At 64.1% G+C, this 109,330-nt stretch carries 116 protein-coding genes, 1 tRNA gene and 1 pseudogene (1 of these 118 only partly in view); 89 read left to right on the forward strand and 29 right to left on the reverse strand.

What is annotated here, in order from left to right; all coding sequences use genetic code 11:
* A protein-coding gene (locus A3M7_RS0141440; protein WP_245284450.1) for a PfkB family carbohydrate kinase crosses the window boundary here: on the reverse strand, positions 1-1,236 show its 5' portion. 468 nt of this gene lie to the left of the window's left edge; 1,236 of the gene's 1,704 nt are visible here — the first part of the coding sequence; its start codon is at positions 1,234-1,236; the stop codon falls past the left edge of the window.
* Positions 1,184-2,212, reverse strand: a complete 1,029-nt coding sequence (locus A3M7_RS0141445) for an SDR family oxidoreductase (RefSeq protein WP_027549183.1) — start codon at positions 2,210-2,212, stop codon at positions 1,184-1,186. The genes A3M7_RS0141440 and A3M7_RS0141445 overlap by 53 nt, the downstream gene beginning before the upstream one ends.
* A gap of 165 nt (positions 2,213-2,377) precedes the next feature.
* Between A3M7_RS0141445 and A3M7_RS0141450 the strand changes: the two genes are divergently transcribed.
* From A3M7_RS0141450 to A3M7_RS0141515, 14 genes are all read left to right on the forward strand, one after another.
* The gene (locus A3M7_RS0141450) at positions 2,378-2,965 is read left to right on the forward strand and encodes an SIS domain-containing protein (RefSeq protein WP_245284451.1); all 588 of its coding nucleotides are present in this window, start codon (positions 2,378-2,380) and stop codon (positions 2,963-2,965) included.
* A 12-nt stretch (positions 2,966-2,977) separates the two neighbouring features.
* Positions 2,978-4,000: a lysylphosphatidylglycerol synthase transmembrane domain-containing protein gene (locus tag A3M7_RS0141455; RefSeq protein ID WP_027549185.1), complete on the forward strand. Its 1,023-nt coding sequence runs from the start codon at positions 2,978-2,980 to the stop codon at positions 3,998-4,000.
* An 85-nt stretch (positions 4,001-4,085) separates the two neighbouring features.
* Positions 4,086-5,354 carry a class I SAM-dependent methyltransferase gene (locus A3M7_RS0141460; protein ID WP_027549186.1) on the forward strand — a complete coding sequence of 423 codons (1,269 nt, stop codon included), beginning with the start codon at positions 4,086-4,088 and terminating at the stop codon, positions 5,352-5,354.
* 356 nt (positions 5,355-5,710) lie between these two features.
* Positions 5,711-5,902: a preprotein translocase subunit SecE gene (gene secE / locus A3M7_RS0141465; RefSeq protein WP_007611620.1), complete on the forward strand. Its 192-nt coding sequence runs from the start codon at positions 5,711-5,713 to the stop codon at positions 5,900-5,902.
* Entirely contained in the window at positions 5,902-6,456 is a 555-nt protein-coding gene (gene nusG, locus A3M7_RS0141470; protein WP_007602985.1) for a transcription termination/antitermination protein NusG, read from the forward strand. The genes secE and nusG overlap by 1 nt, the downstream gene beginning before the upstream one ends.
* 132 nt (positions 6,457-6,588) lie before the next feature.
* Positions 6,589-7,017 carry a 50S ribosomal protein L11 gene (rplK, locus tag A3M7_RS0141475; RefSeq protein ID WP_011088164.1) on the forward strand — a complete coding sequence of 143 codons (429 nt, stop codon included), beginning with the start codon at positions 6,589-6,591 and terminating at the stop codon, positions 7,015-7,017.
* 6 nt (positions 7,018-7,023) lie between these two features.
* A complete protein-coding gene (gene rplA / locus A3M7_RS0141480) occupies positions 7,024-7,716 on the forward strand; it encodes a 50S ribosomal protein L1 (RefSeq protein WP_011088163.1) in 693 nt (230 codons plus the stop codon).
* A gap of 107 nt (positions 7,717-7,823) precedes the next feature.
* On the forward strand, positions 7,824-8,777 hold the full coding sequence (locus tag A3M7_RS0141485) for a 2-hydroxyacid dehydrogenase (RefSeq protein ID WP_027549188.1): 954 nt from the start codon (positions 7,824-7,826) through the stop codon (positions 8,775-8,777).
* Between the two features lie 580 nt (positions 8,778-9,357).
* Positions 9,358-9,876 (forward strand): 50S ribosomal protein L10, encoded by a 519-nt coding sequence (gene rplJ / locus A3M7_RS0141490; protein WP_027549189.1) that lies wholly within the window; start codon positions 9,358-9,360, stop codon positions 9,874-9,876.
* A 54-nt stretch (positions 9,877-9,930) separates the two neighbouring features.
* Complete coding sequence (gene rplL / locus A3M7_RS0141495; RefSeq protein ID WP_027549190.1) at positions 9,931-10,308, forward strand: 50S ribosomal protein L7/L12; 378 nt, start codon at positions 9,931-9,933, stop codon at positions 10,306-10,308.
* Positions 10,309-10,793: 485 nt separating this feature from the next.
* On the forward strand, positions 10,794-14,912 hold the full coding sequence (rpoB, locus tag A3M7_RS0141500) for a DNA-directed RNA polymerase subunit beta (protein ID WP_011088159.1): 4,119 nt from the start codon (positions 10,794-10,796) through the stop codon (positions 14,910-14,912).
* 129 nt (positions 14,913-15,041) lie between these two features.
* Entirely contained in the window at positions 15,042-19,238 is a 4,197-nt protein-coding gene (gene rpoC / locus A3M7_RS0141505) for a DNA-directed RNA polymerase subunit beta' (protein WP_027549191.1), read from the forward strand.
* 192 nt (positions 19,239-19,430) lie between these two features.
* Complete coding sequence (locus tag A3M7_RS0141510; protein ID WP_027549192.1) at positions 19,431-21,491, forward strand: FAD-dependent oxidoreductase; 2,061 nt, start codon at positions 19,431-19,433, stop codon at positions 21,489-21,491.
* 128 nt (positions 21,492-21,619) lie between these two features.
* Positions 21,620-23,644, forward strand: a complete 2,025-nt coding sequence (locus A3M7_RS0141515) for an ABC transporter ATP-binding protein (protein ID WP_027549193.1) — start codon at positions 21,620-21,622, stop codon at positions 23,642-23,644.
* Here A3M7_RS0141515 and A3M7_RS0141520 read toward each other — a convergent pair.
* A complete protein-coding gene (locus A3M7_RS0141520) occupies positions 23,566-24,810 on the reverse strand; it encodes an NAD(P)/FAD-dependent oxidoreductase (RefSeq protein ID WP_027549194.1) in 1,245 nt (414 codons plus the stop codon). The genes A3M7_RS0141515 and A3M7_RS0141520 overlap by 79 nt on opposite strands.
* Before the next feature lie 670 nt (positions 24,811-25,480).
* Here A3M7_RS0141520 and rpsL point away from each other — a divergent pair.
* From rpsL to rplQ, 32 genes are all read left to right on the forward strand, one after another.
* Positions 25,481-25,852 carry a 30S ribosomal protein S12 gene (gene rpsL, locus A3M7_RS0141525; RefSeq protein WP_007603006.1) on the forward strand — a complete coding sequence of 124 codons (372 nt, stop codon included), beginning with the start codon at positions 25,481-25,483 and terminating at the stop codon, positions 25,850-25,852.
* A gap of 15 nt (positions 25,853-25,867) precedes the next feature.
* Entirely contained in the window at positions 25,868-26,338 is a 471-nt protein-coding gene (gene rpsG / locus A3M7_RS0141530) for a 30S ribosomal protein S7 (protein WP_027520967.1), read from the forward strand.
* Positions 26,339-26,368: 30 nt separating this feature from the next.
* Positions 26,369-28,441, forward strand: coding sequence for an elongation factor G (fusA, locus tag A3M7_RS0141535; protein WP_027549195.1), 2,073 nt, complete (start codon positions 26,369-26,371; stop codon positions 28,439-28,441).
* A gap of 40 nt (positions 28,442-28,481) precedes the next feature.
* The gene (gene tuf / locus A3M7_RS0141540) at positions 28,482-29,672 is read left to right on the forward strand and encodes an elongation factor Tu (RefSeq protein WP_011088152.1); all 1,191 of its coding nucleotides are present in this window, start codon (positions 28,482-28,484) and stop codon (positions 29,670-29,672) included.
* Between the two features lie 82 nt (positions 29,673-29,754).
* A complete protein-coding gene (gene rpsJ, locus A3M7_RS0141545; protein WP_002712302.1) occupies positions 29,755-30,063 on the forward strand; it encodes a 30S ribosomal protein S10 in 309 nt (102 codons plus the stop codon).
* A 52-nt stretch (positions 30,064-30,115) separates the two neighbouring features.
* Positions 30,116-30,832, forward strand: coding sequence for a 50S ribosomal protein L3 (gene rplC, locus A3M7_RS0141550; protein WP_027549196.1), 717 nt, complete (start codon positions 30,116-30,118; stop codon positions 30,830-30,832).
* Between the two features lies 1 nt (position 30,833).
* On the forward strand, positions 30,834-31,454 hold the full coding sequence (gene rplD, locus A3M7_RS0141555) for a 50S ribosomal protein L4 (protein WP_011088150.1): 621 nt from the start codon (positions 30,834-30,836) through the stop codon (positions 31,452-31,454).
* A complete protein-coding gene (locus A3M7_RS0141560; RefSeq protein ID WP_011088149.1) occupies positions 31,451-31,753 on the forward strand; it encodes a 50S ribosomal protein L23 in 303 nt (100 codons plus the stop codon). Before rplD ends, A3M7_RS0141560 begins: the two co-directional genes overlap by 4 nt.
* A gap of 12 nt (positions 31,754-31,765) precedes the next feature.
* Complete coding sequence (gene rplB / locus A3M7_RS0141565; protein ID WP_011088148.1) at positions 31,766-32,599, forward strand: 50S ribosomal protein L2; 834 nt, start codon at positions 31,766-31,768, stop codon at positions 32,597-32,599.
* A 12-nt stretch (positions 32,600-32,611) separates the two neighbouring features.
* Positions 32,612-32,890 (forward strand): 30S ribosomal protein S19, encoded by a 279-nt coding sequence (gene rpsS, locus A3M7_RS0141570; RefSeq protein ID WP_008136357.1) that lies wholly within the window; start codon positions 32,612-32,614, stop codon positions 32,888-32,890.
* 10 nt (positions 32,891-32,900) lie between these two features.
* On the forward strand, positions 32,901-33,290 hold the full coding sequence (gene rplV / locus A3M7_RS0141575) for a 50S ribosomal protein L22 (protein WP_049824020.1): 390 nt from the start codon (positions 32,901-32,903) through the stop codon (positions 33,288-33,290).
* 18 nt (positions 33,291-33,308) lie between these two features.
* The gene (gene rpsC / locus A3M7_RS0141580) at positions 33,309-34,034 is read left to right on the forward strand and encodes a 30S ribosomal protein S3 (protein WP_011088146.1); all 726 of its coding nucleotides are present in this window, start codon (positions 33,309-33,311) and stop codon (positions 34,032-34,034) included.
* 30 nt (positions 34,035-34,064) lie between these two features.
* Positions 34,065-34,478 carry a 50S ribosomal protein L16 gene (rplP, locus tag A3M7_RS0141585; protein ID WP_008549252.1) on the forward strand — a complete coding sequence of 138 codons (414 nt, stop codon included), beginning with the start codon at positions 34,065-34,067 and terminating at the stop codon, positions 34,476-34,478.
* A 5-nt stretch (positions 34,479-34,483) separates the two neighbouring features.
* On the forward strand, positions 34,484-34,690 hold the full coding sequence (rpmC, locus tag A3M7_RS0141590; RefSeq protein WP_011088144.1) for a 50S ribosomal protein L29: 207 nt from the start codon (positions 34,484-34,486) through the stop codon (positions 34,688-34,690).
* 13 nt (positions 34,691-34,703) lie between these two features.
* Positions 34,704-34,952: a 30S ribosomal protein S17 gene (gene rpsQ, locus A3M7_RS0141595; RefSeq protein WP_027549198.1), complete on the forward strand. Its 249-nt coding sequence runs from the start codon at positions 34,704-34,706 to the stop codon at positions 34,950-34,952.
* Between the two features lie 84 nt (positions 34,953-35,036).
* Positions 35,037-35,405 carry a 50S ribosomal protein L14 gene (gene rplN / locus A3M7_RS0141600; protein ID WP_007603030.1) on the forward strand — a complete coding sequence of 123 codons (369 nt, stop codon included), beginning with the start codon at positions 35,037-35,039 and terminating at the stop codon, positions 35,403-35,405.
* The gene (rplX, locus tag A3M7_RS0141605) at positions 35,405-35,719 is read left to right on the forward strand and encodes a 50S ribosomal protein L24 (protein ID WP_018647249.1); all 315 of its coding nucleotides are present in this window, start codon (positions 35,405-35,407) and stop codon (positions 35,717-35,719) included. Before rplN ends, rplX begins: the two co-directional genes overlap by 1 nt.
* A complete protein-coding gene (gene rplE / locus A3M7_RS0141610) occupies positions 35,712-36,269 on the forward strand; it encodes a 50S ribosomal protein L5 (protein WP_018647250.1) in 558 nt (185 codons plus the stop codon). The genes rplX and rplE overlap by 8 nt, the downstream gene beginning before the upstream one ends.
* Positions 36,270-36,315: 46 nt before the next feature.
* Entirely contained in the window at positions 36,316-36,621 is a 306-nt protein-coding gene (rpsN, locus tag A3M7_RS0141615; RefSeq protein WP_011088140.1) for a 30S ribosomal protein S14, read from the forward strand.
* A gap of 14 nt (positions 36,622-36,635) precedes the next feature.
* Positions 36,636-37,034, forward strand: a complete 399-nt coding sequence (gene rpsH, locus A3M7_RS0141620; protein ID WP_027549200.1) for a 30S ribosomal protein S8 — start codon at positions 36,636-36,638, stop codon at positions 37,032-37,034.
* 16 nt (positions 37,035-37,050) lie between these two features.
* Positions 37,051-37,584 carry a 50S ribosomal protein L6 gene (rplF, locus tag A3M7_RS0141625; protein ID WP_027549201.1) on the forward strand — a complete coding sequence of 178 codons (534 nt, stop codon included), beginning with the start codon at positions 37,051-37,053 and terminating at the stop codon, positions 37,582-37,584.
* Between the two features lie 11 nt (positions 37,585-37,595).
* On the forward strand, positions 37,596-37,958 hold the full coding sequence (gene rplR / locus A3M7_RS0141630; RefSeq protein ID WP_007603036.1) for a 50S ribosomal protein L18: 363 nt from the start codon (positions 37,596-37,598) through the stop codon (positions 37,956-37,958).
* A 44-nt stretch (positions 37,959-38,002) separates the two neighbouring features.
* Entirely contained in the window at positions 38,003-38,596 is a 594-nt protein-coding gene (rpsE, locus tag A3M7_RS0141635; RefSeq protein WP_027549202.1) for a 30S ribosomal protein S5, read from the forward strand.
* Between the two features lie 25 nt (positions 38,597-38,621).
* Entirely contained in the window at positions 38,622-38,816 is a 195-nt protein-coding gene (gene rpmD / locus A3M7_RS0141640) for a 50S ribosomal protein L30 (protein WP_011088137.1), read from the forward strand.
* 73 nt (positions 38,817-38,889) lie between these two features.
* Entirely contained in the window at positions 38,890-39,375 is a 486-nt protein-coding gene (gene rplO / locus A3M7_RS0141645) for a 50S ribosomal protein L15 (protein WP_011088136.1), read from the forward strand.
* A gap of 148 nt (positions 39,376-39,523) precedes the next feature.
* Positions 39,524-40,855 carry a preprotein translocase subunit SecY gene (gene secY / locus A3M7_RS0141650; RefSeq protein WP_027549203.1) on the forward strand — a complete coding sequence of 444 codons (1,332 nt, stop codon included), beginning with the start codon at positions 39,524-39,526 and terminating at the stop codon, positions 40,853-40,855.
* A gap of 100 nt (positions 40,856-40,955) precedes the next feature.
* Positions 40,956-42,080: a preprotein translocase subunit SecY gene (locus A3M7_RS0141655; RefSeq protein ID WP_245284453.1), complete on the forward strand. Its 1,125-nt coding sequence runs from the start codon at positions 40,956-40,958 to the stop codon at positions 42,078-42,080.
* Positions 42,077-42,982, forward strand: coding sequence for an adenylate kinase (locus A3M7_RS0141660; RefSeq protein WP_027549205.1), 906 nt, complete (start codon positions 42,077-42,079; stop codon positions 42,980-42,982). Before A3M7_RS0141655 ends, A3M7_RS0141660 begins: the two co-directional genes overlap by 4 nt.
* 185 nt (positions 42,983-43,167) lie before the next feature.
* Complete coding sequence (gene rpsM, locus A3M7_RS0141665) at positions 43,168-43,536, forward strand: 30S ribosomal protein S13 (protein ID WP_008549231.1); 369 nt, start codon at positions 43,168-43,170, stop codon at positions 43,534-43,536.
* 123 nt (positions 43,537-43,659) lie between these two features.
* Positions 43,660-44,049 (forward strand): 30S ribosomal protein S11, encoded by a 390-nt coding sequence (rpsK, locus tag A3M7_RS0141670; protein WP_007603045.1) that lies wholly within the window; start codon positions 43,660-43,662, stop codon positions 44,047-44,049.
* Positions 44,050-44,161: 112 nt separating this feature from the next.
* Positions 44,162-45,193, forward strand: a complete 1,032-nt coding sequence (locus tag A3M7_RS0141675) for a DNA-directed RNA polymerase subunit alpha (protein WP_011088132.1) — start codon at positions 44,162-44,164, stop codon at positions 45,191-45,193.
* Between the two features lie 166 nt (positions 45,194-45,359).
* Positions 45,360-45,776 carry a 50S ribosomal protein L17 gene (gene rplQ / locus A3M7_RS0141680; protein ID WP_027549207.1) on the forward strand — a complete coding sequence of 139 codons (417 nt, stop codon included), beginning with the start codon at positions 45,360-45,362 and terminating at the stop codon, positions 45,774-45,776.
* Positions 45,777-45,855: 79 nt separating this feature from the next.
* On the opposite strand, the gene A3M7_RS0141685 is transcribed toward rplQ, so the two are convergent.
* Positions 45,856-46,833 carry a tripartite tricarboxylate transporter substrate binding protein gene (locus A3M7_RS0141685; protein WP_027549208.1) on the reverse strand — a complete coding sequence of 326 codons (978 nt, stop codon included), beginning with the start codon at positions 46,831-46,833 and terminating at the stop codon, positions 45,856-45,858.
* Between the two features lie 186 nt (positions 46,834-47,019).
* Here A3M7_RS0141685 and A3M7_RS0141690 point away from each other — a divergent pair, with 186 nt between their 5' ends.
* Both A3M7_RS0141690 and A3M7_RS0141695 read left to right on the forward strand, forming a co-directional pair.
* Positions 47,020-47,808, forward strand: coding sequence for an SDR family NAD(P)-dependent oxidoreductase (locus tag A3M7_RS0141690; RefSeq protein WP_027549209.1), 789 nt, complete (start codon positions 47,020-47,022; stop codon positions 47,806-47,808).
* A gap of 10 nt (positions 47,809-47,818) precedes the next feature.
* Positions 47,819-48,112: a DUF1330 domain-containing protein gene (locus tag A3M7_RS0141695; RefSeq protein WP_027549210.1), complete on the forward strand. Its 294-nt coding sequence runs from the start codon at positions 47,819-47,821 to the stop codon at positions 48,110-48,112.
* A gap of 106 nt (positions 48,113-48,218) precedes the next feature.
* Here the strand turns inward: A3M7_RS0141695 and A3M7_RS0141700 are convergent, their stop codons facing one another.
* On the reverse strand, positions 48,219-49,232 hold the full coding sequence (locus A3M7_RS0141700) for a zinc-binding alcohol dehydrogenase family protein (RefSeq protein ID WP_027549211.1): 1,014 nt from the start codon (positions 49,230-49,232) through the stop codon (positions 48,219-48,221).
* Between the two features lie 133 nt (positions 49,233-49,365).
* Between A3M7_RS0141700 and A3M7_RS0141705 the strand changes: the two genes are divergently transcribed.
* Complete coding sequence (locus A3M7_RS0141705) at positions 49,366-49,749, forward strand: helix-turn-helix domain-containing protein (protein ID WP_027549212.1); 384 nt, start codon at positions 49,366-49,368, stop codon at positions 49,747-49,749.
* Between the two features lie 165 nt (positions 49,750-49,914).
* On the opposite strand, the gene A3M7_RS0141710 is transcribed toward A3M7_RS0141705, so the two are convergent.
* Positions 49,915-51,546, reverse strand: a complete 1,632-nt coding sequence (locus A3M7_RS0141710; RefSeq protein ID WP_027549213.1) for an OprO/OprP family phosphate-selective porin — start codon at positions 51,544-51,546, stop codon at positions 49,915-49,917.
* A 313-nt stretch (positions 51,547-51,859) separates the two neighbouring features.
* Here A3M7_RS0141710 and A3M7_RS0141715 point away from each other — a divergent pair, with 313 nt between their 5' ends.
* From A3M7_RS0141715 to A3M7_RS0141725, 3 genes are read left to right on the forward strand one after another with little or no spacing between them, the layout of a single operon-like run.
* Positions 51,860-53,266 (forward strand): DegQ family serine endoprotease, encoded by a 1,407-nt coding sequence (locus A3M7_RS0141715; protein WP_027549214.1) that lies wholly within the window; start codon positions 51,860-51,862, stop codon positions 53,264-53,266.
* The gene (locus tag A3M7_RS0141720) at positions 53,263-54,600 is read left to right on the forward strand and encodes a replication-associated recombination protein A (RefSeq protein ID WP_027549215.1); all 1,338 of its coding nucleotides are present in this window, start codon (positions 53,263-53,265) and stop codon (positions 54,598-54,600) included. The genes A3M7_RS0141715 and A3M7_RS0141720 overlap by 4 nt, the downstream gene beginning before the upstream one ends.
* Before the next feature lie 52 nt (positions 54,601-54,652).
* Positions 54,653-55,870, forward strand: a complete 1,218-nt coding sequence (locus tag A3M7_RS0141725) for an RluA family pseudouridine synthase (RefSeq protein WP_027549216.1) — start codon at positions 54,653-54,655, stop codon at positions 55,868-55,870.
* Between the two features lie 188 nt (positions 55,871-56,058).
* Here A3M7_RS0141725 and A3M7_RS0141730 read toward each other — a convergent pair whose 3' ends face one another.
* Positions 56,059-56,505, reverse strand: coding sequence for a hypothetical protein (locus tag A3M7_RS0141730; protein ID WP_027549217.1), 447 nt, complete (start codon positions 56,503-56,505; stop codon positions 56,059-56,061).
* A gap of 75 nt (positions 56,506-56,580) precedes the next feature.
* On the opposite strand from A3M7_RS0141730, the gene A3M7_RS0141735 reads away from it, so the two are divergent.
* The 4 genes from A3M7_RS0141735 (at position 56,581) to blaOXA (ending at position 60,213) form a co-directional block, all read left to right on the forward strand.
* Positions 56,581-57,375 (forward strand): ATP12 family chaperone protein, encoded by a 795-nt coding sequence (locus A3M7_RS0141735; protein ID WP_027549218.1) that lies wholly within the window; start codon positions 56,581-56,583, stop codon positions 57,373-57,375.
* Between the two features lie 53 nt (positions 57,376-57,428).
* On the forward strand, positions 57,429-59,066 hold the full coding sequence (locus A3M7_RS0141740; RefSeq protein WP_027549219.1) for a flagellar hook-length control protein FliK: 1,638 nt from the start codon (positions 57,429-57,431) through the stop codon (positions 59,064-59,066).
* The gene (locus A3M7_RS0141745) at positions 59,063-59,326 is read left to right on the forward strand and encodes an EscU/YscU/HrcU family type III secretion system export apparatus switch protein (protein ID WP_027549220.1); all 264 of its coding nucleotides are present in this window, start codon (positions 59,063-59,065) and stop codon (positions 59,324-59,326) included. Before A3M7_RS0141740 ends, A3M7_RS0141745 begins: the two co-directional genes overlap by 4 nt.
* A 68-nt stretch (positions 59,327-59,394) precedes the next feature.
* Positions 59,395-60,213, forward strand: coding sequence for a class D beta-lactamase (gene blaOXA, locus A3M7_RS0141750; RefSeq protein ID WP_027549221.1), 819 nt, complete (start codon positions 59,395-59,397; stop codon positions 60,211-60,213).
* 441 nt (positions 60,214-60,654) lie between these two features.
* Here blaOXA and A3M7_RS0141755 read toward each other — a convergent pair whose 3' ends face one another.
* From A3M7_RS0141755 to A3M7_RS0141765, 3 genes are all read right to left on the reverse strand, one after another.
* Positions 60,655-61,647, reverse strand: coding sequence for a dienelactone hydrolase family protein (locus tag A3M7_RS0141755; RefSeq protein ID WP_027549222.1), 993 nt, complete (start codon positions 61,645-61,647; stop codon positions 60,655-60,657).
* Between the two features lie 71 nt (positions 61,648-61,718).
* Positions 61,719-62,315 (reverse strand): hypothetical protein, encoded by a 597-nt coding sequence (locus A3M7_RS0141760; protein WP_027549223.1) that lies wholly within the window; start codon positions 62,313-62,315, stop codon positions 61,719-61,721.
* A 164-nt stretch (positions 62,316-62,479) separates the two neighbouring features.
* Positions 62,480-62,884 (reverse strand): DUF4260 domain-containing protein, encoded by a 405-nt coding sequence (locus A3M7_RS0141765; RefSeq protein WP_027549224.1) that lies wholly within the window; start codon positions 62,882-62,884, stop codon positions 62,480-62,482.
* 149 nt (positions 62,885-63,033) lie between these two features.
* Here A3M7_RS0141765 and A3M7_RS0141770 point away from each other — a divergent pair, with 149 nt between their 5' ends.
* Entirely contained in the window at positions 63,034-64,566 is a 1,533-nt protein-coding gene (locus A3M7_RS0141770; RefSeq protein ID WP_027549225.1) for an acyl-CoA carboxylase subunit beta, read from the forward strand.
* A gap of 121 nt (positions 64,567-64,687) precedes the next feature.
* Entirely contained in the window at positions 64,688-65,035 is a 348-nt protein-coding gene (locus tag A3M7_RS0141775) for a hypothetical protein (protein WP_027549226.1), read from the forward strand.
* A 28-nt stretch (positions 65,036-65,063) separates the two neighbouring features.
* Here A3M7_RS0141775 and A3M7_RS50180 read toward each other — a convergent pair whose 3' ends face one another.
* Both A3M7_RS50180 and A3M7_RS48115 read right to left on the reverse strand, forming a co-directional pair.
* Positions 65,064-65,216 carry a hypothetical protein gene (locus tag A3M7_RS50180; protein WP_198033913.1) on the reverse strand — a complete coding sequence of 51 codons (153 nt, stop codon included), beginning with the start codon at positions 65,214-65,216 and terminating at the stop codon, positions 65,064-65,066.
* Positions 65,217-65,309: 93 nt separating this feature from the next.
* A pseudogene (locus A3M7_RS48115) lies at positions 65,310-65,474 on the reverse strand (glutathione S-transferase family protein); the annotation flags it as partial.
* Positions 65,475-65,612: 138 nt separating this feature from the next.
* Between A3M7_RS48115 and A3M7_RS0141790 the strand changes: the two are divergent.
* The 5 genes from A3M7_RS0141790 (at position 65,613) to A3M7_RS0141805 (ending at position 68,004) form a co-directional block, all read left to right on the forward strand.
* On the forward strand, positions 65,613-66,098 hold the full coding sequence (locus A3M7_RS0141790; protein WP_027549227.1) for an adenosine-specific kinase: 486 nt from the start codon (positions 65,613-65,615) through the stop codon (positions 66,096-66,098).
* Positions 66,099-66,217: 119 nt separating this feature from the next.
* The gene (locus A3M7_RS0141795; RefSeq protein WP_027549228.1) at positions 66,218-66,400 is read left to right on the forward strand and encodes a hypothetical protein; all 183 of its coding nucleotides are present in this window, start codon (positions 66,218-66,220) and stop codon (positions 66,398-66,400) included.
* Positions 66,401-66,434: 34 nt separating this feature from the next.
* A complete protein-coding gene (locus A3M7_RS45740) occupies positions 66,435-66,761 on the forward strand; it encodes a GcrA family cell cycle regulator (protein WP_049824021.1) in 327 nt (108 codons plus the stop codon).
* 188 nt (positions 66,762-66,949) lie between these two features.
* Positions 66,950-67,165 carry a dodecin family protein gene (locus A3M7_RS0141800; RefSeq protein WP_027549229.1) on the forward strand — a complete coding sequence of 72 codons (216 nt, stop codon included), beginning with the start codon at positions 66,950-66,952 and terminating at the stop codon, positions 67,163-67,165.
* A 107-nt stretch (positions 67,166-67,272) separates the two neighbouring features.
* Positions 67,273-68,004 (forward strand): protein-L-isoaspartate(D-aspartate) O-methyltransferase, encoded by a 732-nt coding sequence (locus A3M7_RS0141805; protein ID WP_049824022.1) that lies wholly within the window; start codon positions 67,273-67,275, stop codon positions 68,002-68,004.
* A gap of 133 nt (positions 68,005-68,137) precedes the next feature.
* Here the strand turns inward: A3M7_RS0141805 and A3M7_RS0141810 are convergent, their stop codons facing one another.
* Positions 68,138-68,785 (reverse strand): glutathione S-transferase family protein, encoded by a 648-nt coding sequence (locus A3M7_RS0141810; RefSeq protein WP_027549231.1) that lies wholly within the window; start codon positions 68,783-68,785, stop codon positions 68,138-68,140.
* 129 nt (positions 68,786-68,914) lie between these two features.
* Between A3M7_RS0141810 and A3M7_RS0141815 the strand changes: the two genes are divergently transcribed.
* Both A3M7_RS0141815 and A3M7_RS0141820 read left to right on the forward strand, forming a co-directional pair.
* Positions 68,915-69,229 carry a hypothetical protein gene (locus tag A3M7_RS0141815; RefSeq protein WP_027549232.1) on the forward strand — a complete coding sequence of 105 codons (315 nt, stop codon included), beginning with the start codon at positions 68,915-68,917 and terminating at the stop codon, positions 69,227-69,229.
* A gap of 124 nt (positions 69,230-69,353) precedes the next feature.
* Complete coding sequence (locus A3M7_RS0141820) at positions 69,354-69,647, forward strand: twin-arginine translocation signal domain-containing protein (RefSeq protein WP_027549233.1); 294 nt, start codon at positions 69,354-69,356, stop codon at positions 69,645-69,647.
* A gap of 152 nt (positions 69,648-69,799) precedes the next feature.
* Here A3M7_RS0141820 and A3M7_RS0141825 read toward each other — a convergent pair whose 3' ends face one another.
* From A3M7_RS0141825 to A3M7_RS0141835, 3 genes are all read right to left on the reverse strand, one after another.
* On the reverse strand, positions 69,800-70,042 hold the full coding sequence (locus tag A3M7_RS0141825; protein WP_027549234.1) for a GCG_CRPN prefix-to-repeats domain-containing protein: 243 nt from the start codon (positions 70,040-70,042) through the stop codon (positions 69,800-69,802).
* A 211-nt stretch (positions 70,043-70,253) separates the two neighbouring features.
* A complete protein-coding gene (locus tag A3M7_RS0141830; RefSeq protein ID WP_027549235.1) occupies positions 70,254-71,261 on the reverse strand; it encodes an alpha/beta fold hydrolase in 1,008 nt (335 codons plus the stop codon).
* Between the two features lie 197 nt (positions 71,262-71,458).
* Positions 71,459-72,157 (reverse strand): ArsR family transcriptional regulator, encoded by a 699-nt coding sequence (locus A3M7_RS0141835; protein WP_027549236.1) that lies wholly within the window; start codon positions 72,155-72,157, stop codon positions 71,459-71,461.
* 265 nt (positions 72,158-72,422) lie between these two features.
* Here A3M7_RS0141835 and A3M7_RS0141840 point away from each other — a divergent pair, with 265 nt between their 5' ends.
* From A3M7_RS0141840 to A3M7_RS0141850, 3 genes are read left to right on the forward strand one after another with little or no spacing between them, the layout of a single operon-like run.
* Complete coding sequence (locus A3M7_RS0141840) at positions 72,423-72,731, forward strand: NIPSNAP family protein (RefSeq protein ID WP_018647290.1); 309 nt, start codon at positions 72,423-72,425, stop codon at positions 72,729-72,731.
* Between the two features lie 28 nt (positions 72,732-72,759).
* Positions 72,760-73,110 carry an antibiotic biosynthesis monooxygenase gene (locus A3M7_RS0141845; RefSeq protein ID WP_027549237.1) on the forward strand — a complete coding sequence of 117 codons (351 nt, stop codon included), beginning with the start codon at positions 72,760-72,762 and terminating at the stop codon, positions 73,108-73,110.
* A 51-nt stretch (positions 73,111-73,161) separates the two neighbouring features.
* On the forward strand, positions 73,162-73,971 hold the full coding sequence (locus tag A3M7_RS0141850; RefSeq protein ID WP_027549238.1) for an oxaloacetate decarboxylase: 810 nt from the start codon (positions 73,162-73,164) through the stop codon (positions 73,969-73,971).
* 174 nt (positions 73,972-74,145) lie between these two features.
* Here the strand turns inward: A3M7_RS0141850 and A3M7_RS0141855 are convergent, their stop codons facing one another.
* Positions 74,146-74,562, reverse strand: coding sequence for a hypothetical protein (locus tag A3M7_RS0141855; protein WP_027549239.1), 417 nt, complete (start codon positions 74,560-74,562; stop codon positions 74,146-74,148).
* Between the two features lie 186 nt (positions 74,563-74,748).
* Between A3M7_RS0141855 and A3M7_RS0141860 the strand changes: the two genes are divergently transcribed.
* A complete protein-coding gene (locus A3M7_RS0141860; RefSeq protein WP_027549240.1) occupies positions 74,749-75,390 on the forward strand; it encodes a trimeric intracellular cation channel family protein in 642 nt (213 codons plus the stop codon).
* Between the two features lie 142 nt (positions 75,391-75,532).
* On the opposite strand, the gene A3M7_RS0141865 is transcribed toward A3M7_RS0141860, so the two are convergent.
* Positions 75,533-76,756, reverse strand: a complete 1,224-nt coding sequence (locus A3M7_RS0141865) for a cytochrome c (RefSeq protein ID WP_027549241.1) — start codon at positions 76,754-76,756, stop codon at positions 75,533-75,535.
* A gap of 293 nt (positions 76,757-77,049) precedes the next feature.
* On the opposite strand from A3M7_RS0141865, the gene A3M7_RS0141870 reads away from it, so the two are divergent.
* The 11 genes from A3M7_RS0141870 to A3M7_RS0141915 all read left to right on the forward strand — a co-directional run bounded on the left by A3M7_RS0141870 (position 77,050) and on the right by A3M7_RS0141915 (position 91,858).
* Complete coding sequence (locus A3M7_RS0141870) at positions 77,050-80,541, forward strand: indolepyruvate ferredoxin oxidoreductase family protein (protein ID WP_027549242.1); 3,492 nt, start codon at positions 77,050-77,052, stop codon at positions 80,539-80,541.
* A 136-nt stretch (positions 80,542-80,677) separates the two neighbouring features.
* On the forward strand, positions 80,678-81,184 hold the full coding sequence (locus tag A3M7_RS0141875) for a DUF4262 domain-containing protein (RefSeq protein ID WP_027549243.1): 507 nt from the start codon (positions 80,678-80,680) through the stop codon (positions 81,182-81,184).
* Positions 81,185-81,219: 35 nt separating this feature from the next.
* The gene (locus tag A3M7_RS48120; RefSeq protein WP_084303016.1) at positions 81,220-81,690 is read left to right on the forward strand and encodes an immunity 26/phosphotriesterase HocA family protein; all 471 of its coding nucleotides are present in this window, start codon (positions 81,220-81,222) and stop codon (positions 81,688-81,690) included.
* An 838-nt stretch (positions 81,691-82,528) separates the two neighbouring features.
* Positions 82,529-83,686, forward strand: a complete 1,158-nt coding sequence (locus A3M7_RS0141880; RefSeq protein ID WP_027549244.1) for a thiolase domain-containing protein — start codon at positions 82,529-82,531, stop codon at positions 83,684-83,686.
* Entirely contained in the window at positions 83,686-84,075 is a 390-nt protein-coding gene (locus A3M7_RS0141885; RefSeq protein ID WP_027549245.1) for a Zn-ribbon domain-containing OB-fold protein, read from the forward strand. The genes A3M7_RS0141880 and A3M7_RS0141885 overlap by 1 nt, the downstream gene beginning before the upstream one ends.
* 256 nt (positions 84,076-84,331) lie before the next feature.
* Positions 84,332-85,192, forward strand: a complete 861-nt coding sequence (locus A3M7_RS0141890) for a MaoC family dehydratase (RefSeq protein ID WP_027549246.1) — start codon at positions 84,332-84,334, stop codon at positions 85,190-85,192.
* A gap of 124 nt (positions 85,193-85,316) precedes the next feature.
* Positions 85,317-86,195 (forward strand): SDR family oxidoreductase, encoded by an 879-nt coding sequence (locus tag A3M7_RS0141895; RefSeq protein WP_027549247.1) that lies wholly within the window; start codon positions 85,317-85,319, stop codon positions 86,193-86,195.
* Positions 86,196-86,297: 102 nt separating this feature from the next.
* A complete protein-coding gene (locus A3M7_RS0141900; protein WP_027549248.1) occupies positions 86,298-87,251 on the forward strand; it encodes a dihydrodipicolinate synthase family protein in 954 nt (317 codons plus the stop codon).
* Between the two features lie 4 nt (positions 87,252-87,255).
* Positions 87,256-88,050, forward strand: coding sequence for an NUDIX domain-containing protein (locus A3M7_RS0141905; protein ID WP_027549249.1), 795 nt, complete (start codon positions 87,256-87,258; stop codon positions 88,048-88,050).
* A 78-nt stretch (positions 88,051-88,128) separates the two neighbouring features.
* Positions 88,129-89,043 carry a DMT family transporter gene (locus tag A3M7_RS0141910; protein ID WP_027549250.1) on the forward strand — a complete coding sequence of 305 codons (915 nt, stop codon included), beginning with the start codon at positions 88,129-88,131 and terminating at the stop codon, positions 89,041-89,043.
* A 127-nt stretch (positions 89,044-89,170) separates the two neighbouring features.
* Complete coding sequence (locus A3M7_RS0141915) at positions 89,171-91,858, forward strand: PAS domain S-box protein (RefSeq protein WP_027549251.1); 2,688 nt, start codon at positions 89,171-89,173, stop codon at positions 91,856-91,858.
* On the opposite strand, the gene A3M7_RS0141920 is transcribed toward A3M7_RS0141915, so the two are convergent.
* The gene (locus tag A3M7_RS0141920; RefSeq protein ID WP_027549252.1) at positions 91,859-92,212 is read right to left on the reverse strand and encodes a GrlR family regulatory protein; all 354 of its coding nucleotides are present in this window, start codon (positions 92,210-92,212) and stop codon (positions 91,859-91,861) included.
* 258 nt (positions 92,213-92,470) lie between these two features.
* Between A3M7_RS0141920 and A3M7_RS0141925 the strand changes: the two genes are divergently transcribed.
* Positions 92,471-92,968, forward strand: a complete 498-nt coding sequence (locus A3M7_RS0141925; protein ID WP_027549253.1) for a hypothetical protein — start codon at positions 92,471-92,473, stop codon at positions 92,966-92,968.
* A 57-nt stretch (positions 92,969-93,025) separates the two neighbouring features.
* Here the strand turns inward: A3M7_RS0141925 and A3M7_RS0141930 are convergent, their stop codons facing one another.
* The gene (locus A3M7_RS0141930; protein ID WP_027549254.1) at positions 93,026-93,412 is read right to left on the reverse strand and encodes a VOC family protein; all 387 of its coding nucleotides are present in this window, start codon (positions 93,410-93,412) and stop codon (positions 93,026-93,028) included.
* Between the two features lie 181 nt (positions 93,413-93,593).
* Here A3M7_RS0141930 and A3M7_RS0141935 point away from each other — a divergent pair, with 181 nt between their 5' ends.
* From A3M7_RS0141935 to A3M7_RS0141945, 3 genes are all read left to right on the forward strand, one after another.
* Positions 93,594-94,151, forward strand: a complete 558-nt coding sequence (locus tag A3M7_RS0141935; RefSeq protein WP_027549255.1) for a hypothetical protein — start codon at positions 93,594-93,596, stop codon at positions 94,149-94,151.
* A 160-nt stretch (positions 94,152-94,311) separates the two neighbouring features.
* On the forward strand, positions 94,312-94,833 hold the full coding sequence (locus A3M7_RS0141940; RefSeq protein ID WP_027549256.1) for a hypothetical protein: 522 nt from the start codon (positions 94,312-94,314) through the stop codon (positions 94,831-94,833).
* A 149-nt stretch (positions 94,834-94,982) separates the two neighbouring features.
* A tRNA-Arg gene (locus A3M7_RS0141945) sits at positions 94,983-95,059 on the forward strand.
* Positions 95,060-95,415: 356 nt separating this feature from the next.
* On the opposite strand, the gene A3M7_RS45745 is transcribed toward A3M7_RS0141945, so the two are convergent.
* From A3M7_RS45745 to A3M7_RS0141970, 5 genes are all read right to left on the reverse strand, one after another.
* Complete coding sequence (locus tag A3M7_RS45745; protein WP_245284454.1) at positions 95,416-96,234, reverse strand: class I SAM-dependent methyltransferase; 819 nt, start codon at positions 96,232-96,234, stop codon at positions 95,416-95,418.
* 467 nt (positions 96,235-96,701) lie between these two features.
* Positions 96,702-98,798 carry a hypothetical protein gene (locus A3M7_RS0141955; RefSeq protein WP_156937129.1) on the reverse strand — a complete coding sequence of 699 codons (2,097 nt, stop codon included), beginning with the start codon at positions 98,796-98,798 and terminating at the stop codon, positions 96,702-96,704.
* A 374-nt stretch (positions 98,799-99,172) separates the two neighbouring features.
* Positions 99,173-100,135 carry an AraC family transcriptional regulator gene (locus A3M7_RS0141960; protein WP_027549258.1) on the reverse strand — a complete coding sequence of 321 codons (963 nt, stop codon included), beginning with the start codon at positions 100,133-100,135 and terminating at the stop codon, positions 99,173-99,175.
* Positions 100,136-100,281: 146 nt separating this feature from the next.
* A complete protein-coding gene (locus A3M7_RS51155) occupies positions 100,282-100,416 on the reverse strand; it encodes a hypothetical protein (protein WP_256374929.1) in 135 nt (44 codons plus the stop codon).
* A 175-nt stretch (positions 100,417-100,591) separates the two neighbouring features.
* Entirely contained in the window at positions 100,592-100,876 is a 285-nt protein-coding gene (locus A3M7_RS0141970; protein WP_027549259.1) for a hypothetical protein, read from the reverse strand.
* Between the two features lie 321 nt (positions 100,877-101,197).
* Between A3M7_RS0141970 and A3M7_RS0141975 the strand changes: the two genes are divergently transcribed.
* Entirely contained in the window at positions 101,198-101,659 is a 462-nt protein-coding gene (locus A3M7_RS0141975) for a host attachment protein (protein WP_027549260.1), read from the forward strand.
* 30 nt (positions 101,660-101,689) lie between these two features.
* On the opposite strand, the gene A3M7_RS0141980 is transcribed toward A3M7_RS0141975, so the two are convergent.
* Positions 101,690-101,953, reverse strand: coding sequence for a hypothetical protein (locus A3M7_RS0141980; RefSeq protein WP_027549261.1), 264 nt, complete (start codon positions 101,951-101,953; stop codon positions 101,690-101,692).
* Positions 101,954-102,244: 291 nt separating this feature from the next.
* Between A3M7_RS0141980 and A3M7_RS0141985 the strand changes: the two genes are divergently transcribed.
* The 3 genes from A3M7_RS0141985 (at position 102,245) to A3M7_RS0141995 (ending at position 104,501) form a co-directional block, all read left to right on the forward strand.
* Positions 102,245-102,691 carry a hypothetical protein gene (locus A3M7_RS0141985; RefSeq protein ID WP_027549262.1) on the forward strand — a complete coding sequence of 149 codons (447 nt, stop codon included), beginning with the start codon at positions 102,245-102,247 and terminating at the stop codon, positions 102,689-102,691.
* 98 nt (positions 102,692-102,789) lie between these two features.
* Positions 102,790-103,662 carry a DMT family transporter gene (locus A3M7_RS0141990; protein ID WP_027549263.1) on the forward strand — a complete coding sequence of 291 codons (873 nt, stop codon included), beginning with the start codon at positions 102,790-102,792 and terminating at the stop codon, positions 103,660-103,662.
* A 95-nt stretch (positions 103,663-103,757) separates the two neighbouring features.
* On the forward strand, positions 103,758-104,501 hold the full coding sequence (locus A3M7_RS0141995) for a hypothetical protein (RefSeq protein WP_027549264.1): 744 nt from the start codon (positions 103,758-103,760) through the stop codon (positions 104,499-104,501).
* 72 nt (positions 104,502-104,573) lie between these two features.
* On the opposite strand, the gene A3M7_RS0142000 is transcribed toward A3M7_RS0141995, so the two are convergent.
* Positions 104,574-104,873, reverse strand: coding sequence for a hypothetical protein (locus A3M7_RS0142000; RefSeq protein ID WP_027549265.1), 300 nt, complete (start codon positions 104,871-104,873; stop codon positions 104,574-104,576).
* 66 nt (positions 104,874-104,939) lie between these two features.
* Entirely contained in the window at positions 104,940-106,331 is a 1,392-nt protein-coding gene (locus A3M7_RS0142005; RefSeq protein ID WP_245284461.1) for a deoxyribodipyrimidine photo-lyase, read from the reverse strand.
* Between the two features lie 170 nt (positions 106,332-106,501).
* On the opposite strand from A3M7_RS0142005, the gene A3M7_RS0142010 reads away from it, so the two are divergent.
* Positions 106,502-108,232, forward strand: a complete 1,731-nt coding sequence (locus A3M7_RS0142010; RefSeq protein WP_027549267.1) for a methyl-accepting chemotaxis protein — start codon at positions 106,502-106,504, stop codon at positions 108,230-108,232.
* 116 nt (positions 108,233-108,348) lie between these two features.
* Here the strand turns inward: A3M7_RS0142010 and A3M7_RS0142015 are convergent, their stop codons facing one another.
* The gene (locus A3M7_RS0142015; RefSeq protein ID WP_018647322.1) at positions 108,349-109,008 is read right to left on the reverse strand and encodes a peroxiredoxin; all 660 of its coding nucleotides are present in this window, start codon (positions 109,006-109,008) and stop codon (positions 108,349-108,351) included.
* Between the last annotated feature and the right edge of the window lie 322 nt (positions 109,009-109,330).

Raw genomic sequence — 109,330 nt, forward strand, 5'->3', positions numbered from 1 at the left:
GGCGATCAGGGCATCGATCGTGCTTGGAGCGATCATCCCGTGACCGAAATCGGTGACGATCACCACATCCCCGCCGCGAACGCGCTCGGCGGTGATGCGGTCGATCTCCTTGCGCTCGGCCTCGTCGAGCGGGGTGTCGTCCATGGTGTAGACTTCGAAGAGCTTGTGCAGATACCCCAGCTCGACGTACCGCAATTTGCGGGTCGTCGGGCGGCCCTGAATGCGGATCGGCGTGAGCGTGACATTCGGGCGGACATGCGCGCGGATGAACTCTTCCGGGTAGTCCTTGCCACCCAGCGTCGTGACGATCTCCACCGATTTGCAGAAGCTCGCCACGTGATTGGCCGCGGCAATGACGCCGCCGGCAAATTGCTCGCCATTCTTGAACAGGGTGGCGACGATGTTTTCCTTCGAAGCCTTTCCGAGCGCCGTGACGTACTGGTATTCGTCGATGATGGTGTCGCCGACCAGCACCACGTGCATGTCCTGGATCTTGTCGATCAGCTTCAGCAGGCGCTCGGCGCCACCGCTTTCGCGCACCTTCTGGAGGTAGTCGCGCAGAGGGGGATCGTAGATGTCGAAGTAGCGGTTCATCAGCGACGACGAGCTGAAGGTCACGTCGCGCGTGAAGACGATGCGGCCGCCATGGCGTTCGACGGCATCTCGCTCGGTGGCGATCTTGCCGGTGACGTCATCCTCGGGATTTTCGTAGTCCGAGCCCTTCACGTAGATGTCGGGGCGCACGGTATCGAGGATCGGCTCGGCGCTCGAGGTCTGGTTGATGCCGACCCAGTCGACCGTGCCGAGCGCGGCCAGCATCTCGGCGCGCATGCTCTCCGGGAAGATCGGCCGCCCCGGGCCCTTGTTGACGAAACGGTCGGCCGTGACGGTCACGATGACCACGTCGGCCTCGTTGCGCGCCGCCAGGATGTGCCGGACGTGGCCGAGATGCACCAGATCGAACACGCCGTGGCACAGCGCAACGGTGCGGCCCTCGGCCTGCGCGGCCCGCGCGATCGCGCCGAGTTCCTCGATCGTCTTGATCTTCTCGTGCGGTGCCGGATGGACGATCGGCTTGTCTGTCGAAGCATTACCCATGTGTATTATACCCAAAGCGCCGGCCGACCTCAGCCGGCCGTCCCGGAATTGATCGACTCGCGGCAACGATATCCGGCGAACCTGTTCAGTGGCTTGCCTTTTGCGGCGTGCCGGACGCCGCGCCGTCCTCGTCGCCAAGATATTTGAACCAGTCCTTGGTGGCATCGGCGATCTTGTCCACCGTCCACAAAGGCGCGTCCTTGTACTGATCCATCGACTTCAGCATCGTCGCGACGCCGTCCTCGAACTTCACCTTCGGCGTCCATTTCAGGACCCGCTTGATCTTGGTGATGTCGGCGTAGGTGCAGTCGGGCTCGCCGGGACGCTTGGGGATGTGGACCTTGTCGCCGCCGAGAAGCTCGACCAGCCGGTTGACGCTGTAGGTGTTGTCCGAGCCGACGTTGAATATCTCGTGCGAGACCTCGGAGCGCGCGGCAGTCACGAAGGCATCGGCGACATCGCTGACGAAGGTGAAATCGCGGGTCTGCTCTCCGTCGCCGACCACCGTGAAGGGCTTGCCGGCGAGCTTCTGCGCCATGAAGACGCCGAACACGGCGCCGTAGGTGCCTGTGGTGCGATGGCGCGGCCCGAACACGTTGAACAGGCGGAGCGCCACGGCCGGAAGCTTGTAGACCTGGCACCAGTGCATGACGCACTGCTCGCCGAGATTCTTGGTGAGTGCGTAGGGATACATCGGCCGAATCTCGGCACTCTCCGGTGTCGGATAGACGTCGGGAATGCCGTAGCAGGACGATGACGCCGCGTAGACGAAGCGGCTGACGCCCGCCTGCCGCGCAGCCTCGAGAACGTTGACCGTGCCGTCGACATTGGTGCGATGATACGGGATCGGAGACTCGATCGAGGGAACGATGTCGGCCAGCGCCGCGAGATGGAAAACCCAGTCGATGCCGTCGAAATGCGGCCTGATCGATTCGAGCTCGGTGACGTCGGCCCGCACGACCTTCAGCCGGCTCGAACCGGCGCGCGACGACAGATTCTCTGGACGTCCGATGACGAAATTGTCGAGCGCGATGACCTCGTGGCCGTCATCGAGGAGTCGATCGACGAGGTGACTTCCAATGAAACCGGCGCCGCCAGTAACGATACATTTCATGGGGAACATCCGTGACGCGAATGCCCAGCGAAACAGGCTCGCCAATGTTGAGTGAAACCCGAAAGCCGACTACCAGCCGCCCGCAAACTTTGCAAGTATTATACCTTTGCAATCCCTAGTAATAGTCGGTATCAGGGCGACATGTTGCAATCGAGCCGCCAGCCCATGCCTTCCGAGTCCGTCGATCCCGATCACAAGGCCTTCCTCGACGACTACGTCGGTCGCCTCCATCGCGCGACCGCGATAGACGACGGTATTTTTGCGGGGATCTCCGCCACCCGTGCGACCTGGTTGCGCACGCGCGAGCAGGGCGGTCGCGTCATCTTCATCGGCAATGGCGGCTCGGCCGGCATCGCCTCGCATCTGGCGATCGATCTGGCGAAGAACGCATCAGTGCCTGCGCTGTGCTTCAGCGATGCAAGCATGATGTCGTGCCTCGCCAACGACTACGGTTTCGAGGACTGGATCGCGCACGCCGTGCGGCTGAACGCCCGCGCCGGCGACTGCCTCGTTGCGATCAGTTCGTCGGGGCGCTCGAAGAACATTCTCAATGCGGTCGCGCAGGCGAGGACGATGAAGCTCGATGTGATTACGCTGTCGGGCATGAATGCGGAGAATCCCCTGCGTAATCTCGGCGACGTCAATTTCTGGGTGGACAGCCGCAGCTACAACATTGTCGAGACCACGCACCAGTTCTGGATGATGGCCGCGATCGACCTCGTCATCGGTCGCGCGGAATACCCGGCGTCCTGAGGCGGGTATCGGATGCAGTCGCGCTTCAAACAGACGGCTCTGTTTTCGGTGAAGCTGCTGCTGTCGATCGCCGTGCTTGCCTACATCGCACGCGGTCTCGATCTGGGCCGGTTGCGCGCTCATCTCGTCTCCGTCGATCCGTTCCTGTTCGCTCTCGCGCTGGCGCTGATCTTCTTTCAGACCTTCGTGCTCAACGGCCGGTGGGAGCTGATCATGCGCGCGCTCGGCGTGTCGCTGGACTGGTTCGCCGGCTGGCGGATCCTCATGATCAGCCTCTGGTTCAACCAGGTGCTGCCGTCGTCGGTCGGCGGCGACGCGGTGCGGATGTGGCTGCTGCGGCAGCGCGGCGTGCAGTGGCCGGAGGCGGTCAAGGGGGTAGCGGCGGACCGTTTCACGGCGTTGATCGGGCTGGTCGTGCTAATGGTGGCCGGATTGCCGTTCCTGATGTCACGCGTGTCCGATCAGGCCGCGATCCTGGCCATCGGCGGGCTGACGCTGGCGGGCGTCGCCGGCACCGTGGTCCTGTTGACACTCGATCGTCTGCCGAAGCGCCTCATCGCGCCTCCCGCGATCGCAAGCTTCGTTCGGTTCGGGACGCTCGTCAGATTTCTTCTCTTGCAGTCCGCGTGCCGCGGCTTGCTCCTCGGATCGGCGCTCCTCATCCATCTCGTGACGGCGGCGGCCTGCTATGCCCTGGCGCGCGGCGTCGGAGCGCAGCTCTCGGTGCTGGATGCCGGCATCCTGATTCCGCCGGTGGTGCTGCTGACGGCCGTTCCGATCTCGATCAGCGGCTGGGGCGTTCGCGAGGGAGCCATGGTCGCCTGCCTTGGCCTTGCCGGCGTTCCGTCCGAGGAGGCGCTGTCGGTTTCGCTCCTGCTGGGTGCCGTCAGCGTGATCATCGGTCTTGCAGGCGGCGTGATCTGGCTGGCAAGCCCGGAGCGCGGCTCGTATTCCGCGGACAAGGCGGCGAAGGCTGCGGAACAATCGCCGAATTACGCAATGGCGAAGGTCGAGGAGGTATCGAGCCACCCTTGACCCGCTTGAACCATTGCCGTCGACCTAATCTTCACAGGGTGGGATTGCCCCATCCGCGCGCATCTCTCCGTTTTCTGGTTCCACGATGAAAAACCTGTTCTACGTCCGTCATACCTGCCGCCTCTGTCATTCGGACAAGCAAGAGCTTGTCGTCCCGATGGCCGGCATGCCCATTGGCACACCGAACTTCCAGGTGCCCGACGCGAGCGTCGACGATCCGGTCTTCAGGGCCGCGGTGCCGATGGCGCTGCATCTGTGCAGGGACTGCGGCCACCTCCAGATTCTCCATGTCGGCAATCCGGAGATCCAGTACCGCAACTACGTCTACACCACCTCGCTCTCGCTCGGCCTGCGGCAGCATTTCGAAGGCTATGCCAGCGACGTCGTCAGCCGCTTCGGAATCGCGCCGGGATCGCTGGTGGTCGAGCTCGGCAGCAACGACGGATCGCTGCTCGGCTTCTTCAAGGAGCGTGGCATGCGGGTGCTAGGCGTTGATCCCGCCGTCGACATCGCGCGGCGCGCGACCGAGGCGGGCATCGAAACCATCGGCGATTTCTTCACTGACGCCGTCGGGCACCGCATCCTGAAAAGCCACGGTGCGGCGAGCGTCGTGATCGCCAACAACATGATTGCCAATGTCGACAATCTCGATCCGCTGGTGATCGGGGTTCGCGACGTGCTTGCGCCGGACGGGTTGTTCGTCTTCGAAACGCAATACGGCGTCGACGTCACCGAGAAGAACCTGCTCGACACCGTCTATCACGAGCATCTGTCGTATTTTAACATCAAGCCGCTGACGCGCTTCTTCGCGCGGCTCGGGATGGAAGTGATCGACGTCCAGCACATCTGGACCAAGGGCGGATCGATCCGCGTGACGGTGCAGCGCGCCGGCGGCGCGAAGAAACCGTCGGCGGAGGTCGCGCGGTTCATCGCCGAGGAAGACCGGCTCGGCGTCGATCAGCCGGCCTATTATGCGCCCTACGTGAAGCGGATCGCTGCCATTCGCGACGAGTTGGTCGCGATGGCCGATGCCGCCCACGCACGCGGTCAACTCGTCGCCGGCTATGGCGTCTCCGTCGGCACCACGACCCTGCTGCCGCAGTTCGGCCTGGAGGGCAAGATCGACTTCCTGGTGGACGACGACCCCAAGAAGGGGAACGTGATGGCCGGCCCCGGCTACGACATCCCGATCCTGCCGCCCGCCGCCCTTTACGACCGCAAGCCGGCGTTCGTCGTCGTGTTCGCCTGGCGCTACGTCGACCCGATCCGGGCCAAGCATGCCGGTTATTTCGCGGACGGCGGAAAGTTCGTGGTGCCGTTGCCGGGCATTTCCATGGTCGAGCGGGCCGATTGACGCTGGTCTGGGGCCGCCGTCAGCGCGAGGCGGGCGGTCAGGCCGGTTCGAGCGTCGGAAGGCTGCTCGGCCCGGCCCGGTAAACCGTTGATTCGCATGGGCTCTGCCGTAGGCCTGCGGGGGCGAGGGGACGCCGGGCGGATGAGCCGCTACCTTGACGTTTGGCCCCGTTCGCAGTAGATACCCGCCACCTGCAGCCGGCCCGTTAGACGCGGATCTCCGGCGCGGCTTTGAAATCCCCGAACAATCGAGCCCGGTTTCCGGCTCATCCTTCGAGACAGAGGGCTGGGCCAACGGCGGCTGTTCGGATCCCTGAAATTCATTCGCGTCTGTCGACGGACGTTGGACATCAAACGATGGCAGTCAGCCCGTTCAAGTTCTTGCAGGAAGTGCGCTCGGAGACCGCCAAGGTCACGTGGCCGACCCGTCGCGAGACAACGATCACCACCATCATGGTGTTCGTCATGGTCGCCGTGGCCTCGATCTTCTTCTTCGCCGCCGACCAGATCATCCGTTACCTCATCACCTTCCTCTTGGGCATTCACTGATGGCTACAGCAACCGCTCAATTGTCCGACAAGCGCTGGTACATCGTCCACGCCTATTCGAACTTCGAGAAGAAGGTCGCCGAATCGATCCGCGAGCAGGCCAAGCAGCGCGGGCTCGAGGAACTGTTCGAGCTGGTGCTGGTTCCGACCGAGAAGGTCACGGAAGTGCGCCGCGGCCGCAAGATCGACGCCGAGCGCAAGTTCTTCCCCGGCTACGTGCTGGTGAAGATGAAGCTGACCGACGAGGCGTTCCATCTGATCAAGAACACGCCGAAGGTGACCGGCTTCCTCGGCGCGGAAAACAAGCCGATGCCGATCTCGGAAGCCGAGGCCATGCGCATCCTGCACCAGGTGCAGGAGGGCGTGGAACGGCCGAAGGCGTCGGTGTCGTTCGAGATCGGCGAGAACGTGCGCGTGGCCGATGGCCCGTTCGCCTCGTTCTCCGGTGTGGTCGAGGAAATCGACGAGGCGCGCTCGCGCGTGAAGGTCGCGGTGTCGATCTTCGGCCGCGCCACGCCGGTCGAGCTGGAATTCGGTCAGGTCGAGAAGGTCTGACCGGGTCGCGCGTGAAGCCGAAAAGCTTCGCGCAAAGAGAGGCCGTGGGAGGGAGAGGGCGGTTGCCAGCCGCATCCGACCCAGACCACGAACCTGAAACCGCCGGCCTGTCCGGCACAACAGGAGTGATACATGGCAAAGAAAGTGACCGGATACCTGAAGCTTCAGGTCCCGGCCGGTGCGGCGAATCCTTCGCCCCCGATCGGTCCCGCGCTTGGTCAGCGCGGTCTCAACATCATGGAGTTCTGCAAGGCGTTCAACGCCCAGACCCAGAAGGAAGAGAAGAACACCCCGATCCCGGTGATCATCACCATCTATGCGGACCGTTCCTTCACCTTCGAGATGAAGACGCCGCCGATGTCCTACTTCCTCAAGCAGGCCGCCAAGATCCAGTCCGGCTCGAAGGCGCCGGGCCGCGACAAGGCCGGCAAGGTGACCAAGGCGCAGGTGCGCGAGATCGCCGAGAAGAAGATGAAGGACCTGAATTGCGACACCATCGAATCGGCCATGAAGATGGTCGAGGGCTCTGCCCGTTCGATGGGTCTGGAAGTGGCGGGGTAAGCGGTCATGGCAATCGGAAAGCGTTTGAACAAAGCCCGCGAAGGTGTTGACCGCGAAAAGCTTTACCCGCTCGCGGAAGCCATCAAGATGGTCAAGGAACGCGCGAAAGCGAAGTTCGACGAGACCATCGAGGTCGCGATCAATCTCGGCGTCGATCCCCGTCACGCCGACCAGATGGTCCGTGGCGTCGTGACCCTGCCGAACGGCACCGGCCGTACGCTCCGCGTCGGCGTGTTCGCCCGTGGCGCCAAGGCCGACGAGGCCAAGGCTGCGGGCGCCGACGTTGTCGGCGCCGAAGACCTGGTCGAGAAGGTGCAGAACGGCTCGATCGATTTCGACCGCTGCATCGCCACCCCCGACATGATGCCGCTGGTCGGCCGTCTCGGTAAGGTGCTGGGCCCGCGCGGCCTGATGCCGAACCCGAAGATCGGTACCGTGACCATGGACGTCACCGGTGCCGTGAAGGGTGCCAAGGGCGGCTCGGTCGAGTTCCGCGTCGAGAAGGCCGGCATCCTGCAGGCCGGCGTCGGCAAGGCCTCGTTCTCCGAGGAGAAGCTGGTCGAGAACATCAAGGCCCTGGCCGACGCTGTCTCGAAGGCGAAGCCGGCCGGTTCCAAGGGTACCTACATCCAGCGCGTTGCGGTGTCCTCGACGATGGGCCCCGGCGTGAAGGTCGAGCCGGGCACCATTCTCGGCTAAGGTTTGCCTCGGCCAGAGGTTTGGAAATTGCATGAGGCGAGGGGCGGAATTGGGCAACCGATTCCGCCCCTCTTCGTTTGTGGCGGCGTTCACCGGAAACAAGAACAATGGCTGACAAGGTCCTGATCTACTCGCGCTTCCCCAAGACGATGATGGCGCGCTTCGCCGAGCGGTTCGAGCTGCTCGACACCGGTGGCAAGCCCGCGCGGGAGGTGTTTTCGGCGGACGAGCTCGGCGGCATTCGCGCGATGCTCACTGCGGGCGGCACCCCGCTCGGGGCCGAAGCGATGGACCTGTTTCCGAAACTCGGCGCCATCGTCTGCTACGGCACCGGCTATGACGGCATAGACCTGAAGGCGGCCGCCGCGCGCAACATCGCGGTCGGCCACAGCCCCGGCGCCAATGCGGCCTCGGTTGCCGACATCGCGATGACCCTGATGCTGGCGACGACGCGGCGGATCGTGGTCGCCGACCAGTATGTCCGCAGTGGCGATTGGGCCGCGTCAAAGCCCTCGCCGATGATGCGCCCGCAGGCCGGCATGCCCGGCCGCCGGATCGGCGTCTACGGCATGGGCGAGATCGGCCGCAAGATCGCCGCGCGCTGCGCCGCCTTCGAGAGCGAAATCGGCTATTTCAGCCGCACCAAGTACGATCTTCCCTATCAATATTTCCCGACGCTGGAGGCGCTCGCCGACTGGTGCAGCGTGCTGATGATCGCGGTCCGGGCAGGGGACGAGACCCAGCACGTCGTCAATGCCGATATCCTGGGGCGCCTCGGCGCGGACGGCTATGTCGTCAACATCTCCCGCGGGTCGGTCGTCGACGAGAAGGCCCTGGTAGCCGCCCTGACCGACAAGACCATCGCCGGCGCCGGCCTCGACGTCTTCGAGAAGGAACCGCACGCCCCCGACGCCCTGACCGCGCTCCCCAACGTGGTGTTCGCCCCGCATCTCGGCGGCCACACCCTGGAATCGCACGTCGCCATGCAGAATTGCGTGCTGGCGAACCTCGGCGCGTTTTTCGAGGGCAAGCGGCTGCCTTATGGGGTCAAATCGGCCTGAATCGGTCCTTGTCAGCCCGGGTCAAGCGCCTGCGGCAACGGATTGGAACTGGTGTGAATTTTGCTCTTGGCAAGCCGGCCCGGAGCGGTTAAAGAACCGCCTCCGGACGTGCCGGCCTAGGCTGGCGCGTTCGTGCACGCATTCCGAAAACCCGACACGACAGGAGATCATTCCTTTTCAGGACGTCCGCGAGGATTTGCCGGAAAAGGAAGGAAAACCGTCGGTTGGTGGAATGCGGGCAGAGGTCAGGCGGTTCGCCGGCTGACCTTGTCCTGTCCAAGACTGCAGGCGCCCGCGGGAAATTTCGATTTCTCAACGGCTTAATCGCATGGCCTGCATAGACGGGTGAAGACCGGATTTCACTTCGCACCCAGCTTTAAGGGCTGGCTTGCGGAACGGGTCTGGTTCGGACCTCGACACGCCGTGGGCTCTAACGGGCTCCCGGAGGGCAGGCTTTGAATTGTCGTCTTGCCCGGCGTGTCCGAAGGGTTTGCCCCCTGAGGTTCAGGTTTGGGCGGGACGATGGGTGCAACCCGGCGGTCCCGCTTTCGCGATGACCGCCAACCGGAAAGAGCTTGCTGTGGAACGAGCGGCAAAAAAAGAAGCGGTCGAACAGCTCAATGGGGTCTTCAAGACCACGAGCGTCGCGGTCGTTGCTCAATATTCCGGCCTCACCGTCGCCCAGATGCAGAAGCTGCGCCAGCAGATGAAGCAGGCGGGTGCCTCGGTGAAGGTCTCGAAGAACCGTCTCGCCAAAATTGCTCTTGAAGGCACTGACGTCGTTGCCATCGGCCCCATGCTGAGGGGACCGACCGTGATCGCCACTTCGAACGATCCGGTAGCGGCGCCAAAGGTCGCCATCGAATTCGCCAAGGCGAACGAAAAGTTCGTCATCGTCGGCGGCTCGATGGGGAAGACCGTCCTGAATGTCGACGGCGTGAAGGCGCTTGCCTCGCTGCCGTCGCTTGATGAACTGCGCGGCAAGATCGTCGGCCTGCTTGTGGCCCCGGCGACCAAGCTCGCTCAGCTCGCCAACGCGCCCGCGGGCAAGCTCGCGCGTGTCATCCAGGCTCATGCCTCAAAGGGCGAAGCGGCCTGACGCCCTTCGCAAAACTCAAACCCGAACCAGACTTACACGTAAGGAAACTGAACAATGGCTGACTTGCAGAAGATCGTTGACGACCTCTCGAGCCTCACCGTGCTCGAAGCTGCCGAACTCGCGAAGCTCCTCGAAGAGAAGTGGGGCGTTTCGGCTGCCGCGGCTGTCGCCGTGGCCGGCCCGGCTGGTGGTGGCGCTGCCGCCGCTCCGGCGGAAGAGAAGACCGAGTTCACGGTCGTTCTCGCCAGCGCCGGCGACAAGAAGATCGAGGTCATCAAGGAAGTCCGCGCCATCACCGGTCTCGGCCTGAAGGAAGCAAAGGACCTCGTCGAGGGTGCTCCGAAGCCGGTCAAGGAAGGCGTGAACAAGGAAGAAGCCGACAAGATCAAGGCCCAGCTCGAGAAGGCTGGCGCGAAGGTCGAGCTCAAGTAAGCGCAAGCTTGCTGGCACGAGATCCCGGGCGAGCGTCAAGCGAGGCCCGGGGTCTTGGTCCACCCTTGCGAGGGCGGGCCGGATGCAAAAGGCGTGCGACGGAACGTCCCGACGCAGGCCGAACACGAAAAAGTGTGGGGATTGGAGGGTTTACCCCTCGAATCTGCACTATTGTCGCCCCATATCGGGTCGACAGCACGAAAGCGCGGTGGGCAGGGATTCCGGATTTCCCTGTAAGCCGTTGGGAGAGCAGGCTATTTCGGGCTTTTGCAGTCCGTGAAGACAATCGTTGAGACGGGCGGGCGTGCCTATGCGCCCCGCGCGTCGTTTTGCGTTTTGAAGGTCTGAAGAACAGATTCAGGACATGACGGCCTGAAACTGGATTTTCGGTCCCCGAAACGGGTTCGAAAAATTCAACCCGGGGAGCGGCGGCAGCTGCGTCCTGGACGGCGCGCCCAGAGCGGGCGACGAAATGAGAGGCCACGATGGCGCAGCAGACATTCACCGGTCGCAAACGCGTTCGCAAGTTCTTCGGACACATCAAGGAAGTCGCCGAGATGCCGAACCTCATCGAGGTTCAGAAGGCGTCCTATGATCAGTTCCTGATGGTCGACGAACCCCAGGGCGGCCGTCTCGACGAGGGTCTGCAGGCGGTGTTCCGCTCGGTGTTCCCGATCTCCGACTTCTCGGGCACCTCGATGCTGGAATTCGTCCGCTACGAGTTCGAGCAGCCGAAATATGACGTCGACGAGTGCCGCCAGCGCGGCATGACCTTCGCGGCCCCCCTCAAGGTGACGCTGCGCCTCATCGTGTTCGATATCGACGAGGAAACCGGCGCCAAGTCGGTGAAGGACATCAAGGAGCAGGACGTCTACATGGGCGACATCCCGCTCATGACGATGAACGGCACCTTCATCGTCAACGGCACCGAACGCGTCATCGTCTCGCAGATGCATCGTTCGCCCGGCGTGTTCTTCGACCACGACAAGGGCAAGACCCATTCCTCGGGCAAGCTGCTGTTCGCCGCCCGCGTGATCCCGTATCGCGGCTCCTGGCTCGACATCGAGTTCGACGCCAAGGACATCGTCTATGCGCGTATCGACCGTCGCCGCAAGATTCCGGTGACGTCGCTGATGTTCGCGCTCGGCCTTGATGGCGAGGCGATCCTGTCCACGTTCTACAAGAAGATCCTCTACAAGCGGACCAAGGAAGGCTGGCGCGTTCCGTTCGACGCCAACCGTTTCCGCGGCTACTCGACCATTAACGACCTGATCGACGCCGATACCGGCAAGGTCGTGCTCGAGGCCGGCAAGAAGCTCACCGTCCGTGCCGCCCGCCAGCTCCAGGAGAAGGGGCTGAAGGCGCTGCGTCTGTCGGATGAGGAACTCGTCGGCAACTACCTCGCCGAGGATCTCGTCAATCCCAAGACCGGCGAGATCCACGCCGAGGCCGGCGAGGAGATCACCGACAAGAACATGAAGGCCCTCAACGAGCAGGGCTACAAGGAACTGCCGCTGCTCGACATCGACCACGTCAATGTCGGCGCCTACATCCGCAACACGCTCTCGGCCGACAAGAACATGACGCGCGAGGACGCGCTGTTCGACATCTACCGCGTGATGCGCCCGGGCGAGCCGCCGACGCTGGATTCGGCGCAGGCCATGTTCCAGTCGCTGTTCTTCGACGCCGAGCGCTACGACCTCTCCGCGGTCGGTCGCGTCAAGATGAACATGCGCCTCGACCTCGATGCGCCCGACACCCAGCGCACGCTGCGCAAGGAAGACATCCTCTCCGTCATCAAGACACTGGTGGATCTTCGCGACGGCAAGGGCGAGATCGACGACATCGACCATCTCGGCAACCGCCGCGTGCGTTCGGTCGGCGAGCTCATGGAGAACCAGTACCGCATCGGCCTGCTGCGCATGGAGCGCGCGATCAAGGAGCGCATGTCCTCGGTCGACATCGACACGGTCATGCCGCAGGACCTGATCAACGCGAAGCCCGCGGCTGCCGCGGTGCGCGAGTTCTTCGGCTCCTCGCAGCTCTCGCAGTTCATGGACCAGACCAACCCGCTGTCGGAGATCACCCACAAGCGCCGCCTGTCGGCGCTTGGACCGGGCGGTCTGACCCGCGAGCGCGCCGGCTTCGAGGTGCGCGACGTGCATCCGACGCATTACGGCCGCATCTGCCCGATCGAGACGCCGGAAGGTCCGAACATCGGCCTGATCAACTCGCTCGCGACCTTCGCGCGCGTGAACAAATACGGCTTCGTCGAGACGCCGTACCGCAAGGTCAAGGACGGCCGCGTCACCGACGAGGTCGTGTACCTCTCGGCGATGGAGGAGGGCCGTTACACGGTCGCGCAGGCCAACGTGCCGCTCGACCCGAAGGGCCGCTTCACCGAAGACCTCGTGGTGTGCCGTCACGCCGGCGAAGTCTTGCCGGTGACGCCGGACAAGGTCGACTACATGGACGTGTCGCCGAAGCAGCTCGTTTCGGTCGCCGCGGCGTTGATCCCGTTCCTCGAGAACGACGACGCCAACCGCGCGCTGATGGGCTCGAACATGCAGCGCCAGGCGGTGCCGCTGGTTCGCGCCGAGGCGCCGTTCGTCGGCACCGGCATGGAAGGCGTCGTTGCCCGTGACTCGGGCGCCGCAATCGCGGCGCGCCGCTCGGGCGTGATCGACCAGATCGACGCCACCCGCGTCGTGATCCGCGCCACCGAAGATCTCGATCCGACCAAGTCGGGCGTCGATATCTACCGGCTGATGAAGTACCAGCGCTCCAACCAGTCGACCTGCATCAACCAGCGTCCGCTGGTGAAGGTCGGCGACATCGTCAAGAAGGGCGACATCATCGCCGACGGTCCGTCGACCGATCTCGGCGAGCTCGCGCTCGGCCGCAACGTGCTGGTCGCGTTCATGCCGTGGAACGGCTACAACTTCGAAGACTCGATCCTGCTCTCCGAGCGGATCGTGAAGGAAGACGTCTTCACCTCGATCCACATCGAGGAATTCGAGGTGATGGCCCGCGACACCAAGCTCGGGCCTGAGGAAATCACCCGCGACATTCCGAACGTCTCGGAAGAAGCGCTCAAGAACCTCGACGAAGCCGGTATCGTCTACATCGGCGCGGAAGTGCGTGCCGGCGACATCCTGGTCGGCAAGATCACGCCGAAGGGCGAAAGCCCGATGACGCCGGAAGAAAAGCTCCTGCGCGCCATCTTCGGCGAGAAGGCCTCCGACGTTCGCGACACCTCGCTGCGCGTTCCTCCGGGCGTGCAGGGCACGATCGTGGAAGTGCGCGTGTTCAACCGCCACGGCGTTGACAAGGACGAGCGTGCGCTGGCGATCGAGCGGGAAGAGATCGAGCGTCTGGCCAAGGACCGCGACGACGAGCAGGCGATCCTGGACCGCAACGTCTACAACCGTCTTGCCGAGCTCCTCGAGGGGCGGCAGGGCATTGCGGGTCCGAAGGGCTTCAAGAAGGACACCAAGATCACCCGTGCGGTGCTCGAGGAGTACCCGAAGTCGCAGTGGTGGCTGTTCGCCTCGCCCAACGACAAGCTGATGGCCGAGATCGAGGCCATGCGGAAGCAGTATGACGAGTCGAAGAAGGGGCTCGAGCAGCGCTTCCTCGACAAGGTCGAGAAGCTTCAGCGCGGTGATGAATTGCCGCCCGGCGTGATGAAGATGGTCAAGGTCTTCGTCGCGGTGAAGCGCAAGATCCAGCCCGGCGACAAGATGGCCGGCCGCCACGGCAACAAGGGCGTGGTGTCGAAGATCGTGCCGATCGAGGACATGCCGTTCCTCGAAGACGGCACGCATGCCGACATCGTGCTCAATCCGCTCGGCGTGCCCTCGCGCATGAACGTCGGACAGATCCTCGAGACCCATCTCGGCTGGGCTTGCGCCGGCCTCGGCAAGCGTATCGGCCAGACCGTCGATGCCTATCTGTCGAAGCAGGACATCAAGCCGCTGAAGGAAACCTTGAAGAAGGTCTACGGCGAGGACGAGACGATCAAGTCGCTCAACGACAACGAACTGATCGAGCTCGGCCACAATCTGAGCCGCGGCGTGCCGATCGCGACGCCGGTGTTCGACGGCGCCAAGGAAGCCGACATCGAGGAGATGCTGAAGCTTGCCGGTCTCGACGCTTCGGGTCAGTCGACCGTCTATGACGGCCGCACCGGCGATCCGTTCGATCGCAAGGTGACGGTGGGCTACATCTACATGCTCAAGCTGCACCATCTCGTCGACGACAAGATCCATGCGCGTTCGATCGGTCCGTACTCGCTCGTCACCCAGCAGCCGCTGGGCGGCAAGGCGCAGTTCGGCGGCCAGCGCTTCGGCGAAATGGAGGTGTGGGCGCTCGAGGCTTACGGCGCGGCGTACACGCTCCAGGAGATGCTGACGGTGAAGTCGGACGACGTCGCCGGCCGCACCAAGGTGTACGAGGCGATCGTGCGCGGCGACGACACGTTCGAGGCCGGTATTCCGGAATCGTTCAACGTGCTGGTCAAGGAAATGCGCTCGCTCGGCCTCAACGTCGACCTGCACAACTCCAAGATGGGACCGGCGCCGACGTCGGAAGCGGCCGAGTAATTCGACCATTCATGCCCGGCCGTCTCGGCCGGGCATTGGCGCCCCTCCTGAGGCCTTGAGGGCAGGGCGCCCCGCTCGAGTGATTTTCGAATTTGCCGCCGGAGGCGACCGGCGCGCGAGGAGAAGACGATGAACCAAGAAATTATGAATCTCTTCAATCCGACGACTCCGGCTCAGGTCTTCGACCAGATCCGGATCTCGATCGCGTCTCCAGAGAAGATTCTGTCCTGGTCCTACGGCGAGATCAAGAAGCCGGAGACCATCAACTACCGTACCTTCAAGCCCGAGCGCGACGGCCTGTTCTGCGCCCGCATCTTCGGGCCGATCAAGGACTACGAGTGCTTGTGCGGCAAGTACAAGCGCATGAAGTACAAGGGCATCATCTGCGAGAAGTGCTCGGTCGAGGTCACGCTGTCGCGCGTCCGGCGCGAGCGCATGGGCCATATCGAGCTCGCAGCCCCGGTCGCCCACATCTGGTTCCTGAAGTCGCTGCCCTCGCGCATCGGCCTCCTGCTCGACATGACGCTGAAGGATCTCGAGCGGATCCTCTATTTCGAATACTACGTCGTGCTGGAGCCGGGCCTCACCGCGCTGAAGGACCGTCAGCTGCTGTCGGAAGACGAGTATCTGAAGGCGCAGGACGAGTACGGCCAGGATTCCTTCACCGCCATGATCGGCGCGGAAGCGATCCGCGAGCTGCTCAAGGGCATGGACCTCGAGAAGCTCGAGGCCACCTTGCGCGTCGAGATGCAGGAGACCGACTCCGACATCAAGCACAAGAAGCTCGCCAAGCGCCTGAAGATCGTCGAAGCGTTCCGCCACTCCGGCAACAAGCCGGAATGGATGATCATGACCGTGGTCCCGGTGATCCCGCCGGACCTGCGTCCGCTGGTGCCGCTGGACGGCGGCCGCTTCGCGACCTCGGACCTCAACGACCTCTACCGCCGCGTCATCAACCGCAACAACCGCTTGAAGCGGCTGATGGAGCTGCGCGCGCCCGACATCATCATCCGCAACGAGAAGCGCATGCTTCAGGAAGCGGTCGATGCCCTGTTCGACAACGGTCGCCGCGGCCGCGTCATCACGGGTGCCAACAAGCGCCCGCTGAAGTCGCTCGCCGACATGCTCAAGGGCAAGCAGGGCCGCTTCCGCCAGAACCTGCTCGGCAAGCGCGTCGACTATTCGGGCCGTTCGGTGATCGTGGTCGGTCCCGAGCTGCGCCTGCATCAGTGCGGCCTGCCGAAGAAGATGGCGCTCGAGCTGTTCAAGCCGTTCATCTATTCGCGGCTTGACGCCAAGGGCCTGTCCACCACCGTGAAGCAGGCCAAGAAGCTGGTCGAGAAGGAGCGGCCCGAGGTCTGGGACATCCTGGACGAGGTGATCCGCGAGCATCCGGTGCTGCTCAACCGCGCGCCGACGCTGCATCGTCTCGGCATCCAGGCGTTCGAGCCCGTGCTGATCGAGGGCAAGGCGATCCAGCTGCATCCGCTGGTCTGCGCCGCGTTCAACGCCGACTTCGACGGCGACCAGATGGCCGTGCACGTTCCGCTGTCGCTCGAAGCGCAGCTGGAAGCGCGCGTCCTGATGATGTCGACCAACAACATCCTGCATCCGGCGAACGGCCAGCCGATCATCGTGCCGTCGCAGGACATCGTGCTCGGTCTCTACTACGTCTCGATCATGCGCGAAGGCCTGCCCGGCGAGGGCAAGATCTTCGGCGACATGGCCGAGCTCGAGCACGCGCTGCACGCGAAGGTCATCCACCTCCACACCAAGATCAAGTATCGGTGGCAGGGCATGGACGAGACCGGCAAGGTCTCGACGCGCTGGATCGAGACCACTGCGGGCCGCGTCATGCTCGGCAACCTGCTGCCGAAGAACCCGCGGATTTCGTACGAGATCATCAACAAGCTGATGACCAAGCGCGAGATCTCGGGCGTCATCGACCAGGTCTACCGTCACTGCGGCCAGAAGGAGACCGTGATCTTCTGCGACCGCATCATGGCGCTCGGCTTCTACAACGCGTTCAAGGCCGGCATCTCGTTCGGCAAGGACGACATGGTCGTGCCGCACGGCAAGTGGAAGATCGTCGACACCACCCGTACGCTGGCGAAGGACTTCGAGCAGCAGTACAACGACGGCCTGATCACCCATGGCGAGAAGTACAACAAGGTCGTCGACGCCTGGTCGAAGGCCACGGAAGAAATCGCCAAGGCGATGATGAAGGAGATCTCCGCCACCAAGAAGACGGCGAGCGGAGCCGATGCCGACATCAACTCGATCTACATGATGGCTCACTCCGGCGCCCGCGGTTCGCCGGCCCAGATGCGCCAGCTCGCCGGCATGCGCGGCCTGATGGCCAAGCCGTCGGGTGAGATCATCGAGACGCCGATCATCTCGAACTTCAAGGAAGGCCTCTCGGTGCTCGAGTACTTCAACTCGACCCACGGCGCCCGCAAGGGCCTCGCGGACACCGCGTTGAAGACCGCGAACTCGGGCTACCTGACCCGTCGTCTCGTCGACGTCGCGCAGGACTGCATCATCACGCAGGACGACTGCGGCACCAAGCTCGGCATCAAGATGCGCGCCATCGTCGATGCCGGCACCGTGGTCGCTTCGCTCGGCTCGCGCATCCTCGGACGCACGGCCTGCGAAGACGTGCGTGACAGCTCGGGCAAGGTGATCATCAAGCGCGGTACGCTGATGGAAGAGAGCCATCTGGACGCCATCCACCAGGGTGGTGTGCAGGAGGTGAAGATCCGCTCGGCGCTGACCTGCGAGCTCGTCAACGGCATCTGCGGCAAGTGCTACGGCCGCGACCTCGCCCGCGGCACGCCGGTCAACCACGGCGAAGCGGTCGGTGTCATCGCGGCGCAGTCGATCGGCGAGCCCGGCACCCAGCTGACCATGCGCACCTTCCACATCGGTGGTGCGGCGCAGCTCAACGAGCAGTCGTTCGTCGAATCCAACTTCGACGGCAAGATCGTGATCCGGAACAAGGCCATCGCCCGCAACAGCGAAGGTCACCTGGTCGCGATGGTCCGCAACATGGTGGTGGCGATCGTCGATGCCGACGGCACCGAGCGTGCGACGCACCGTATCCAGTACGGCTCGCGCCTGCACGTCGACGAGGGCGACACCGTCAAGCGCGGCCAGCGCATCGTCGAGTGGGATCCCTACACCCGTCCGCTGCTCACCGAAGTCGAAGGTACCATCGGCTTCGAGGATCTGGTCGAGGGGCAGTCGATCTCGGAAACGCTCGACGAAGCCACCGGTATCGCCAAGCGCGTGGTCATCGACTGGCGCTCGACCCGCGGCGGCTCGGACCTGCGTCCGGCCATCGTGGTCAAGGGCAAGGACGGCAAGGTGCTCAAGCTCGCCCGTGGCGGCGATGCCCGCTACATGCTGTCGGTCGACGCCATTCTCTCGGTCGACGTCGGAGCCAAGGTCAATCCGGGCGACATCCTCGCCCGTGTCTCGACCGAAAGCGCCAAGACGCGTGACATCACCGGCGGTCTGCCGCGGGTGGCGGAACTGTTCGAGGCACGGCGTCCGAAGGATGCGGCGATCATCGCCGAAATCGCGGGCACCATCCGGTTCGGGCGCGACTACAAGAACAAGCGTCGCATCTCGATCGAGCCGATGGACAAGACCGACGAGCCGCGCGAGTACCTGATCCCGAAGGGCAAGCACATCCACCTTCAGGACGGCGACGTCGTCGAAAAGGGCGACTTCATCGTGGAAGGCAACCCGGCGCCGCACGACATCCTGGCGGTCAAGGGCATCGAGGAACTCGCGGCCTATCTGGTCAACGAGATCCAGGAGGTCTACCGGCTCCAGGGCGTGCTCATCAACGACAAGCACATCGAGGTGATTGTCCGTCAGATGCTCCAGAAGGTGGAAGTCACCGACCAGGGCGACACGGACATGATCTCCGGCGAGCAGGTCGACAAGATCGAGTTCGACGCGCTCAACGAGAAGGCCAAGGAAGAGGGCAAGAAGATCGCCACGGGTACGCCGGTTCTGCTCGGCATCACCAAGGCGAGCCTCCAGACCCGCTCCTTCTTCTCGGCGGCCTCGTTCCAGGAGACCACCCGCGTCCTCACGGAAGCGGCGGTCAACGGCAAGGTCGATCCGCTCGAAGGCCTCAAGGAGAACGTCATCGTCGGCCGGCTGATCCCGGCGGGCACCGGCGCCTCCATGGCCAAGATCCGCGAAGTCGCGATGAAGCGCGACAAGCTGATCCTGGACGAGCGCGAGAAGCAGGCGGCCGTCGTGTCGCCCGCACCGGAAGCGGAGCTTCCTGCGCTGCCGCCCGCGGAATGATGGTTCATCCGTAGGAATACCGAGGACAATGAAAAGGCCGGCGCAAGCCGGCCTTTTTGCTGCTTTCTTTGCTTGCTGCGATGCAGGATCAACCTTTGTTCATCTTTCCTTCAGGCGTAAAAGCGCTTCTGCTAGGGGAGTTTAGACCGGTGGTCCCGTGACGGGGGCAGGGCCGGAGACCACGGAACTCATATGCTTGATCTCGCAATCGTAGGCGGCGGCCCCGGCGGGCTGATGAGCGCCTGGTATCTGAAGCGTAAGCTCGGCGACCTCTGCCGCGTCACCATCTACGAGGCATCCGACCGGCTCGGCGGCAAGATCGTCACCCGCAAATTCGATTCCGCGCCGGCGATGTACGAGGCCGGCGTTGCCGAGATCTACGACTACTCGATGACGGGGCCGGATCCGCTGCGCGAGCTGATCCAGCATTTCGGGCTTCAGACCATTCCGATGGATGCCGAGCAAGTGCAGTTCGGCGGCGAGCTGCTGAACGACGTGCCGGGCATGCGCCGCAAATATGGCGCCAAGACCGCGGCCGCGATCGAGGCGTTCCGCCAGCGCTGCGCCGAGGCGATGTCGCCGATCGAATATTACGAGGGCGTCGGCGCGCACGATAACGAGAATCCCTGGGCCTACAAGACCGCCGAGCAGGTGCTCGACGAGGAGGTCGAGGACGAGACCGCAAAGCGCTTCTTCAAGGTGATGGCGCGCTCCGACATCGCGACCGAGAGCCACAACACCAACGGCCTCAACGCGCTCAAGAACTACCTGATGGACGTCGACGGCTATATCGGCCTCTATTCGATCCAGAACGGCAACGAGCAGCTGATCGAGTGCCTCCAGTCGGAGGTCAATGCCGACATCCAGCTCAATCACCGCGTGCTCGCCGTCGGCAAGGCGCCGACCGGCCGCTACCAGCTCAAGATGATGAACGGCAAGGGGCCGGAGACGCGCGACTTCGATCTCGTGCTGGTCTGCCTGCCGCATTCCTGGCTCGGCACCGTCGGCTGGGAAGGCGAGCAGCTCCGCAAGTCGATGGTCAAGCACGTCTCGTATTTCGACCGCCCCGCGCATTACCTGCGCGTCTCGATCCTGTTCGACTCTCCGTTCTGGGGCGACAAGATTGCCGGCGCCTGGTTCATGTCGGAAGCCTTCGGCGGCTGCTGCGTCTACAACGAGGGCGCGCGCCACGACGTCGGCAAGCACGGCGTGTTGAACTGGCTCATTCCCGGCTCCGACGCGCTGGCCTTCGCCAATCTCTCGGACCAGGAGCTGATCGACGCCGCGCTGAAATCGCTGCCGGCTTCCCTCGGCGATGCGCGTGCGCATTTCATGGAAGGCAAGATTCACCGCTGGCTGTCGTCGGTGAACGCGATTCCCGGCGGTCTGCCCGTGCGCGACGTCATGACCAATCACCGGCCCGAGCCGAAGGAGCATCCCGGCATCGTCGTGGTCGGCGACTATCTGTTCGACTCGACGCTGAACGGCTTGCTGGACTCCTCGGATGCGGCGACCGACATCATCCTGACCGAGATGATGCGCCTGCGCCGCGAGCGCGCCCAGGACGACAAGCCGCTCTCCGACAAGATCGATCGCGACTATTTCGAGAATTATCGCGGCCTCGGCCCCTATAGCGAGGCGTGGCGCCACTTCACCGACCCCGATTACCTCACCAGGCTGATCAGCATCGTCTGGGGCAAGGCCAAGGGCGCCAAGCTGTTGGTCGCGGGCTCGGCTAGCGGCGAATTGGTCGGCGCGCTGCGCGAGCGCGGCATCGATGCCTACGGCATCGAGAACAACCGCGCCATCCACGCCAAAACGCCGAAGGCGTTGAAGAAGTACAACAAGCTCGGCTCGATCACCGACATGCCGTTCAAGGACGGCGCCTTCGACTTCGTGTTCGAGACCAGCCTCTGCCACATTTCCCCGAAGCAGGTGGTCCGCGCGATTCGCGAGCTCAACCGCGTGGTCAAGACCGGCGTCGTGTTCGGCTCGATCACCTCGGACATGGCCTCGGCCGTGATCGACCGCTACGACCTCCTGCGTGGGGTCAAGAAGCTCGGCACCTGGTGGGAATGGTCCGAACTGTTCTTTGGCAACGGGTTCGACCTGTCGATGCACCGCAAGGACTGTACCGATGCGCTCTGGGAGGCGACGCTCGCCGCCAACAAGGGGCCGGGCCAGTGGTACGCCGACGCCGACAGCCTGCGCTATTCCTTCTTCGACAAGGTCGAAGACGAGGACGACGACTAGCCGCAAGGATCGGATTCGCCAATTGCTTTGCCGAATTCATTCTGATCGCATAGAATCAGTGCAGTAGCGGTTTCCGCTATTTCCTGCTTTCTCTGCGGTCATGCCGGCCGTCAGCATTCGTTGGTTTCATGGCGTCCAAGCCTCCTTCTCCAGACAAACAGAAGCTCGCCGTGGAAGAGGCGGCCGAGCTCGACAAGCTTGCCCCCACCGCCAAGCCGGATCTCGAAGACGACGAGGACGACGAAGGCGAGGAGGACGACGAGCTGGAGCTCGATGACGACGATGAGGACGAGGACCTCGTCGTCTTTACCGCGCGCGAGGCCGCCGGCGCGCTCGCGACCATCGTGGGTTTCGTCAAGCCCTATCTGACCAACTACAAGCGGATGCTGTCGTTCGTGGCGTTCGGCGTCGTCGTCGAGACGCTGTTCAACGTCATCATGCCGCTCAGCCTGAAGTTCCTGATCGACGACGCGCTCGGCGAGGAGGATTTCCAGGCGCTGTACAAGATCCTCGGCGTGCTCGCGGCCGCCGGCATCTTCACCTCGATCGTCGCGGTCTGGTACGAGCGCTGGGACGCGCGGCTCGCGGCCTGCATCATCTCCGACGTCCGCAAGCACCTGTTCGAGCACGTCCAGGACCTGCCGGCCGCCTATTTCGGCCGCACCAAGCGCGGCGAGATCCTGTCGCGTTTTTCCGTCGACCTCGCCGCCTTCGAAGGCTCGGTCAAGACCTTCGCCAACAGCGCGGCGCTGCCGTTCCTCGAGTTGATCGCCGGCATCATCCTGATGGTGTTCCTGAACTGGCAGCTCGCGGTGGTTGCGCTGCTGGTGTTTCCGATCACGCTGATCGGTCCGCGCATGCTCACCCCGAAGGCGGTGCAGGCCAATTACGAGCAGAAGCTCAATGAATCCGCGCTGCTCGGCATGGTGCAGGAGAATGTGGCGGCACAGGCCGTCATCAAGGCGTTCAGCCTGCAACGCCGGATGTTCGGCTTCTTCAGCTTCCGCAACGACGAGACCCGCAACAGGATCGCCTCAGCCGCGTTCCTGTCGACCATGGTGGAGCGGACGGTCACCATCTCGGTGCTGCTCCTGCATCTCGTGGTGCTCGCGATCGGTGCGTACCTGGCGACCAAGGGCCAGATCACCATCGGCACCTTCGTCACCTTCGAGAGCGCGTTCTGGGAGGTCTCCTACAACATCGCCCATGTGATGCATTTCATCCCGGTGTCGATCTCCTCGGCCGCCGCGATCCGGCACATCCAGGAGCTGCTCGACGAGCCCACGCGCGGGGCCGATCGTGCCGGCGCGCCCGATCTGCCGCGCATTACACACGACATCACCTTCGACCGCGTGACCTTCCAGTACGAAGGCAGCCAGACGCCGGTGCTGGACAATCTCAGCCTCAAGCTCAATGTCGGCAAGAGCATCGCCATTGTCGGCCCCTCAGGCTCCGGCAAGAGCACGCTGCTCAACCTGATCCTGCGGCTCTACGTGCCCGACGAGGGCCGCGTCACCATCGACGGTGTCGATGTGCGCAAGGTGACGCTGGATTCGCTGCGCCGGAGCATGGCGGTGGTGTTCCAGGAGAACATGCTGTTCAACATGTCGATCCGCGAGAACATCCGGCTCGGCAAGGAGGGCGCGACCGACGCGGAGGTGGAGGAGGCGGCCAAGAAGGCCGAGATCCATCGCTACATCATGAGCCTGCCGCAGCGCTACGACACGCCGGTGGGCGAGCGCGGCGATACACTGTCGGGCGGCCAGCGCCAGCGCATCGCGATCGCGCGCGCGATCATCCGCAACCCGTCCGTGCTGCTGCTGGACGAAGCCACCTCGGCGCTGGACCAGACCACGGAGGCTGCGATCAACCGCACGCTGCTCAAGGTCGCCAAGGGCCGCACCATGATCTGGTCGACCCACCGCCTGACCTCGGTGGTCGAGATGGACGAGATCATCGTGATTTCAGGGGGCAGGGCGATCGAGCGCGGGTCGCATGCCGAGCTGCTCGCCAGGAACGGCACCTATCGCAAGCTCTGGAACGACCAGATCCACCAGCCGCATGGCGCTGTGGCTCAGGCCGATGACGACAGCGACGGTGACGACGAGGATGAAGACGACCTCGAGGATGATGAGGACGACGAGGAGGAGTGACCGAGGACGTTCGGCTCCAGATCGAAGGCGCCTCCGAGCGGCCGCAGCAGGCCCTGAGCCCACCAGGCGATGAAGCGCGCCCAGCGCTGCGCGGTCCAGTAAGGGCTCGTCGCGGTCGAGACTGAGCGGAAGTCGAACGCCTTCGCTGCGGCCCACGCATCGCAGGCTTGCTTGACCGGATCGGCGTAGAAACCGGCGATCTTGGCCGCATTCATCCCGTCGGAGGAAAGCCACTGCGGGATGTAGACGTTGCAGAGCCGTTCAACGTCGGTGAAGACCTTGTCGCAGCCGGTGCCGGCGACGGGACAGGAGGTCGAGAAGGCATCTCCGACCAGCACGATTCCAGGCTGGCCGCGAGGGTCGTTCACGTAGAGATCGACCGGGCGGACCTTCAGCTCACCGGGGATGTCGAAGGCGCCGGTGATGCGCTTGAGCCGGGGCAGGGCGGCGTCCAGCGTCTCAGCGGGTGCACGGCGCAGCTCGCGCAGCCAGGGATCGTCGAAGCCGCGGTAGACGAACAGATTGGCGCGCATCCGCGTGCCGATCGGAAACAGCGTGATGTAGGGGATGCAATCGCTCGGCCGCTCCGAGAAATAGGTCAGCGCCGGGAAGTCGAACGAATTCCGTCCCGCCGGCACCACGTCGAACCCGATCGAGATCGAATGGCAGGCGCTGACGACCTTGCGGGCGATGCCGAGCTGGTGGCGCAGGCCAACGTTCAGGCCGTTGGCCAGCACGACCAGGCGGGCCGATATCGTCTCGTCGTTGGAGAGCGTGATCTTCTGCCGCTCCGGACTGGTCTCGACCGCCAAGGCCTTGGCGCAGATTCGCTCGACGCTGACAGGGATTTCGTCGCGGACGGCGTTGACCAGCGAATCGTAGAGGATGTTGAACTGCCGGCTCGGCGCCTTGTCGAGCAGGCGACCGAAGCGGGCGATCCAGTTCTCGCCGGCAAAGGTCGCGCGGCGCAGCACTGATTCTGCGATTCCGGTCTTCAGGAATCGCTCGACCTGGACGTGGCCGCTGAGTTTTTCGACTCGAAAGTCCGGCGGATAGCTCTCATGCGGATCGATCAGCACCGTCGAAATGCCGGCGCGGCCGAGCATTGCGGCGGCGATCGAGCCGGACAATCCCCCGCCGATAATGGCAATGTCGGTGTACCGCATGGGGCCAATCTCCGCCGAAGGCGGCAGTTTGACGCATCAACAGGAAAAAAAGCCTTAGCCGGGGTTATAAAAGTATATATCGCCCGGGTATAAATAGATCTAGGGCTAGCGGAATGGGCACGTCGTTCCCACATCGTGGAAGTGCGGCGAGGGCGGTCAACAAGCGAATTCCATAGGCGCGAGAAGCGCTTTCTGACTGTCGTTTCGCCTTGACTTGATCGATTCCCACTTATAGAAAGCGCCTCACTTAACGACAGGCGGTGAGCATCGCCAACGTCGGAACGGGCCACCCGTTGATCCCTCAGGGGTCGTTGAAGACGGGCACCAACCTCGACGAATGCCGCTCAAACGCTGTCGATCATAGCTAGGCAATGCCAGTGCGATTTTAGGTCTCTAGAGCTCGTTCTCTTGAGGTCGAATTCGGATGCATGACCTCGGTGCGCGGGCCGCAGCTTTATGCTGATTGGCCTGAAACTGCGGTCCTCTGTGGCGTCGTAACGCTTTCCGCTCGGTGATGGAGCGGTTGGCGCAATTTCGCTTTGTGCGGATTGTTCCGTGCAGGGCGACCTCGTCGGGCGGGTGGCCCGAACAGAATTGCGGTTCCGGCAACGGGCCGCGCCAAGACAGCGGACCCGGAAGGGACCGCGGCAGAACAAAGGGTAAGGCCAGGATGCCGACGATCAACCAGCTGATCGCTCAACCGCGTGAAGTGCAGAAGTCGCGCAAGAAGGTGCCGGCGCTGCAGCAGTCGCCGCAGAAGCGTGGTGTTTGCACCCGCGTCTACACCACGACCCCGAAGAAGCCGAACTCGGCGCTTCGTAAGGTCGCCAAGGTGCGCCTGACCAACGGCTTCGAGGTGATCGGCTACATCCCGGGTGAGGGCCATAACCTCCAGGAGCACTCGGTGGTCATGATCCGCGGCGGCCGCGTCAAGGACTTGCCCGGCGTGCGCTATCACATCCTCCGCGGCGTTCTGGATACCCAGGGCGTCAAGAACCGTAAGCAGCGTCGTTCGAAGTACGGCGCCAAGCGTCCGAAGTAAGCGGGAACCAGCTCAATGTCTCGTCGCCACTCAGCGGAAAAGCGCGAAGTTCTCCCGGATCCGAAGTTCGGGAACATCATCGTCACGAAGTTCATGAACTCGGTGATGTACGCCGGCAAGAAGTCGGTCGCCGAAGGCATCGTCTACGGTGCGTTTGGCATCATCGAAACCAAGACCAAGCAGAACCCGCTCGGCGTGTTCGAGCAGGCGCTTGAGAACGTCATGCCGACGATCGAGGTTCGTTCCCGCCGCGTCGGCGGCGCGACCTACCAGGTTCCGGTCGAAGTTCGCTCCACCCGCCGGCAGGCGCTGGGCATCCGCTGGCTGATCTCGGCCGCGCGCGAGCGCAACGAGAAGACGATGACCGAGCGGCTTTCGGCTGAGCTGCTGGACGCCTCGAACAACCGCGGCAACGCCGTCAAGAAGCGTGAAGACGTGCACCGGATGGCGGAAGCCAACCGTGCCTTCTCGCACTATCGCTGGTAACGGCGACACACGGAATCTAAGGAACAGCCCATGCCTCGCGTTCATGCCATAGAGAACTACCGCAATTTCGGTATCATGGCGCATATCGATGCCGGCAAGACCACGACCACCGAGCGCATCCTCTATTACACCGGCAAGAGCCACAAGATCGGCGAAGTGCACGAAGGTGCCGCGACGATGGACTGGATGGAGCAGGAGCAGGAGCGTGGCATCACGATCACCTCGGCTGCGACCACCGCGTTCTGGGCCGGCAAGCGCCTGAACATCATCGACACACCCGGCCACGTCGACTTCACCATCGAAGTCGAGCGTTCGCTGCGCGTGCTCGACGGCGCCGTCTGCGTGCTCGACTCGAACCAGGGCGTTGAGCCCCAGACCGAGACCGTCTGGCGCCAGGGCGACAAGTACAAGGTTCCGCGCATCGTCTTCGCCAATAAGATGGACAAGACCGGCGCCGACTTCTTCAAGTGTCTGGCCGACATCGTCGACCGTCTCGGCGCCAAGCCGATTGCGATCCAGCTTCCGATCGGTGCCGAGAACAACTTCAAGGGTCTCGTCGACCTCGTGAAGATGCAGGGCATCATCTGGAACGATGAATCGCTCGGCGCGAAGTTCGACTATGTCGACATTCCGGAAGATATGGTCGAGCAGGCCAAGGAATACCGCGAGAAGATGGTGGAAGCCGCCGTCGAGCTCGACGACGACGCATTGGCCGCCTTCCTCGACGGCAACGAGCCGGACGAAGCGACGCTGAAGCGGCTGATCCGCAAGGCGGTGCTGACCGGCGCGTTCTATCCCGTGCTGTGCGGCTCGGCCTTCAAGAACAAGGGCGTGCAGCCGCTGCTCGACGCCGTCGTCGACTACCTGCCGTCGCCGATCGACGTGCCCGCGATCAAGGGCACCGACGACCGCGGCAACGAGGTCGTGCGCAAGGCCGACGACAAGGAGCCGCTCGCGCTGCTCGCGTTCAAGATCATGGACGACCCGTTCGTCGGCACCATCACCTTCTGCCGCATCTACTCCGGCGTTCTCCAGAGCGGCACCGGCGTCGTGAACTCGACCCGCGAGAAGAAGGAGCGCATCGGGCGCATGCTGCTGATGCATGCGAACAACCGCGAAGACATCAAGGAAGCCTATGCCGGCGACATCGTCGCGCTGGCCGGCCTGAAGGAAGCGCGCACCGGTGACACGCTGTGCGATCCCGACAAGCAGGTGATCCTGGAGAAGATGGAATTCCCCGAGCCGGTCATCGAGATCGCGATCGAGCCGAAGTCCAAGGCCGACCAGGAAAAGCTGGGCGTGGCGCTGGCCAAGCTCGCCGCGGAGGATCCGTCCTTCCGCGTGTCGACCGACCAGGAGTCCGGCCAGACCATCCTCAAGGGCATGGGCGAGCTCCATCTCGACATCAAGGTCGACATCCTCAAGCGCACCTACAAGGTCGACGCCAACATCGGCGCGCCGCAGGTTGCGTTCCGTGAGCGCGTCACCAAGAAGGCCGAGGTCAAGTACACCCACAAGAAGCAGACCGGCGGTACCGGTCAGTTCGCGGAAGTGTCGATCGTGGTCGAGCCGAACGAGCCCGGCAAGGGCTACGAGTTCGAGTCCAAGATCGTCGGCGGTGCGGTTCCGAAGGAATACATCCCCGGTGTCGAAAAGGGCCTCAACAGCGTGATGAGCTCTGGTGTCGTCGCGGGCTTCCCCGTGGTCGACGTCAAGGTTCAGCTCGTCGACGGCAAGTACCACGACGTCGACTCGTCGGCGCTGGCCTTCGAAATCGCATCGCGCGCGGCATTCCGCGAAGCGCTGCAGAAGGGCAAGTCCGTCCTGCTCGAGCCGATCATGAAGGTCGAAGTGGTGACCCCGGAAGACTACACCGGCTCGGTCATCGGCGACCTGAATTCCCGGCGCGGTCAGATCCAGGGTCAAGACATGCGCGGCAACGCCAACGTCATCAACGCGATGGTGCCGCTCATGAACATGTTCGGTTACGTGAATAACCTGCGCTCGATGAGCCAGGGTCGCGCAACCTTCACCATGCAGTTCGATCACTACGCAGAAGCGCCGGCCAACGTGTCGGCAGAAGTCCAAAAGAAGTTTGCCTGATTGTCGTCGGTCTCAAGCTGACGATTGAACGGAGAGTCAAATGGCCAAAGCAAAGTTTGAACGTAACAAGCCGCACTGCAACATCGGCACCATCGGTCACGTCGACCATGGCAAGACGTCGCTGACCGCGGCGATCACCAAGATCCTCGCCGAGACCGGCGGTGCGACGTTCACCGCGTACGACCAGATCGACAAGGCGCCGGAAGAGAAGGCGCGCGGCATCACGATCTCGACCGCGCACGTCGAGTACGAGACCAAGAACCGCCACTACGCCCACGTCGACTGCCCCGGCCACGCCGACTACGTGAAGAACATGATCACCGGCGCCGCCCAGATGGACGGTGCGATCCTGGTCGTGTCGGCCGCTGACGGCCCGATGCCGCAGACCCGCGAGCACATCCTGCTCGCCCGCCAGGTCGGCGTGCCCGCGCTCGTCGTGTTCCTCAACAAGTGCGACATGGTCGACGATCCGGAGCTGCTCGAGCTCGTCGAGCTCGAAGTCCGCGAGCTGCTCTCGAAGTACGAATTCCCGGGCGACAAGATCCCGATCATCAAGGGCTCGGCGCTCGCCGCTCTCGAAGATTCGGACAAGAAGCTCGGCCACGACGCCATCCTCGAGCTGATGCGCAACGTCGACGAGTACATCCCGCAGCCGGAGCGTCCGATCGACCAGCCGTTCCTGATGCCGGTTGAAGACGTGTTCTCGATCTCGGGCCGCGGCACCGTCGTGACCGGCCGTGTCGAGCGCGGCATCGTCAAGGTCGGCGAGGAAATCGAGATCGTCGGTCTGCGTGCGACCCAGAAGACCACCGTCACCGGCGTCGAAATGTTCCGCAAGCTGCTCGATCAGGGCCAGGCCGGCGACAACATCGGTGCGCTGCTCCGCGGCACCAAGCGCGAGGACGTCGAGCGCGGTCAGGTGCTGGCGAAGCCGGGTTCGGTCAAGCCGCACACCAAGTTCAAGGCTGAGGCCTACATCCTCACCAAGGAAGAGGGCGGTCGTCACACCCCGTTCTTCACCAACTACCGTCCGCAGTTCTACTTCCGCACCACTGACGTGACCGGTGTCGTGCATCTGCCGGAAGGCACCGAGATGGTGATGCCGGGCGACAACATCGCGATGGAAGTGCACCTGATCGTGCCGATCGCGATGGAAGAGAAGCTCCGCTTCGCGATCCGCGAAGGCGGCCGTACCGTCGGCGCCGGCGTCGTCGCCTCGATCATCGAGTAATTACGAGAATAGGGACCGGCGAGTAGCGAATGGTGACATTCGCTATTCGCTATTCGCCACCCACTGAAGAGAGACCACGGCAATGAACGGCCAAAACATTCGTATCCGTCTCAAGGCGTTCGACCATCGTATCCTCGATACGTCGACCCGCGAGATCGTGAACACGGCGAAGCGCACCGGCGCGCAGGTCCGCGGACCCATTCCGCTGCCCACCCGCATCGAGAAGTTCACCGTCAACCGTTCGCCCCACGTCGACAAGAAGAGCCGCGAACAGTTCGAGATGCGCACTCACAAGCGCCTGCTCGACATCGTCGATCCGACCCCGCAGACCGTCGATGCTTTGATGAAGCTCGATCTGGCCGCCGGTGTCGACGTCGAGATCAAGCTCTAAGATTTTTGGATCCCGTTCGCGTAAGCGGACAGAAAGAACAGGAAGCAAGCCGATGCGCTCCGGAGTGATCGCACAAAAGGTCGGGATGACGCGGGTCTTCACGGAGGCCGGCGAACATATCCCCGTGACCGTGCTGAAGCTCGGCAATTGCCAGGTCGTAGGCCACCGCACCGAAGAGAAGAACGGTTACGTCGCGCTCCAGCTCGGTTCTGGCAGCCGCAAGACCGTTTACATGCCCAAGGCGGAGCGCGGCCAGTTCGCGGTCGCCAAGGTCGAGCCGAAGCGCCGGGTCGAGGAGTTCCGCGTCACCGCGGACGCCATGATCCCGGTCGGCGCCGAGATCCAGGCCGATCATTTCGTCGTCGGCCAGTTCGTCGACGTCACCGGCACCTCGGTCGGTAAGGGCTTCGCCGGCGGCATGAAGCGCTGGAACTTCGGCGGTCTGCGCGCCACGCACGGTGTGTCGGTCTCGCACCGCTCGATCGGTTCGACCGGTGGTCGTCAGGATCCCGGCAAGACCTGGAAGAACAAGAAGATGCCCGGCCACATGGGTGTCGACCGCATCACCACGCTCAACCTTCGAGTCGTTCAGCTCGATGTCGAGCGCGGCCTGATCCTCGTCGAAGGCGCCGTTCCCGGCTCCAAGGGCGGCTGGATCCGCGTGCGCGACGCCGTCAAGAAGCCGCTGCCGAAGGAAGCTCCGAAGCCCGGCAAGTTCAAGGTTGCGGGTGGCGAAGCCGAGGCTGCGGCCCAGCAGGAGGGTGCGTGAGATGGAATTGAAGGTCACCACCCTCGAAGGTAAGGAAGCCGGCTCGGTCCAGCTTTCTGACGCCATTTTCGGCCTCGAGCCGCGCCAGGACATCATTGCGCGTTGCGTGCAGTGGCAGCTCAACAAGCGCCAGGCCGGCACCCACAAGGCCAAGGGCCGCGCCGAGATCTGGCGCACCGGCAAGAAGATGTACAAGCAGAAGGGCACCGGCGGTGCTCGTCACGGCTCGGCCCGCGTGCCGCAGTTCCGTGGCGGTGGCCGCGCCTTCGGTCCGGTGGTGCGTTCGCACGCCACCGACCTGCCGAAGAAGGTCCGCGCGCTGGCTCTCAAGCATGCGCTGTCGGCCAAGGCCAAGGACGGTGATCTGCTGGTGATCGACAAGGCCGCGCTGGAAGCCGCGAAGACCAAGGCGCTGCTCGGTCACTTCTCGGGCCTGGGGCTCACCAACGCGCTGATCATCGACGGCGCCGAGCTCAACAACGGCTTTGCCGCCGCGGCCCGCAACATCCCGAACATGGACGTGCTGCCGATCCAGGGCATCAACGTCTATGACATCCTGCGCCGTCAGAAGCTCGTTCTGACCAAGGCCGCCATCGATGCGCTGGAGGCGCGCTTCAAATGACGAAGAACATCGAGCCTCGCCACTACGACGTGATCGTCGCTCCGGTCGTCACCGAAAAGGCGACGCTGGCGTCCGAGCACAACAAGGTCCTGTTCAAGGTGGCCGCGAAGGCGACCAAGCCGCAGATCAAGGAAGCGATCGAGAAGCTGTTCGACGTCAAGGTCAAGAGCGTCAACACGCTGGTCCGCAAGGGCAAGACCAAGGTCTTCCGCGGCAACCTCGGTTCGCAGTCGAACACCAAGCGCGCGATCGTGACCCTCGAAGAGGGTCACCGGATCGACGTCACCACCGGTCTGTAAGGTCGTACGACGATGGCACTGAAGACATTCAATCCCACGACGCCGGGCCAGCGCCAGCTGGTCATGGTCGATCGTTCGGCCCTGTACAAGGGCAAGCCGGTCAAGGCGCTTACCGAAGGCAAGCATTCCTCCGGCGGTCGCAACAACACCGGTCGCATCACCGTGCGCTTCCGCGGCGGCGGTCACAAGCAGACCCTGCGCATCGTCGACTTCAAGCGCGACAAGGTCGATGCGCCCGCGACCGTCGAGCGGCTGGAATACGATCCGAACCGCACTGCGTTCATCGCACTGGTCAAGTACGAAGACGGCACCCAGGCCTATATCCTGGCGCCGCAGCGCCTGGCGGTCGGTGATTCCGTGGTGGCCGGCAACTATGTCGACGTGAAGCCGGGCAACGTCATGCCGCTCGGCAACATGCCGGTCGGCACGATCATCCACAACATCGAGGTCAAGATCGGGAAGGGCGGCCAGCTCGCCCGTTCCGCGGGCACCTACGCCCAGCTCGTCGGTCGCGACCAGGACTACGTCATCATCCGCCTGAACTCGGGTGAGCAGCGCCTGGTGCACGGCCGTTGCCGCGGCACGATCGGCGCGGTGTCGAACCCGGATCACATGAACACCTCGATCGGCAAGGCCGGCCGCAACCGTTGGCTGGGTCGCAAGCCGCACAACCGCGGCGTTTCGATGAACCCGATCGACCATCCGCACGGCGGTGGTGAAGGTCGTACCTCGGGCGGTCGCCACCCGGTCACTCCGTGGGGCAAGCCGACCAAGGGCAAGAAGACCCGCTCCAACAAGTCGACCAACAAATTCATTCTCCTAAGCCGCCACAAGCGGAAGAAGTAAGGAACGCCGGACATGGTTCGTTCAGTCTGGAAAGGCCCGTTCGTCGAGGGTTCTCTGCTCAAGAAGGCAGATGCCGCGCGCGCGTCCGGCCGTCACGACGTCATCAAGATCTGGAGCCGTCGTTCGACGATCCTGCCGCAGTTCGTCGGTCTGACCTTCGGCGTCTACAACGGTCAGAAGCACGTGCCGGTGGCCGTCAACGAGGAAATGGTCGGTCACAAGTTCGGCGAGTTTTCGCCGACCCGGACCTTCCATGGCCACTCCGGTGACAAGAAAGCCAAGAAGGCTTGAGGATTAAACGATGAGCAAACCTAAGCGCGAACGGAGCCTCGCCGACAACGAGGCCAAGGCGGTCGCCCGGATGCTGCGGGTGAGCCCGCAGAAGCTCAACCTGGTCGCCCAGCTCATTCGCGGCCGGAAGGCGGCCGCTGCGCTCGCCGACCTGCAGTTTTCGCGCAAGCGGATCGCGGTTGACGTGAGGAAGTGCCTGGAATCGGCTATCGCCAATGCCGAGAACAACCACGACCTCGACGTCGATGATCTCGTCGTGGCGCAGGCTTTCGTCGGCAACGGCCTCGTGATGAAGCGCTTTGCCGCCCGCGGCCGTGGCCGTTCGGGCCGTGTCTACAAACCATTTTCGCAGCTGACGATCATTGTTCGTCAGGTCGAAGCCGAAGCAGCAGCGGCTTAAGGGTCGCAGGAGAAAACGATGGGTCAAAAGATCAATCCGATCGGTCTGCGTCTCGGCATCAACCGGACCTGGGATTCCCGCTGGTTCGCCGGCAAGCAGGAATACGGCAAGCTGCTGCATGAGGACGTCAAGATCCGCGAGATCCTGCACAAGGAGCTCAAGCAGGCGGCCGTCGCCCGCATCGTGATCGAGCGTCCGCACAAGAAGTGCCGCGTCACCATCCACTCGGCCCGTCCGGGCGTGGTGATCGGCAAGAAGGGCGCCGACATCGACAAGCTGCGCAAGCGGGTCGCGGACATCACCTCGTCCGACGTCGTCATCAACATCGTCGAGATCCGCAAGCCGGAGCTCGATGCGACGCTGGTGGCCGAGTCGATCGCGCAGCAGCTGGAGCGCCGCGTGGCGTTCCGCCGTGCCATGAAGCGCGCCGTGCAGTCGGCGATGCGTCTCGGCGCGGAAGGCATCCGCATCAACTGCTCGGGACGTCTCGGCGGTGCGGAAATCGCGCGCATGGAGTGGTACCGCGAAGGTCGCGTGCCGCTGCACACGCTGCGCGCGGACATCGACTACGGCGTTGCGACCGCGTTCACGACCTTCGGCACCTGCGGCGTCAAGGTCTGGATCTTCAAGGGCGAGATCCTCGAGCACGATCCGATGGCCCAGGACAAGAGAATGGCCGAAGGCGAGACCGGCGGCGGTGGTGATCGTGGTGGCCGTCAGCGCCGCGACAACGCTGCGGTCTGAGCCAGCACAGGAATTTGAGGGCTTAAAGCCATGATGCAACCTAAGAAAACGAAGTTCCGGAAGGCGCATAAGGGCCGCATCCACGGCGTTGCGTCTTCGGGCGCGACGTTGGCGTTCGGCCAGTACGGCCTGAAGGCGACCGAGCCTGAGCGCGTCACCGCGCGCCAGATCGAAGCCGCCCGCCGCGCGCTGACCCGTCACATGAAGCGCGCCGGCCGCGTCTGGATCCGCGTGTTCCCCGACCTTCCGGTGTCGAAGAAGCCGGCCGAAGTCCGCATGGGTTCCGGCAAGGGTTCGCCGGAACTGTGGGTGGCGCGCGTCAAGCCGGGCCGGGTGCTGTTCGAGATCGACGGCGTCAACACCCAGACGGCGCGTGAGGCGCTGACCCTGGCGGCCGCCAAGCTGCCGATCAAGACGCGCTTCGTCGAGCGCATTGCGGAGTAATGGCCATGGCCCAGATGAAGATCGAAGACATCCGCGCGATGAGCCCCGACCAGCAGGATGACGCCATCCTGAACCTGAAGAAGGAGCGCTTTAACCTGCGCTTCCAGCGCGCCACCGGGCAGCTCGAGAATACCTCGCGCCTGCGCGAGGCCCGCCGCGACATCGCCCGGATCAAGACCGTCGCCGCGCAGACGCGCGCGAAGAAGAAGTAAGAGGCTTACGAAGATGCCGAAACGTACTTTGCAGGGCGTGGTCGTCAGCGACAAGACAGCCAAGACGGTCGTTGTCCGCGTCGATCGCCGCTTCACGCACCCGATCTACAAGAAGACGATCCGCCGTTCGAAGAACTATCACGCGCACGACGAGAACAACGAGTTCAAGCCGGGCGATATGGTTTGGATCGAGGAATCGAAGCCGATTTCGAAGTTGAAGCGCTGGATCGTGATCCGGGGCGAACACAAGAAAAGCGCCTGATCTGTTGGCTTTAGCCGACTGCCTTCAGGTAAATGTTGAGCGCCGGCTGGGCTGGCGCAAGAGAGAAGAGGACGAGGTGCATCAATGATTCAGATGCAGACCAACCTCGACGTGGCCGACAATTCTGGCGCACGCCGTGTCATGTGTATCAAGGTGCTCGGGGGCTCCAAGCGCCGCTACGCCACGATCGGCGACATCATTGTCGTCTCGATCAAGGAAGCGATTCCGCGTGGCAAGGTGAAGAAGGGCGACGTGATGAAGGCCGTCGTGGTGCGCGTCCGCAAGGACATCCGCCGCGCCGACGGTTCGGTCATCCGCTTCGACCGCAACGCCGCCGTGCTGATCAACAACCAGTCCGAGCCGGTCGGCACCCGTATCTTCGGGCCCGTGCCGCGCGAGCTGCGCGCCAAGAATCACATGAAGATCATTTCCCTCGCGCCGGAGGTGCTGTGATGGCTGCGAAGATCCGCAAGGGCGACAAGGTCGTCGTGCTGACCGGTCGCGACAAGGGTCGCACCGGCGAAGTGTTCGAGGTTCGCCCCGACGCCGGCACGGCGCTCGTGCGCGGCGTCAACATGGTCAAGCGTCACCAGAAGCAGACGCAGGCCCAGGAGGGCGGCATCATCTCGAAAGAGGCGCCGATCCAACTGTCCAACATCGCGTATGTCGGCAAGGACGGAAAGCCGACCCGCGTCGGATTCAAGATTCTGGCGGACGGCAAGAAGGTCCGCATCGCCAAGAGCTCGGGAGCTGAGATCGATGGCTGAGGCCGCTTACACGCCGCGCCTGCGCGCGGAATACGATGCGAAGATCCGCACGGCGCTGACCGAGAAGTTCGGTTACGAGAACGTCATGCAGGTTCCGCGCCTGGACAAGGTCGTGCTGAACATGGGCGTTGGCGATTCCGTCAACGACCGCAAGAAGGCCGAGACCGCCGCTGCCGAGCTGACCCAGATCGCCGGCCAGAAGGCGATCGTGACCTATTCGCGCATCGCCATCGCGACCTTCAAGCTGCGTGAGAACCAGCCGATCGGCTGCAAGGTCACGCTGCGCAAGGCCCGCATGTACGAGTTCATCGACCGCCTGGTCACGGTCGCGCTGCCGCGCGTCCGCGACTTCCGCGGCCTGAACCCGAAGAGCTTCGACGGCCGCGGCAACTACTCGCTCGGCATCAAGGAGCACATCATTTTCCCCGAGATCGACTTCGACAAGGTCACGGAAGCCCGCGGTATGGACATCACCGTCTGCACCACGGCCAAGACCGACGAAGAGGCGAGGGCCTTGTTGACCGCTTTCAATTTCCCGTTCCGGCAGTGAGACGCTGACCTAAAGCCTCTCAAACGCGGATACCCAGGAGCCAAGCATGGCAAAGAAGAGTTCAATCGAGAAGAACAACCGGCGCAAGCGGATGGTGAAGAACGCCGCCCCGAAGCGCGAGCGGTTGAAGGCGATCATCGCCGACAAGACGCTGCCGATGGAGGAGCGGTTCGCCGCGACCCTGAAGCTCGCCGAGATGCCGCGCAATTCGTCGGCGACCCGCGTGCGTCTTCGCTGCGAGCTGTCGGGCCGTCCGCGCTCGAACTACCGCAAGAACAAGCTGTCCCGTATCGCGCTGCGCGAACTTGGCTCCAAGGGCATGGTCCCGGGCCTCGTGAAGTCGAGCTGGTAAGGAGGGTCGTTTAGATGTCTACGCACGATCCAATCAGCGATCTGATCACCCGCATCCGCAACGCGCAGATGCGCTCCAAGAGCAAGGTCTCCACGCCTGGCTCGCGGATGCGCGAGAACGTGCTCGAGGTGCTCAAGAGCGAGGGCTACATCCGCGGCTACGCCACGGTCGAGCACTCCTCGGGCCGCAGCGAGATAGAGATCGAGCTGAAGTATTTCGACGGCGAGCCCGTCATCCGCGAGATCGAACGTGTTTCCAAGCCCGGGCGTCGTGTTTACGCCTCGGTGAAGAACCTGCCGCGGGTCAACAACGGGCTCGGCATTTCGGTGTTGTCGACGCCGAAGGGGATCATGGCCGACCACAGCGCGCGCGACGCGAATGTGGGCGGTGAAGTCCTCTTCACGGTGTTCTGAGAAGGATTTTTGATCCATGTCACGTGTTGGCAAAAGACCGGTTGCGGTTCCGTCGGGTGTGACCGCGACCGTCGACGGGCAGACCGTCAAGATGAAGGGGCCGAAGGGCCAGCTTCAGTTCGTCGTCCATGACGACGTCGAGGTGAAGCTCGAGAACGGCCAGGTGAAGGTGAACCCGCGGGTTGAGACCAACCGCGCGCGGGCGCTGTACGGCACCGCTCGCGCTCAGGTCGCGAATCTGGTCGAAGGCGTCACCAAGGGCTTCGAGAAGAAGCTCGAGATCACCGGCGTCGGCTACCGCGCCGCGATGCAGGGCAAGAACCTGCAGCTCGCGCTCGGCTACAGCCACGACGTGGTCTATGCGATCCCGGAAGGGATCACGATCACGGTGCCGAAGCCGACCGAGATCACGGTGACGGGCAGCGACATCCAGCGCGTCGGCCAGGTCGCGGCCGAAATCCGCTCGTACCGCCCGCCGGAGCCCTACAAGGGCAAGGGCGTGAAGTATGTTGGCGAATTCATCTTCCGCAAGGAAGGCAAGAAGAAGTAACGGAGCCGGTCATGTCGAAAGCCAAGGTTACGAATGCCCGGCGCAAGCGGAGTGTGCGGCTGAAGCTGCGCCGCTCCGGTGGTGGCCGTCCGCGTCTGTCGGTGTTCCGCTCGTCCAAGCACATCTACGCCCAGGTCATCGACGACCTGAAGGGCGAGACGCTGGCCTCTGCCTCCTCGCTCGAGAAGTCGATGCGCGACGGCGGCAAGACCGGCGCCGACATCGATGCGGCGAAGGCGGTCGGCAAGCTGCTGGCCGAGCGCGCCGCTGAGAAGGGCGTCAAGGAAGTCGTGTTCGATCGCGGCAGCTACCTCTATCACGGGCGCGTCAAGGCTCTTGCCGATGCGGCGCGTGAGAGCGGGCTGAGCTTCTAACAGAATTTGAGGATTGAGGCGCAAGCCTCAGAAGGATTGGAAAAATGGCAGAACGCGAACAACGTGGTGGACGCGATCAACGCGGCGGCGGACGCGACCGCAAGGAGCGCGAGGAGCGCGACAGCGAGTTCGTCGACAAGCTCGTTCACATCAACCGCGTGGCCAAGGTCGTCAAGGGCGGCAAGCGCTTCGGTTTCGCAGCGCTGGTCGTGATCGGCGACCAGAAGGGCCGCGCCGGCTTCGGTCACGGCAAGGCGCGCGAAGTGCCTGAGGCGATCCGCAAGGCAACCGAATCCGCCAAGCGCAACCTGACCCGCGTGTCGCTGCGCGAGGGCCGCACGCTGCATCACGACATCGCCGGCCGTCATGGCGCGGGCCGTGTCTACCTGCGTGCCGCTCCGGCCGGTACCGGCATCATCGCCGGCGGCCCGATGCGCGCCGTGTTCGAGACGCTCGGCGTCCAGGACGTGGTGGCGAAGTCGATCGGCTCGTCGAACCCGTACAACATGGTGCGCGCGACCTTCGACGCGCTGAAGCACCAGGATTCGCCGCGTTCGGTCGCAGCCCGCCGCAATATCAAGGTGTCCACCCTCCAGTCCCGCCGTATCGGCGGCGACGCCGAGGCGGCTGCCGACTAACGGAAGCTTTTCGGAGTAGACCAAGATGGCCAAGGCCGCAAAGACGATCAAGCTCGAGCAGACCGGCAGCGCGATCCGCCGCCATCACTCGCAGCGTTCGACGCTGATCGGGCTCAAGCTCAACAAGATCGGCCGCACCAGCGAACTGCCGGACACTCCGGCCGTGCGCGGCATGATCGAGAAGGTTCACCATCTCGTCCGCATCGTCGACGAGAAGTAAGCAGGGCGCATGATCCCGAAACTGGGTGCCGGTTTTCGGTGAAGATCACGCGCAAGACACAAGGAGAAGGGCGATGAAGCTCAGCGATATCGCCGACAACGCCGGCTCGCGCAAGAAGCGTATGCGCGTCGGCCGCGGCATTGGTTCGGGCAAGGGCAAGCAGTCCGGCCGCGGCGGCAAGGGCCAGACCGCGCGTTCGGGCGTGCGCATCAAGGGTTTCGAAGGCGGCCAGATGCCGATGCATCGCCGTCTGCCCAAGCGCGGCTTCAACAACATCTTCCGCGTGGAGTTCGCCGAGATCAATCTCGACCGGCTCCAGGAAGCGGTCGATGCCAAGAAGATCGACGCCGGCAGCGTCGTCAACGTCGAGGCCCTGGTGAAGGGCGGCGTGCTGCGCCGCGCCAAGGGCGGCCTGCGGCTGCTCGGCCGCGGCGAGCTCAAGTCCAAGCTCAACATCGAAGTGCACGGCGCCACCAAGACCGCGATTGCCGCGGTCGAGAAGGCCGGCGGTTCGGTGAAGATCCTCGCCCCTGCCAAGGAAGAAGGCGAGGCGGCGTAACAACTGCGTCATTGGCCCGCGGCTCGCGGGCCTTTACGCATGCGGGACGTGGACTTATCGAAGCCGAGCCCCAGATAATGTCCGGCGTCCGCTAAAGTAGCCCGGCCGCGGGCATGACGGCGCAACAGGCGGCGGGAGAAAGTCCAAGATGGCCTCAGCAGCGGAACAACTGGCAGCCAACCTCAATTTCGGTGCGTTTGCCAAGGCTGACGAACTGAAGAAGCGCATCTGGTTCACCCTGGGTGCGCTGCTCGTTTATCGGCTCGGGACCTACATCCCGTTGCCGGGCATCGATCCCAACATCTGGGAGCAGGTGTTCCGCTCCCAGGCGGGCGGCATCCTCGGCATGTTCAACATGTTCGCCGGCGGCGGCATCCACCGCATGGCGATCTTCGCGCTGAACATCATGCCGTACATCTCGGCCTCGATCATCATCCAGCTCCTGACCACCGTCTCGCCGCAGCTCGAGGCGCTGAAGAAGGAAGGCGAGGCCGGCCGCAAGACGCTGAACCAGTACACCCGCTACCTGACCGTGATCCTGGCCGCGTTCCAGTCCTACGGCATCGCGGTGGGCCTCGAAGGTGCCGGCAACGTCGTCAGCGATCCCGGCATGTTCTTCCGCCTGTCCACGGCGATCACGCTGACCGGCGGCACCATGTTCCTGATGTGGCTGGGTGAGCAGATCACCTCGCGCGGCATCGGCAACGGCATCTCGCTGATCATTCTCTCCGGCATCGTCGCCGAGCTGCCTGCGGCGCTCGCCAACATGCTCGAGCTCGGCCGTCAGGGTGCGATGTCGACCGGTCTGATCCTGGTCGTCATCATCATGGCGGTCGCCGTGATCGCCTTCATCGTGTTCATGGAGCGGGCGCAGCGCCGGCTGCTGATCCAGTATCCGAAGCGCCAGGTCGGCAACAAGATGTTCGAGGGCCAGTCCTCGCATCTGCCGCTCAAGCTCAACACCTCGGGCGTGATCCCGCCGATCTTCGCCTCTTCGCTCCTGCTGCTGCCGACGACGGTTGCGAACTTCAATGCGGGCAGCGGGCCGGAATGGTTCCAGTGGATCACCACCCAGCTCGGCCATGGCCGTCCGCTGTTCCTGATCATGTATCTCGCGCTGATCGTGTTCTTTGCGTTCTTCTACACCGCGATCGTGTTCAACCCGACCGAGACCGCGGACAATCTGAAGAAGCACGGCGGCTTCATTCCGGGCATCCGTCCCGGCGAGCGCACTGCGGAATATATCGACTACGTGCTGTCGCGCATCACCGTGCTCGGCGCCGTCTATCTGGCAATCGTCTGCTTGATCCCCGAGATCCTGATCTCCTACGCCTCGGTGCCGTTCTACTTCGGCGGCACCTCGCTGCTGATCGTGGTCAGCGTCACCATGGACACGGTCGCGCAGGTGCAGGGCTATCTGCTGGCCCATCAGTATGAGGGCCTGATCCGGAAGTCGAAGCTGCGGGGCCGCCGCAGGTAGAGCCCATCGCAAGATGACGACCGAGCTCGCGCGCCGCATCGCTATCACGATCGGCGCGCTGCTCGTTTTCAGGCTCGGCACGCAGGTCCCGTTCGCAGGGATGGGCGCGCAGAGCTTGTCTTTCTCGGCCGAGCATAAGGTCCGCCTTTCGATCTTCGCGCTCGGTATCCTTCCCTATCTGAGTGCTGCGATCGTCGTTCGGCTTCTCTCGCTGGTATGGCAGCGCCTGAGTTCGATCGAGAGGTCAGGCGAGCGTGGCCGGCGCAAGATCTCCGGCTACACGCTGATCCTGACCCTGGCATTTTCCACCTTCCAGGCCTACGGCTACGCCTCCACCATCCAGTCGATTCCGGCGCTGGTTTCCGATCCGGACGAATGGTCCGTGCTCGCAGCCACCGTCTCGATCGTTGGCGGTGTGTTCGTCCTGATCTGGCTCAGCGAACAGATCACCCGTCACGGTATCGGCAATGGTCTGGCGCTGCTGCTCAGCGTCAATTTTCTCGTTAGTGTTCCGCGTGATATCGCCGGCATCGCAAGCCTTCTGGAGAGCGGCCAGATCTCCGGCAATCTCGTGCTGTTCCACGCCGTCTTCTGGATCGCGGTCGTCGCTCTGATCGTCTTCGTCGAGGGCGCGCGACGGAATGTCGGTGTCGAGTTCGCCGAACGCAAAATCGGAGATCGCCTGCTGCCCGCGCGTTCGGCGGTTCTCCCGGTGAAGATCAACAGCGCCGGCTTTCTGGTGCCGGCCACGGTGGCGCCCTGGATCCTGTTTCTGCCGCTGGCTGGACTGACCTACGTCTTTGGTGCCGATGCGCCGTGGATCGCCGCGGCCTACCGTCAACTTCAGTTTGGTGCGCTGGCCCACGTCGTCCTCGGATCGATCGCGGTGTTCGTGCTCGCCTTCGTCTACACGGCCAATGTCGTCGACCCTGAATACACGGCCAAATCTCTGGCGCAGCGTAACGGTACAATTCCCGGTGTTGCAGCGGGCGACGCGACTGCCGACTATCTCGACCGCGTCGTATCATTGACGACGGTCGTCGGAGCCGTCTACCTGACGGCATTGCAGTTGATTCCAGAGGTCTTCGAGCTTTACGGGATCGGGCTGCCTTATAGTATGATCGTCAATGGCGGTGGAGCGCTGGTTGTGGTTGGCACCGCTCTTGATATCAAAACACAGGTGCGCGACGTATCGCTCACCAATCCGGGGGGCGTACGCCGATGAGAATTATACTTCTGGGACCGCCGGGGTCGGGCAAGGGGACCCAGGCGCAGCTGCTGGTACGGCGCTATGGTATCGTCCAGCTCTCGACCGGCGAGATGCTGCGCGCGGCCGTGGCGGCGGGAACGCCGGTCGGGTTGAAGGCCAAGGAGATCATGGCCAGCGGCGGCCTCGTGCCCGACGAGGTCGTGGTCGGAATCATCTCCGACCGGATCGACCAGCCGGACGCCAGGAACGGTTTCATCCTCGACGGTTTCCCGCGCACCGTGCCGCAGGCCGAGGCGCTGGACGAGCTGCTGAAGCACAAGCACCTCAAGCTCGACGCCGTGATCGAGCTCCGTGTCAACGAGAGCGCGCTGCTGAGTCGCGTCGAGACCCGAGTCGCCCAGATGCGCGAGCGCGGTGAGGAGGTTCGGCTCGACGACACCCCCGAGGTCCTGGCCAAGCGGCTTGCCAGCTACCGCAGCCAGACGGAGCCCCTGATTCACTACTATTCCGAGCGGCGGAAGCTCTCGACCATCGATGGCATGATGGCCATCGACGAGGTCACCCGTGCGATCCACCGCCAGCTCCTGGCGCTCGGGGCAGTCGAGCCCAAGACACATGCCAAGGGAACTGCCAAGGGAACTGCCAAGGGAACTGCCAAGAGCGCGGCCAAGGCTGCGTCGGCCAAGAAGGGGGCGGCCAAGGCTAAGACAGCCAGAAAGCCGGCGAAAGCGGCCCAAAAGCCCGCCAAATCCGCTAAAAAGGCGGCCAAGAAGGCCGTGAAGGGCGCCAAGAAGGCGGTCAAGACTACCGCCAAGAAGACGGTAAAGAAGGCTGCCAAGAAGACCGCCAAGAAGGCTGTCAAAAAGGGTGCCAAAAAGGCCGCAAAAAAGGTCACGAAAAAGCGAGCTAAGCGCTAGCAGCGGTTGACGAAAGCCCCCGGAATCCCTTAATAAGCCCCGCATCCAAGTCGGATAGTTTCAGACGATGCCGGGCCCCAGGAAGACCGGGGGTGGGCGTCGTGTTCGCGTTTGTGAACACCTGCCCGAGAACACAAGCACTTAAAGCCTGGTCCTGACGAGGACCGGCAACAGGAGAGAAGGCCGTGGCCCGTATTGCCGGCGTGAACATTCCCACCAACAAGCGCGTGCTGATCGCGCTCCAGTACATCCATGGCATCGGTCAGAAGATCGCCGGTGAGATCCTGGAGAAGGTGAAGATCCCGGTGGATCGTCGCGTCAATCAGCTCAGCGACGCCGAAGTGCTCCAGATCCGCGAAGTCATCGACCGCGACTATCTCGTCGAGGGTGACCTGCGTCGTGAGGTCGGCATCAACATCAAGCGTCTGATGGACCTCGGCTGCTATCGCGGCCTGCGTCATCGTCGTGGTCTGCCGGTGCGCGGTCAGCGTACCCACACCAATGCGCGCACGCGCAAGGGCCCGGCCAAGGCCATCGCCGGCAAGAAGAAGTAAGTTTTCGAATCCAATCGCGGCGTGTGGCGAACCGGGGATGACCCGTTCGCCACGCGCCTTTCGTTCCACAGGTGTAGCCGCTGGCATTACGGCGGCGTTTGAGATCTCCAGGAAAGGTACTCAATGGGCAAGGAAGCCACCCGCGTTCGCCGACGTGAACGCAAGAACATCGCCTCCGGCGTTGCGCACGTGAACTCGTCGTTCAACAACACGACCATCACCATTACCGACGCGCAGGGCAACACGATTGCCTGGTCTTCCGCCGGCACGATGGGCTTCAAGGGCTCGCGCAAGTCGACCCCGTACGCGGCGCAGGTTGCCGCCGAGGACGTGTCGAAGAAGGCGCAGGAGCACGGCATGCGCACGCTGGAAGTCGAAGTCGCCGGTCCCGGTTCGGGCCGCGAGTCGGCGCTCCGCGCGCTCCAGGCCGCAGGCTTCACCGTCACCTCGATCCGCGACGTGACCACGATCCCGCATAACGGTTGCCGTCCCCGCAAGCGTCGGCGCGTTTGATACGAGGTTGCGGGCGCATCGGCGCCCGCAATGACTTTTGCAAGAAGCCGCAGGTGCGACCTGCGGCCTTTCTCCAACGCCAGTGTCTGCAACGGCAGTTCGACTGGCCTGTATGGGTGAAACAGTGACGATCCAGAAAAATTGGCAAGAACTGATTCGGCCGAACAAGCTCCAGGTCACGCCCGGCAGCGATCCGGCCCGCTTCGCGACCATCGTCGCCGAGCCGCTCGAGCGCGGCTTTGGCCAGACCCTCGGCAACGCGCTGCGCCGCATCCTGCTCTCCTCGCTCCAGGGCGCGGCGGTGCAGTCGGTGCACATCGACGGCGTGCTGCACGAGTTCTCCTCGATCGCTGGCGTCCGTGAGGACGTCACCGACATCGTGCTGAACATCAAGGACATCTCGATCAAGATGCAGGGCGAAGGCCCCAAGCGCATGGTCGTGAAGAAGCAGGGCCCGGGCGTCGTCACCGCCGGCGACATCCAGACCGTCGGCGACGTCGTCGTGCTCAACCCGGACCTCCAGATCTGCACGCTCGACGAGGGCGCCGAGATCCGCATGGAGTTCACGGTCGCGACCGGCAAGGGCTACGTGCCCGCCGAGCGCAACCGTCCCGAGGACGCGCCGATCGGCCTGATCCCGGTCGACAGCCTGTACTCGCCGGTCCGCAAGGTCTCCTACAAGGTCGAGAACACCCGCGAGGGCCAGATCCTCGACTACGACAAGCTGACCATGACGATCGAGACCAACGGCGCGATCTCGCCGGATGACTCGGTGGCTTACGCCGCCCGCATCCTCCAGGATCAGCTCAACGTGTTCGTCAACTTCGAAGAGCCGCGCAAGGAAGTCGCCCAGGAGATCATCCCGGACCTCGCCTTCAACCCGGCCTTCCTCAAGAAGGTGGACGAGCTCGAGCTGTCGGTGCGTTCGGCCAACTGCTTGAAGAACGACAACATCGTCTACATCGGCGACCTCGTGCAGAAGAGCGAAGCGGAAATGCTCCGCACCCCGAACTTCGGCCGCAAGTCGCTGAACGAGATCAAGGAAGTGCTGGCCCAGATGGGTCTGCATCTCGGCATGGAAGTGCCGGGCTGGCCGCCGGAGAACATCGACGAGCTCGCCAAGCGCTTCGAGGATCACTACTGAGATTCGTTGTTCCGGGGCGATGCGCAAGCATCGAACCCGGAATCTCGAGATTCCGGGTTCGGCTCTGCGAGTCGCCCCGGAATGACGACCGGGCGAACGCAGGCAGCCCACCTGAGCAACATGTCCGACGAACCGTCGCGGCAGTTTTAACGTAAGGAATAGTTACATGCGTCACGGCAAGGTTCATCGGAAGCTCAACCGCACGGCCGAGCACCGCAGGGCGATGTTCGCCAACATGGCGGCCGCGCTGATCAAGCACGAGCAGATCGTCACCACGCTCCCGAAGGCGAAGGAATTGCGCCCGATCGTGGAGAAGCTGGTCACCCTCGGCAAGAAGGGCGGGCTGTCCATGCGCCGCCAGGCCATCTCCGAGATGCGCGACAAGGATCAGGTCAGGAAGCTCTTCGACGTGCTCGCGACCCGCTACAAGGACCGCCAGGGCGGCTACACCCGCATCATCAAGGCCGGCTTCCGCTACGGCGACAACGCCGCGATGGCCGTGATCGAGTTCGTCGATCGCGACGTCGATGCCAAGGGCCAGGATTCCGGTCCGGTGCAGGAGAAGGAAGCCGAGGCGGCGTAAGCCGTTTCAGCAGGTACGGAATTGAAAGCGGCGCCCTCGGGCGCCGCTTTTGTTTTGGGACTGGCGAAGATCGGCGAGACTATTCTTCCTTGATCCCCGCCCTTTGCGCGATCTCCTTCATCTCGGCGGTCTCCTTGCCGATGGCTCCTGCCCAATCGCTGTAGCGCATGAAGCCTGGTTCGAAGCCGACCTTGGTGAAGCGCTCGATTACGGAAGGGCTGTTGATGATCTCCTCCAGCGTCGCCGACAGCTTGTCGCGAACGGCCGGCGGCAGCCCCTTGGGCGCGACCACCGCGCCCCAGGACGCGAAGTCGATGTTGCCATAGCCGAGTTCGGCAAGCGTCGGCACGTCGGGCAGGTAGGGCGTGCGTTTGCCCGAGAACACCGCGAGCACCTTGACGGTGCCCGCCTCGAGCTGCGGCTTCACGGCGATCACGGTGTCGACGTGGTACTGAATGTGCTTGCCGATGAGGTCGTTCATCGCCGGTGCACTGCCCTTGTAGGGCAGGTGGACCATCTTGACCCCGGCACTGGACTTGAACAGCTCGCCGGCGAAATGCGAGACGGTGGCAACGCCGAAGGATGCGAGCGACAGCTTGTCGGGATTGGCCTTCGCTTCGGCGACCAGCGCAGCCACGTCGTTGACCGGATTGTCCTTGTAGGTGACCAGCGCCAGCGTGATCTTGCCGACCTGGCCGAGCGGCTCGAAATCCTTGGCCGCGTCGTAAGGCACGCTTTCCTTCACGGCTGCCGGCAGCGTGAAGCTCGAGTTCGAGCTGAAGAACAGGGTGTATCCGTCAGGCGCCGAGCGCGCGACTTCCTTTGCCGCGATCGTGGTGCCGCCCCCGGGACGGTTCATGATGATCACGGGCTTGCCGAGCCGCGTCTCCAGTTCGCTGCCGATGATGCGCGCGATCACGTCGGAGGCGCCGCCCGGCGGGAAGGGGCAGATCAATTGCAACGATTTTTCCGGATAGACCGTTTGAGCGGGCGCGAGCGAATTGCCGCCCATCAGGCCGACCAGTCCGAGGAAAATCGTGAGAGCCGTTCGCTTCATCGCATAGTTCTTCCGTGTTCACATGAGACGCCGTGCTGCTAGCAATAATCGTTCCAGCAGCGGTTCAGGCAAAGTGTCTACGTTGTCGCAGGAAAAGTGCTCGGCGTCTCACTGATTGGTGAGCGCCGATTGCGGCCCGATCCGCCGCGCCCGATATTCGCATCATCGATCTGATGGAGATACTACATGGACATCGACCTTTCCGGAAAAACTGCACTGGTGACCGGCTCGACCGCTGGCATCGGCCACGCCATTGCCAAAGGCCTTGCCGCCTCGGGCGCGAGCGTCGTGATCAACGGGCGTGGCCAGGACAAGGTCGATGCCGCCGTGCGCAAGCTGGAAGCGGCGGGTGGCAAGGTGCGCGGCATTGCTGCCGACGTGTCGACCGCATCGGGCTGCAAGGCGCTTGTGGCGGCACTGCCGGAGGTAGACATCCTCATCAACAATGCCGGGATCTTCGAGCCAAAGGACTTTTTCGAGATCCCCGACGAGGACTGGAGCCGCTTCTTCGAGGTCAACGTCATGAGCGGCGTGCGGCTGTCGCGCGCGTATCTGAAGGGCATGCTCAAGCGCAACTGGGGCCGCATCGTCTTCATCTCCTCTGAATCCGGCCTCAACATTCCCGTCGAGATGATTCACTACGGCATGAGCAAGACCGCCCAGCTCTCGGTCGCGCGCGGCCTGGCGCAGCTCACCCGCGGCACCGGCGTCACCGTCAATTCCGTGCTGCCGGGCCCGACCATGTCGGAGGGTGTCGAGACCTTCGTGAAGGATCTCGCGAAACAAAACGGTCAGTCGGTGGATGAAGCCGCAGCCAATTTCGTCAAGCAGCATCGCCCGAGCTCGCTGATCCAGCGCTTCGCCAGCGTCGACGAGATCGCCAACATGGTGGTCTATGTTGCGTCGAAGGAAGCTTCCGCGACCAACGGCGCGGCGTTGCGCGCGGAAGGCGGCATCGTCAACACGATTGCCTGAGGCGACGCAGATGCCGGCCTATGTGATCTCCGAGGTCGAGGTGCGCGACAGGAGTGCGATGGAGGCCTATCGCGCGCTTGCGGCGCAGACGATCGCGCAATACGGCGGCCGTTACCTCGCGCGCGGCGGGGCCGCCGAGGTGGTGGAGGGCGGCCCGCCGCCGAAGGCCATGATCATCGTCGAGTTTCCGTCGATGGTCCGCGCGCGCGAATGGTACGCGTCGGCGGAATATGCCGAGGCGTTGAAGCTGCGGCAGACGGCGCTGGAGCGGCGGCTGTTGTTCGTCGAGGGTGTCGCGCCCTAACGGCACTCGTCATGGCCGGGCTTGTTCCGGCCATCCACGTGTGGCCTCGGGCGAAAACGTCCGTGGATGCCCGGGTCAAGCCCGGGCATGACGGAGCCTTTGGCTGCTACCACCCCTCCAGCACGATCTTGCCGCGCGACTTGCCGCTCTCGAGCAGCGCGTGCGCGCGCTTGAGGTTGGCCGCGTTGATCGTGCCGAAGGTCTGGTCGAGCGTGGTGCGGAGCACGCCCTTGTCGATGAGATCGGCGACGTCATCGAGCAGATGATGCTGCGCGATCATGTCAGGCGTCTGGAACGAGGAGCGCGTGAACATCGATTCCCAGTGCACAGAGATCGCCTTGCCCTTGAATGCGGCAACCGCGAACTCGGGCGGATCGTCGATCAGGCCGAACCGGCCCTGCGGCGCCATGAACTCGGCGATCGCCTTGTAGTGCTGATCGGTGAAGGTGAGGCTCGCCACCAGCGCCACCGGCGGCAGCTTGAGCTTCTCGATCTGCTCCTTCATCGGCTTGCCGTGGTCGATCACCGCATGCGCGCCGAGATCGAGGCACCATTTCTGCGACTCCGGCCGTGTCGCGGTCGCGAGCACCGTCAGCCCGGTGAGGCGGCGGGCGAGCTGGATCAGGATCGAGCCGACGCCGCCGGCGCCGCCCGTGATCAGCAGCGTGCGCGGATCGACGCTCTTGCCCGGCACCGCGCCGAGCCGATCGAACAGCAACTCCCACGCGGTGATGGAGGTGAGGGGGAGCGCGGCGGCTTGCGCAAACGAGAGCGACTTCGGCTTGTTGCCGACGATGCGCTCGTCGACCAGGTGGAATTCGGAGTTGGTGCCCGGACGCTGGATCGAACCCGCGTAGAACACCTCGTCGCCCGGCTTGAACAGCGTGACCTCGGGGCCGACCGCGTCGACCACGCCGGCCGCGTCATAGCCCAAGATCTTCGTCTCGCCCTCGGGCGGCGCGGCGCGCTTGCGCACCTTGTAGTCGACCGGATTGGCCGATATCGCCTTCACGGCGACGCGGATGTCGCGTCCCTTGGGCTCGGGTTTTGCGGTCTCGAAATCGATCAACGCGTCCTGATCCTCGATCGGAAGCGACTTCTTGTAGCCGACGGCCTTCATGGCTTGTCTCCATCAGATGGCGCGCAGCTTGTGATGTGCGCCCGGCCTGCTAACTGTCCCGCTGGCCCCGGTTTGGCAAGTACTGTAAATTCGGGGATATAGTCCCTGTTTGGATACTATTGGGAAAACACGGATGAAGCGGCGAGATTTTACCCGGCGTCCCGGCTGCTCGGTCGAGGCGACGCTGGACCTGATCGACGGCAAGTGGAAGGGCGTGATCCTCTACCACCTCCAGGACGGCACCCAGCGCTTCGGCGAGCTACGCCGCCGGATGCCCGGCATCACCCAGCGCATGCTGACAAAACAGCTGCGCGCGCTGGAGGAGGACAAGCTCGTCATCCGCAAGGTCTATGCCGAAGTGCCGCCGCGGGTGGAGTATTGCCTCTCCGAACTCGGCGAGAGCCTCAGGCCGGTGATCGATATCCTGAAGGCGTGGGGCGAGAGCCACCAGCAGCGGCTGACCTGCGCGCCGGCGCCCGAGGCGGAACCGGTCAAGAAGCCGAAGCGAGCAGCGTAGTGAGAGGTTGGCCGCCAAGCTCTCGGTGTCGTCCCGGCGAAGGCCGGGACCCATAACCACAGAGGCACGTTGTGACGCGAGCCGGCAACTCCGAGCCTTCGCCAAACTACTCCCTGTGGCTATGGGTCCCGGGTTCGCGCATTCGCGCGCCCCGGGACGACGAGTTCAGAACGCGAACTGCGTGCGCATCGCGACGGCGTCGAACTTCGAGCCGACATCGGCGGTCGAAATCGGCGAGGCCTGCCGCGACACCGTGCCATGCAGATAGTCGAGCATGAAGCGGACGTTGCCGTTGACGTACCAGTTGAGCGCCAGCGTGTAGACGGTCTGCCGTCCGCCGGCGATGCCCGCGGCGGTTGCCAGCTGATTATTCAAATCCATAGTGGAATAGCGGCCGGCGATCTCCCAGGCGCCCCAGCCACCGCCATCGAGCGAGAACGGATGATCTGGCTTGACGCCGCCATAGGCGGCGTTCGCTGGATTGTACTTGCGCGATTCCCCGGTCAAGACGTAGGCCGCTTCCGCGTAGCCGCCCTGGAATTTCAGGTTTGGCGCTCCGATTAACGGCACGCTGGTGTTCGCGTTGCGATCGACGTTGAACCAGTAGTATTCGCCCTGGAGGAACAGCGATCCATAGGTCGCGGCGGCTTCGACACCATAAACCTGGGCGCCCGAGACATTGGCAATCGCACCGGTCGAGATCAGCGTCGTGGGATCGATGCGCAGCTCGGGACGATCGCTGAGCGTGAGTGTTTGCGTGTTGGCGACCAGATTGCGCGGCGGCTGAATCAGCCACTGTGCGTCGCCTCCGAGATGCACCGAGTAGTCGTTGCCGCTGACGATCTGGCCTGCAACGCGGGCCGTCGCGCCGTATTGCTCGCTGGTGCCGGGAGGTGAGACGCTGGACGCTGAGTGAATCGCACCCGTGGTCGGGCCAGTCACGTATGCGCCGGCCCAGAACACGTCGTTGTACCAGCGGGCGCCGACGGCAGAACGGAAGTCGCCGGCGGCGATGTTTTGCGCAATGACACCGACCGAAGCCCGTTCCATGAAAGGAAGATCGTTGGAGCTCATGGATTCATCCATGGTCCAGGCAAGGTCCATAATGCCGGCTTCGATCGCCATCTTGCCGCCGAACGGCTTCAGCCCGGTGTAGCTGATATACGCGTTCTCGATGCCGGACGTGCCTCCGCCGGGCAGGAAGCCGACAGGAGTAGCGCCGGCGGCCCCCGTGCCGCCGAAGCCGTCAGCCGAACCGCCGAAATCGTAGATCAGCGCGAAATTCCAGTCGTTGAAGAATTTGCCGGCAAGGCCGATGCGCGCGCGGCGGACGTTCTCGCCGCTGTCGAGCTTCTGCGGCACTGTGGCCGCGGTGTTGGGACGATAATCATAGCCGCCGACATCCCAATGCACGCGGCCGGTGATGCCGACGCAGTTCGCCCCATCGGCAGTACAGATGGTCGGCCGGTTGTTCGGCATCGTCACGACGACACCGGAGGCGGGTGCCGGTCCCTTGAGCGGGATTGCAGCGTTGGCGTTGGCCACGACCGCTTTCGCTTCCGAGCGCGCTTCGGCTTTGGCTTCGGCCTTCGCCTCGGCCTTGGCTTTCGCCGTGGCCGCCGTGTTCGCCGCGGTCTGGCTCTGGAGCTTGTCGAGCTTCTGCTCCAGCATCTTCAGCTGCTGCTTCAGCAGCGCGATCTCCTGCTCGCTGCTGCTTGCCGATTGGGCCTGGGCCTGCGATGCCGCCAGCACACCGGCGAGACCAATCGCCGTGGCCGCAATTCTTGTCCTGCTCATGTCACGCCTCCATCGATTGACGAACTTCCCCAAGTTGCAGGCGGAGAGCCTAGGAACGATCGATGACTGCCCCGCGACGGCGCGCCCCGGTTGCGTGGTTCCCACTGATGCAAATTCGCCGCAACCGAATCCGCCTTGCATCACAATGCAAGATGACGCGCATCATGCCAATCCACAGCGCCGGGCAAATTGCCATTTCTTACGCGGGGCGTGTATGCGGCAGGCGGCGGAAGGGGGTGAATATTGCCGTCCCGCGCCCTTCTATTGGGGGGCGAACGCGCCTATATTCCGGCGTCTTTTCCAAGAGGTAGGAATGTTTCGATCGACCTGGACCGCCGTCGTCACGGCATTGTGCATAGCCTTTTCGGCCCACTTCAATCCGGCTGCGGCGCAGGACCGTCGGGTCCCGTCGTCGCCGGCCGAGCTGCGGCTGTCCTATGCGCCGATCGTGCAGCGGGTGCAGCCGGCCGTCGTCAACGTCTATGCCGCCAAGGTGGTGCAGAACCGCAATCCGCTGCTCGACGACCCGATCTTCCGCCGCTTCTTCGGCGTGCCCGGCCAGCAGCCCGAGCAGATGCAGCGCTCGCTCGGCTCCGGCGTCATCGTCGATTCGTCGGGCCTCGTCGTCACCAACGTCCACGTCATCGAGGGTGCGGACCAGGTCAAGGTGTCGCTGTCGGACAAGCGCGAGTTCGAGGCCGAGATCCTGTTGAAGGATTCCCGCACCGATCTCGCCGTGTTGCGCCTGAAGGACACCAAGGAGAAATTCCCGACGCTCGACTTCACCAACTCGGACGAGTTGCTGGTCGGTGACGTCGTGCTCGCGATCGGCAATCCCTTCGGCGTCGGCCAGACCGTGACTCACGGCATCATCTCGGCGCTCGCGCGTACGCAGGTCGGCATCACCGACTACCAGTTCTTCATCCAGACCGATGCGGCGATCAATCCCGGCAATTCCGGCGGTGCGCTGGTGGACATGAGCGGCAAGCTTGCCGGCATCAACACCGCGATCTATTCGCGCTCCGGCGGCTCGCAGGGCATCGGCTTTGCGATCCCCGCCAACATGGTGCGCGTCGTTGTCGCCTCCGCCAAGAGCGGCGGCAAGGCGGTCAAGCGTCCCTGGCTCGGCGCCAAATTGCAGACGGTGACGCCCGAGATCGCCGAAAGCCTCGGCTTGCGTTCGCCGACTGGTGCCTTGGTCGCGAACGTGGTCTCGAACGGCCCCGCAGCGAAGGCCGGCCTGAAATCCTCCGATCTCATCACCGGCATCGACGGCCAGACCGTGGATGACCCCAACGCCTTCGACTACCGCTTCGCGACGCGTCCGCTCGGCGGCACCGCGCAGATCGACGTGCAGCGCGGCGGCAAGCCGGTCAAGCTGACGGTGGCGCTGGAGACCGCGCCCGATGCCGGCCGCAACGAGCTCGTCATCACCGCGCGTTCGCCGTTCCAGGGCGCCAAGGTCTCGACCATCACGCCGGCGGTTGCCGACGAGCTGCATCTGGACGCCGACACCGAAGGCGTCGTGATCGCCGATCTTGGCGGCGACAGCGCCGCGGCGAATGTCGGCTTCCAGAAGGGCGACATCATCCTGGCCGTCAACAACCAGAAGATCAGCAAGACCGGCGACCTCGAAAAGGCCGCGGGTGAGCGGCCGCGGGTCTGGCGCATCACGCTGGTGCGCGGCGGGCAGCAGATCAACGTCACGCTGGGCGGATGAGTCCGAAGCGACCACAGGAGACGCCAACTCTCTTTGCCGCGGCGGGGCTCGATCACGAGGCTCCGCATCCGCTGCCGGACCGGCTGCGCCCGCGCGCGTTGTCGGAGGTCGTCGGCCAGGATCACATCCTCGGCCCCGACGGCGCGCTGACGCGCATGCTGGAGACGCGCACGCTCGGCTCGCTGGTGTTCTGGGGCCCGCCCGGCACCGGCAAGACCACGGTGGCGCGGCTGCTGGCGGATGCGACCGACCTGCATTTCGAGCAGATCTCAGCGGTGTTCTCCGGCGTCGCGGACCTGAAGAAGGCCTTCGACGCCGCGCGTGCCCGCCGCGAGATGGGCAAGGGCACGCTCCTGTTCGTCGACGAGGTGCACCGCTTCAACCGCGCCCAGCAGGATTCGTTTCTTCCTGTCATGGAAGACGGCACGGTGGTCATGGTCGGCGCCACCACCGAAAACCCGTCCTTCGAGCTCAACGCGGCGCTTCTGTCGCGTGCGCGCGTACTGGTGTTTCGCTCGCTCGACGCCGCCGCGATCGAAAAGCTGTTTGCGCATGCCGAGGAGGTCGAGGGCCGCAAGCTGCCGCTCGATGCGGAAGCACGCGCGGTGCTGGTGCGCATGGCCGACGGCGATGGAAGGGCATCGCTGACGCTCGCCGAAGAGGTTTGGCGTTCGGCGCGGACGGATGAGATTTTCAATGCCGCGCAGTTGCAGGATATCCTGCAACGCCGCGCGCCGATCTACGACAAGTCGGCCGACGGTCATTACAACCTGATCTCGGCGCTGCATAAGTCGGTGCGCGGCTCCGATCCCGACGCCGCGCTGTATTATCTGGCGCGCATGTTGGACGCCGGCGAGGACCCGCTGTTCCTGGCCCGCCGCGTCGTGCGCATGGCGGTCGAGGACATCGGCCTTGCCGATCCGCAGGCGCTCGTCATCGCCAATGCCGCCAAGGACGCCTTCGACTTCCTCGGCCATCCAGAAGGCGAGCTCGCCATCGCGCAGGCCGTGGTCTATCTCGCCACTGCGCCGAAATCGAACGCGGTCTACACCGCCTTCGGTGCCGCCATGCAGACCGCAAAGCAGGCCGGCTCGCTGCTGCCGCCAAAGCACATCCTCAATTCTCCGACCAAGCTGATGAAGTCGGAAGGCTACGGCGCAGCTTACGAATACGACCACGACGCCCCCGACGCCTTCTCCGGCCAGGACTACTTTCCGGAAGCCCTGGGCCGCCAGACCTTCTACGACCCGCCCGAGCGCGGTTTCGAGCGGGAGATCAGGAAGCGGCTGGACTATTGGGCCAAGCTGCGGAAGGAGCGGGGCGGCTCGCGGTAGAAACGGCCATTTCGCCGTGACGGGAGCCGGCTTTTAGGGTACGCAGGCAACCATGAGCCGTCGCATCAAGAGAATGAACCCGAAGCCCCGTTCGCGTGACGAGCGCGATGACGCACGTCCGTTCAAGGCGCGCAGCGCCAAGAAGGCGGGGCCGCGGCCTGGCGCCAAACCGGGTGCGAAGCCGCCGCGTTTTGCGGCCGAGCGTGCCGAGCGGCGCCCGCCCAAAGCTGCTGCGCCCGAGGCGTCGACGCCGGCGAAGCCCGTCGAGGCGCTGCTGCCGACCAAGGTGCAGACCGTCAAGGTGACGGCCGACGAGAACAACATGCGCGTTGATCGCTTCCTCGAGGCGCGCTTTCCCGGCCTGTCGTTCTCCCACATCCAGCGCGTCGTCCGCAAAGGCGAGCTCCGCGTCGATGGCAAGCGTGTCGACAGCAAAGATCGACTGGAGGAGGGCCAGAGCGTCCGCATTCCGCCGCTGAAGCTCGACACGCCGAAGGCCGCCGGCGAGCTATCGGAAGGCGCCCAAAAGACGCTTGCCGCGCTGAAGGAGATGACGATCTACGAGGACGACGACGTCCTCGTGCTGAACAAGCCGGCCGGACTTGCCGTGCAGGGCGGCTCGGGCATGACACGGCACATCGACCAGATGCTGGAGGTGATGCGCGATGCCAAGGGCCAGAAGCCGCGCCTCGTGCACCGCATCGACAGGGAGACGTCGGGCTGCCTGCTGATCGCCAAGACGCGATTTGCCGCCTCGCATCTGACCGGTGCCTTCCGTTCGCGGTCCGCGCGAAAAACCTATTGGGCGCTGGTGCCGGGTCTGCCGAAGCCGAAGCAGGGTCGCATCTCGACCTTCCTTGCGAAGGAAGAGAGCGAGGACGACACCATCATGCGCATCGCCCAGCACGGCGATGAGGGCGCCAGCCACGCGGTGACCTATTATGCCGTGGTCGAGACCGCCGGCAACAAGCTGACCTGGGTGTCGTTGAAGCCGGTGACGGGCCGCACCCATCAGCTCCGCGCGCATATGGAGCATATCGGCCATCCCATCGTCGGCGATCCCAAATATTTCAACATTGAGAACTGGCAGCTGCCGGGCGGGCTGCAAAACCGGCTGCATCTGCTCGCGCGCCGCATCGTCATTCAGCATCCGCGCGGCGGCGTGATCGACGCAACCGCCCCGCTGCCGCCGCACATGCAGCAGTCGTGGAATCTGCTCGGGCTCGATGCAAGCCGGTTCGATCCGATCGAGAACGCGCCGGAAGAGTAGGGGCGCGCGAACGAGTAAGGCGCGGGACTAGCCACGTTCTCGCTGTCATCGCCCGCGAAGGCGGGCGATCCAGTATTCCAGAGACCGGCGTTAGAGAGCTCGCTCTCACCACATCCGCCGCGGCGTACTGGATGCCCCGCCTTCGCGGGGCATGACAGCGATGGTTGTGGGCACGTCCCCACACCCCCTCAATTCCGAAACTGCTCCAGAAACATGCGCAAGCTGTCGTGCGGGGTCTCGACATCCGTGATCAGCCAGCCTTCGGGGCCGTTGACGAGGATGAAGTTCAGCGTCACCCGGCGGCCGTGATTGTCGAAATTCGCCGCGACATAGGTCTTGTCGTATTGCCTCCGCACGACCGCGATCGCGACCGGGCCGAGCTTCCAGCTCGGGCTCTGCACCAGGAAATCATAGGGCTCGGCCCTCGGTGTGCTCCAGGCCTTGCGCAGCGGGAAATCGAAGAATTGCCGGGCGGTGGCGCCATCCCGCGGCAGGCCCTTTGACAGCTCCGGCACGCCCTGGCCGTAATGGGCATAGACGTTGCGGACCAGCGATTCCGGGCTTCGAAAGCCGGCCTCAGCCGCGGCCAGCCAAAGCCCGGCGACCAGGGCCACAATACCCGCAAGTTCCCTCATGCCTGCCGCTCGCTTTATCGGGCGCCGGTCTTGTCGTACAAGCCTAGCACTGAGCGAGTAGGGCCGAAAACTGAGATGCGCGAATTGTTCGACGAAGTTGCGAGGCAATCCCCGCGCGATCCACGCGAGGCGGCCCGCCAGTCCGCGCGCACGCCGCAGCGTAAGCGCTTCTACAAGGAGGCCGGCGTCGCCGGGACCGAAGGCGGCTTCGCCATCACGCTCGACGGCAAGCCGATCCGCACGCCGTCCGGCCGCCAGGTGGTGATCCCCTCACGCGCGCTGGCCGACGCGGTCGCCGCCGAATGGGCGGCCCAGGGCGAGACGATCGATCCCGTGACCATGCCGCTGACGCGGATCGCCAACAGCGTGGTCGAGGGCGTGGTCGATCGCGTCGAGCTCGTCAGGGACGATCTTGCAAAATATTTCGAGTCCGACCTGCTGTTCTATCGCGCCGGCCATCCCGAGGCGCTCGTGGCCCGCGAGGCCACGCATTGGGACCCCGTGCTGTTCTGGGCCGCGGAGACGCTGGGGGCGCATTTCATCCTGTCCGAGGGCGTCATGCATGTGAAGCAGCCGGACGAGGCCATTGAGGCCGCCCGCGCAGCCCTGCCCGGGGATGCCTGGTCGGTCGCGGCGCTCCATGTGGTGACGACCCTGACCGGCTCGGCGCTGCTGGCGCTGGCCCTGGCCCATGGCGTGCGCGAGGCCGACCAGGTCTGGGCCGCCGCCCATGTCGATGAGGACTGGAACACCGACCAATGGGGCGTGGACGAGGAGGCCGCGGCACGCCGGGCCGCCCGCGCGCGGGACTTCAACGCTGCCGTCGCAGTTCTGGCGGCGGTCGAGCCATCCGCCGCCGAAGGTCCTTAACGAGAGGTTTACGACGCCGGCGTTAGGGTGGCCCGTGCTCCTGGGCCCCTGAGATGGCGACGCCGATCAGTTCCATTACTCCCGTCAGTGCTGCCAGCCCCGTGGCTGATGCGGCGACGCCTGACCTCGTGCTTCAGGCCGGCAGCGTCGTCGACGCCAGAGTGGTCAGCGTACTCGCCGACAATCTGGTGCGGATCGCGATTGCAAATCTTTCCCTCGACGTGATGTCGGAAGTCGCGCTGTCGCCGGGACAAAATCTCCAGCTCGCGGTGTCGCAGAACGACGGCACCATCCGCCTCGCCGTCATGGGCGGCGCAGGCGAGGCGGCCGCCGATCAGGTCACGCTGACGCCGGCCGCGGCTTCGCTGGTCGACAGCCCGTCGCTCGTGCCGTCCGCGAGCGCGGCGCGCAACACTTTGAGCCCATCGGAGCAGGTCGCGGTCACGATGGCTTCGGCCGAGGCCGCGAGCAAGCAGGGCAGCCAGGCGCCGCTGTTCGCCAATCTGGCCTCCGTCGTGACCGGAAGCGGTCTGCCGGCGGGATTGAAGCAGGCGGTGCTGGACGTGCTGGCGCAGCAGACGCCGCTCAATACAGCGCTTGATGGCGGCGACATCGAATCCGCCTTCCAGAAGTCAGGGCTGTTTCTCGAGGCTTCGCTTGCCGCGGGCGCGATGCCGTCGTCGGGCGCGGTGCCGGACCTGAAGGCAGCGCTGCTGGTGCTGCGCCAGACGCTGGCCGCGACCTCAGGCGCGCTCGAGACCGGCGCGCCGCAGGCACCGGCGCAAGGCACCGCGCCGCCGACAAGCGTGACTCCCACGCCGCAGACCGCAGCGTCCGCACTTCAGGCGGCGGGCGAGGCCGCGCAAGCGGCATTGCCGTCGCCCAATCCGGAGATCGCCCAGCCGACGCAAATGCCGCGCGGCGCTGCGCTCGCAGCCGCCGTGCTGGCCGACATGGCGGGCGCAACACCGCAGGCGGCGGGCCCGCGAACCATGTCCGCAGGCCTTGCCGCGAGCCTCTTGCAGGAGGTCACGCAAAACCTGCCGCGCATGATCGGCAATTTGCCGGGCTCGAACAAGGCCGTGCCCGATGGCCACATCTTCGAGGCCGCCGCGCGCGCGACGCCACCGCCATTCCGCGGCGCGCTGCCGTCGCCGCAGTCCATCGCCTCGCCATCGATCGTGCCGGATACGCCGCTGGCTGCGACCGTGCACCGTCTGCTCGACGACACCAATGCCGCGATCGCGCGGCAGACCTTGCTCCAGGTCGCCTCGCTCCCCGATCGCACCGATGCCTCCGGGCACCGCGTCGATCCGGCCGTGCCGCAGTGGAATTTCGAGATTCCCTTTGCGACACCGCAGGGGACCGCCATGGCGCAGTTCGAGATCTCGCGCGACGGCGGCAACGAATCCGCAGATCCCGCCAAACGCGCCTGGCGTGCGCGCTTCACGCTCAACGTCGAGCCGGCCGGCCCCGTGCATGCCTTGATCACGCTGAACGGCGACAAGACCTTCGTGCGGATGTGGGCGGAGCGGCCGGCGACCGCGCAGCAACTCCGCGCCGGGATCGGTGATCTCAATCAGGCGCTGACCAGGGCCGAGCTCAAGCCCGGCGACATCGTGGTGCGCGACGGCACGCCGCCGCAGCCGGCACCGGCCCGCGCCGGCCACTTCCTGGATCGCGCCACATGAGCGACCAGTCCAAGCTCGCGATCGCGCTGCATTACGAGAAGGGCACCAACGCGCCGGTCGTCGTCGCCAAGGGCAAGGGCACGATCGGCGAAAAAATCGTCGAGATCGCCAGGGCCAACGACATCCCGATCGAGGAGAACGAAATCCTGGCCGGAGCGCTGTCCAAGGTCGAGCTTGGCGAGGAGATCCCGCCCGATCTCTACAAGGCCGTCGCCGAAGTGCTGGTGTTCGTGCTGCGGCTGTCGGGCCGGGCTAGGTAGCTGTCATCGTTTCACCATGATAGCGGCTGCATGGTCGCCGCCAATTCCATCGCTCAACGGACATTCACGTGATCACTCGCCGTTTCACCCTCGGCCTTCTCGCCGCAACCGCGATCCTGCCGTCGCGTGCGCTCGCCCATGTCGCGCCGCCGCGCAACGAGATCCGCGACAGCCTGGCAAAACGCTTCGCCGATCTCGGCACATCAGGCACCTTTGTCGGCTACAAGGTCGAGGACTATCTGATCGTCGCCAGCGACAAGGAGCGCTCGGGCGAGGGCAAGCTGCCGGCCTCGACCTTCAAGATCCCGAACTCGCTGATCGCGCTGGAGACCGGCGTGGTCACAGATCCCGACAAGGACGTGTTCCCCTGGGACGGCGTGAAGCGCGGAATCGAGGCGTGGAACAAGGATCACACGCTGCGCAGTGCGATCGCGGTCAGTGCGGTGCCGGTCTATCAGGAGATCGCGCGCCGGATCGGGCAGGAGCGCATGCAGAAGTACGTCGATCTGTTCGACTATGGCAATCGCGACATCGGCGGCGGCATCGACCAGTTCTGGCTCACAGGCGCTTTGCGCATCGATCCGGTCGAGCAGATCGATTTCGTCGACCGGCTGCGGCGGCGCGCGCTGCCGATTTCCAAGCGCAGCCAGGATCTCGTCGCTGACATCCTGCCGGTGACCAAGGTCGGCGATAGCGTCATCCGCGCCAAGTCCGGCCTCCTGGGCGCCGAGCGCGGCGAGCCGTCGCTGGGCTGGATGGTCGGCTGGGCCGAGAAGGGCGAGGCGCACACCGTGTTCGCGCTCAACATGGACTGCACCGAGCCGCGCCTCGTCGGCGAGCGCATGCCGCTGACGCAAGCCTGCCTTGCCGAGATCGGCGCGGTCTGAGCGCAACTGCGCTGATCTGCTGCCTCACAAGCCTCCGTCCTCATCCTGAGGAGCCCGCGTAGCGGGCGTCTCGAAGGATAGTTGCGGGGCGAGATCGGGGCCTTCATGGTTCGATACGCGCGTCCCGCGCTCCTCTCGTCATTGCGAGCGCGCCTCTCGCCACGCGTCATTGCGAGCGCAGCGAAGCAATCCAGAGCCCCTCCGCGGAAAGATTCTGGATTGCTTCGCTGCGCTCGCAATGACGGAGTATGGGGCGCTGCCGTCGCCTGGCCAAGCTTGAACAGAAGTAGGGTGGGCAAAGGCGCGCAGCGCCGTGCCCACCATCTCTCCACACGGTGATCCGTAGTAGGTGGGCACGCTTCGCTTTGCCCACCCTACGGCATCGCGTCTCATGGTGAGGAGCCCGCAAAGCGGGCGTCTCGACAGGGGCCCGGCTGCCTTTCATCCCAGCTTGAACAGCGCCTGCAAGAATTCCTCCACGGCCTTGCGCGACTCGGCGGCGGTTGCGGGATTGCCGCCGACATGGGGATTGAGCTCGACGCAGGCGTCCCTGTAGGTGAAGGGCGCCTGCGTGCTGGCGTTCATCAGCACGCCGCCGTCGCCTTCCTTGATCTGGCAATTGCGCACGGTCTGCGCGTTGGCTGAGACAGCCACGGTGGCGACGCCGAGCAGGCCGCTGTCGAAGCCGTGGGCGCTATCGGGGTATTCGGTCAGCACCACGTCGCGCCCGGCGGTCTTGAGTCGCTCGACGAAGGCCTTGCAGCTTTTCACGGGGTTGTAGTCGTCTGGCGTGCCGTGGAAGATGCGGATCGGGCGCGCCGTGACCTCGGTATCGCCGACATAGCTCGTCGAGCAATCCGGATAGAACGGGATATAGGCGGCGAACTGGATGCCGGACTTGTTCCAGAGCTTGTTGAAGCGGTCGAGGCTAGCATAGAGCGTTGCCTGTCCGCCGCGCGAAAAGCCCATCAGCACGATGCGGTCAGGATCGACGCGGGGATGCTTCGCCAAAATCTCGAGCGAGCGGTAGATGTCGACGATCAGATTGAGCCGGCCGAGCAGGGCCTGGTTCGGTCCGACCACCGTCAGTCCGCGGCCGGTGAAGCCGTCGATCACGAAGGTCGAGATGCCCATGGCGTTGAAGGCGTGGACCCAGGCTTCCGTGGTGGCGCCGACGCCGCTGGAGCCGTGCATCAGCACCACGACGGGGAGTTTTCCACTGCCCTGCGCGACGCGGAATTCGCCCGCGACCGTCACCGGCTTGCCGGCGGCCGCATCGCCGCTGAGGAATTGCTGGTCGGAGAGGGTGAGCGAGGGGATCGGGTAGATCTCGGCGCGGGTGGCGACTTCCTTGGGAAGGGATTGCGCGCTGGCGAGCGCGGTTGAGGCGCAAAGCGCGATGAGTGCGGCAGCGACGCGGAATGCCCTCGGCATCGGATTCTCCCTGATATTTTTTTGCAGTAGAACAACGGGCTCGCGCGCTGTCAATTTGGTGCGCGGCGGCCTCAGGCCTTGTCGGCCGTCTTCTTCGTCGTCAGCGCCTGGTCTATGGCAAAGCCGCCGATCTCGCTCATGGCCTGCGAGATCACGTCGCCGCTTCTGGCAAAGCCACCGGAGAGATAATCGAACTGCGTCCGCGCCAGCCGCAGCACCTCGATCGGCACGGAGACCACGGTCTCGTTGAAGCTATCGACGGAGGCGCGTAGCGTATCGAGCTCGGTGCTGAGCTTGCCGATGTGGCTTTCCGCGGCCTGCATCAGGCCGAGCAGCTTGCCGCGCTCGGCATCGAACGCCGCACGCTCGGCTGCCGCAGCCGCCGTCACCTCGGTAAGCTGTGCCCGCAGCGCCTCGATCTGGGCGACCATGGCGTCGGAGGCAAGCTCGGCGGCCTCGCGCAGCTCGACATGGCGTGTGTTCTCTTCATGCTGCTGATGATAGAGCCGCTCGGCTGACTTCGCCCGCTGCGTCAGCGACTCGATCAGGCTTGCGGCACGCAGCAGCATCTCGCCGTTCCGTCCCGACACCATGCTGGCCATGCGCCGCAGGAAGTCGACGGTTTCGGACGACGAGTTCGGCGGCAGGGGGACGACCGTCGCGGACATGAGGTGATGCTTGCAGTCAGACGTGAGGACCGCCGCCGTACCGACTGGGCTCACGCAACATTCGGCGCCTGATCGTAAGCCCGAAGCAAGCCTGAATCGGCGCGCCGGGTCAACCGACCAGCACGGACAAAATCGATCATCCCGCCGCCAGGTCGCGCGCGGGATCAGGCGTCCTTCTGCCGGCCAATCCGCCCGAGATGGGTAAAGCCGAACCCGGCCGAGTATTTCAGGCCATAGCCCAGCGCCCGGTCGATGCCGATATGGGCCAGCCAGATCAAGGCGATGGACAAGGTGAGCGGCGAGGCGAGGCCGAAGCCCAGCGTCAGCAGCGCCACCGGCGCCATGTAGCTGTGGGCGGCGTTGTAGACCAGCGCGCCGAACCTGGCGTCCGAAAGGTATGCCAGGAAGCTCAGGTCGGGCACGAAGAAGAGCACGGCAAACACCAGCCAGGACCCATCCCAGGCCCAGTAGAGCATCACCATCCCTGCGAACAGGGTCAGGCCCTCCAGCCGCAGCAGGATGTTGACACCGCCCGTCACAGTGCCGGTCTCGGCCGTTCCTTGGTCCATCGTCGCCTCCCAGGCAAAACTCTGTAATTCCTTGCGCTTTCCCGCTGCGGCAAGGCAGCCCTGCGAGCCCGAAAGCGGCTTCCCGGCCCGCAAAATGCCGTGTTAGAACCCCCGGCAATCGCATTTAGGCTAAGAACTGGCGGGAGCAAATGAAACATATCCTGGACGCCCTTGAAGATCGTCGTGCCGGCGCAAAGCTCGGCGGCGGGGAGAAGCGCATCGAGGCGCAGCACGCCCGCGGCAAGCTGACCGCGCGCGAGCGCATCGAGCTCCTGCTCGACAAGGGATCGTTCGAGGAGTTCGACATGTTCGTCGAGCACCGCTCCACCGAATTCGGCATGGAGAAGAACAAGATCCCGGGTGACGGCGTCGTCACCGGCTGGGGCACCGTCAACGGCCGCAAGACTTTTGTCTTTGCCAAGGATTTCACGGTGTTCGGCGGCTCGCTGTCCGAGACCCACGCGCTGAAGATCACCAAATTGCAGGACATGGCGATGAAGGCGCGGGCGCCCATCATCGGCCTTTATGACGCGGGCGGCGCCCGCATCCAGGAGGGCGTCGCCGCGCTCGCCGGCTATTCCTATGTGTTCCGCCGCAACGTGCTCGCTTCCGGCGTGATCCCGCAGATCTCCGTCATCATGGGCCCCTGCGCCGGCGGCGACGTCTATTCGCCCGCGATGACCGACTTCATCTTCATGGTGAAGAACACCAGCTACATGTTCGTCACCGGCCCCGACGTCGTGAAGACCGTCACCAACGAGGTCGTCACCGCCGAAGAGCTCGGCGGCGCCTCGGTGCACGCCACGCGCTCCTCGATCGCCGATGGCGCCTTCGAGAACGACGTCGAGACGCTGCTGCAGATGCGGCGCCTGATCGACTTCCTGCCGTCCAACAACACCGACGGCGTGCCGGAATGGCCGAGCTTCGACGACATCGGCCGCGTCGACATGTCCCTGGACACGCTGATCCCCGACAATCCGAACAAGCCCTACGACATGAAGGAGTTGATCCTGAAGGTCGTGGACGAGGGCGACTTCTTCGAGATCGCGGAGTCCTTTGCCAAGAACATCGTCACCGGCTTCGGCCGCATCGCCGGCCGTACCGTCGGCTTCGTCGCCAACCAGCCGATGGTGCTGGCCGGTGTGCTCGACAGCGACGCCTCGCGGAAAGCGGCGCGCTTTGTTCGTTTTTGCGATGCCTTCAACATCCCGATCGTCACCTTCGTGGACGTGCCGGGCTTCCTGCCCGGCACCGCGCAGGAATATGGCGGCCTGATCAAGCACGGCGCCAAGCTCCTGTTCGCCTATTCGCAGTGCACCGTGCCGCTGGTCACCATCATCACCCGCAAGGCCTATGGCGGCGCCTTCGACGTCATGGCCTCCAAGGAGATCGGCGCCGACATGAACTACGCCTGGCCGACCGCCCAGATCGCGGTGATGGGCGCCAAGGGCGCGGTCGAGATCATCTTCCGCAGTGACATCGGCGACCCCGACAAGATCGCCGCGCGCACCAAGGAATACGAAGACCGCTTCCTGTCGCCCTTCATCGCCGCCGAGCGCGGCTACATCGACGACGTGATCATGCCGCACTCGACCCGCAAGCGGATCGCAAGGGCGCTGGCGATGCTCAAGGACAAGAAGGTCGAGGCGCCGGCGAAGAAGCACGACAATTTGCCGCTGTGAGGGATGAGTAGCCCGGATGAGCGAAGCGACATCCGGGTTTCCACGCAAGAGTCCCGCATGTCGCTTCGCTCATGCGGGCTACTGGCTACGCTTCTGATTTGGCATCCTCGATCAAAATCCGATGACCGAAGACGATCAGACCGACGAGATTTCACAGATCGAAGATCGGATCGAGCGGCTCGCCGAGGTCGCCGAGCGGTGCCGGAAGTACATTCTGGCGTCCAAGATCGCCATCGGCGGTGGGGGCGCGCTGCTGTTGTTCGCGATCCTTGGCCTGTTGGGAGCGGGACAGACCGCGGCGCTCGGATCGATCGCTCTGGTGCTCGGCGGAATTGTCTCGCTCGGCTCGAATGTCAGCACGTTGCGGCAGACGGAGAGCGCAATCGGTGATGCGGAGGCGCTTCGATCTCAGCTGATCGGCAGGATCGACCTGCGCGTGGTTGCCGATGCGCCGATGAAGCTGGTGTGACGCGCCCCTTGGTGGGCGCTCACTCGCATCACGCCGCAGCCCTGCGCGTCAGGGTCTGCAACTCCTCGCGGCATTCGGCCGCGAACGCCTGAAGCCGCTCCACGGTGTGCTGGTCGAGGATGGTCTTTGCCAGCCTCTCTGCGCGGGCAAGCTGCTCTTTCAGAAATTCGATGCGGGCCATGTGTCACCTTCCGCCGGAATAGTTTGTCCCAAATTGTTTCGTTCCGATGGAGGTGAGCCTATGGCGAGCACCGGATTAATTATGTGAGGCTCGTCACGCTCCGGCGCGCGCCTTATCCGCCGCAGCGAAATGCGCCATCTGGTCGGCGTGCGCCTTGGCAAAGGCCGGGCGGGCCGTCGCGCGCGCGACGTAGGCGCGGCAGGCCGGATGGTCCGTCAACCCGTCGAAGTGATCGACGAGGCGCAGCACGTCCGACATCGTTCACTGCCCCGGCTTCGCCCGTCCCTTGCTTCGCTGCCAGCGGCTTCCAGCGCGAAATCGGCCGTCTCTGGCCGCTTGCAATTGCCTTCTGGTGGCCTACCATGAACGGCGTTGGGACCTTGAAGGAGCGCAGCCATGGAACTCACCGTGGTGCCGATCGTCAAGCCGGACGCAACCAACTTCATCTTCGGCCAGTCGCATTTCATCAAGACTGTGGAAGACCTCCATGAGGCGCTGGTGGGCGCAGTTCCGGGCATCCGTTTCGGGCTGGCCTTCTGCGAGGCCTCCGGCAAGCGGCTGGTGCGCTGGTCGGGGAACGACGAAGCCGCAATCGCGCTTGCACGCGACAACGCAATGGCCATCGGCGCCGGCCATGCATTCCTGATCTTCCTGGGCGACGGATTCTTTCCAGTCAACGTGCTGGCTGCGGTGCGCGCGGTGCCGGAGGTCTGCCGCATCTACTGCGCGACGGCCAACCCCACACAAGTGATCGTCGCGCAAACGGAGCAGGGCTGCGGCGTGCTCGGGGTGGTGGATGGCGCCTCACCGCTGGGTGTCGAAACCGACGAGGACATTGCGTGGCGGAAAGACCTGCTGCGAAAGATCGGCTACAAGCTGTAGTGGCTGGATGCAGCCGAAGCGACGGGCCTGCATCGACAAGAGCGTCGAACCCACAACCGCAAGATGCCCGGCACATTAATCACCGGCGCTCTCTAGCTCCAGACCCGAGGAGCAACACCATGAAGCAAAACATCCCCGAAGAATTTCCCACCGGCTCGATGGATTGGAGTCGCTTTGTGATCAAGGGCGGCAAGATGCCGCCCCGGGATCCTGATGACGAGGACGAGGACGAGGACGAGGAGGGAGAAGAGGAGGGGGACGACGACGAACCGGCGGTCGTACGCGAGCCAGACGAAGACTAGAAAAGTGGATGGCAGTTGGCGTACAATATCTCCCATGAGTTGGGATGCGAAAGACGTAGCGCTGCTCAAAAAACTCTGGATCCAAGGACAGAGTGCCGCGCAGATTGCGCGCCGTCTCGGGTGTAGCCGTAACGCTGTCTGCGGCAGGCTAACTCGCTTGGGCCTGACGCGTGGCCACAAGCCGCCAACAGCAAAACCCAAGATAAGGTCGGTCCGGAAGCGAGAGCCGGCGTTGTTGGTTGCCTGTGCCCAACCGGCAGCCAAGAAGGTGTCGCGGAAGACAACAAACAAGCAACCCAAGGAATTCAGCAAGCACCAGCTTTACGCCATGCTAGCTGAAGCGGTCAGGAATACGGGCTAACGGGCTACCGCGACGTTGTTGCGACGCGGGCTCAATGAGCCGAGTCCGACCGGGTTGGGAGGGGCAATGGATCATTGGACCCGCTGGTTACCAGGTCTTGGCACCGTCCTTTCAGCGCCGATATCGTGCTAGGCTCGACTGTGGCAGGGAGCACCTGCTTCCTGCTTCATACCGAACGGGAGGACGACATGCCTGAGAGCGTCTACAAGGTCATAGAACTGATCGGCACCAGCAGCGATTCCTGGGAAAAGGCCGCCGCCAACGCGGTCGAGCAGGCTGCAAAATCTCTTCGTGACCTTCGTGTCGCAGAGGTCGTCAAGCTCGATATTCAGCTGGACGCCAAAGGAAAAGTAGAGGCCTATCGCGCTAAACTCAACGTGTCGTTCAAGTTCGAGGGCACCTGAGCTTAAGCAAACCTCGCCTCGCTTGCGGGGCGAGGTCGGATCTTACGCGCAGGGTTAGCGCTCAAGCGGTCGACGTGAATTGTGCCCCTCTTGGAGAGCGCACGATCATGAAGGTCTTGCCACTGTTCGTGTTCGCCATGGGTGTCGTCGCGTGGGAAGCGACCGCACAGGACGCACAATGCGTCCGCGAGCGCGCCGCCATGGTCGAGACCATCCGGGCCTACGCCCGGTCCGCTGCCGGTGTTTTGGGACAGCAAGGCCTGTCGGAGAGGGTCCTTGAGGCCATGGCGCAAACGAAACGCCACCTGTTCATCCCTGAGCAATCTTGCTCTATCGCATACGCCGATAGACCGATACCAATCGGCCTCGGCCAGACCATTTCGCAGCCGTACATTGTGGCCTTGATGACCCAGTTGGCCGAGGTCGCGCCCGATCAGGTTGTGCTCGAAGTCGGTACCGGTTCGGGCTACCAGGCCGCCATCCTCGCGCAGCTCGCGCGAAAGGTCTGCAGCATCGAGATCATCCCGCAATTGGCCGAGACCGCAGCGAAAAGACTAAGAGACCTCGCGTATGACAACGTGAGCGTCAGGCTTGGCGACGGCTACGACGGCTGGCCCGAATGCGGTCCTTTTGACGCCATCGTCGTGACTGCCGCGCTCGGGCAGCCACCGTCGCCGCTGATTGAGCAGCTCAAAGTGGGGGGCCGTCTCGTCATGCCGTTGGGACCCGGTTACACCACTCAGCAGCTCACAGTCGTCGAAAAAATCGCCCCCGGCAAGACGACGACGCGCGGCGTCGCTCTCGTGCGTTTTGTCCCCTTTACGCGTTCGCAAAACTAGAAGCCAGGGTGGTACAGGTTGAGCGCGTAGGGTGGGTGAGCCTTGCGACTGCGCGAAGTGCAGTTCGCCGGCGTAACCCACCAATTTTGTTGAGGCGGACATTGGCGGATTGCGCTTCGCTAATCCGTCTGCGTTAGCGTGCCCCATCCGCCGCAGCGAAATGCGCCATCTGGTCGGCGTGCGCCTTGGCGAAGGCCGGGCGGGCCGTGGCGCGCGCGACGTAGGCGCGGCAGGCTGGATGTGCCGCCAACCCATCGAAGCGATCGACGACGCGCAGCACGTCCGACATCAGGATGTCGGCGACGGAGAAGGGCCCCGCCAACCATTCGCGGCCGGCCAGCACCGTCTCCATGTGCTTGAGGCGGAGCTTGAGGAAGTCGTCGACGAACTTCACGGCAGGTGAGCCATCGTCACTGCCGGTAAACTTGAACATCGTCCAGGGCAGGGCCGGCATCTCCACCGAATTGAGCGCGGCGAGCACCCACTCCATCGCCTTGGTGCGGCCGTGCGGGTCGGTCGGCATCAGCTTCGCGCTGCGCTCACCCAGATGCAGCAGGATCGCGCCGCTCTCGAAGATCGAGAGGTCGCCGTCGGTCAGCCACGGCACCTGGCCGAAGGGCTGGTGCGCGAAATGCGCGGCGTCCCGCGGGCCGAACGGCACGCTCGCGACGCGGTACGGCAAGGCGGCCTCTTCGAGCGCCCAGCGCACGCGAAGGTCGCGGACGAAACCCCTGGGCATCTCGGGAACCCAGTCGAAGGTGGTGAGGGTGAGGGCGGCCATGCAGTGTCTCCGTGTGCTGTCCAGGCGTAGGACGGGCGAGGGGTGTGCGTTCCGACACCGGTGCCAACTCTTTTTGTCGCCGGCGACATGAATGGCTAGTCTCATGCCAAATAACAGGGAGGAAACCCGATGCCGTCAGCCTTCTTCGTTGTCCGTGCCACCGTCACCGACGCGAGCAAGCGTGCCGCCTTCGACAAATGGTATGAGACCGAGCATGTGCCCGATGCGGTCAAGGCGTTCGGCGTGAGCAAAGCCTGGCGCTTCTGGAGCCTCGACGATCCCTCGCTGCACCAGGCGATGTATCAGTTTGACGACGAGGCCAAGCTCGCGGCGATGCTGAAAGGTGACGCGCTGAAAAAGCTCCTCGCCGATTTCAACCGCGACTGGCCCGAGGTGACGCGCACGCGCGAGATGCTGGTGCTGGCGCAGGAGTTTGCGAAGTAGGGCTACGGCCACAGGCTCTCCTGTCACCTATGCAACGAATCTGAACGCTCGATTCAGCCAAAGTTCATATCGCGGGCCCGACACTTGCTCGGCATCATCAACGCTTGCCCGAGAGGAAGATGACATGGAACGCCGCAATTTTCTGAAACTCGCATTCGGTGCCGCAGCGGGTGCCGCCGCGTTCACCGCCGCCGCACAGGCCGCGCCGCTGGCGCCGCAGCCGCTCGGTGATTCCCGCCTGCCGCAGGGTAACCCGGACGCTCATCCCGCCGTCACCACCAGCGATGAAGCCGCACGGCTCAAGCCCGAACAGGTGCACTGGCACGGTCGCCACCGGGGCTGGGGCCACAGACACTGGGGCTGGCGTCACAGGCACTGGGGCTGGCGCCGCCGGCGCTGGCATCGCCGCTACTGGTAAGCGCTCGGCAATCGAAATCCGGACGGGGATCGCGGTTCGCGGTCCCCGTTTTGATTCTGGCTCCTGCAAGTCAATGTGCTGGAGGTCGCTCAAAGGAAAAAGGCCGCGCAGGCTTTCGCCGCGCGGCCATTTCGCCATGCGAAAATACGGGATCAGAACGGACGGCAGCGGCCGGCGTACCAGCGCAGGCCATAGGGGCACCCGCGCGGACGCACGACGACGACCGGCGCGGGGCGGGGTGCCACGACCACGACCGGTGGACGCCCGCCCATCGGACGGCAGTTGCCATAGCGGCCACGATACCAGCCGGGACCACAGCCCTCCGCGGCGCTGGCCGCTTCGCTGAAACCAACGACCGCGCTGGCGAGCATCACGGCGGCGAAGAGATATTTCATCTGATCTTCCTTCTCGTCCTTGGGGGGAGATTCTTGGGGGCAGGTCTTAAGGGACTGGCGCTCGTGGCGCACGATGAATCAAAAGACACGATTCGACACGTTAAATTTGGGGAGATACGTGCCGACACGTCGCGATCCAAATCTGTCAATCATGACCTGAATGCGGCATGAACACTGCCCGCATCCTGCTCCAGGCGACACGCCGGCGTCGCTAGCGGCCGAGAAAGCCGAGCACCAGCTCCCGGTACTTCTCCGGCGCTTCCAGGAAGACGAGATGGCCGGTGTCGGGGATCACCTCGGCCCGCGCATTCGGCATCTTCGCGGCGAACGCCTTCGCGAGCTCGGCGTTCTGTCCCATCTTGGCGCGCAGCGCCTCCGGTGCGTTCGGACGGCCCGGTGCGTTGTGGTCGTCGGCGCCCATGATGAACAGCGTCGGCTCGGAAACAAGCGCGACCTCGTGCGCGACCGGCTCGCGATAGATCATCTGGCCGGAGCTGACGAAGGCGCGCAGCCAGCGCGGATAGTCGGGGCTGCCCTTGATGTTGAAGCGGGCGTCGATGAAGGGCGTGATCTGATCCGGCGGCAGCTTGATCGCGTAATTGGTCTGGAGCTGCTTGCGATAGCCCTCGGCCGTGAGCTTGTCTTCGCTCTCGATGATCTTCTCGGTCGGCGTCGGCGGCACGTAGAGGCGATAGTCTTCCAGCCCGATCGGCGCGGTCAGCACGAGATGGGCGACTCTATCGGGATAGGCGCGGGCGATGCGCACGCCCAGCATGCCGCCGAGCGAATGGGCGACGATCTCGGCCTTGTCGATCTTGAGATGGTCGAGCAGCGCGATGGTGTTGCGCGCCAGCGTGTCGAAATGCAGCTCGCCCGCCGGCTTGGAGGATTTGCCGAAGCCGATCTGGTCCGGCACCACGACGCGGAAACCGGCTTCGCTCAGCATCCTGATGACGGGCGCCCAGTAGCTCGACGGGAAATTGCGCCCGTGCAGCAGCACCACGGTGCGGCCGTTCGGCTGCTGAGGCGCGACGTCCATATAGGCCATGCCGAGCTGCTCGCCGTCGTTGACAACAGGCAGCACGTGCACGGGATAGGGATAGGCAAAGCCCTCGAGCGCGATGCCGTAGGGCTCGCGCTGAGTGGCGTCGGCGGCGTGAGCGGCGAGAGGAGCGGCGAGAAGGGCGGCGGCGAGCGCGGTCGGGAGGAGGCGGTTCATTTGGGGGTCTCTTGCTTGAAGCCGTCATTCCGGGGCGGTCCGCAGGACCGAACCCGGAATTTCGAGATTCCGGGTTCGATGCTTCGCATCGCCCCGGAATGACGGTGGCCTTAAACGCGTGGATGGCCGGGTCAAGCCCGGCCATGACGAGAGTGAGAGCTCACACGCGATTGTGTGCCGTCGCGCGCCCGGCGTGATCAGTCCTTCTCACTGCCGAACAGCGCCGCAAACTGCTTCTCGCCGGTGCGGGTGAAATTCACCACGCGGCTGCCGGGCGTGGCGTCGCGCGCGGCCCATTTCAGTTCGGTGAAGCGCTGCATCATGGTGGCGCCAAGCGTGCCGGCGAGATGGTGGCGCCGCTCGCTCCAGTCGAGGCAGGCCTTGCACACCGGCCGCCGCGGATGGGCGAGCATGTCGGGCGAGATCTGCAAATGTCTGGCGAGGAAGCGCTCGCCCTCGGCGGTCAGCTCGATGTCCTGCTTCTTCTGCTTGACCAGGTTTCTCTCGCGCATGGTGTCGAGCATCTGCACGCCGAGATCGCCGGCGAGATGATCGTAGCAGATGCGCGCGCGCCGCAGCGCCGGATCCTTCGGCCCGGTGCGCACGCGCATGTGGCCGGTGCGCGCGGCGAGCCCCGCAAGGCCTTCGAGCACGCCGGCTACGTCGTCGTCGGTGAGGCGATAGTAGCGGTGGCGGCCCTGCTTCTCCGGCTCGACCAGCCCGCCGGCCTCGAGCTTGGCCAGATGCGAGCTTGCGGTCTGCGGCGTGATGCCGGCCTCCTGCGCCAGCTCGCTCGCGGTCAGCGCGCGTCCGTTCATCAGCGCCGTGAGCATGTTGGCGCGGGCGGGGTCGCCGACCAGCGCGGCGACCATGGCGATGTCGGGTCCTGATTTCATGCTTCGATGGTAGCCGAAGCATTGCAGTCGGGCAAGCGCGTAGCGTGTTGCCACATCGTCGTTGCGAACGAATGACGAAGCAAAATCGGAAGCCCGATCCTCACCCTGAGGAGCGCGCCCTCGCGCGCGCGTCTCGAAGGGCGAGGCCACCGGCGGGGCCTTCATCCCTCGAGACGCGCGTTCCGCGCTCCTCAGGATGAGGAGCTGACAACCTGGATTGCTTCGCTGCGCTCGCAATGACGATGTGGAAACACAGGAGCCTCACATGTCCGTCACCGTCTTCATCCGCTACCAGCTCGATCCGTTCAAGCGCGCGCAGTTCGAGGAATATTCAAAACGCTGGCTCACCATCATCCCGAAATGCGGCGGCGACCTGATCGGCTATTTCATGCCGCACGAGGGCACCAACAACATCGCCTTCGCGCTGATCACCTTCGAGAGCCTGGCCGCCTATGAGGCCTATCGCGCCCGGCTGCGCCAGGATGCGGAAGGCATGGCGAACTTCCATTTCGCCGAGGAACACAAGTTCATCCTCGCGGAAGAGCGCACCTTCCTGCGCAAGGTGGTATTGTAGGCCACGACACCGCCAGCAGGAGACGCCCATGATCGCCGTGATCTTCGAGGTCTGGCCCAAGCCCGAGCATCGCCAGACATATTTCGACCTTGCAGCCGATCTGAAGCCGATCCTGCAAACCATCGACGGCTTCATCTCGGTCGAGCGCTTCGAGAGCCTGACCGAGAAGGGCAAGATCCTGTCGGTGTCGTTCTGGCGGGATGAGGCGGCCGTGCAGGCCTGGCGCAACACGATGGAGCACCGCCGCACCCAGGCCAGGGGCAGGGCACAGATCTTTGCCGACTATCGCCTGCGCATCGCCAGCGTCGTCAGGGACTACGGCATGAATGATCGCGAGGAGGCGCCGAAAGACAGCCGCGCAGTGCACGACGCGCACTAGCACTGCCCCGAATGCGTGCCTATGTCTGCGCGGCCAACAAGGGAGAGAAACATGCACGTGACGACCGCGGACAAGCGCGCAACCTTCAGGAAGATGCACGAGAGCGGCTGCTTCATTCTGCCCAATCCGGTCGATGTCGGCAGCGCCAAGGCGTTGCAGCATCTCGGTTTCAAGGCGATAGCGTCATCGAGCGCGGGCTTTGCATGGACCATCGGCAAGGCCGACAATCACGTCACCGTCGAGGACGTCTGTCAGCATCTGGCAGCATTGAGCTCGGCGGTCGATATTCCCGTGAATGCGGATTTCGAGGGCGGCTTTGCGGTCGAGCCCGACAAGGTCGCCGACAATGTCGAGCGCGGTGTGCGCACCGGCGTCGCTGGGCTGTCGATCGAGGATTCCACCGGTGACAAGGACAAGCCGCTCTACGATCGCGCGCTCGCGGTCGAGCGCATCAAGGCCTCGCGCAAGGCGATCGGCGACAGCGGCACGCTGCTGGTCGGCCGCTGCGAAGCATATCTCTGGGGCGTGACCGATCTCAAGCTCGTGATCGACCGGCTCACCGCCTACGCGGATGCCGGCGCCGACTGCCTCTACGCGCCGGGCCTGAAGAGCCGCGAGGACATCGCCGCGGTGGTGAAGGCTGTCGCACCAAAGCCGTTCAACCTCTTGATCGGCGGCTCCGGCCTGTCGTTGCAGGAGGCCGAAGATCTCGGCGTGCGCCGGATCAGCGTCGGCGGCTCGCTCGCCCGCGCCGCCTGGGGCGGCTTCATGCGCGCGGCAAAGGAGATGGCGGAGAAGGGGACGTTCACCGAGCTCGGCAGCGGCTATCCCGGCGGCGAGCTCAACAAGATGTTCGGCTAAAGCATGATCCGGAAAAGTGTGCAGCGGTTTTCCCTCGCGACAAACGCGGAACGCGTTTGCGCGGAGATCATGCTCAAGCAATAGAGCCAAACGAAAAGCGGCGGGATGTTGTGTCCCGCCGCTCTCTCGTCCTCTCGGTGTCATGCCCCGCCCGGGGCGATGACAGTTGTGGTCTTACTTCGCGCCGTCGGACGGAGCCTTCGTGCCGTCAGACGGAGCGGCCGGATCCGGCGCGGCCGGCTTGCTCGGCGCAACACCCGTGGTCACGCCCGGCGCGGCGTTGTTGCGCGGCGTCACGTCGCGCATGCCGGGAGGCGCCGCTGGATTGGTCGGCGGAGCCTGCTGGGCGGTCTTCGTCGCCGGCTCATTGCTCGCCTGGTTGCCCGTGGTCGTGTTGTTCAAGCCGTAGAACACGGCGCCCAGCACCAGGGCGACAGCCACGGCAAACAGCGCGACCTTGCCGCTGGAGGCGGGGCCTTCGCCCAGCTCGGGGTCGGCCTGAAGGTCGGCATCCCGTCGCGCCGCACGGAGATACTCATCATCGGCGAGATTCGGGCGATACGGATCGTTGGGAAAACGCTCGTCAGCCATCGATTGGGTCTCCTCGATTATGGCGGCTGGACAACCCATAGATGCGAGATTCTGTTCCGCCCCTCTGATGCTTTCGTCGCATGTTGCCCCCGCGTCGGGAATCGGGAACCTGTTAATCCGGATGAACCCTTGTTCATCCTGGAACCGCGGACGTAAGTTCCACGGCGGGAATAAGGGAACAAAGCGATGTGGAGCCTGCCGCCAAGCGATAGCGTGCTGCATCTTCTGGCGTTTGTTGCCTTGACGGCGCAGGGCATGACCGCGGCGCTAGCTGCGGGGCGGCGCAGCATGGACTATGTCGGTGTCTGCATGCTCGGCAGCATCACCGCGCTCGGCGGTGGCACGCTGCGCGACCTGTTCCTCGGTCACTATCCGCTGGCCTGGGTTGCGAACCCGATCTATCTCGTGCTTCCCGGCGCTGCCGCGCTGCTGACCATCCTGGTCGCGCGCCTCGTGCACCGGCTTCAGTTCGCCTTCATCGTGCTCGATGCCATCGGCCTCGTCGTCTTCACCATGACCGGTTGCGACATCGCCTGGCAGATGGATGTCTCGCTGCCGATCGTCATCGTCTCGGGCATGGTGACGGGCTGCGCCGGCGGCGTGTTGCGCGACGTGCTCTGCAACGACGTACCGCTGCTGTTCCGCTCCGAGCTCTACGCCAGCGTCTCGGTCGTGACCGGCCTGTTCTATGCGACCGCCTTCGGCCTCGGCATCAACGCCGAGCTCTGGACGATCCTGACCTTCATCCTCGGCATCAGCTTCCGCCTGCTCGCGGTGCGCTACAAATGGGAGATGCCGAAATTCGTGTTCACGGGGGATGAGCGGTAGCCCCATCCACCTCGTCATTGCGAGCCCAGCGAAGCAATCCAGAAATCTTTCCGCGGAGGGACTCTGGATTGCTTCGCGGAGCCTGTCATCGGGCCGCGCTTCGCGCGGACCCGTTGGCTCGCAATGACGGGGAGAGAGCTGGCTACGGCTGCTTCCGCGCCTTCGCGACCTGCGCCGGCGTCACCAGCGGGCCCGAATTGCCCCAGGAGTTGCGGATGTAGTTGGCCACCGCCGCGATCTCCTCGTCGGACAATTGCTTGGCGTAGGCCGGCATCTCGCCGGTGTTGGGCGCGCGCGGCGTCGTCACGGTGTGGGCGCCGTCGAGGGTGATGCGCAAGGTCGAGGACGGATTGACCGATTGCAGCAGCGCGTTGGCAGGCAGCGGCGGATAGATGCGCGGCGCGCCGGTGCCATCGGCTTCGTGGCAGGCGATGCAGAACTTTGCGTAGACCGCCTGGCCGGTTTTCATCGTGGCCTCATCGGGCGGCGTCACGATCGTCTCACGCCGCGCCGGCGGCAGGCTCTTCAGGTAGACCGCGATCGCGCGCACATCGGCGTCGCTCATCTTCGAGGTCGAGCTGACGACCACCTCCGCCATCAACCCGTCGGCATGGCTTTTGGCATTGCGGCCGCTCTGCAGATATTCGGCGATGTCCTCGACGCTCCACGACTTCAGCCCGGTGCGGGGCGCGCCATCGAGCCTTGGGGCGTACCAGCCGCCGACCTCGTTGCCGGACAATGCCTGCGCCTGCTTGTCCGCGCCAAAATAGTTCTTCGGCGTATGGCAGGCGCCGCAATGGCTGAGCCCGGTGACCAGATAGCCGCCGCGATTCCAGGCCGCGCTCTGGCTTTGGTCCGGCTCGAACAGGCCGGGCTTGAAAAACATGGTGTTCCAGATCCGCATCAGGCCGCGATAACCGAACGGCCAGCGCAGCTCCGGCGGCTTGTTGCGGCTTACGACGGGCGCCAGCGTGCCGAGATAGGCGCGGATCGCCAGCGTGTCGTCCTTCGTCATCTTCGTGAAGTAGGGATAGGGGAAGGCCGGATAGTAGTTCGAGCCGTCAGGCGCGACGCCATAGCGGAGGGCGCGGGTGAAATCGGCATCCGCCCAGCCGCCGATCCCGGTGTCCCGGTCGGGCGTCAGGTTCGGCGCATAGATCGCGCCGAAGGGCGTATCGATGCGCTTTCCGCCCGCGAACGGCTTTGCCGGATCGGCGGTGTGGCAGCCCGCGCAGTCACCAGCCTCGACCAGCGTCTTGCCGTAGGCGACCAGCTCCGGCGACGGCTCGGCGGCACGGACCGTGCTCGCAACCGCACTGCACAACGCCAAACCCACAACAGCCAGGCCAGCCAGAATCGTCCGCATCGAAAGCCTCTCCTGCGACCATTCGACGTCGCCTGCGTGAATGGGGCGTCAATTCATTTCGCGACGGCGGGGGTATCGTGACACAAATTGAAAATGCCGGACGCCTTTGCAGCCACGAAATTGCGATTTTTACCCGGCGCTCCCTTTGGTCCAGATTTGTGGTGCGGAGCGTTAAATATCCGACATAGAGTGTCGGAGACGGTCGGCGCGCCCTAGCTAAAAACAACGGGCAGGCAACGGCTTAAGCGACGTTAAGTGACAAAGACCTGAACAGGGCGTGGAAAGAGGACAGCATGGGCATCAACCAGGGTCCGATCAGTCTCGATCAAAAATACACCCAGGACACCGGACACGTCTTCACCACGGGCATCCAGGCCCTGGTTCGCCTGCCCATGGCCCAGATCCGGCGCGACCGCGCCAATGGCCTCAACACCGCGGGCTTCATCTCCGGCTATCGCGGCTCGCCGCTCGGCGGCTATGACCAGCAGCTCTTTGCGGCGCGAAAGCATCTCGAGCAGTACAACATCAAGTTCCAGCCCGGCGTGAACGAGGACCTGGCCGCGACCGCCGTCTGGGGCTCGCAGCAGCTCAACCTCTCGCCCGGCGCCAAGTATGACGGTGTGGTCGGCATCTGGTACGGCAAGGGGCCCGGCGTCGATCGCTGCGGCGACGTGTTCCGCCACGGCAATGCCGCGGGCTCGGCCAAGAACGGCGGGGTGCTGTGCCTGGCCGGCGACGACCACGGCGCAAAATCCTCGACCGTCCCGCATCAGTCCGACCACGCCTTCATGTCGGCGCTGATGCCGTATCTCTACCCGTCCAGCATCCACGAGATGATCGAGATGGGCCTGCTCGGTATCGCGATGTCGCGCTACTCGGGCTGCTGGGTCGGCATGAAGGTGATCACGGAGACGGTGGAGACCACCGCCGAGATCGACCTCACCGACGAGATGAAGCCCTTCATCATCCCGCCCGATTTCGAGCTGCCGCCCGGCGGCCTCAACCTGCGCTGGCCCGACGACCGCTTCGAGCAGGACCGCCGCCTCCAGGACTACAAGGGCTTTGCCGCGATCGCCTTTGCGCGCGCCAACAAGGTCAACCGCGTCACCATGGATTCGCCGAATGCGCGCTTCGGCATCATGGCGTCCGGCAAGAGCTACGAGGACGTGCGGCAAGCGCTGCGCGAGCTCGGGATCACCGAGGAGGTGGCCGCCAAGATCGGCCTTCGTCTCTACAAGATCGGCATGCCCTGGCCGCTGGAGCCGGAAGGCGTGCGCCAGTTCGCGGTCGGGCTCGAAGAGATTTTCATCATCGAAGAGCGGCGCGAGATCGTCGAGAACCAGGTCAAGCAGGAGCTGTTCAACTGGCGCGACGACGTCCGCCCGCGCATCGTCGGCAAGATGGACGAGCACGACAAGCGCTTCCTGACCTTCGCCGCCGAGCTCAGCGTCGCCTCGCTTGCGACCTCGATCACCGAGCGGCTGCTTCGACTTAATCTCAACCCAGAGATCGCGGAGATGCTCCGCGCCAAGGCCGACTGGTTCAACGGCCGTCAGGCCACCCAGATGCAAGCGACAGCGCCTGTTTCTCGCGTGCCGTATTTCTGCTCCGGCTGTCCCCACAACACGTCCACCAAGGTCCCCGAAGGCAGCCGCGCGCTCGCCGGCATCGGCTGTCACTTCATGGCGCTGTGGATGGACCGCTCGACCGAGACGTTCACGCATATGGGCGGCGAGGGCGTGCCGTGGGTCGGCATCGCGCCCTTCACCAACGAGAACCACATTTTCGCGAACCTTGGTGACGGCACCTATTTCCACTCCGGTCTGCTCGCCATTCGCCAGGCGGTCGCCTCCAAGACCAACATCACCTACAAGATCCTCTACAACGACGCCGTCGCCATGACCGGCGGCCAGCGTCATGACGGCGATCTCTCGCCGCAGCAGATCACCTTCCAGCTCCACGCCGAGGGCATCCGCGAGATCTATCTGGTCTCGGAAGCGCCCGACACGTATCCCGCCGACACCATCGCGCCCGGCGTGAAGAAGTATCACCGCGACGAACTCGACAGCGTCATGAAGATGTGCCGCGAGTACAAGGGCACCTCGGCGATCGTGTTCGTGCAGACCTGCGCCGCCGAAAAGCGCCGCCGCCGCAAGCGCGGCCTGATGGAGGATCCGGCGCGCCGCGTCATGATCAACCCCGCCGTCTGCGAAGGCTGCGGCGACTGCTCGGTGCAGTCGAACTGCATCTCGGTCGAGCCGCTGGAGACCGAGTTCGGCCGCAAGCGCGCCATCAACCAGTCGTCCTGCAACAAGGACTATTCCTGCGTGAAGGGGTTCTGCCCGTCCTTCGTCACCGTCGACGGCGGCGCGACGCGCCACCGTGCGCCGGCCGAGCTTGAAGAGATCGGCGCGCTGCCGGAGCCGGCCTCGCGCCCGACGCTGGACAAGCCCTACAACATCGCCGTCGGCGGCGTTGGCGGCACCGGCGTGTTGACCATCGGCGCGCTGCTCGGCATGGCCGCCCACATCGAGGGCAAGGCCTCGATGATCCTCGACATGTCGGGCCTCGCGCAGAAGGGCGGGGCGGTGCTGAGCCATGTCCGCCTGTCCGATCATCCGGCCGAGGTCACGTGTTCGCGCATCGTCACCGGCACGGCCGATCTCGTGCTCGCTGCCGACGAGGTGGTCGCGGTCGCCAAGGACACGATCTCGCTCTGCGACACCAGCCGCACCCGCGGCGTCATCAACAGCCACGTCATTCCCACCGCCGACTTCGTCCTCAACCGCGATTTCAACTTCCAGACCCGCAAGCTGAACGGGCTGCTGGAAACGGCCCTGCACAAGGACTCGGCGTTCTTCGACTTCACGAAGCCGGCCGAGCAGCTCCTCGGCGACAGCATCGCCACCAACATGATGATGATGGGCTATGCCTATCAGAAGGGGCTGCTGCCGCTCTCGGCGGAGTCGATCGAGCAGGCGATCGAGGTCAACGGCGTCTCGATCAAGATGAACAAGGAAGCCTTCCGCCTCGGCCGCCTCGCGGTCGCCGATCCCCAGCGTCTTGCGGGCATGCTGAAGGGCACGGACGAGGTCGTTGCGCCGAAGGCGCTGGATGCAATGACGTTGGACGAGGTCATCGAGCATCGTGCCAAGCACCTGACCGCCTATCAGAACGGCCGCCTGGCAAAACGCTATCGCAAGCTGGTCGACCAGGTTCGCGATGCCGCGAGGCAAGGTGGCTATGACGACGCACTGCCGCGCGCGGTCGCGGTGAACTATGCCAAGCTCCTGGCCTACAAGGACGAATACGAAGTCGCGCGCCTCTTCACCGACGGCGCCTTCGAGCAGCAGCTCCGCGATCAGTTCGAGGGCGATTTCAAGTTCACCTTCAACCTCGCGCCGCCGATCCTGGCGAGTGGCGTCGATGCCTTGGGCCGCCCGAAGAAGCGCGCCTTCGGCCCCTGGATGCTGAACGTCTTCCGCGTACTGGCGAAGTTCAAGTTCCTGCGCGGCACGCCGCTCGACATCTTCGGCCGCAGCGCCGACCGCAAGCTCGAGCGCGATCTGATCGCCGGCTACGAGAAGGACGTCGCCACCGTCCTCGGCCTGCTGTCGCCGCTCACGATCGACACCGCGGTCGAACTGCTGTCGCTGCCCGACCGCATCCGCGGCTACGGCCCGGTGAAGGAGAAGGCCGTCACTGAGGCCAAGGCCCGCTACGCCCAGCTCGCGGCGGACCTGGCCAGCCCGCCGCCGGCGCCAAGGCAGATCGCGGCGGAGTAGGCCCCGTAGCCCGGATGGAGCGAAGCGCAATCCGGGACAGTTGCGCCCGCAGGTGAGGCAGTAGACTGGCGGTTTACCCGTTCCGGGCGGTTTGGTAATCGTATCCGCGCTTCTCCCAGTACAGGGTGCGCGAGCGATGTTCACAGCCCTTGATGCGCCTACCGAACGGCTCGATAAACACGAGCAGAACTTCGTCGAGAAAATTCGCAACCACGGCTGGTTCGGCACACATGTCATGCCCGACAGCGAGGGGCCGGGCTTCATCTACACGACCGGCTTTTGGCTGAAGTTTGGCTTTCCGGAGGTGATCCTGTTCTCGATGCGGCAACAGACCGCTCAGGAAACGTTCTGGACGATCTATCGCGAGCTTGAGGCAGGGCGGCGCCCGCCGATCGGCGAGCCGACCGATGCGGTCTTTCAGAACGTCGCCGCGGTCTTTCTGCCGGTTTCGTTGCGGCAATACCCAAACTACCTTGGCTGGAGCAGGTGGTTCTATGGCAATGACGAGTTCGAGTGTCTCCACCTCGTGTACCCCGATCGCGACGGTCATTTTCCCTGGGCCGCGGAAGCATCTGCCGAAGCCCGTGCTGCACAGCCCGACCTGACGGAAGGCAACTGGCAGGGACGACGCAAGGTCTCGTAGGGTAGGCAAAGGCGCATAGCGCCATGGATAGTAAAATGAAGCTACCCTACGAAGAAGGCTCAGTATTTGTGCTGCCACTTCGAAACGAAGGATTTGCTCGTGGTGTGGTGGCGCGATCGGCCCGGCGGGGGAGAGTCCTCGTCGGATATTTCTTTGGTCCGCCTCTCGAAGAGGCGGCATCGGCGACACTTGATGAGCTTCATCCTGATCGTGCTGTCGCCAGATTGCGCTTCGGAGATCTCGGTTTGATTGAGGGACGCTGGACGGTCATTGGCAAGGTGCCGCTCTGGCGTCGAGCGGATTGGCCCATCCCCGACTTTGTCAGGCGAGATCCCATATCGAAAAGAGCTTGGTTGGTTCGGTACACCGACAGTGATCCGATAAGTAGCGTGTCGGAGCCCCTTTTGGGTTACGACGACCTACAAGGATTGGATGGCGATGGCTTATTTGGTGCCGGAGCGGCCGAGATCAGAATTTCGAAGCTGCTGGCTCGTTCTGGAGGCTGAGACGTTCCGGTTGACTCCTGGACCGACGACACCGTCCCTTGTGTTGCCCGTCGGGCAAAACACCCACGCCATGGGTCAATCCGGGCGCGCAAAAATATTCAGCTTTACCGAAATTCGGAATTGTCGTATTTGGCTGCCACCTCATCCCAGTCAGAGGGGCGTATCGCGATCGTCACGAAACGCGGGGTGAGCGGCGGTGGACGCGGGCTGCGTCACGCGAGCGATTGTCTCGCGGCACGACGGGCGCGGTCTCGCGTACGGCAAAATCGTGTGGTCCTGACGCCCGGGGTCTGTGCGTCAAGTCTTGCGATCGCTCGCAAGGCGACGGGGGCAATAGTGCATCGCTCCCCGGGGAGAGCACGACATAAGCCGTAAAGCCACTGCGCAGGGAAGGCCGGTTGTTTGGCTGCACCTGTATGCCGCTGTGCATCTGTTCTTCGCGCATTCGCGCACAGCGGACCGTGGGTGCCCGGCCGGCACCCGGTCTTCCCTGCGCCCTCTGTTCCCAGGGGGAGCAAGACGGAAGCCTGGCTCGGGCAGGACATGCCGCGAGGACGCGGGGTGTGTCTACGAGCCAGTTTTGAGTTGAAACAGCGCCGTCCGTGCCCACGAACTCCGTCATTGCGAGCGCAGCGAAGCAATCCAGGATCTCTCCGCGGTTGGCGGTCTGGATTGCTTCGCTGCGCTCGCAATGACGATGTGGAGGCAGGCGAGATTGGACCCCACTTGCGCCAACCCGCTAGCCTCTCGCCCGACGGAATATTTCCGCGCTTGCCAAGCTGGCCCCCGCGGTTCAGAAAAAAGAGCCAAGAAGAAACGCGAGCGGAGACCTGACGTTTTGACCATCAAGGGCAAGGCCTACATTGCCGGGATCTACGAACACCCGACCCGGCATGCGCCGGACAAATCCACCGCCCAGCTCCATGCCGAGGTCGCCAAGGGCGCGATCGAGGATGCCGGGCTCAGCAAGGACGATGTCGACGGCTATTTCTGCGCGGGCGACGCGCCCGGCGGCGCCTGGCCGATGGTCGACTATCTCGGCCTGAACACCAAGAAGCTCCGTCACGTCGATTCGACCGAGACCGGCGGCTGTTCCTACATCATCCATCTCGGCCATGCCTCTGAAGCCATCGCCGCGGGCAAGTGCTCGATCGCGCTGATCACGCTGGCCGGCAAGCCGCGCACCGGCGCTATGCCGCCGCGCGCGGCGGGCGCCGAAGTTGATTTTGAATCCGCTTACGGTGCGACCACCCACAATGCCTACGGCATGTGTGCCATGCGCCATATGCACGACTATGGCACCACCTCCGAGCAGCTCGCCTGGATCAAGGTCGCGGCCTCGCACCACGCGCAGTACAATCCGCATGCGATGCTGAAGGACGTCGTCACCGTCGAGGACGTCCTGAACTCGCCGATGATCTCCGATCCCTTGCATCGCATGGATTGCTGCGTCGTCTCCGACGGCGGCGGCGCGCTGATCGTGACGACGCCGGAGATCGCCAGGAGCCTGAAGAAGCCGCTTGTTAAGCTGATCGGCCATGGCGAGGCGATGAAGGGTCCGCGCGGCGGCAAGGATCTCGATCTCACTTACTCCGCAGGCATCTGGTCCGGCCCGCGCGCGTTCGAGGAAGCCGGCATCACGCCGAAGGACATCAAATACGCCTCGATCTACGACAGCTTCACCATCACCGTGCTGATGCAGCTCGAGGACCTCGGCTTCTGCAAGAAGGGCGAGGGCGGCAAGTTCGTCGCCGATGGCAACCTGATCTCGGGCGTCGGCAAGCTGCCGTTCAACACCGACGGCGGCGGCCTGTGCAGCAACCATCCCGTCAACCGCGGTGGCATGACCAAGATCATCGAGGCCGTCCGGCAGCTGCGCGGCGAGGCGCATCCGAAGGTGCAGGTCAAGAACTGCGATCTCGCCATCGCGCACGGCACCGGCGGCCTTTTGGGCGTTCGCCACGCCGCCTCGACGGCCATTCTGGAGCGCGTGTGATGGTAGATGCAAAGAAGTATCCGGCTCCCGTAACGAACCCAGAGACCGCCGCGTTCTGGGACGCAGCGAAGCAGGGCAAGTTCATGATCAAGCGCTGCACAGCGTGCGGCGAAGCGCATTACTTCCCGCGCTCGATCTGCCCGTTCTGCTACTCCGACAAGACGGTGTGGGAGGAGGCTTCGGGCGAGGGCACGATCTACACCTGGAGCCTGATGCGGAAGTCGCCGACCGGCCCCTACGCCATCGGCTACGTCACGCTAAAGGAAGGCCCGTCGGTGCAGACCAACTTCGTCGATTGCGATCTCGAGAAGCTGAAGATCGGCCAGAAGGTGAAGGTGGTGTTCAAGCCGACCGACGGCGCGCCGCTGCCGTTCTTCACGCCGGTCTGATTGTTTTCTTCCTTCCCCCCTTGCGGGGGAAGGTGGCATAGGCCGCCTCCGGCGGCCGTTCTAAAAAAGGACGCCGAAGCGAAGCTCCGGCTACGGCGCCGGATGAGGGGTTCTCTCCGCAGAGAGATTGCTCAATGCGGAGCAAACCCCTCACCCAAACGAGTTTGCTGCACGGCTCTCGCAGCCCTCTCCCGCAAGGGGAGAGGGCACCTCGACTGGCAGCGGCGCATAAGAATTCGGAGAGGAAATCACCAAAATGTCCGCCAGATACGAAGAACTCAAAGGCCTGAAAAACCTCGGCCAGAAATACGCCTACACCGATCGCGAGGTGATGCTGTACGCCTACGGCATCGGGCTCGGCGCCGATCCGATGGACGAGAGGGAGCTCGCCTTCGTCAACGAGGGCACGCTGACACCGCGGCCGCTGAAGGTGGTGCCGACCTTCGCCTCCGTCGCGGCGTGGGGATCGGGGCCGGGCGAGATGAACCTCAACCGCGTGATGGTGGTCGACGGAGAGCGCGACATCACCTTTCACCAGCCGCTGCCGGTGGCCGCGCACATCACCGCCGACTCCACGGTGCTCGAGGTCTACGACAAGGGCAAGGACAAGGGCGTCGTCATCAGCCACCAGACCGTGCTGAAGAACGAGAAGGGCGAAAAGCTCGCAACGCTGGTGGCCTCGCGCTTCGCCCGCGGCGATGGCGGTTTTGGCGGCCCGAACCTGACCCAGCCCGATCCGCACAAGATCCCGGCGCGGGCGCCGGACAAGACCATCGACATCACGACGCGTCCCGACCAGGCACTGGTCTATCGCCTGTGCGGCGACCGCAACCCGCTTCACTCCGATCCGGAGTTTGCGAACAAGGCCGGCTTCCCGCGTCCGATCCTGCACGGCATGTGCACCTACGGCATCACCTGCCGCGGCGTGCTCCAGACCTACGCCGACTACGACGCGAGCGCCTTCCGCCAGCACGTGGCGCGGTTCTCGTCCCCGGTCTATCCCGGCGAGACCGTGACCATGGACCTCTGGAAGGACGGCAACGTGATCTCGTTCGAAGCCAAGGTGAAGTCGCGCGGCGTCACGGTGATCAAGAACGGCAGGACGGTGCTGGGTTAGTTTTCGCTGTCATTCCGGGGCGCGCGAAGCGCGAACCCGGAATCTCGTGCGACAACCTCTGGATTCCGGGTTCAGCGCTGCGCGCTGTCCCGGAATGACAATAATAAAACAGGGAGAAGCCACCATGGGATTACTCGACGGCAAGGTTGCGCTGATCACCGGTGCGGGCGGCGGGCTCGGTGAGGCCTATGCGAAGCTGTTCGCGCGGGAAGGGGCATCCGTCGTCGTCAACGATCTCGGCGGCCCCCGCGACGGCTCCGGTGCCGACAAGTCGATGGCACAGCTTGTGGTGGACGCGATCAAGGCCGAGGGCGGCAAGGCGGTCGCCAACGGCGCCGACATCTCCACCATGGAGGGCGGCCAGTCGGTGTTCGACGACGCCATCAGGCATTTCGGCCGCGCCGACATCCTCGTCAACAATGCCGGCATCTTGCGCGACCAGACCTTCGCCAAGGCCTCCGAGGCCGACTGGGACAAGGTCATCAAGGTGCATCTGAAGGGTACCTTTTGTTGCACCATGCCGGTGTTTCGCTGGATGCGGGAAAACGGCGGCGGCGTCATCGTCAACACCTCCTCGACATCAGGGCTGATCGGCAATTTCGGCCAGACCAACTACGGCGCGGCCAAGGGCGGCATCTGGGGCCTGTCCAACGTGCTGGCGATCGAGGGCCGCAAGTACAACATCCGGATCTGGACGCTGGCCCCGGGCGCGTTGACCCGCATGACCGCAGACCTGCCCCGCTATAAGGAGAACCCCTCGGCGGCGCTCGGGCCGGACGGCATCGCGCCGGCCGTGCTATACATGGTCAGCGACTTGTCGGGCGACCAGACCGGCAAGGTGCTGGGCGTGTCCGGGCCCCGCGGCGTGCGCGAAATGCGGATGATGGAAATGGAAGGCTGGAAACCGCCGCACTCGGGCTGGAAGGCCCAGGACATCGCCGATCATGCCAAGGAGATCTTCTTCTCCGAGGAGCAGATCAAGATGGGGGCGCGGCGGTTTTAGGCTGATTTGTCGTTCCGGGGCACGCGAAGCGTGAACCCGGAACCTCGAGATTCCGGGTTCGCGCTGCGCGCGCCCCGGAATGACGGAGAAAGAGAGAGACTGATGAAACTGACCGCCGACGCCAAGGGTACCTTCGCAATCGCGCCGACGCCGTTCCACGACGACGGCCGGATCGACGAGCGTTCGATCGACCGCCTGACCGATTTCTACGAGGAGGTCGGCTGCGACGGCGTCACGGTGCTGGGCATCCTCGGCGAGGCGCCGAAGCTCGATGCCGCCGAGGCCGAGCAGGTGGCCGTTCGCTTCGTCAAGCGCGCCAAGAAGATGCAGGTGATCGTCGGCGTCTCCGCGCCGGGATTTGCCACCATGCGCTCGCTGGCGAAGGCCTCGATGGACGCGGGCGCCGCCGGCGTCATGATCGCGCCGCCGCCCTCGCTCCGCACCGACGACCAGATCGTCGGCTATTTCAAGCAGGCGGCCGAGGCCATCGGCCCTGATGTGCCCTGGGTGCTCCAGGATTATCCGCTGACCTTGCAGGTGGTGTTTACGCCGGCCGTGATCCGCAAGATCGTCATGGACAATCCGAATTGCGTGATGCTCAAGCACGAGGACTGGCCGGGACTGGAGAAGATCACGACCCTGCGCGGCTTCCAGAAGGACGGCTCGCTTCGCCCGCTCTCGATCCTCTGCGGCAATGGCGGCACGTTCCTCGATTTCGAGATGGAGCGCGGCGCCGACGGTGCCATGACCGGCTATGCGTTCCCCGAGTTGTTGATCGACGTCGTGAACCTCTCCAGGGCCGGCAAGCGCGATGCCGCGCATGACCTGTTCGACGCGCATCTGCCGCTGATCCGTTACGAGCAGCAGCCGGGCGCCGGCCTCGCCGTGCGCAAACACGTGCTCCAGAAGCGCGGCATCATCGCCTCCAGCGCGCAGCGCAAGCCTGGCGCGACGATCACGGCGACGGCGAAGGCCGAGGTCGAGTACCTGCTGTCGCGCGTGGCGAAGGTCGACAAGCGCGCCAATCTCCAGCCGCAATCCAGCGCGGCAGGTTAGTTGCATGGCCGAGACATCAGCATCACGCCCCGCGTCGACGATCCTCCTGCTCCGTGACGGAACGGAGGAGGTGGAAGTCTTCATGATGGTCCGCCATCATCAGATCGAGTTCAACTCGGGCGCGCTGGTGTTTCCGGGCGGCAGCGTCGATGCCGGCGACAACGAGATTGTCGCGCGGTCCGACCTGTATTCGGGCGGCGAGGGCCTCAGCGAAGCGGAGCGCGGTTTTCGTATCGCCGCGATCCGCGAGACTTTTGAAGAGAGCGGCATCCTGCTGGCGCGCGCGAAGGACTCGGGGACGCCTGTTGATGCCAGGCGCGCCGGCGAGCTCGCCGACAAGCATCGCGTCGCGCTCAACGAGCACAAGATCAGCTTCCTCAGCATCCTCGCCGACAACGGCCTCCAGCTCGCGCTCGACACGCTCGTGCCCTATGCACACTGGATCACGCCGGAGGGCATGCCGAAGCGGTTCGACACCTGGTTCTTCCTGGCCGCGGCGCCCCCGGACCAGCTCGGCGCGCATGACGGCCGCGAGTCGACCGATTCGATCTGGGTCTCGCCGCGCGAGGCGGTGGAGGGCGGCGAGAGCGGCCGCTTCAAGCTGCCGTTCCCGACCACGCGCAATCTGATCCGGCTCGCCAAGCAGAGCAGCGTTGATGCCGCGCTGGAGCACGCCCGCGGCATGTCCATCGTCACTGTGATGCCTGTCATGACCAAGACCGAAACCGGCCGCCAGCTCCGCATTCCCCGCGAGGCCGGCTATGACGGCGAGGTGTTCGAGGTCGGCGCAGTCGGCTAATACACTTCGACACGCAGCGAAGTATTGGCGCTTGCGGACGCGCTAGGTTCCGTCCATCGCGAATGGACGGGGCGCAGAATGGACAACCGGCAGGACACCAATATCGCCGTCGAGCTGGCGCTGCTGGTCGCGCTCGCAACGCTGTGGGGCGGCTCCTACACCTTCATCAAGCTCGGCGTCGCCACCATTCCACCGATCACGCTGATCGCGGCACGCACTGCGATTGCGGGATTGCTGCTGCTGGTCGTCATGTGGGCGCGCGGCATCAAGATGCCGACGGATGCCGCGACCTGGCAGCGCTTCGCGTTCCAGGCCGTGCTCAACAGCGTCATCCCCTGGACGCTGATCGCCTGGGGCGAGCGCCATGTCGACGCCGCCCTCGCCACCATTCTCAACTCGGCCGGGCCGATCTTTACCTTCCTGCTCACGGCGGTCGTGACCCGCCACGAGGTGACGACACCGCGAAAGCTGTTCGGCGTCGTGGCGGGAATGGCCGGCATCCTGCTGATCGTCGGCGTCGATGCCTTTCACGACATCGGCAGCGGCCTCGTCGCGGAAGCTGCCATCGTTGCGGCCACCATCTGCTACGCCTGCGCCGCGATCTTCGGCCGCAGCTTCAGGGGTCTCGACCCGATGGCCCCTGCCGCCGGCTCGCTGCTGGCGGGCGCGGCGGCCCTGATCCCGGCCTCGCTGATCGTCGAGCAGCCCTGGACGCTGTCGCCGTCGCTGAGTTCCGTGCTGGCGCTGCTCGCGCTCGCGGTGTTCTCGACCGCGGCGGCGTTCGCGATCTATTTCCGCCTGATCCAGACCCTGGGCTCGGTCGGGACCACCGCGCAGGCCTATCTGCGCGTGCCGATCGGGGTCGCCATCAGCGTCGCCTTCCTCGGCGAGACCTTGAGCCGAACCGCCTGGATCGGGCTCGCCTGCGTCGTCCTCGGCGTCGCCGCCATGACCATCCCGGCCCGGCGGCGGACGAGCGTCAAAACGTCATAAAGCCGGCGGGGAGGGCGGGCCGAGAACCACGATATTAAGGATATTCCGAGGCGGGAGGCATGTTCCCCCGGGCGTGCAATACGTCGTATATTGGGCTTCCAGTAGCAGCCGGTCCCTCAACGCACCAATGTCCGCCGAATTGACGCCGCCCCCCGAGAAAAAGCGAATCTTTTCGCTGTCCATCGGCCAGCTTACGTTCGGAAGCTTCATCCTGGTGCTGGCGGTGATCATCGTCACCTCGACCGCGAGCGTGATCGCGATCCGGCACATCGACACGACCTTTGCCGAGTTGCAGCGGCTCCAGAGCGTCGGCGACCTCGCCGAGGACATCGACCGCCGCATGAACGAATTGCGCCTTGCTGCGCGCGACTTCGTCACCGACCCCGGCGCCGGCATCCAGTTCAAGCAGGTGGGCGAGGCGGCCTCGACGCTCAGCGACATCCTGAAGAAGACCCGCATCGAGCTCGCGCCCGAGCAGCAGGACATGATCGACGGGGTCACCGAGCGCCTTGCGACCTATCGCAACGGCCTCGAGCGGATCTCCACCCTGATCGACCGCCGTGCCCAGCTGCTGGCCGGACTGCCGCCGCTGCGTGAGCAGTTCGACGTGGCCGTCTCCGGCACCGCGGACCGCGAGCTCGCCTCCCGCCTGTCCGAGGCGCAGAGCCGGATCGCGCTCGGGCTGCTCGCGCGCAATCCCTCCGCGGCCGAGCAGGCCGCGCAGAACATGCGGACGATGGACATCGCCGACGCCAAGCTCAGGACGGCCGTGAATGCTTACGCCGAGGCGATCATGGCGGTCGCCGTCCGGGAGCGGCAGATCGCCGACATCGACCGCGAGGTGCTCGGCACCGAGGGCCGGCTGATCGGCCGCGTCACCGAATTGCTGCGCGAGGTCAGCGCAAGGCGCGGTCACGTGCTGTCGCGCGATTTTGCCCGCACGCTCACGGAGGCGCGGTGGCAGAGCATCGTGCTCGGCAGCATCGGCGTGCTGATCGGCATCCTCGCGGCCGGCTTCGTGGTGCGGCGGACGGTGCGTCCGCTGGCCCAGATCGCAAGGTCGATTCGCGCGCTTGCGGCCGGCCAGAAAGACACCTCGATCCCGTCCGCCGATGTCGACAACGAGATCGGCGACATCGCACGCGCCGCCGAAGTGTTCCGCCGCGCGCTGGAGGAGGCCGACACCGCGCGCGAGGCGGCGGTGCGCGCGCTCACCGAGCAGCGCCTCGCCGAAGAGAGCTACCGGAAGCTGTTCGAGGGCTCGGTCGACGGCATCTACGTGACGACACCGGCCGGCGACCTCCTCAACGCCAATCCGGCGCTGGCGCGGATGATGGGCTATGACAGCCCGCAGCACCTGATCGACAGCATCAACGACATCGCCCACACGATCTACGTCCATCCCGAGGCGCGCGTCGAGTATCAGCGGCTCATGCATCGCGACGGCATGGTGCGTGAGTTCGAGTACCAGGTGCGCCAGCGCAGCGGCGACATCCTCTGGCTCTCCGACAGCGCGACCGGCGTGCGGGATGAGCAGGGCAAGATCATCCGCTACGAGGGCACGCTGCGCGACATCACCGACCAGAAGCGGGCGGAAGACGCCATCGCCGAAGGCCGGCGCCTGCTCCAGCAGGTCATCGATACCGTGCCCGCGGTCATCAACGTCAAGGACCGCGACCTGCGCTATGTGCTGATGAACCGCTACATGGCCGGCATCTTCGGCATCGAGCCCGGCGATGCGCTCGGCCGCACCACCGCGGACCTGATGTCGCGCTACGGTGCGGCCAAGACCGACGAGAACGACAAGCGCGTGCTCAAGCTCCGCAAGGGCCTCGGCTTCTACGAGGAGGAGTACAAGGATAGCTCCGGCAACATGCGGCAATGGCTGGTCAATAAGCTGCCGCTGCTCGATGCCGAGGGCGAGATCGAGCGGATCGTCACGGTGGCGCTCGACATCGGCGAGCGCAAGCGCGGCGAGCAGGAGATGCGCAAAGCCAAGGAATCGGCGGAGACCGCGCTGCGCAACCTGCGCGAGACCCAGGCCTCGCTGATCGAGGCGGAGAAGCTCGCCGCGCTCGGACGGCTGGTCGCGGGCGTCGCGCACGAGGTCAACAATCCCGTCGGCATCAGCCTGACGGTCGCCTCAGCGCTGGAGCGCAAGACCGCGATATTCACGTCCGAGGTCGAGCGCGGCGAGCTTCGCCGCTCCACGCTCAACGACTTCCTCAACACCAGCCGCGACGCATCCTCGCAACTCGTCTCCAATCTCAATCGCGCCGCCGAGCTGATCCAGTCGTTCAAGCAGGTCGCCGCCGACCGCAACTATTCGGACCAGCGCAGCTTCGATCTCGGCGACCTCACCGAGCAGGTGGTGATGAGCCTGCGGCCGGGCCTGCGCAAACACAATCTGACGCTCAACGTCGATTGCCAGCCAAGCCTGACCATGAACAGCTATCCCGGCCCGTACGGACAGGTGCTGACCAACCTGTTCCTCAATTCCGTGGCGCACGCCTTTCCCGACGGGCGTCCGGGGATCATCGACATCCAGGTGCGCGAGTCCGGCAAGGACAATGTCGAGATCATCTTCTCCGACAACGGCTGCGGCATGTCGCTCGACGTCCGCCGCCGCGCCTTCGATCCGTTCTTCACGACGCGGCGCGACCAGGGCGGCACCGGACTCGGGCTGCACATCGTCTACAGCATCGTCACCAACCGGCTCGGCGGCCGGCTCGATCTCGATTCCGAGCCGGGCGGGGGCACGCGCATCCAGATCATCCTGCCGCGCACGGCGCCGCTCGAGCAGGCGGCGGAATAGCTAATCCACGTCGGCGAGCTTGTGCAGCGTCGCGCCGAAAATCAGGCTGGCCTTGCCGACGAGCGCCGTTCCCGTCATCTCCGCGCGGGTGTCCGTGTAGGTCCCGCTGACACCGATGCCGACCGGCGCCGGTCCGCCGAACAGCGGATTGTCGTCGCCCCGCGGTGAGGTGTGCCGCTGCACCAGCACCTCGCCTTTGAAGGAGTGGTCATCCTTCACCACATAACTGCCGGTGTAATAGAGGTAGGCATCGCCGCCAAGGATCTTGCCGTCGCGGAAAAGAATCACGCCGCTGCCCTTGCCGACTCGACCATCGAGCAGGTTCACGTGGATCGAATAGAGGCCGTTCTTCATAACGTCCCGCAGGCCGGCCGCCATCGCCCAATGGCGTAACCGGTAGAGCTTTTATGCCAAAGCGCATCCTCTCGCGCAACGCGGCAGTTTGCCGGCCGGCAAGCTGTTCCGTGGTGCGGACCGTAATTGTCCCGGCTTGTCTGTGACGCGGTGATGACGGTCTCATCATGAGGCGTGGCCAGTCGTTGCGAATCAAGTTGGCCCGCGAAATGCATAACCATTGTTGCACTGGCCGCGGGGTGCTGGAGCAAGACAAACGTGAGCAACTGGATCGATTCCAGCGGCGATCAGCCGCGTCTGTACAGTGCGCGTCCCACGAATTGCAAAAGCGAACGACGGCGGATCGGTCGCGCGGCACGCTGGCGAAGTGTGACGAGGCTGGCATGTGCCATGGCCTTGATTGCGCTAGCAGCCCCCTTCGGGCACGCCCGCGACCGCGGCCAGTTCGTCAACACCAATGCGGATTTGAAGGCCTGGTTCGACAGCCTGCGAAGCGGCAAGGGCCCGTGCTGCTCCGATGCCGACGGCTCGGCGCTCTCGGACACCGACTGGGACAGCAAGGACGGGCACTATCGTGTCCGCGTCCCGCGCTATGGCTACGCGCTCGAGGGCCAGCAGCAGGAACTCGTCTGGGTCGATGTGCCGGAGGAGGCCGTGATCTCGGAGCCGAACCGGGTCGGCCGCACCATGGTATGGCCGATCTACGGCTATATGGGCGTCACCATCCGCTGCTTCATGCCCGGCAGCATGACATAGCCGCGCCGGGCGGCACGCCGCCTCGTCTCGCTGATGGCCGATGCGGCGTGCGCCGCGTCAGGTGTATTTCTTGTCGCGCTCGAGCAGCTCGATGGAAATGCCTTCGGGGCCGCGGATGAAGCAGATGCGCACGCCGGGCCGGATCGTCGTCGGCTCGCGCGTGAACGTGACGCCCCTGGCCTTGATCTCGGCGGCGACGGCGTCGATGTCCTTCACCGTGAGTCCGAAATGGTCGAGGCCCTGGTGCGGGTGCGGCGGCGGCGGGCTGACGGCGTTGTCGCCCTCGAGCGGCGCGATGAAGATCCGGGCGCCGCCGAGGTTCACGTCGATCCGTCCCGGCGCGCGAACGATCTCGCCACCGAGGATGTCCCGCAGCCAGGCCGCCGTGGCCTCCGGATCGGGGCTGCGCAGATGGACGTGATCCCAGGTGACGGCGATTGGCATTTCATGTTCTCCCAACAGGGTCTTTCGGTATTGCGGCCCATGTTAACGGCCCCGGCCGGTGATCGCTACCGTCGTTGCCGACTCGCTTGAAGCGCGGGAACCTTAGTTCGTCTCCCGGATTAAGGTAAGCAGTGGCCGAGTCCGCCGTTGAACTGTTGCGGCCACCATCGGTGATACAGCCATGAGCGCAGGGTTTGAGCGGGTCGGGTTGGGACGCTTCGCCGGCATCGGCGAGCGCCTGGCGCGGGTCGTGACGGTTGCGAGTGTCTCATTTGGCCGAAGCCTGCTGTGGCTGCTGGCCGCTATCATCGTCGGTAGCGGCGTCTGGATGCTGCTACCGCTCTCCAAAGGCAACAGCGCTGAACCGGCGAAGCCGGAGCTGGCATCCGTCGAGACGGCGCCTTCGGGCGATGCGGCAGCATCCGAAGCCCAGGCTCTGGCTGCGGCAGAGCTCGACCGTCTCAGGATTTCCTCCCAGACCTGGCGCCGCGGCGGGCTTGGCTCGAAGGCGTTGGTGACGTTCACGCTGCGAAATGACAATGACTATGCCGTAAAGGATGTGGCGATCGTCTGCGCGTTCGCACGGCGCGACGGCAGCCATCTCACCGACCGCAGCCGGGTTCTGGCCGACACGGTCAGCATGAAGAGCCGCAAGACCTTTGCGCGCATCACTGTCGGCTATGTCAACGTTAATGCCGATCAGGCCAAATGTTCGCTGGTTGCAGCCCGTCGCGCGTAAAGGGCGGCAATCTCGGGTAGCAGAAAAGTTACCCTTACCGGGCCTTGGCAAAAAACTTGGCGTTGCCATTTGAACCGAACGGCTGGGCCAGGAACCAATTAGAGTATCGCCTGTTAAGGCGGAGAGCCCACGCGGGGATGCGGGGGGCGGAGCCCGGCCAATGCCCATCTTTCGGTATTTCCTCTTTGTCGGTGGAGCCTTGCTCGCACTGCTGTTGGCAGTGAACTTCGCTCTGCCGGCCTCACCCGTGACGCAGGCCGTCGCGACCGCTGGCAACGATCAGCCGCTGATCCGGATCCGGTCCGATCGGCACCTGCCTGAGCGTGTCGTGCTCGACACCAGCCAGCCGACGATTGCCCCGCCCGCGACGAAGACCGCCGCTGTCCTTGCGCCTCAGCCGTCAGTGCAGGATGCCGCCTCGGTGGCGCTGGCCGAGATGTCGGCCAAGGCGCGGGTGCGCGAGACGTTCGCCCAGTTCACGCCGGGCCAGAAGGCGGATGCCGCCACAGCGAAGAAGACCGACGCCAAGGCTCAGGCTCAGGCTCAGGCCCAGGCTTCTCCGGCCCAGGCTCAGCCCAAGCGCAAGGTTGTGCGGGCGCATCCGGCACCGCAGCAGTTCGGCCGGCCGATGATGCTGGTGGCCCAGCAGCCGCATTTCGGTCTCTTCAACACGACCTGGTGAGAGCCGGCTCTGATCCGCCTCGCTGGAGGCGGGAAGGGCTTTTTATTGGCCAGCCTCTCTGCTAATTCGAACGCGTCCGAACGCCGCCCGGTACGCTGGTTCGCCAGCGACGGTCCGGCATTTTTCGGTCTCGGCCCGCCCGGGCCAGGGCGCTCGTAGCTCAGCTGGATAGAGCATCGGATTTCGATTCCGAGGGTCGGGAGTTCGAATCTCTCCGAGCGCGCCAGCGAAATCATCAATTAAATCATATAGTTGCGACGAAGTTTCATTTCGTTCTTTCTCCTCATTCCGAATACTATTTTCCGGCTCATTCCGAATACTTGTCGCCGTCTCGTGATTTCCATAACGTTATCAATGAGATGACGAATCGAGGCATTCCGAAGCAAGCGCTACGCCAGCCAGCCCGCCGCCACCGAACGAAGCGATCGCAACAAGTAGTGCAGGACCGTAGTTCTCCAGCGCCATCAATGATCCGTCGCTACGTCGCTAATGCTCTGAATTTAGTTCCGCTTTTGGCGGCACTCCAGACACAACTGGGCTCGCTGCTGGCTCGCCCCAGTCGCGAGTGACCCGAGGCGGACATCAGTGGAATGAAGCCAACACCACGAACGATTGCTGAGGGAATGTCAGCTTGCCGCCCGCCAGCATCGAAGGGTCGAGGCGGGAGGTGGCGTCATCGGCAATCGACACGATCAGGCGCTCACGCTGAGGCGCACCTTTGTCCGTCAAGAGCGCAGCCATCGGCGTCGCCGTAAGCTGGAAGCGCACATAATCCAACACCGAGGGGAACGTGATTTGTTTTGTGACGGCGGCCACATCAACAACGTCGAAGCCAGCTTGCCTCGCCCAAGCGCTGACTTCCTGCTCATCGCAAGATAGATGCTCCGAACGTTTGGTACGTGATGCCTCTTCTCCGAGATATTTGTCGAGCGCCTGCACGAAAGCGTGCGCCGCTGGCGTTCTCTCGATTGCGCTATAGACGCTCAGCCCAGCGCGGCCTCTCGGCTTAAGCACCCGCACTATTTCCCTTAGCGCCATCGGCCGATCCGGGAAGAATTGTAGCCCGAGTTGGCAGAGCACGACGTCAAAGCTGTTTGCATCGAACGGCAGGTCGAGTGCGCTACCCTCGATCCATTCGACAGCAGTAGACTTAGCGCGCGCCACCGCGAGCATCCCCACGTTGAGGTCTATGCCGACTAGCCGCCCAGCATGTCCGCGCTGCTGCGCCAGCCGGGCCACGACGCCGGTACCGCAGGCGATGTCGAGCACGCTTTCTTCTCGGCTTAGCGAGATGCGGTCGAGCAGATCATTGGCCCACACGGAAGTGATGGCCGGGACGAGATAGCGCTCGTAAAGCTCCGGGGCGCTTGCATCCATTTGCCAATGTTCATGGGCCGACATGACTTGCCTCCCAACGCCCGCGACTGGAACGTAGCGACCAATCCACTGCCCTGGCATCGTCTATTGCCGATAGCTGGCCCACTTGGCGAATAACCGCAAGTGTGGGCCGAACGACCGCTGTTGGCCCATCGCGTCACCCAGCTGTGCTGTAGAGCTTGGTCGCAATAGGTGCATAGCGGACTCTAGCAAACTTCCGCCCGGTTTGAACTTGGCATGCAGACCATTCCGAAAGTCAAAAATTGCCCAGCGTTATCAACAGGAGAACGGATCGGGAAATTTCGGAACGGACGTTGATTTTATTGAGCGACTGATGGGATTTCGATTCCGAGGGTCGGAGGTTCGAATCCTTCCGAGCGCGCCAAGCCGTTGGCGGGAATCCGTGGCAACCTCAAGCAATTGATGGAATTTACATTTTTCGTTGAAATGCCCAAGGCGCCTCGGCGTTCTCCGAAGGTGGCGCCGGTTGCTCAGGACTTCCTCCGATACAGGACGAACCGGGTTGATTCTTCCGTACGTTCGAACTGGTCCAAAAGGATGCGCTCGGACATTTCCTTCAGCCAATCGTATTGATAGGTCGCGTCGCGCTCTAAAATGAAATGGTCAGCCTCGGCAAAGCTGCGAGCGACATGGTCCGGGCTGAACGTATCTCGGAAAGGGAGGAAGTAGCTCTTGGGTGCTCTGCCAAGGGCCACAAGAACAAGCCAATCGTGGTCGGACAATAGCAGCATGCGACCATCGCGTGGCACGACCTTGTTGACCAGATCGATATCGCTGCTATCGAGCGAGATCCGAGCCTCTCCCGCCCCTCGTCCCAACTTCAGTCTGGCGATACTCGGATATTGCAAGTACGACCGCAGCCCGATCAGCACGCTCTGTTGCCTATCCTGCGCACTCAGCAGCACCACAACCGAGATCGCTGCTGTTGCCGCCAACGACAACGCGGGGGCGAGTTGCGAAGTCGTTCGGCCGAGGGCGACGCGGAATGCAGATCGACACCACCAAGCGCAAACCGCAAGATATGCAAAGGCGTTTTGTTGCCAAACCGCGTCAAGTGACCGATTCATCCACTTCGCCATGAACACCAGCGCGACGAGAGAAAGTACAAGAAGATACGCGCGCTCGACGCTACGCCAGTTGGCCCATGTTGCGGCAACGCTAACAATTGTGCCGATGGCCATCGCCGGCAAGATCAGCTGGTAAATCGTCCCAAATCCGGGACGCCAGTTCATCGTCACCCCCACCCAATTCGAGACGCTGTGGAGCCCGACTGGCGCGAGAAAGACATGCAGGAAGTCCATCGAAAGAACGGCCGGACCGAAGGCAGCGACGAACAACGCGATCAGGATCGCGATGGATAGTCCGGTGAATGCCGCGATCTCCCAAGGCCAGCGTTTCTCGAACAGCCGCACGGACAATGCCGCGCAGCCCACGGCCCAAGTATAGATCCCCGTCTCCGTGTTCCAGAAGATCGAGACGGCACAGACGGCGGACATCGCCACCAATAACCGGCCTGAAGGTTGCGCCAGGTAATGCGCAAGGATGCCAGAGGCAATGAAAACGAACATGTACCGAATGGCGAGAGCAGACGGTGCGCTGAGCGCTTCGCCGTCGCCAAATTGACAGACTACAAGAAACGTGACCGCCAGGAGAAACGGCAGTGCTCTGCTCTGGAAGAAGTCGCGCAGCACCCAATAAGCCGATAGGTGATAGATCGCGAGACATGCAGCAACGAACCCAATGTAACGCAGATACAGAACGTTTGTGTCAGCACGGAGCAGTTGACCAAATAAGTAGGACGGTCCGTATCCGTAGAAGGACAGGAAGTCGCGGCCAGGCACCAGGCCATCAGTAAATTGATAGAGCGCCGGCCCAACCAGATACGATACGGCGTGAGCATTGGCGGCGGCCATCCCAGCCAAACGTTGCACGCTCGCAGGTAGGGTAAGGGCGAGCAATGCCGTGATCAGCACAGCATCAATCCATCCAAACTCAATTAATTTGATCGACTGGAGCGCCGGGGCGCCTTTGATGCTGATTTGGGCCCGGATGCGTGTCACGAAGGGAATGAAGATCGCTGCGACCGCGAGGGCCAACGCGACCATCTCAGGTTTTTGCTGGAATGCAGCCTGGAGAAATGCCTCGAGTGCCAAGACAATTGCCAGCGCCGAGACGGCGAACAGGATCAGCGAACGGCCTTCAAAGAACTTCCTGAGCCTGAGCGCTGCGAAGCCTGAGGCGATGCCGAACACGTAGAACAAGACATAGAAGATTTTCTCAGCACGCTTGACTGCTGCACTGTCCGAAAAACCTGATTGGACGACCGGGAAGTCCTGAGCGAGATTTGCGCCTAGGTCCAGCTTCGTGGCGTTCAAGATCAGATAGGCAAGGATGCCGGCCGCAATAGCGCCGACACAGGCGCCCCATGCCGCAAAACTCTGAAACCTCCAAAGGCTGAGCTCTGATTCTGTCGCTGGCTTGATAAGACGTGAAATCCTGATCGCGGGACCTCCCGCCATTGTTTTTGCCTTCATTTCGGTGCCCCAACCCGATGTTGTCGGCGTCACGATAGCTCGCCCCGCTGCCGGGTCGCTACCCCTTTCATCGGCGGCTCCGGGAACTCGGAAGCAGCTGCATGACATTGCCCCATGGAATCCGCCGAACATTGCTTCGGTGCTCTGAGCACCAACCCATGTTGAGCTTATCCTCACATATCGTCGCGAAGACTGCCGCCGCACGACCGCTTATTCGGCCGTTTGATTGGTCGCGCGCGTCCGTGACGAAGTGCGATCCAGGCGATCTGGCGCAGGCCGAAAATCGCAGGACGCGCGGCCAATATTGCGTCCGACTTGACGCCTCCCGAGCGCGCAGCCCCGACTGGCGTTCCAGCTATGTTCCAAGGCGATACTGGGGTCGGGCGGCCGTAGCGCGGCTAGTGGCGTCAGCTTGCCGGAAGCCTGATCTGCCGCCCCCGCGCCAGCGTGTCCGAGGGCGCCTCGTGGAAGGTGGCACGGTAGGCCGCGGCAAACTCACCCATGTGGTGGAAACCCTGGGCGCGCGCGCAGGTGGCAACGGTGGCGCCGCCGCCTTTGAGCAGCCGGGCGCGTGTTGCCCACAATCTCTTCAGGCGGATGTACTGGTGCAGGCTCATGCCGCGCACCTTGCTGACGGCGCCGCCGAGCGTCCGGATCGAGACGCCGAACTCACCGGCGAGATCGGCCGTGTAGATCGGAGCGGTCGGATAGGCCGCGACGTAATCGTCGATCCGCTGCACGAGCTTGGTCGACCGCCCGCCCTGGACCGAGGTGCTCCGATCCGGGCGCGCATCGATCCGAAACAAATCGTCGAGCGCAAGCAGCAGGCCTTCCTGGAGATGGGCGGCGACCTCGGTGGTCTCGAACAGGAGCGGCTGCACCGACGCGGTTCGCAGGATGTCGAGCAGGAGTTGCCGTGTGTGCAGCAGGGCGGGCCGGTTCGCGACATAGGCCCGCAAATCGTCGGCATGATCGAACCAGCCCCGGTCTTTCAGGCCCGGAGAGAAGATGATCATCGCGTGATAATTGGTCTGGGGTTCGACGAAATGGCATTCGTCGTTGCCGCGGAGCGCAACGAAGAAGCGCGCGTCGAGATCCATTCCCTTGGAATTGACCTGAAGGTCGTCGGTCATCGGCAGGATCACCATCCCGCCCGGCATGCGATAGGCGGTGTCGAGGATGCGCGCGAAGGATCTCATCACGATGATGCGGCACGCCGGCAGAGCGACGACGGCGCGGGCGGCCGCGAAGTTCGGGACGTCGAGCGGAATGCTTCGGGCATCCTCCATCGACTCGATCGGCCGAAACGCATCGACATCGGCAAAGCCGATCAGTTGAAGTGCGGAGGACGGGGCGAGGGCGTCGAACATGCGTCGGGCCGGCTGCTGCAATGTGACAATCAAATGAACGTCGGTACATCGACATCAATGGCGAAACATCGTGCTTCAGTAAACGGGATTCCGGGCCGTAGTATTGCGGACATCATGCCATGACGTCCGTCAGATCATTGTCACCGTCAACGTTCTCGGCTCATCGGTTGGCCGGAGGCGAGGTCGATGAAATGCAGGCGCGTGCAGGCGGGACAGGCGAAGGACTCGAAGCTGCGACCCTCCGGTCCCTGCTGCTTCTCCAGATGCGTCTGCACGTTCATGCCCGTCTGGGGGCATCGAAAAACAATCAACTCGGCCATCGCCGCAGAATGACGGTGCGGCGAATTTCCTCTTTGATCTGGATCAGTTTTGGAATTGCTCCAGACCGGCCGGACAGGCGCGTGGGCCATCCACGATCTTGCAAAAGCGAAGGGGCCCCGAGGGCCCCTTCGAATGTTACCAGCGGCGATAGCCGTAATAACCATAGCGCGGGCCGTAGCCGCCGTAGTAGCGCGGCGGTCCATAATATCGGGGGCCGTAGTACGGCCGCGGCCCGTAATAGCCATAATAGTTCGGACGCCAGAAACATTGCCCCCAGGCGTCGCAGACCATACGGACCTGCTCGACGTCGGAGACCTGCGGGACCGCAGGTGCAGGCGCAATGGGCATGGCGGACGCCGCCGGCGATGCCGCGAGGGCACCGAACAGGGACGCGGCGACGAGGCCAATCTTGAGATTCATGATGTCTTCCTCTGCTTACGCAATACAGGATATCGAAGTTGTTCTGATCAAATTGTGGCGGAACCGAAATGTAATGCTGATGAACAAATCTTCAGTCGCTCCGCCGCGGGCCTGATCCGGCTGTGCCAGATTACTTCAGCTCCGCGCTTCTGGCCATGCCGTGCTCGCATCGCGGCACATCGCCACCAACCTTGATCCTGCGCAATTCATCTTCGATGCTTCCTCCCTAGTCTTGTCGCCGTGGGCCGTCCTTCGCGGAATGCGAAGAGCGTTCGGCCGGTCGTCCGCATCGGTCGCCCACTGTTTGTTTGGAGCTGTGCAATGGACAAGATGAGAATCGACAAGGGTGACTGGCTGGTCGTGTGCGACGGGCGCAAGGCGCTCATTCTGGAAAACCTCGGCGACGAGATGTTTCCGAACCTCCACACCAGGGAGGTGCACGAGCGGCCCAACCCCCCGACGAGCGCGCAAGGGAGCGACGCGCCGGGCCGATTGCATGGCGCGGCCGGCGGTGCGCGCAGCTCGGTCGAGCAGACCGATTGGCACGATGAGGCCGAGCGCGCCTTCCTGCGTGGCCTGGCCAGCCGGCTCGACGCCGCGGTGAGCTCGGGCGAGACCTCGGCCCTGACCATGGTGGCCTCGCCGCGTGCGCTCGGCATGATCCGCGCCGATTATTCGGACGTCGTGCGCAAGGCGCTTCAGGGCGAGGTGGGCAAGGACCTCGTCAAGCTGCCGGTCTACGAGATCGAGAAGCAATTGCTGCTGTCGGGCGTCGCCCGATAGGGACGCCCGCAGCGGACGCGCCAGCGCCCCTCAGTAGCAGGGGTGCCGGCGGCGGTCCTGGCCGACATAGGCGGCCGCGCTCTGGTAGCAGTGGTTGGTCGAGGGGCCGTCGTAATAGGCGAAGGTGCCGGGGGTGATGCCGGGGCCGTAATTGTGCAGATAGCTGATCGGGTAGGGCAGCGGGTTGGCGTAGGAGCGGTGGTAGCGGTGATGACCCCGCGCCTCCGCGAGGCCAGGGGCTAGGATTGCGGCCGACAGGGCAGCAACCGCGGCTACAAGCTTCAACTTGCTCATCTCGATTCTCCGGAACCCGCGCGAATAGCTCTGCCGGTTATAGCCATTTCGGGCCGCCAGGACACCCGTCCGGAGGGCGGAAAACGGGGCCAATCCCGCAGATTCCCGGATGGGTGTGACAGAATTGCCGGAAGTGCGGCCGGATCCTGCCCATTTTTGGCCTTTTCGGGATGCTTAACGAATTCCCCACATAAGTATGTCCAAAGAGAATTCGATAAGAATCCTGTTGCCGGCCCTTTGGGGGTCCTTCGAGGCCGGTCCCATTCCTGAAGGCTGTCGTCGTCCGCCGCCATGCGCATCACGCTTTTGAGCCTGCTGTTGCTCTGCCTCGCCGCCGCCACGCCAGCGCGGGCCGAGCTGCACATCACCCGCGACCATGGCGGCTATGTCGAGGAGTACAAGGCCAAGTACAAGCGTGTCCGCGAGAAGGGCGAGCGCGTCATCATTGACGGCATCTGCAACTCGGCCTGCACGCTCGTGCTCGGCATGGTGCCGATGAACAAGATCTGCGTGACGCCGCGCGCCAGCCTCGGCTTCCATCAGGCCTATTACGACAAGGCCTTCACCTTCGGCATCAAGGTCACCAGCGCGGAAGGGACGTCCGACCTGATGTCCTATTATCCTGATACGGTGAAGGACTGGATCCGCCGCAATGGCGGGCTCACCACCGACATGAAGAAGATCAAGAACGGCGTCGACCTCTGGAAGATCATCGACCCCTGTCCGGAAGAATGGTGAGCGGCTGATCCGAGCCGCTGCCGCCCGTCGCAGCGCAGCATCGCTCAGGTCGAAATTCGCATTGCCGCATTAGCCCCCATCGGGCAATGAGGGCGGCAATGAACCATAATCAAGAAGCCCTGACCGCCCGCGCCGCGCCGATCCTGTTCGTCCTGCTCTGGAGCACCGGATTCATCGGCACCAAGTACATCATCAACAATGCCGATCCCTTGACCTACCTCGCCATCCGCATGGCGATCGTGGTCGGCCTGATGGCGATCATCGCAGGCATCGCGCGGCCGAAATGGCCGGACCGTATCGGCATCGCGCATAGCGCGGTTGCCGGCATCCTCGTCCATGGCTTCTATCTCGGCGGCACCGCCATCGCGATCGCGCATTCGATTCCGGCCGGGCTCTCCGCACTGATTCCGGGCCTGCAGCCGATCCTGACCTCGACCATCGCCAACCGCTGGCTGGGCGAGAAGGTGACGCCGGTGCAATGGGCGGGGCTGGTGCTCGGCCTCGGCGGCGTGGTGCTGATCCTGCACAACCAACCCATGACCGGCGAAGCCGGGCTCGGCTGGCTTGCCTCGGTGGTCTCGCTGGTCAGCATCACGCTCGGCACGCTCTATCAGCGCCGCTACTGCAACCACATCGACTGGCGCGCCGGCAATTTCGTGCAATATGTGGCCGTCACCATCTTCTTCGCGATCGGCGCCTTCCTGTTCGAGGATCGCGTGGTGCACTGGACGCGGGAGTTCGTGCTCGCGCTCGGCTGGCTCACTGTGGCGCTCTCGATCGGATCGATCGGGCTGTTGTACTGGCTGATCCGGCACGCGGCGGCGACGTCGGTGGCGAGCCTGTTCTACCTCGTGCCCGCCGTGACCGCGCTGATGGCTTACGCACTGTTCGACGAGAAGCTCGATGCGCTGGCGATTGCCGGCATGGCGATGTGCGCGGCCGCGGTGTTCGTGGTCAACCGGCGCGTCTAGGCTGACAGGCGAGGCGGCGGAATACATCCCTGACGTGTGCGGCGCGCCGTGTTAGGGTGGCCGCATTTCAGTTTTCCTTTCACGCGGTGATGTCCATGAAGAAGGCGAGACGTGCGCTGCTCGGCCGGTCCCTGAGGCCGGTCCGGATTGCCTGCATCAACTACGCGGAGGAGTCGATCAGCGGCAGCAAAATGAGCCAGCTCACCGCGGCGCTCCAGAAGTGTTACGACAAGCATTTCCTGCCGGTGTGGGGCTATCCGGTCGACCTCTATGTCACGAAGAAGCCGAAGCCTGCCGATTGGCAGCTCGTCTATTTCGACGACGCCTCGCATGAGGGGCTGCTCGGGCGCCATGAGCTGACGCATCGCGGCCAGCCGATCTCGAAGATCTTCGTCAAGGCGCTGGACGGGGAGCCCGTCAGCGTCGCGGCCTCGCACGAGCTGTTCGAGATGGTGCTCGACCCCATGGCCAATCTCTGGGCCGACAAGAACAGGAACACGCAATATGCCTATGAGGTCTGCGACGCCGTGGAGGAGGACTCCTTCTTCGTCGATGGCGTCGAGATGTCGAACTTCGTCTACCCATCCTGGTTCGAGCCGTTCGAGCATCCCCGCGGCACCAAGTTCGACCACAAGGGTACGCTGACGGAGCCGTTCTCGATGACCGAGGGCGGCTACGTCATCAAGAAGGTCAACGGCAGGCGGGTGATCAAGCAGTTCGGCTCGCCTGAGAAACGGCGGCGCTTTGCCAGGGAGGACCGGCGCGGCCATCGCAGCGAATTTCGCGATCCGCAAGGGGTCCATCATCCGGGCCGGCGCGCAGCCAAACGGCGCGGATAGGCTATTGCCGGGACAAGCCTCCGGGCGCGTCCGCACCCGGAGGCTTGTTGGTGCCTGTTCTCGGGAGCGCGATCAGCGCTTGGACTTCTTGGCCTTCTTCTTTTTGGCGGCCTTCTTCGCGGATTTCTTCACTGCCTTCTTCGCGGTCTTCTTGGCTGCTTTTTTCGACGACTTCTTTGCGGCCTTCTTCGAAGTCTTCTTGGCTTTCTTCTTGGAAGCCTTCTTGGCCTTCTTCGGCGCTACTTTCTTCGCGACCTTCTTGGCGGCTTTCCTGACCTTCTTGGCGGCAGTGACTGCAGTGTCCTTGGTCGCTTCCACGGCGGTGGTGATCGTCTCCATTGCCTGTTCGGTGATCGGCTTATCGTCGTCCATATCGTCCCCCACGGTTTGTATGGAGCGATGACGATAGCGGGTTTAAAAATTGTGTCAAAGCAACCCTCAACCTTTGCGGAGCTTTGCGTAGGCGGAGAGCGCACGCTCGCGTCCCCTGGCGTGATCGACGAGCGGCTGCGGATAGGTCTTGCCGAGCGTGACGCCGGCGCTCGCCAGCTCGATCGCTGTCGCCTGCCAGGGCTGGTGGATCAGCTCCGCCGGCAGTCCTTGTAGCTCCGGCACCCAGCGCCGCACATAGGTTCCATCGGGATCGAACTTCTCGCCCTGGAGCTGTGGATTGAACACGCGGAAGTAGGGCGCAGCGTCGGCGCCGCAGCCCGCGACCCACTGCCAGTTGGCGGGATTGCTGCCGGCATCCGCATCGACCAGCGTGTCCCAGAACCAGGCCTCGCCATCGCGCCAGTCGATCAGGAGATGCTTGACCAGGAAGGACGCCGCCACCATCCGCACCCGGTTGTGCATCACACCGGTGTGCCAGAGCTCGCGCAGGCCGGCATCGACGATCGGGTAGCCGGTCCGGCCGCGCTGCCAGGCGGCGAGCGCCTTCCCGTCGGGCTGCCATGGGAAGCCGTCGAAGTTCGTTTGCAGGTTTCTGGTGGCGAGGTCGGGGTAGTCGTGGAGGAGGTGACGGCAGAATTCGCGCCAGCCGAGCTCGCTCAGGAATTTTTCGATGCCGGGTCCGAGGACGGGATTCTCGGCCGCGGCGAACCGTGCGGCGTGCCAGACCTGCCGCGTGCTGAGCTCGCCGAACCGCAGATGCGGCGACAGGCCCGAGCTGCCCTCCCGATCCGGGCGGTCGCGATCGCCGACATAGCCTCGCGCGCTGTGTTTGAGAAAGTCGCGCAGGCGCGTGCGGGCGGAGGTCTCGCCCGGCCTCCAGCGCTCGCGCAGGCTGCCCGCCCAATCGGGCGTGCTCGGCTCGAGCTTCCAGCTTTCCAGCGTGTCGCTCGTGATCTTCCCGCTCGGGCGCAGCTGCTTCGGTGCGGGCAGCGGCTTTGGCGGATCGCCGAGCGACACTACGCGCCGCCAGAACGGCGTGAACACGCGCAAGCCCCGGCCGTCCTTGTGGCGGATGGCCGAGGGCGAAACCAGGAGGTCGCCCGGGAAGCTTTGCGAGTCCACGCCGAGCTTTGCCAGCGCCACTTCGAGCTGCCGCTCGACCGCCTGATGCGGCGCCTGGGCGATCCCATTCCAGTAGACGGCGCCGGCGCCGCTCTCGCGCGCCACCTCGGGGATCACCTTGGCTGCCGATCCCTTGCGCAGGGACAGCGACCCGCCGCGCGTGGCGATCTCGGCAGCGAGCGCCCGCAGCGACTGCGCCAGCCACCAGCGCACCGCGCCGCCCGGTGCACGCCCGGCGGTCTGGTCCAGCACGTAGAGGCAGATCACCGGCGCGCCGGTCTTGGTGGCGGCGTGGAGGGCGGGGTGGTCGGACAGGCGGAGGTCATCGCGAAACCACACGATGATGGGCGGCGCGCTCGGCTTGGTCAGGGGATGTCCTCGTTTACAATTTGGAAAGCATGCCGCGTCCAACGGTGTGAACCGGCGTTAATGCGACCGTAAGCCCCTTGCACGATTATGCAGGAATTACGGGGGTCATTCCATTCATGTCCAGCCTTTCGACGGCGAAGTTCCTGCCGCAATTCAAACTTGGCACCAAGGCCGTCCTGTGCGCCGTGCTGCTGATCGCCGTCAACACGGCGCTGGTGGTCGGCGCCGGCTACTGGTCGCTTACGTCCGCTTTCAATGATCGCGCGCTGCGCGACATCGAGGTCAATCTGCGCACGTTGGCGCTGGCCTTTGCCGAGACCGTTCCAGACGTCAGGATCACGGTGAGGGATGGCGCGGTCGCGCGCGCCGAAATCCCCAAGATGCCCGAGTTCAGGGATCACGCCATCGTCGATCGCGCGGTGTCCTATGTCGGGGGCAACGCGACCCTGTTCGTGTTCGACGAGGCGAGCGGGCAGTTCGTCCGCCGCTCGACCAATGTGAAGAAGGAGAATGGCGACCGCGCCGTCGGCACCCAGCTTGCCGCCGATCATCCGGCCCAGGCCCTGTTGCGCCGTGGCGAAGCCTACAAGGGCCCGGCCGTTCTGTTCGGCAAGTCCTTCATGACCGCCTATTTCCCGGTCGCGGACGCGACCGGCAAGGTCGCCGGCATTCTCTACGTCGGCATCCCGATGGCCCAGTTCGAGAGCATGCTGACCCAGGCGATCGAGAGCATGGCCGCCGCCGCCGGGCTCGCCGCGCTGTTGGTCCTGGTCCTCACCCTGCTGATCGTCCGCCGTGTCACCCGGCCGCTCACCTCGGTCACGCGCTCGCTCACGGCGCTGGCGAACGGCCAGAGCGACGTCGAGATCGATTGCGAGGATCGCGCCGACGAGATCGGTGAGATCGCCCGCACCGTCGCGGTGTTCAAGAGCAATTCGCTGGAGCGTGCCCGCATGCGCAGCGAGCAGGCGGCGGCTTCGGCTGCCGCAGTCGAGCAGCGCAAAGCAGACCTGCGCAACTTCGTCGAGCAGTTCCGCGGCAGCGTCGGCGGCATCCTCGACAAGGTGCTGACGTCGTCAGGCGAGTTCGAGCGGGTGGCGCGGCAATTGACCGACACCGCACGCTCGACCGCCGATCTGTCGGCGCAGTCGGCCGGGGCGTCCGAGGACGCCTCCGAGCACGTGCGTTCGGCGGCGTCAGCCTCCGACGAGCTGTCGCAGTCGATCTCCGAGATCACCCGGCGCGTGCAGGAATCGAACGAGATCTCCGCCGAGGCGGTGAGGCAGGCCGAGGCGACCGACCAGCGCATCGCACAGCTCTCCGAGGCCGGCTCGCGCATCGGCGACGTCGTCAAGCTGATCACCTCGATCGCCGAGCAGACCAACCTTCTTGCGCTGAACGCCACCATCGAGGCCGCGCGTGCCGGCGATGCCGGCCGCGGTTTTGCGGTCGTGGCTCAGGAGGTCAAGACGCTCGCCGGCCAGACCGCCAAGGCGACCGACGAGATCTCGAGCCAGATCGCCAGCATGCAGCTCGCGACCGAGGAATCGGTCGCCGCCATCAGGGCGATCAGCCAGACCATCGAGCGCATCAGCGGCATCGCCGGCTCGATCTCGGCGGCGGTCGAACAGCAGAGGAGCGCGACCCACAACATCGTGGCCAGCGTTCGCGCCGCGGTCTCCGGTACGGCGGAGGTCGCCGTCAACGTCCGTCACGCCGCCAAGGGCGCGAGCGAGACCGGCGAGACCTCGAGCCGGATGTTTGCCTCAGCGCAGGCGCTGTCGGGCGAGAGCCTGCATCTGAAGGCCGAGGTCGACGGCTTCCTCGAGCGCGTTCACGCGGCGTAGTCCAACCCAGTCATCCCGGGATGGTCCGAAGGACCAGACCCGGGATCTCGAGATTCTCAGGTGCGCAATTGCGCACCATAGTTCGGTCCTGCGGACCGCCCCGGAATGACCGTTGGTTATTTCGGCTGCGGCACGATCCGGATGTAGGGCTTCGGCTCTTTCCAGCCCTGCGGGTAGATCGTCTTGGCCTCGTCGTTGGAGACCGAGCCTGCGATGATCACGTCCTCGCCCTGGGTCCAGTCGGCCGGGGTTGCGACGCGATGCTTGGCGGTGAGCTGGAGCGAGTCGATGACGCGCAGGATCTCCTGGAAGTTCCGGCCCGTGGTCATCGGATAGACCAGCACCAGCTTGATCTTCTTGTCCGGCCCGATGATGAAGACGTTGCGGACGGTCTGGTTGTCGGCCGGCGTGCGGGTGAGGGGATCGCCCGAGGTCGAGGCCGGCAGCATTTCGTAGAGCTTGGAGACGTTGAAATCGGTGTCGCCGATCAACGGATAGTTGGGCGCCGCGCCTTGCGTCTCCTTGATGTCTTCCGCCCACTTGGCGTGACGGTCGATCGGATCGACCGAGAGGCCGATCAGCTTGACGCCGCGTTTGTCGAATTCCGGCTTCAACTTGGCCAATGCGCCGAGCTCGGTCGTACAAACCGGCGTGAAGTCCTTGGGGTGCGAAAACAGCAGGGCCCAGCTGTTGCCGATCCAGTCGTGGAACTTGATCTTCCCTTCGGTGGTCTCGGCTTCGAAGTCGGGGGCGGTGGTGCCGATCGGAAGTGTCATGGTTCTACCTCATCACATTGAATTTGCTTGTGAATATGTCGCTGGCCGTCGCCGTCAGTATAGGGACTTGCGAAGGCCAAGTGAACGCCAAGTGAACCGCTTCAAGTAAAATGTGAATTCCTTCTTTGAAGAGCCGATTTCCTAGCACCTTTCTGTTACAGCGGCACCTGCGGCGAAACATCCTCACCGTCTCGATTGCCCCGATAAAGCCTTTTATGACCCGCATCACGCCCGCCCGACGCTCTCCGGAACCGAAATGGTCCTCATAGCGACTAATCGGCAACCATTGAGAAAAGTCGCGATCCCCGTATCGAATCATTAA

The sequence above is a fragment of the Bradyrhizobium sp. WSM2254 genome, from assembly GCF_000472645.1.
Taxonomy (GTDB): domain Bacteria; phylum Pseudomonadota; class Alphaproteobacteria; order Rhizobiales; family Xanthobacteraceae; genus Bradyrhizobium; species Bradyrhizobium niftali.

What these genes read in the sequence shown, in the direction of transcription:
- A3M7_RS0141795 (WP_027549228.1), top strand. Translation starts at nt 66,218, where the DNA reads ATGAAGCAAAACATCCCCGAAGAATTTCCCACCGGCTCGATGGATTGG.
- A3M7_RS0141860 (WP_027549240.1), top strand. Translation starts at nt 74,749, where the DNA reads ATGTGGAGCCTGCCGCCAAGCGATAGCGTGCTGCATCTTCTGGCGTTT.
- A3M7_RS0141760 (WP_027549223.1), bottom strand. Translation starts at nt 62,315, where the DNA reads ATGTCCGCGACGGTCGTCCCCCTGCCGCCGAACTCGTCGTCCGAAACC.
- rpsC (WP_011088146.1), top strand. Translation starts at nt 33,309, where the DNA reads ATGGGTCAAAAGATCAATCCGATCGGTCTGCGTCTCGGCATCAACCGG.
- rpsQ (WP_027549198.1), top strand. Translation starts at nt 34,704, where the DNA reads ATGCCGAAACGTACTTTGCAGGGCGTGGTCGTCAGCGACAAGACAGCC.
- rpsK (WP_007603045.1), top strand. Translation starts at nt 43,660, where the DNA reads ATGGGCAAGGAAGCCACCCGCGTTCGCCGACGTGAACGCAAGAACATC.
- A3M7_RS0141825 (WP_027549234.1), bottom strand. Translation starts at nt 70,042, where the DNA reads ATGAAATATCTCTTCGCCGCCGTGATGCTCGCCAGCGCGGTCGTTGGT.
- rplP (WP_008549252.1), top strand. Translation starts at nt 34,065, where the DNA reads ATGATGCAACCTAAGAAAACGAAGTTCCGGAAGGCGCATAAGGGCCGC.
- A3M7_RS0141560 (WP_011088149.1), top strand. Translation starts at nt 31,451, where the DNA reads ATGACGAAGAACATCGAGCCTCGCCACTACGACGTGATCGTCGCTCCG.
- A3M7_RS0141705 (WP_027549212.1), top strand. Translation starts at nt 49,366, where the DNA reads ATGAAGCGGCGAGATTTTACCCGGCGTCCCGGCTGCTCGGTCGAGGCG.
- A3M7_RS0141995 (WP_027549264.1), top strand. Translation starts at nt 103,758, where the DNA reads ATGAAGAAGGCGAGACGTGCGCTGCTCGGCCGGTCCCTGAGGCCGGTC.
- nusG (WP_007602985.1), top strand. Translation starts at nt 5,902, where the DNA reads ATGGCTACAGCAACCGCTCAATTGTCCGACAAGCGCTGGTACATCGTC.
- A3M7_RS48120 (WP_084303016.1), top strand. Translation starts at nt 81,220, where the DNA reads ATGAAGCTACCCTACGAAGAAGGCTCAGTATTTGTGCTGCCACTTCGA.
- rplA (WP_011088163.1), top strand. Translation starts at nt 7,024, where the DNA reads ATGGCAATCGGAAAGCGTTTGAACAAAGCCCGCGAAGGTGTTGACCGC.
- A3M7_RS0141940 (WP_027549256.1), top strand. Translation starts at nt 94,312, where the DNA reads ATGCCCATCTTTCGGTATTTCCTCTTTGTCGGTGGAGCCTTGCTCGCA.
- rplC (WP_027549196.1), top strand. Translation starts at nt 30,116, where the DNA reads ATGCGCTCCGGAGTGATCGCACAAAAGGTCGGGATGACGCGGGTCTTC.
- rpoB (WP_011088159.1), top strand. Translation starts at nt 10,794, where the DNA reads ATGGCGCAGCAGACATTCACCGGTCGCAAACGCGTTCGCAAGTTCTTC.
- A3M7_RS0141745 (WP_027549220.1), top strand. Translation starts at nt 59,063, where the DNA reads ATGAGCGACCAGTCCAAGCTCGCGATCGCGCTGCATTACGAGAAGGGC.
- A3M7_RS0141695 (WP_027549210.1), top strand. Translation starts at nt 47,819, where the DNA reads ATGCCGGCCTATGTGATCTCCGAGGTCGAGGTGCGCGACAGGAGTGCG.
- A3M7_RS0141715 (WP_027549214.1), top strand. Translation starts at nt 51,860, where the DNA reads ATGTTTCGATCGACCTGGACCGCCGTCGTCACGGCATTGTGCATAGCC.
- rplB (WP_011088148.1), top strand. Translation starts at nt 31,766, where the DNA reads ATGGCACTGAAGACATTCAATCCCACGACGCCGGGCCAGCGCCAGCTG.
- A3M7_RS0141980 (WP_027549261.1), bottom strand. Translation starts at nt 101,953, where the DNA reads ATGAGCAAGTTGAAGCTTGTAGCCGCGGTTGCTGCCCTGTCGGCCGCA.
- rpsN (WP_011088140.1), top strand. Translation starts at nt 36,316, where the DNA reads ATGGCAAAGAAGAGTTCAATCGAGAAGAACAACCGGCGCAAGCGGATG.
- A3M7_RS0141660 (WP_027549205.1), top strand. Translation starts at nt 42,077, where the DNA reads ATGAGAATTATACTTCTGGGACCGCCGGGGTCGGGCAAGGGGACCCAG.
- rpsH (WP_027549200.1), top strand. Translation starts at nt 36,636, where the DNA reads ATGTCTACGCACGATCCAATCAGCGATCTGATCACCCGCATCCGCAAC.
- A3M7_RS45745 (WP_245284454.1), bottom strand. Translation starts at nt 96,234, where the DNA reads ATGTCGGCCCATGAACATTGGCAAATGGATGCAAGCGCCCCGGAGCTT.
- rpmC (WP_011088144.1), top strand. Translation starts at nt 34,484, where the DNA reads ATGGCCCAGATGAAGATCGAAGACATCCGCGCGATGAGCCCCGACCAG.
- A3M7_RS0141685 (WP_027549208.1), bottom strand. Translation starts at nt 46,833, where the DNA reads ATGAAGCGAACGGCTCTCACGATTTTCCTCGGACTGGTCGGCCTGATG.
- A3M7_RS0141805 (WP_049824022.1), top strand. Translation starts at nt 67,273, where the DNA reads ATGAAGGTCTTGCCACTGTTCGTGTTCGCCATGGGTGTCGTCGCGTGG.
- rplE (WP_018647250.1), top strand. Translation starts at nt 35,712, where the DNA reads ATGGCTGAGGCCGCTTACACGCCGCGCCTGCGCGCGGAATACGATGCG.
- rpmD (WP_011088137.1), top strand. Translation starts at nt 38,622, where the DNA reads ATGGCCAAGGCCGCAAAGACGATCAAGCTCGAGCAGACCGGCAGCGCG.
- A3M7_RS0141960 (WP_027549258.1), bottom strand. Translation starts at nt 100,135, where the DNA reads ATGTTCGACGCCCTCGCCCCGTCCTCCGCACTTCAACTGATCGGCTTT.
- A3M7_RS0141450 (WP_245284451.1), top strand. Translation starts at nt 2,378, where the DNA reads ATGCCTTCCGAGTCCGTCGATCCCGATCACAAGGCCTTCCTCGACGAC.
- A3M7_RS0141690 (WP_027549209.1), top strand. Translation starts at nt 47,020, where the DNA reads ATGGACATCGACCTTTCCGGAAAAACTGCACTGGTGACCGGCTCGACC.
- A3M7_RS0141885 (WP_027549245.1), top strand. Translation starts at nt 83,686, where the DNA reads ATGGTAGATGCAAAGAAGTATCCGGCTCCCGTAACGAACCCAGAGACC.
- A3M7_RS0141910 (WP_027549250.1), top strand. Translation starts at nt 88,129, where the DNA reads ATGGACAACCGGCAGGACACCAATATCGCCGTCGAGCTGGCGCTGCTG.
- rplX (WP_018647249.1), top strand. Translation starts at nt 35,405, where the DNA reads ATGGCTGCGAAGATCCGCAAGGGCGACAAGGTCGTCGTGCTGACCGGT.
- rpsE (WP_027549202.1), top strand. Translation starts at nt 38,003, where the DNA reads ATGGCAGAACGCGAACAACGTGGTGGACGCGATCAACGCGGCGGCGGA.
- A3M7_RS0141905 (WP_027549249.1), top strand. Translation starts at nt 87,256, where the DNA reads ATGGCCGAGACATCAGCATCACGCCCCGCGTCGACGATCCTCCTGCTC.
- A3M7_RS0141820 (WP_027549233.1), top strand. Translation starts at nt 69,354, where the DNA reads ATGGAACGCCGCAATTTTCTGAAACTCGCATTCGGTGCCGCAGCGGGT.
- secE (WP_007611620.1), top strand. Translation starts at nt 5,711, where the DNA reads ATGGCAGTCAGCCCGTTCAAGTTCTTGCAGGAAGTGCGCTCGGAGACC.
- A3M7_RS0141765 (WP_027549224.1), bottom strand. Translation starts at nt 62,884, where the DNA reads ATGGACCAAGGAACGGCCGAGACCGGCACTGTGACGGGCGGTGTCAAC.
- tuf (WP_011088152.1), top strand. Translation starts at nt 28,482, where the DNA reads ATGGCCAAAGCAAAGTTTGAACGTAACAAGCCGCACTGCAACATCGGC.
- rplO (WP_011088136.1), top strand. Translation starts at nt 38,890, where the DNA reads ATGAAGCTCAGCGATATCGCCGACAACGCCGGCTCGCGCAAGAAGCGT.
- A3M7_RS0142000 (WP_027549265.1), bottom strand. Translation starts at nt 104,873, where the DNA reads ATGGACGACGATAAGCCGATCACCGAACAGGCAATGGAGACGATCACC.
- A3M7_RS0141520 (WP_027549194.1), bottom strand. Translation starts at nt 24,810, where the DNA reads ATGCGGTACACCGACATTGCCATTATCGGCGGGGGATTGTCCGGCTCG.
- A3M7_RS0141790 (WP_027549227.1), top strand. Translation starts at nt 65,613, where the DNA reads ATGGAACTCACCGTGGTGCCGATCGTCAAGCCGGACGCAACCAACTTC.
- fusA (WP_027549195.1), top strand. Translation starts at nt 26,369, where the DNA reads ATGCCTCGCGTTCATGCCATAGAGAACTACCGCAATTTCGGTATCATG.
- A3M7_RS0141735 (WP_027549218.1), top strand. Translation starts at nt 56,581, where the DNA reads ATGCGCGAATTGTTCGACGAAGTTGCGAGGCAATCCCCGCGCGATCCA.
- rpsG (WP_027520967.1), top strand. Translation starts at nt 25,868, where the DNA reads ATGTCTCGTCGCCACTCAGCGGAAAAGCGCGAAGTTCTCCCGGATCCG.
- A3M7_RS0141830 (WP_027549235.1), bottom strand. Translation starts at nt 71,261, where the DNA reads ATGAACCGCCTCCTCCCGACCGCGCTCGCCGCCGCCCTTCTCGCCGCT.
- A3M7_RS0141770 (WP_027549225.1), top strand. Translation starts at nt 63,034, where the DNA reads ATGAAACATATCCTGGACGCCCTTGAAGATCGTCGTGCCGGCGCAAAG.
- A3M7_RS0141890 (WP_027549246.1), top strand. Translation starts at nt 84,332, where the DNA reads ATGTCCGCCAGATACGAAGAACTCAAAGGCCTGAAAAACCTCGGCCAG.
- A3M7_RS0141730 (WP_027549217.1), bottom strand. Translation starts at nt 56,505, where the DNA reads ATGAGGGAACTTGCGGGTATTGTGGCCCTGGTCGCCGGGCTTTGGCTG.
- A3M7_RS0141975 (WP_027549260.1), top strand. Translation starts at nt 101,198, where the DNA reads ATGGACAAGATGAGAATCGACAAGGGTGACTGGCTGGTCGTGTGCGAC.
- A3M7_RS50180 (WP_198033913.1), bottom strand. Translation starts at nt 65,216, where the DNA reads ATGGCCCGCATCGAATTTCTGAAAGAGCAGCTTGCCCGCGCAGAGAGG.
- rplF (WP_027549201.1), top strand. Translation starts at nt 37,051, where the DNA reads ATGTCACGTGTTGGCAAAAGACCGGTTGCGGTTCCGTCGGGTGTGACC.
- A3M7_RS0141810 (WP_027549231.1), bottom strand. Translation starts at nt 68,785, where the DNA reads ATGGCCGCCCTCACCCTCACCACCTTCGACTGGGTTCCCGAGATGCCC.
- A3M7_RS51155 (WP_256374929.1), bottom strand. Translation starts at nt 100,416, where the DNA reads ATGAACGTGCAGACGCATCTGGAGAAGCAGCAGGGACCGGAGGGTCGC.
- rplR (WP_007603036.1), top strand. Translation starts at nt 37,596, where the DNA reads ATGTCGAAAGCCAAGGTTACGAATGCCCGGCGCAAGCGGAGTGTGCGG.
- rplN (WP_007603030.1), top strand. Translation starts at nt 35,037, where the DNA reads ATGATTCAGATGCAGACCAACCTCGACGTGGCCGACAATTCTGGCGCA.
- A3M7_RS0141895 (WP_027549247.1), top strand. Translation starts at nt 85,317, where the DNA reads ATGGGATTACTCGACGGCAAGGTTGCGCTGATCACCGGTGCGGGCGGC.
- rplD (WP_011088150.1), top strand. Translation starts at nt 30,834, where the DNA reads ATGGAATTGAAGGTCACCACCCTCGAAGGTAAGGAAGCCGGCTCGGTC.
- A3M7_RS0141985 (WP_027549262.1), top strand. Translation starts at nt 102,245, where the DNA reads ATGCGCATCACGCTTTTGAGCCTGCTGTTGCTCTGCCTCGCCGCCGCC.
- A3M7_RS0141710 (WP_027549213.1), bottom strand. Translation starts at nt 51,546, where the DNA reads ATGAGCAGGACAAGAATTGCGGCCACGGCGATTGGTCTCGCCGGTGTG.
- A3M7_RS0141460 (WP_027549186.1), top strand. Translation starts at nt 4,086, where the DNA reads ATGAAAAACCTGTTCTACGTCCGTCATACCTGCCGCCTCTGTCATTCG.
- A3M7_RS0141900 (WP_027549248.1), top strand. Translation starts at nt 86,298, where the DNA reads ATGAAACTGACCGCCGACGCCAAGGGTACCTTCGCAATCGCGCCGACG.
- A3M7_RS0141915 (WP_027549251.1), top strand. Translation starts at nt 89,171, where the DNA reads ATGTCCGCCGAATTGACGCCGCCCCCCGAGAAAAAGCGAATCTTTTCG.
- A3M7_RS0141485 (WP_027549188.1), top strand. Translation starts at nt 7,824, where the DNA reads ATGGCTGACAAGGTCCTGATCTACTCGCGCTTCCCCAAGACGATGATG.
- A3M7_RS0142010 (WP_027549267.1), top strand. Translation starts at nt 106,502, where the DNA reads ATGTCCAGCCTTTCGACGGCGAAGTTCCTGCCGCAATTCAAACTTGGC.
- rplQ (WP_027549207.1), top strand. Translation starts at nt 45,360, where the DNA reads ATGCGTCACGGCAAGGTTCATCGGAAGCTCAACCGCACGGCCGAGCAC.
- A3M7_RS0141930 (WP_027549254.1), bottom strand. Translation starts at nt 93,412, where the DNA reads ATGCCAATCGCCGTCACCTGGGATCACGTCCATCTGCGCAGCCCCGAT.
- rpoC (WP_027549191.1), top strand. Translation starts at nt 15,042, where the DNA reads ATGAACCAAGAAATTATGAATCTCTTCAATCCGACGACTCCGGCTCAG.
- A3M7_RS0141725 (WP_027549216.1), top strand. Translation starts at nt 54,653, where the DNA reads ATGAGCCGTCGCATCAAGAGAATGAACCCGAAGCCCCGTTCGCGTGAC.
- rplK (WP_011088164.1), top strand. Translation starts at nt 6,589, where the DNA reads ATGGCAAAGAAAGTGACCGGATACCTGAAGCTTCAGGTCCCGGCCGGT.
- rplV (WP_049824020.1), top strand. Translation starts at nt 32,901, where the DNA reads ATGAGCAAACCTAAGCGCGAACGGAGCCTCGCCGACAACGAGGCCAAG.
- A3M7_RS0141775 (WP_027549226.1), top strand. Translation starts at nt 64,688, where the DNA reads ATGACCGAAGACGATCAGACCGACGAGATTTCACAGATCGAAGATCGG.
- A3M7_RS0142015 (WP_018647322.1), bottom strand. Translation starts at nt 109,008, where the DNA reads ATGACACTTCCGATCGGCACCACCGCCCCCGACTTCGAAGCCGAGACC.
- A3M7_RS0141865 (WP_027549241.1), bottom strand. Translation starts at nt 76,756, where the DNA reads ATGCGGACGATTCTGGCTGGCCTGGCTGTTGTGGGTTTGGCGTTGTGC.
- A3M7_RS0141800 (WP_027549229.1), top strand. Translation starts at nt 66,950, where the DNA reads ATGCCTGAGAGCGTCTACAAGGTCATAGAACTGATCGGCACCAGCAGC.
- A3M7_RS0141970 (WP_027549259.1), bottom strand. Translation starts at nt 100,876, where the DNA reads ATGAATCTCAAGATTGGCCTCGTCGCCGCGTCCCTGTTCGGTGCCCTC.
- A3M7_RS0141840 (WP_018647290.1), top strand. Translation starts at nt 72,423, where the DNA reads ATGTCCGTCACCGTCTTCATCCGCTACCAGCTCGATCCGTTCAAGCGC.
- A3M7_RS0141835 (WP_027549236.1), bottom strand. Translation starts at nt 72,157, where the DNA reads ATGAAATCAGGACCCGACATCGCCATGGTCGCCGCGCTGGTCGGCGAC.
- A3M7_RS0141515 (WP_027549193.1), top strand. Translation starts at nt 21,620, where the DNA reads ATGGCGTCCAAGCCTCCTTCTCCAGACAAACAGAAGCTCGCCGTGGAA.
- A3M7_RS0141445 (WP_027549183.1), bottom strand. Translation starts at nt 2,212, where the DNA reads ATGAAATGTATCGTTACTGGCGGCGCCGGTTTCATTGGAAGTCACCTC.
- rpsJ (WP_002712302.1), top strand. Translation starts at nt 29,755, where the DNA reads ATGAACGGCCAAAACATTCGTATCCGTCTCAAGGCGTTCGACCATCGT.
- secY (WP_027549203.1), top strand. Translation starts at nt 39,524, where the DNA reads ATGGCCTCAGCAGCGGAACAACTGGCAGCCAACCTCAATTTCGGTGCG.
- A3M7_RS45740 (WP_049824021.1), top strand. Translation starts at nt 66,435, where the DNA reads ATGAGTTGGGATGCGAAAGACGTAGCGCTGCTCAAAAAACTCTGGATC.
- A3M7_RS0141655 (WP_245284453.1), top strand. Translation starts at nt 40,956, where the DNA reads ATGGGCGCGCAGAGCTTGTCTTTCTCGGCCGAGCATAAGGTCCGCCTT.
- A3M7_RS0141935 (WP_027549255.1), top strand. Translation starts at nt 93,594, where the DNA reads ATGAGCGCAGGGTTTGAGCGGGTCGGGTTGGGACGCTTCGCCGGCATC.
- A3M7_RS0141870 (WP_027549242.1), top strand. Translation starts at nt 77,050, where the DNA reads ATGGGCATCAACCAGGGTCCGATCAGTCTCGATCAAAAATACACCCAG.
- A3M7_RS0141675 (WP_011088132.1), top strand. Translation starts at nt 44,162, where the DNA reads ATGGGTGAAACAGTGACGATCCAGAAAAATTGGCAAGAACTGATTCGG.
- A3M7_RS0141990 (WP_027549263.1), top strand. Translation starts at nt 102,790, where the DNA reads ATGAACCATAATCAAGAAGCCCTGACCGCCCGCGCCGCGCCGATCCTG.
- A3M7_RS0141755 (WP_027549222.1), bottom strand. Translation starts at nt 61,647, where the DNA reads ATGCCGAGGGCATTCCGCGTCGCTGCCGCACTCATCGCGCTTTGCGCC.
- A3M7_RS0141815 (WP_027549232.1), top strand. Translation starts at nt 68,915, where the DNA reads ATGCCGTCAGCCTTCTTCGTTGTCCGTGCCACCGTCACCGACGCGAGC.
- A3M7_RS0141875 (WP_027549243.1), top strand. Translation starts at nt 80,678, where the DNA reads ATGTTCACAGCCCTTGATGCGCCTACCGAACGGCTCGATAAACACGAG.
- A3M7_RS0141700 (WP_027549211.1), bottom strand. Translation starts at nt 49,232, where the DNA reads ATGAAGGCCGTCGGCTACAAGAAGTCGCTTCCGATCGAGGATCAGGAC.
- rpsL (WP_007603006.1), top strand. Translation starts at nt 25,481, where the DNA reads ATGCCGACGATCAACCAGCTGATCGCTCAACCGCGTGAAGTGCAGAAG.
- rplL (WP_027549190.1), top strand. Translation starts at nt 9,931, where the DNA reads ATGGCTGACTTGCAGAAGATCGTTGACGACCTCTCGAGCCTCACCGTG.
- A3M7_RS0141850 (WP_027549238.1), top strand. Translation starts at nt 73,162, where the DNA reads ATGCACGTGACGACCGCGGACAAGCGCGCAACCTTCAGGAAGATGCAC.
- A3M7_RS0141845 (WP_027549237.1), top strand. Translation starts at nt 72,760, where the DNA reads ATGATCGCCGTGATCTTCGAGGTCTGGCCCAAGCCCGAGCATCGCCAG.
- A3M7_RS0141510 (WP_027549192.1), top strand. Translation starts at nt 19,431, where the DNA reads ATGCTTGATCTCGCAATCGTAGGCGGCGGCCCCGGCGGGCTGATGAGC.
- A3M7_RS0141920 (WP_027549252.1), bottom strand. Translation starts at nt 92,212, where the DNA reads ATGAAGAACGGCCTCTATTCGATCCACGTGAACCTGCTCGATGGTCGA.
- A3M7_RS0141455 (WP_027549185.1), top strand. Translation starts at nt 2,978, where the DNA reads ATGCAGTCGCGCTTCAAACAGACGGCTCTGTTTTCGGTGAAGCTGCTG.
- rpsS (WP_008136357.1), top strand. Translation starts at nt 32,612, where the DNA reads ATGGTTCGTTCAGTCTGGAAAGGCCCGTTCGTCGAGGGTTCTCTGCTC.
- A3M7_RS0141740 (WP_027549219.1), top strand. Translation starts at nt 57,429, where the DNA reads ATGGCGACGCCGATCAGTTCCATTACTCCCGTCAGTGCTGCCAGCCCC.
- A3M7_RS0141720 (WP_027549215.1), top strand. Translation starts at nt 53,263, where the DNA reads ATGAGTCCGAAGCGACCACAGGAGACGCCAACTCTCTTTGCCGCGGCG.
- A3M7_RS0141855 (WP_027549239.1), bottom strand. Translation starts at nt 74,562, where the DNA reads ATGGCTGACGAGCGTTTTCCCAACGATCCGTATCGCCCGAATCTCGCC.